The sequence below is a fragment of the Kitasatospora sp. MAP5-34 genome, assembly GCF_029894335.1.
Lineage (GTDB): Bacteria > Actinomycetota > Actinomycetes > Streptomycetales > Streptomycetaceae > Kitasatospora.
The window spans coordinates 1-115343 of the sequence record NZ_JARXZC010000014.1 but is presented as its reverse complement, the minus strand read 5'-3'; the positions used below and the strand labels follow the sequence as shown (position 1 = coordinate 115343).

Below are 115343 nucleotides of genomic sequence, written 5' to 3'. Positions count from 1 at the left end.
GGCGCGGATGGCGGCGCCGAGGGTGAGGTACCGCTGCGCGCCGCTCTCGTCGGTGCGGCGGAACTCGACCCAGAGGTAGCCGAGCCGGTTGGTCTGCTCGAAGCCGTCGAGCATCAGCCAGGCGAGGGTGGTACGGCCCGTCCCGGTGGCGTCGAGCGCGCGGGCGTCGCCGTCGAGGAGGTACGGCAGCAGCATTTCCAGGGCCTTGGACTTGCCGGCGCCGTTCTTGCCACGCAGCAGGAGCCGACCGTCGCCGAACTGGAACTCCTGTTCGTCGTACTGCCAGACGTTGCGGATGCCCGCCCGGTGCATCCGGAAGCGGTACGCGGCGGGCTCCTGCCGTCCGTACCCGCCGACAGGGGCCTGCGGTCCGGTGGGGGCGATCTGGCGGCTCAAGGTGACGGCTCTTCCTGTCGGGCGTCGTCGGCTGACGGCTGGTCCGCGCGGGCGTCGGGCAGCGGGCGGGCGGCGTGGTCGGCGTGGTCGGCTGACGGCCGGTCCGCGCGGTCGGGCGGCGGCTGGTCCGGCTTCCGGGCCGGGAGCGAGACGGTGGTGGCGTAGCGGGCCGCTGCGGCCAGCAGGACCAGGCCATGGCCGCCCGCATGTCCTCTGGCGGCTGCGACGTCGGTGACGGACCGTCCGTCGGCGGCGTCCGTCCCGTACTCCGGCGGGACGCCCTGCCCGTCGGCGCGCAGCGGGCCGGCCGGGGCCACCAGCCGCATCCGGGTGAGGAGTTCGAGGACGTCGGAGCTCAGCGCCGCCCGGTCGTCCAGGTAGCCGCGCTGCCAGTTGCTCCGTCGTCCGTAGGCCTCGATGAGGTCGTGCAGGATCTCGTCGACCAGGCCGGGTGGGATCGGTACACCGATCGTCAGGCGGCCGCCGACCGCCGGGTGGCCCGCGTCCTCGGGCCGCAGCTGCCGGACGGGCCGGTCCACCAGGAGCAGCGCGGCCTGGGCGACCGTGCCCGTTCCCGGGAAGTGCAGGTCGCTCAGCTCGTCGTCCGGGTCGACCATCGCGACACCCTCGGCGCGGATCTCCGCCTCCAGGCCGAGCAGTTCGGAGAATGCCTGGGCCTCCCGACGCTGCCGGGTGCGCAGCCACTCGCGCTCGGCAGCGGTGAGATCGTCCAGGTGGACGACCGGTGTCTCCACCAGCCGGCGCCGTACGTACGTCCGGGGCCCGCCGAACCCCGGGTCGGCGGCCCGGAGCACGAGATCCGCGCCGTCGCGGCTCGCTGCGAGCGGGCCGGCCACCACCACCCGGGCGATGTCCCGGTCGACCGTCAGCAGCGCCTCGGCCGCCGAGTCGTCCGCCACCGCGCCGATGCTGCCCTCGGTCTCGCTCAGTACGCCCCACTCGACCAGCTGGCGCAGCGCGGCGGCCATCGTCCGCTTCTCCACCTGCCGCCCGGTGTCGGCGAGTTCGAGACCCGCGTCGACCGCCGCCGCTCGCAGGTCGGCGACCAGTTGCGAGAGCAGGAGCTGCTCGGGCGCCGTCACCAGGACGGACAGGGCGAGGGCGAGGTAGGCATAGGTGCGGGGCGTGAAGGGTGTGCCGGTCGACCGGACCAGCCGGTGGCCGGCCGCCGCGCCGAGACCGGCCTTGAACAGCCGGGCATACGAGGCCTCCACCAACAGGCGGTAGCCCAGCACCTGTTGGAACCGCTGGGCGAGCCAGTCGGCATGGCGGCGAATCAGCGGAAAGGCGTCGGCGTGCGGCCCGTTCGAGGTCACCAGCGGGTGCGCGAGCAGCAGCCGCGCGGCGGCGCGCCGTTCGGCGGCGAGCGCGACGTCGTACGCGGAGGGCAACGCCGCCATCAGGCACTCACCTCTGCCACGGTATCGGCCACGGTGCCGGCCACAGTGTCGGCCATGCCGGGCGCGCGGTACGCCGTGACGACCAGCTCCAGGTCGTCGACCGTCAGGTCACCGTCCACGGAACGCAGCACCGAGCTGACACCGGGTATCCGAAGAACCGTCAGATGAAGGTCCAACTCGGCGTCCCCCGCCTGGATATCGTCCAACCTGAAGTCAGTCGGGTCGCCGGCTGGGTGGACATCAGCGGGGCGCCGGAGCTGGGCCTGGCCGAGCGCCGAGGCGAGCAGCTCCAGCAGCAGGGTCATGGCCGCCGCGGTCAGCCGGACCTGCTCGAACCGGCCGGACGCGCTGCGCAGTTCGGCGGCGGCGGCCTGCCGGGCGGCCGCCTGGGCCTGCGCCTGCTCGACCAGCCGGAGCTTCTGCGCGGAGTGGTCCTCGACGGCGGCGGTCCGGCCGCGCTGCGCCCGGTTGCCGCGCTCCCGCAGGGCCACCGGCACGTCGACGACCGGGCCGCTCCACCAACTGACGTAGGCGGGCACCACTCCGTCCGGGTCCGGAGCCACGCCGAGGTGGCGTGCGCCGTAGAGCCCGAAGGCGGCGACCGCGAGGTCGTGCGCTCCCTCCGGGTCGGCGGCGTCGAACCAGGCCGCGAGCCGCAGCAGATCCCGGCGCCGCGACATCTCGCCGGACGCCGAGCGGAGCATCCGCTTGGCGTTGGCCAGCAGTGACTGGAGAGCGCGCAACGTCGCGTCCCGGAGCTGGTCGACCTGGCTGCCCTGGCCGTCCAGGTCGACGAACCAGCCACGCAGGCCCTCCCAGTCCGCGAGCTCCCGCCCACGGCTGCGCTGCACCCGGGTCTCCGGGAGTCCGGACGACAGGGTCCCCAGCCCGACCGCGTGGCCGTCGATCCGCTGCAACAGGCCGGGCAGCTCGGGCCACAGCTCGGCCAGGCTCGCCGCGATCCTCGGCGACCGGAACGACACGTCCTCGGTGATCGCCTCCACGTAGTCCAGCAGGAGTTCCTTGAAACCCTGGTACTCGGCTCCGTCCAGGTCGTAGCGGGTCAGCACCTGGCCCAGGTAGGCGTAGAAGTCCCGGACCGAGTCCGCGAACTCGGCGAACTGGACGAACAGCGTGCTGACCCGCTCCAGCGCGTCCTGGGGATCGGCGCCGCCCGGCCGCCGCACGGCGAGGACGAGTTCGCCGAGCCCCCGGTCCACCAGGGTCAGCAGCTCACTGCTCACCTCCCGTGCCGCGTCCGCCCCCGCGAGCACCTCGTCGGCGTCCCGCTGGATCCGCTCCCCGAGCTTCGACAGCTGGTACCGGGCGCGCGAGCGCTGGTACTCCGCGATGCTGGTGACCTTGACCGCGTGCGTGCTGCGCAGCAGGTTGCCCCACTTCACCAGCTGTTCGAGCCGGGCGGTCAGCGTCTCGGCGTCGAGCGATTCCCCTGACACTGATGGCACTGATGACACTGATGACGTTGACACGCTGTGCTGCGGCAGTTTGGCCCGTACGTCGGGCACGGCCAGATCGGCGAGCAGCGTGGAGCAGAACACCCGCATCACCGCCACGTACTCCATGCGCTCGGGGGCGCTCAGATACGCGTACCCGGTCAGGCGCTGCCACGGCTCCCCGCCGGGCTGGGGTGGACCGGCGGCGGCGTGGGTCCCCGGGTCGAGGGGTTCGTGCTCCATGCGAGTGAGCGTAGACGTACCGACGGACGCTGCGGCCCCGGTCCGGGGAATCCGGCACCGAGCGGGCCGGAACACCCGAGCCGCGCCCCAGCTGCGGCTTCCCGCTGCGCTACCGGGCTGCCCGCACCCGAGCGGGCGGTGCGGGCGGCCCGTACGGCGGATCAGTCGCTTCGGGCGAGCAGGCGGTAGGCGTTGGACAGGCCCGCGCGGCCGGCAAAGGTGGCGATCAGGCGGTCGAGCACGGTTGCGAGCAGCAGCAGGGGGGCGCCCGCAAGGAAGACCGCGCCGCGCAGCGCACGCCGCAGGCGCCCGGGCGGTTCGCCCGGCAGCCATGGCAGGTCCTCGCGTGGCGCGATCGCGTCCAGCAGCAGCCAGCAGGCCGCGAGCAGGTCCACCGGGTCGTGCGGCTCGCCGTGCTGCTCCAGGACGACGGTGAAGCCCAGTTCGGACAGCCTCCGGCGCAGGTTGGCCGTCGGCATCAGGTTGAGGTGCTGCGGCTGCAGCCAGGGCAGCCACCAGCGCCCCAGCAGGCGGGCGAAGCGGCTCTGCGGGTCGGGGACCTCGATCAGCAGCAGACCGCCGGGCCGCAGCGCCTCGCGCGCGGCGGTCAGTTCACGGGCCGGGTCGGTGCTGTGCTCCAGGTAGTGGAACATGCTCACCACGTCGTACTGTCCGGCCAGCCCAGGCGCGAGTTCGGGGAAGGAGCCGCGGAAGCCACGGGCCAGCCGGCCGTGCTGCTCGGCCAGCTCGGCGCCCTCGCTGAGGTCCAGTCCGTCGAAGGACGTGCCGGGGAAGACCTCGCGGGCGGTCTCGCAGAAGTGGCCGTGCCCGGTGCCGACGTCCAGCCAGCTGCCCGGCGCGTCCTCGAAGGGGGCCACCGAGCGGGCGCGGCTGCGATAGGCCCCGACGCGGGACCCGAAGACTCCGCCGAGCCGCTGTTCGCCGAGCCCGTCGTAGAAGTCGCGGTAGTAGAACTCCAGCCCCGGGCCGGTCAGTCGGGGATTCTGGAAGACGTGCGCACAACCCTCGCACTCGTCCAGGACGAACCCGCCCGGCTTGTGCTGCAGCAGGTCGGTGGTGCGCAGCCTGGTCCGCAGGCGGCCGGAGCCGCACCACGGGCAGGCGGCGCGGCGCGGTTCGAAGAACCGGGCGGTGCCGTCGGCCAGTTCGGCCCGGTAAGCGGGCCGGAGAGCGGCGACCTGCCGGGCCCGGACCGCCGCCTCGCCGTCGTCCGGACCGGCTTCGGTCGTGGTCATCACAGCTCCCCCAGCTCTTCGAGGTGGGCGGCGGCGCGGGCCGCGCCGCCCGCCGCCCGGAAGGAGGCGCCGACGTGGCGCGCCCCGTCCCGGTGGGCGGGATCGTCGAGGATCGCGTCCACGGCCTGGCCGAGGCGGGCCGCGCCCGTCCGGCCGAAGCGGACCCGGACGCCCGCACCGGCGGCCACCACCTGGCCCGCCACCACCGGCTGGTCGTCCCGGATCGGGGCCACCACCAGCGGCACACCGTGCCACAGGGCCTCGCAGACCGTGTTGTGGCCGGCGTGGCAGACCACGGCGGCGACGCGGGCCAGCAGTTGCAACTGCGGCACAGCGGGCAGCACCAGCACGTCGGGATCGGGCTCGGGCGTGCCCAGGACCCCGCCGGGGTCGGCGATCACGGCCTGAAGTCGTCCGGACCGGGCTCGCAGCACGTCCTGACAGACTGTCAGAAATGCCGCACTCGCGTCGGTGTTGGCCGTACCGAGGGTGACCAGCACCGTAGCCCGGTCCGGGTCCAGCCACTCCCACGGGAAGGACGGCTGGGTGGGACGTACCGTCATCGCCGGGCCGACGAAACGGATCGGGCCGCCCGGCGCCGCCGCCGGTCCAGGCGCCACCGATCCAGGCGCCACCGATCCAGGCGCCACCGATCCAGGCGCCACCGATCCAGGCGCCAGCGGTGCAGGCGCCAGCGGTCCGGCCAGCTCCGGGGTGGTGAAGGCGAGGATCAGGTGCGGGGAGAAGCGCGGATCGGTGCCGGCCGCCGGGTCGCCGATGCGCTTGCGCAGCTCGGTGAGCAGGCCGGAGATCCAGGCGTCCACCAGCGGCATGCCGTCCAGCGCGCCGGTGAACTCCGCCGAGGTCGTCGCGGAGGTGGCCCACGGCAGGCCGAGGCGCTCGGCCACCAGCGCACCGGCGACGGCCTGTTGGTCCACCACCAGGACGTCGGGGCGGAAGCGGGCCACCGCCGCCTCCACTCCGGGGGCCATCGCCTCGGCGAGCGGGATCAGGAAGTCCTCCCAGAGGAACTTCAGCGCTCCGGGTCCGCGCAGCTCGGGCGGCCGCTCCGCCGTGCTGCCTGCGCCTGCGCCCGGGACGTCGCACGCGAAGACCTCGGCGTCCGGTCCGGCGAGCGAGCCGACCAGCTCCGGCAGGCCCGCCCAGGCGACCGCGTGCCCGCGAGCGGCCAGCTCGGCGGCGACCGCCACGGCCGGGTTGAGGTGGCCGACCAGCGGCGGGACGACGAACAGGTACCTGGTCACCGGCCACTCCCCCGCCCGGTCAGGACACCGTCGCGCACGGCACCGTCGCGCAGGACACCGTCGCGCAGGTCCGCGCCATGCTCGCGCAGCCAGGACAGGGTGAGTTCGCGCACCACCTCGGGGGCCTCGATCAGGACGGAGTGTTCCTGTCCGGGGACGAACGTGCTCCGGCAGTCGGCCAGCAGTCCGTCCAACCAGGCTGCCTGGCAGGCGAGATCGGACTCCGTGCCGTACACGGCCAGCACCGGGCAGCGGATCGAACGCAGCTCCGCCTCGGCGGGCAGCAGGCTGGCCGGGATGTCCCGGGCCAGCGAGGTGCCGGCCAGCAGCGCACCGGCCGAGCGGGCCAGCCTGGCGGTGTGCGAGCCGCGCTGCTCGGCGACCCAGGCGAGCGTCTCCTCCTCCACCAGGTGCCGTTCGGCCTGCCGCAGGATGCCGTCCAGTTTGACCGCCCAGGCGCGGGAGGCCGGCTCGGACTCGATGGCCAGGATGCCCGCGACCTGCTCCGGACGCCTGGCGGCGAGGCTGAAAGCCACCGTGCCGCCGAAGGAGTTGCCGACCAACTGGACCGGACCGGTCACCTCGAGCCGGTCCAGCACGGCCTCCAGGTCGTCGACGAAGTGCTCCAGGCGGTAGCCGGTCGGCGGCCGGCCGGAGCGCCCGTGCCCGCGATGGTCGTACATCAGCACGTCCAGCCCGGCGGCGGCCAGCGCGGGGGCCAGGGTGAAGTAGTAACTGGCGAGGCTGTCGGTGAGCAGCCCGTGCAGCAGGACGACGGTCGCGGCGGGCGGCCGGCCGTCCTGCGGGGCGAGCCGCTGCACGTGGCAGCGGAGCCCGTCGAGGTCGAGGAAGGCCATCTCAGCTCCGCCCGGCGGTCTGCAGCCGGTCCACCACATGGCGGACCAGCCGGCCGACCGTCAGGCCGATGATCTCGTCGAGCTCCATGCCCGCGATGAACTCGGCGAAGTTGATCCGGTCGCCCCAGCGCTCCCGGAGCTGCCCGGCCAGGGTGACCAGGTCGATGCTCTCCAGTTCGAGATCCTCGGTGAACCGGGACTCCATGGTGACCTCGGCGGCGGCCTCGGCGTCGTCGAGGCCGTACTCCTCCAGCACGGTGGCCAGCATGGCGGTGATCTCGGTGAGGACCTCCTGCTCGGTGGGCGGTTGCAGGTCTACGGTCTGCTCGCTGATGGTCACTTCGGGGCTGTCCTCTCGTGGCTGTCGTTGCTGCTGGCGTCACTACGGTCTTCCCCCGTGGTCCAGGCCACGACGTAGCTGCGCTCCGGCCGGCCGGGCGGGCCGGCGACCTGTGCGCAGCGCAGGTGGTGGGTGCGCCGGCCGACCGTCACCCGCAGGGTGGACGGATCGGCCGCGATCACGGTGAAGTCGCGCGGCCGTCCCTGGAGTCCGGTGCCCTCGCTCTTGGCCGCCGCCTCCTTCGCCGTCCAGAACCGGGTGAACCAGAGCGCCTGCGAGCCGCCGTGGGCCGCCCGGCAGGCCGCCAGCAGTTCCAGCTCCGCCGGGCCGAGCGCGACCGACAGGGTCTCGGCCGGGCGATCGGTGACCTCCTCCAGGTCGATGCCCACACCGGGCCCGCCGCCGGGGCGGGACGGCCGGACCAGCGCCACGGCCAGCTCGGGCCGGTGGGCGAGCGAGACGTCCAGCTCCGGCAACGTCCGGCCGTGCACCCCGACCACCCGGGGGCGGCCATGGGGATACCCCCGGCCGGAGGCTGGGGGAGGGTCGTTGCGTACCTCGATCTCGGCGGGGAACACCGCCGCCTCGCCCTGCTCCCAGAGCCACCGCCGGACCGCGTCCTTCGCCGCGATCCGTCCCAGCAGCCAGGCCCGGCGTCCGCGCGGCGACTGCTGCTCGTACCGGGCCCGCTCGGCGGCGCCCAGGTGGTTTCGCATGATCAGGTCACGGGAGGCGAGGTCGGGCCAACGCTCGTGCAGCAGCACCCAGCCACCCGGCTCGGGGGTGGAGAGGGTGTTGCGCTCGACGAATCGTTCGACCGGCCGGGTCTCGGGGTGGCTGTCGAAGCGGCGGTCCTGCCAACCGTGGACCTCCGCCCAGACCGCGCCGCCGGACAGCAGCTGGACGTCGGCTTCGAGGGTGGCGTCGGTGAGGCTGGTGATACGGATGTGGCAGTTGAGTTCGGTGCCCGGTCGCGGTGGCGGGCCGTAGAAGCGCAGCTGCCGGAGGCCCACCGGGAAGACGACGGTGCGGTCGGTGCGGGTCGCCATGATCCAGTAGCCGAGCAGCTGGCCGACGTTGTCCAGCAGCGCCCCGGGAGCGGCCGGTGCGGTGATCACGCCGCGTACGTGTGCGTCCCCGAGCGCGGTCAGCTCGGTCAGGCCCTGGAACGCCGGGCCGTGGAACATCCACCGCTCGTCGTAGAGCCCGGCGGCCGTCAGCTCCGGCGTGCGTTCACCGGACGCGTCCACCCGCCACGGAGCAGGCGGAGTGACATGACGATCCGCCAACTCCACTGTGCCACGCGCGAACCCGCCGAAACTGGCCGCGAGACCTCCGGGGCCCGCCGGTTCGAGGGTGATCTCGATGTCCAGCGGTGTCGCGGCCGGAACCCACTGCCCGAACCGCAGATCGCTTGCACTGGTGGCCAGTTGGCCCGGGGCCGCCCGCTCGGCGGCGTCCATCAGGTGCTGCACGATCGTGGTGGCCGGGACCACGGGCCAGCGGTCCGTCGGGTCGGGCCAGCCGGGGCGCTGCCGGAAGAAGCAGTGGTCGATGAGGTAGGGCATGGTGTCGAGGGAGACGTGCAGCCTGCTGTTGAGAGCGGGCTGCGCCGGGACGTCCGCCAACTTCTGCCGCGCGCCGATCAGTTCGGCGGCGACGCGCTCGGTGTCACGCAGCAGCGCACCGAGTTCGGCCGCCACCGGGAAGCGGTCGGCGAACGCGGCGAGGTCCGGCACCTGCTGCGGGCCGGGTACGGCCAGGTCGGCGCGGAGCGCGCCGAGCACGGCCGGGTCCAGCGAGACGAGCGCCCCGCTGAGGTCCAGCGGTACCGCCGGGTGCGGGCGCTCACTCCGAGTGGCGCGAGCGAGGGCGGCCTGAACGGTGGCGGCCCGAGCGGGGGCGGGCAGCAGGGCGGCGGCGTCCGGTTCGGCGCCGTCCACCCAGAGCGCGGCGGCCACCCGGCGCAGTTGCGCCAGCCCGTCGCGGTGCGGCGAGTTCGCCGCGACGGCCAGGTGCGCCCGTTCGCCCAGGGTGTCCCCCACCAGCGAGGCCAGCTGCCCGGTGCCCACCTGGACGAACGCCCGGAAGCCCGCCGCGTACATCGCCTCGACCAGTGACCGGAACCGCACCGGCTCCAGCAGGTGCCGGACGAACAGCTCGCGCACCGCCGCCTCGGCCGGCGGGAACGGCGAGGCCGTCGTCCCGGACCAGACCGGCACGGTCGGCCGGTGCAGCTCGAAGCGGTCGGCGGCCCGCCGGATCGGGTCGAGGTAGGGGGCCAGCATCGGCGTGTGGAAGCCGGACCGGAACGGCAGCACCTGGCCGAGTACGCCGCGTGCGCGGAACCAGTGGACCAACTCCGCGACCGGCCCCTGCGGACCGCAGACGATCGACTGCTGCGGTGCGTTGTCGTGCGACAGGACGACCTCGGACATCCCGTCGACCGTCGCGAGCGCTTCGAGCACCCGGTCGGCGGGCGCCCCGAGCGCGGCGAAGGCCAGCCCGGGGACGAGCAGCGAGTCCGGGTCGAAGGACTCCAGGAAGGCGTCCACCGAGTCGCCGGCGTAGAGCCCGCCCGCGATCATGGCGGTCCACTCGCCGACGCTGTGCCCGGCCACGCCGTCCGGCCGGATGCCGATCCGGCTCAGGGCGGTGTCGAGCAGCCGCCCGACGGCGACCACGCCGACGCCGTGCCGTCCGATGTCGCCCACCTCGGCCGCCGCCTCCGGCGGGAGCGGGCGCGGCAGGCCGAAGTGATCGGCGACCTCGTCCACCCGAGGGGTGAACTCGCCCTCCAGGCCGGGGAAGAGGAACGCGACCCGGCCACCGGCCGGTCCCGGGCCGAGCAGCGGCTCGGGGGCGAACCACACGTCGCCCCGCCCCCGCCAGGCCCGCCCCCGGGACACCGCCCGGCGCGCCAGCGCGAGCCGCTTGGGCGTCGGGTCCGCGATCGCCACCCGGCAGCGCGGCGCAGAGCCGCCGGGCTCGGCCGCTGCTGCGGCCAGCAGTGCCGAGTCGTCGGCCGCCAGCAGTTCGGCCAGCCGCTCGGGCCCGTCGGCGGCCAGCCGGAGCACCCGCTCAGATTCGGTGACGCTCGTAACAGCCTTACGAGGAACAGCACTTGGGGCCTGTTCCAGCACCACATGGGCGTTGATGCCGCCGAAGCCGAAGGCGTTGACCGCAGCGCGGCGCGGCGGCCCGTCAGGGCTGGTCTCCCAGGGCTGGGCCGCGCCGATGGTACGGAAGCGGGTGGCGGCGAGCGCCGGGTGCGGGTCGTCGCAGTGCAGTGTGGGCAGCAGCACGCCGTGGTGCACGGCCAGCGCCGCCTTGATCAGACCGGCGACGCCGGCGGCGGGCATGGTGTGCCCGATCATGGACTTCACCGAGCCCAGCACCGCCCGCTCGCCGCCTGCGGAAGGCCCGAACACCTCGGCCAGGGTGGCGAGTTCGGCGGAATCACCGGCCGGGGTCGCCGTGCCGTGCGCCTCCAGCAGGCCGAGCGCGCCGGGCGCCGCCGGGTCGAGCCCGGCCGCCCGCCAGGCCGCCCGGACGGCCCGGGCCTGACCGCCCGGGTCGGGGTTGGCCAGGCCGGCGGTCCGCCCGTCGCTGGCCACGCCGGTGCCACGGATCACCGCGTACACCCGGTCTCCGTCGCGTTCCGCGTCGGCGAGCCGCTTGAGCACCACCACGCCGGTACCCTCACCGATCAGCAGCCCGTCGGCACCCTTGTGGAACGGGCGGATCCGCTGGCTCGGCGAGAGCGCCCGCAGCTGCGCGAACACGCTCCACAACGTGACGTCGTGGCAGTGGTGCACCCCGCCGGCCAGCACCACGTCGCAGCGGCCGGTGGCCAGTTCGCCGACCGCCTGGTCGACGGCGACCAGCGAGGACGCGCAGGCGGCGTCCACCGTGTAGGCGGGGCCACGCAGGTCCAGCCGGTTGGCCACCCGGGAGGCGGCCAGGTTGGGCACCAGGCCGATCGCCGACTCCGGCCGGTCCGGCCCGAGTTGGTCGGCGAACGCCGCGCGCACCTTTTCGAGCTGACTTACCGTCAGATCCGGCAGCAGCTCCCCGAGAGTGCGTACCACCTGGTGCGCGCTGCGCACCCGCTGGTCGAGCCGGACCAGACCCGGCGTCAGGTACCCGCCCCGGCCCAGCACCACCCCGACCCGGTCACGGTCCGGCAGCCGGTCCGGGCCGCCGGCGTCCGCGATCGCGGCGGCGGCGACCTGGAGCGCGATCAACTGGTCGGGCTCGGTGGCCGGGACCGAGCTCGGCATGATGCCGAACCGGGTCGGCTGCACCTCGGCCAGCCCGTCCACGAAGCCACCGCGCCGGCAGTAGAGCCGGTCGGGTGCGGCCGGTCCGGAGGCGGCGTGCGGGTCGTAGTAGTCCGCGTCCCAGCGCCCCTCGGGGACGTCCGTGATCGCGTCGAACCCGCCCACCAGGTTCCGCCAGTAGGCCGCCAGGTCCGGGGCCCCGGGCAGCAGCACCGCCATGCCCACCACGGCCACCGGCGGGAGTTGAGTACCTCTCACCGGCGCCGTCACCAGCCCGAGGCGGTGTAGACCACGGACCGCACCGACCGCTCGCCCCAGGCGAGTTCGCGCAGCAGCGCGAGCGTGCCCGCATCCGGGTCGATCAGCCGGACGCCCCGCCGGACGTAGTCCCGGGCCAACTCCTCGGAGACCATGCCGCCATGCGCGCCGGAGGGGGCCCACGGACCCCAGTGCACGGTCAGCGCCCGGCGTCCGGTGCGGGTCGCCCAGCGGGCGCCCAGCTCCTCCAGCGCGTCGTTGGCCGCCGCGTAGTCGGCCTGGCCACGGTTGCCCAGCGCAGCGGCGATGCTGCCGAAGAGCACCGTGAACTGCGGCCCGGCCGGCAGCTCGGCCAGCGCGTCCAGCAGTGCGCGGGCGCCGTCGGCCTTGGTGGCGAAGACCCGCCGGAAGGACTCCGGGTCCTTCTCGGCGAGCACCTTGTCCTCGATCACGCCCGCCGCGTAGACGACACCGTCCAGCCGGCCGTACTCGGCGTACACCTCCTTGACCACCTGCCGCAGCGCCGCCGGATCGGCCGCGTCCACGGCCCGGTAGCGTGCCTGCGAGCCGAGCGCCGACAACTCGTCGAGGGTCGCGGCGACTTCGCGTCCGGCCAGCAGCCGGGAGGCGGCGAAGTCGATCTCGGGCAGCCGCACACCCTGCCGGGCGAGCACGGCCCGCAGCGCGGACCGGTCCCGGGCGGCGGCCGTCACCGGGTCCTCAGGGCCCTCGGGCGGCGTGGTGCGGCCCAGCAGCTCCAGCCGGCACCGGCCGGCCGAGGCGAGCGTCGCCGCGAACCGCGCGGTGATCCCGCGCGCCCCGCCGACCAGCAGCACCACGGCCTCCCGGTCCAGTCCCAGCGCGGCGGCCTCGGCCACCCCGTCACCGGCCGGGCCCGCCCCGGTGCTGCCGAGCAGCCCGAGACCACGCTCCGCGAGCGCGAGGCCCCGGCGTCCGGACGGCCCGCGCAGCACCACCGGCTCGCGGTCCTCGGCCGTCAGTTCGCCGAGCAGCGCCTCGGCGGCCTGCGCCGGGTCGGCCGCATCCACCTCGAGCAGCCGTACCGTGGTGTCCGGGTACTCGCGGGCGAGCGTACGGAACAACCCGCGCAGCCCGTCGGCCCTACCATCGGCGGACGGCAGTGCCGGCCGGGCGGCGAGCAGCCATCTGGGCGCGCGGGCCAGCGCCGCCTGCAGCGCCGGCACGCACCCCGGCAGCACCGGCGCGCCGTGCTCGGCGAGCGGGTCCAGCAGCAGCACGCCATCCAACGGGCCGTCGAGCGACGACAGTTCGTGCGTCGCACCCACGGCCAGCAGCTGCGCACCGGCCGAGGCGAAGCGGGCGGCGAGCGCCTGGGCGACTCCGTGGCCGTCCTCGCCCAGGACGGCGAAGCGCTTGCCCGCCAGCGCCTCCGGCGTGCGGGCGGGCAGCGCCGCGAGCGCCACCGGCTCGAACTCCAGGCGTACGGGCTCGTGGCCCCGGACGGGCTCGTGGCCTTCGACCGCCGGGGGCACTGCCACTCCCGACTCGGGCACCACGACTGCCGGTGCGACCACCGGTGCCGCTTCGGGCAGTTGGGCGGGTTCGAGGCGGGTGGTGAGCCAGGCGGTGATGGCGGCGGCCGTGCGGGCGCGGGAGAGTTCCTCCACCTCCTCGTCGGCGAGGGTGCCCAGGTCGGGCCCGTCGGCGAGGCGGCGGGCGAGTTGGCCGATGATCTCGGTGCGCTTGATGGAGTCGATGCTGAGGTCGGCTTCGAGATCCAGGTCGGGTTCGATCATGTCGGCGGGGTAGCCCGTGCGTTCGCTGATCACCTCGACCACCACACGCAGCACGTCGTCCGCGCCGAACGAAGGCGCGGCGGACGGTGCAGTGGCGGTGACCACCACCGGCTCCACCGGAACCACCGCGAGCGGCTCCGGCGCCAAAGGCACCGAAGCCACCAGCGCACGCACGGGCGCAGGCGCGGGCGCGGCGCCCGTCGCACCGAGGTACGTCATCAGCACGTCCCGTTGAGCCGCGATCAGTTCACGGCTGCTCCGCAGGAACTCCGAGACCAGGGCGTCCGAGTTCCCACCGTCCGAATGCGGTACCTGCGTCGTCATCAGAGCCTCCGGTACGGGTCGGGCCGGTGCCAGTGCACCGGGCAGCAGTTCTCCGGCGGCGGTGCGTACCAGCTGCCCGTCCACCGTCCAGCCGGGCCTGCGCGGTGCCCGCGCCCGGCCCGCGTCCACCGCGTCGCGGCCCCGGAACAGCCGGTCGGTCCGGACCGGGACGCCCGCGACGGCCAGTGCGGCCAGCGCGTCGAGGAAGCCGGGCAGGCCGCGCCGACGCCCCTCGACGGGCACCGCCCGGTGCGGACGGTCGCCGAGTACCGCCGTCACCAGCCGGGTCAGCACCGACCCAGGACCGGCCTCGACGAACACCCGGGCGCCCGCCTCGTACATCGCCTCGATCTGCTCGACGAACCGCACCGGCGCGCCGATCTGTGCCTCCAACCCGGCCCGTACCGCCGCCGGGTCGGCCGGGTAGGCGGCCGCCGTCCGGTTCGAGAAGACCGGGAACTCCGGTGCCCGTACCGGACGGGCGGCCAGCGCCTCGGCGAAGCGCTCGCCCGCGCCCGCCACCAGCGGGCTGTGGAAGGCGCACGCGACCGGCAGCCGCGTCACCCCGTACCCGGCCTCGCGCAGCAGCCCGGTCGCGGTCGCCACCTCCGGCGTCGGGCCGGACACCACCGTCTGCCGGGGCGAGTTGTGGTTCGCCGCCACCACGCGTCCGACCAACCCGGCTGCGGCCAGCACCCGTTCGACGTCCTCGGCACCGGCCGTCACGGCCGCCATCGCACCGGGGTCCTCCCCCTCGCCGACCGCGTCCAGGATGGCCCGTGCCCGCTCGGCGCCGAGCGCCGGCAGGTCCTCGGCGGCCAGCGCCCCGGCCGCACAGAGCGCGACCAGCTCGCCGTAGCTGTGGCCGCCCGCGAGCTGTGGACGTACCCCGGCCAGGCCCAGCAGCTCGTACGCCGCGAGGCCGACCATGCCCAGGACGGGCTGCGCCACCCTGGTGTCCGTCACGGCCGCGCGCTGCGCCTCCCGGGTCTCGGGGGTGAAGGCCAGCGGCGGGTACAGCGCGTCGGCGTCCGACCCACCCAGCCGCAGGTGGCGCCGCACGCCGGGGAACGCCGCGAGGAGTTCCGCGAACATCCCCGGCCGCTGGCTGCCCTGCCCGGGGAAGAGGAACGCGACCGCGCCGCCGACGGCCTCGCCGTCGGCCAGGTGCAGCCCGTCCGCCGGGCTGTGCTCCCCCGCCGTGGCCCGGTGCAGCAGCCGGATCAGCTCGGCCGGGTCGGAGGCCACCACCGCGACCTGTACCGGGCCGTGGCCCTGCTCGGCGCGCCGCGAGGCGGCCAGCGCCAGGTCACGCAGCCGCCAGGGCGAACCGTCCGCCTCCGCCAGCCGCAGCAGCTCCGCCACGCCGCGCAGCGCCCGCTCCCGGTCGGCCCCCCGGAAGGTGAACAGCTCGGCCGGCCACTCCTGCAGGCCGTGCGCCGGCTGCGGCCCGTCGTAACCCCGCAGGACCGCGTGGAAGTTGGTGCCGCCGAAGCCGAACGCGCTGACACCCGCGACTCGTTCGGCCGACGGAGCGGCCCACGGTCGGGCCTCGGCGTGGAAGGCGAACGGGCTGGTGGCGGGCTGCCAGGCCGGGTTCGGCTGCTCCAGGTGCAGGGTGGGCGGCTTGATGCCGGTGTGCAGTGCCAGCGACGCCTTGATCAGACCCGCCAGCCCCGCCGCGCACTTGGTGTGCCCGATCTGCGACTTCACCGAACCCAGCGCGCAACTCCCGGGCGTGGCACCGGCCTCCGCGAACACCTCGCTCAGCACGGCCAGTTCGGTACGGTCGCCGACCACCGTCCCGGTGCCGTGCGCCTCGACCAGCCCGACCTCGGCCGGTCCGATCCCGGCGCTGCGGTACGCCCGCTCCAGCGCCAGCCGCTGCCCCTCGGGCCGGGGTGCCGTCAGGCCCAGCGACCGGCCGTCGCTCGCGCTGCCGACCCCCTGGACGACGGCGTACACCCGGTCGCCATCCCGTTCGGCGTCCGCCAGCCGTTTCAGCACCAGGCAGCCCACGCCCTCGCCGAGCGCGATGCCGTCCGCCGACGCGTCGAACGGGCGGGACCGGCCGGTCGGCGAGAGCGCGTGCACCGAGGCGAAGAGCAGGAAGTCGTTGATCCCGTTGTGCAGGTCGGCGCCGCCGCAGAGCGCCAAGTCACTGGTACCGGCGGCAAGTTCCTTGCAGGCCACGTCCAGCGCGGCGAGCGAGGACGCGCAGGCCGCGTCCACCGTGAAGTTGGCGCCACCCAGGTCCAGCCGGTTGGCGATCCGCCCCGAGATGACGTTGGAGAGCATGCCGGGGAAGGAGTCCTCGGTGATCTTGGGCAGCTGCTCGGCGATCGCCTCCGGCACCTTGCCCAGGTAGGCCGGCAGCACCGCCCCCAGCACGCCCGCGTTCGACAGGTCGCTGCCCGCCTCCGCACCGAACACCACACTGGTACGCGAGCGGTCGAACGCCCGGCCACCGTCCCCGGCGGCGCCGCCGTCGTACCCGGCGTCCACCAGCGCGCGACGCGCCGCCTCCAGCGCCAGCAGCTGCACCGGCTCGATGCTGCCGAGCGCGGCGGGCGGGATGCCGTAGCTCAGCGGGTCGAACGGGATCTGCGGCAGGAAGCCGCCCCACTTGGACGGTGTGGTGCCCGGCCCGCCGTCGGCCGAGTGGTAGAGCGCCGGGTCCCAGCGCTCGGGCGGCACCTCCGTCACCGCGTCCACGCCGCCCACCACGTTCGCCCAGAACGCGGGCAGGTCGGGGGCCTGCGGGAACATCCCCGCCATGCCGATCACCGCGATCTCCAGTGGCGCGGGTACGGGCTCCGCCTCGACGTCCGGCGCCAGTCGCGCCGTCAGCTCGGCGGCCCTGGCGGCCAGCAGCGCGGCCGCGCCGGTGCTGACCGCCGCGTGCAGCTCGGCCAGCGTCGTGGTGGCCGAGCGCAGGACGGCGACCTGCCCGGCCATGAACATGCCCCGCTCCAGCTGCTCCTGCTCGTCCACCCCGGCGAGTTCCCCCGCCACCCGGTCGACGCCCTTGCTGGCGATCCGCAGCCGGCCGACGTTCAGTCGCTCCAGCTGCTCCCAGACCTCCCGGTCCGGCACGCCGTCCGCCCGCAGCCGTTCCCGGGTCCGCTCGAACTCCGCCGTGAAGGGGCTCGCGACACACCGGGTGGCGTGCCCGGGCGCCGTCTGCAGCAGCTCCGTCCCGCTTGCCGCCAGCACCTGCCGCTGGAACTGCGCCTGTACCGCGCCGTGTTCGACCGCCTCTTCGGTGAACAGGTACGCCGTGCCCATCAGCAGCCCGGCCGCCACCCCCCGGCCCGCCAGCGGTGCGGCCAGCGCCGCCACCATCGCCGCCGACCGTTCGTCGTGCACGCCGCCCGCGAACAGCACCTCGACCTGCGGCCGGTCCCGGGCTTCGGCCAGGAAGTCCGCCAGCACGGCCAACTGCACCTCCCAGAGCGGGAAGCTGTGCCGGGGCCCGACATGGCCGCCGCACTCCGAGCCCTCGAAGACGAACCTGCGGGCCCCGTCGTCCAGGAACTGCTTCAGCAGGCCCGGGGAAGGCACGTGCAGGAAGGTCCGGATGCCCGCCTCCTCCAGCACCCTGGCCTGGGACGGACGACCGCCCGCGATCACCGCATGGGTGGGGCGGGCCCCCAACACCTCCGCCAGCTGGGCGCTCCGCACCTCCTCCGGAGCGAATCCCAACACCCCTACGCCCCAAGGGCGTCCGCCGATGGCGGCGGCGCTCTGCGCGAGCAGCTCCCGAGTCTGCTCCGGGTCGGCCAGCGCCAGCGCCACGAACGGCAGCGCGCCTGCGGCGGCCACCGCCGCCGCGAAACCCGGCTGGTCGCTCACCCTGGTCATCGGGCCCTGCGCCACGGGCAGTTCGGTACCCAGCGCCTCGCTCAACGGCGCCCCCGACCCGAGCAGCGCCGTCGCCGCACCCGGTACGGCCATCGCCCGCAGCCCGTCCAGCACTGCCTCCCGGACGGCCCGTACCACCCCGCCGACCGTTCTCCAGCGCTCGGCGAATCTGGCCGCGAGTGCGCCGTCCTGACCGATCATCAACTGATGGTCAATCAGTGATTCACCGGGCACCTTACGCAGCAGCACCCGCTGCGAGTCGACGACGGTCGTCTCGGATCCGTCCATACCGCGTACGGCCGCCGCGATCTCCTGCGGCACCGCCGACTCGGCCAGCAGCGCGAGTTGGCTGTCCAACACCACTCCGGCCGCCCCGCCGGCGACCGCCGCCGCCGCCGTGTACAGGCCGACCCCACCGCAGGCCCACACCGGCAGCTCGATCTCCGGCGCGTTCAGCAACTGCTGCAGCAGGACGAAGGTGCTCAACTCGCCGACCCGCCCGCCGCTCTCGCTGCCACGCGCGATCAGCCCGTGGGCTCCGGCACGGGCTGCGGCCACTGCCTGCCCCAGATCGGTGACCTCGGCCAGCAGACGGTACTCACCGGCCAGTTCGGCGAGTTCCCAGCCGGGGATGTCCACGGCCAGCACGAGGGTGTCCGGCCTCGCACCGCCGGGAGAGCGCAGCTCCCCGGGGGAGAGCCGGCAGCCCGGGCCGACTCGGACGCCGAACCGGCCGGCGAACCGCTCGTGCAGTGTGGCGAGTTCCTCGCGCGAGCGTCGATCGCCCACACCGAGATCCAGCACCCCCAACGCGCCCGCGCGGCACACGGCCTCGGCGAGCCCGGCGTCCGGTTGGCAGAAGGGTGTTATCCCGACGACGAGGTCGGTCAGCAGCGGTGGCGTGGGCCTCATGGGCTCTCCGGGTGTGAGTCTGACGGCGCGACAGGGGCACGAGCGACTCTCGGTGCAGCGCGTCGCGACGCACCCCCTGCGTACTGAGGCACCCTCGCGCGATTCCGCTGTCCGGTTGTAGATTGACGCTACCGACGGGTAGTGCCTGCCAGGTTAAGCCCAAGTTGCGCGTACATGTCAAGACCATTGGCATACACCACCGCACCGCCTCACCACGTTAACGACCGCCGGATCGCGATCAGTTGGCGTGGCCCGACGCACGCTCTGCGGCGGCCCCGACGGGGACCGCCGCCCGCGCCGCGACGGCCAGGCCACCACCGCCGGAGCACAGCGCCACGTGCCCGGGCCACCACGACGCGACTCGCTCAACGGACACGAGAAGGCAACAATCGGACGATTTGAGCTTTCTATGAGCATTCGACCCCCTTTCGTCACCTAACCTGCTCGAGTTGTCCGGCCCAGGACGCGCCGCCGCGCGCCCTGGGCCGGGCCACGGCAGGACCCGACCGGGCCACCCGACCGGCCGGGGAGGACAAGACGGAGGACAGATACGTTGAGCGCGCCCGAGCCGACGACGGCGTCCCATCAGCACTTCCGCCGCTCGCTCGGCACGATCAGCCTGACGGCCGTCGGCCTCGGCTCGATCATCGGCTCCGGCTGGCTGTTCGGCGCCGAACGCGCCGCCCGGCTGGCCGGTCCCGCCGCGATCGTCGCGTGGGTGATCGGTGCCGTGGTGGCGCTGACCATCGCCCTCACCTACAGCGAGCTGGGCTCGATGTTCCCCAAGGCCGGCGGCATGGTCCGGTACGGCCAGTACTCGCACGGCTCGCTGGCCGGCTACCTGGCGGCGTGGGCCAACTGGATCGCCATCGTCTCGGTGATCCCCGGTGAGGCCACCGCGTCCGTCACGTACATGAGTTCCTGGCACTTCGGCTGGGCCCACCAGCTCTACGACGGCAAGCAACTCACGGTAACCGGCGTGGCGTTGGCGAGCGTGCTGCTGGTCTTCTACTTCGTGCTGAACTGGTTCGCCATCACGCTGTTCGCCAAGACCAACACCGCCATCACCGTCTTCAAGCTGGTCGTCCCCGCCCTGACGGCCGGCAGCCTGTTCCTGGCGCACTTCGACAGCCACCGGCTGACCGGCAACGGCGGCTTCGCCCCGAACGGCTGGAGCGCCGTGTTCACGGCGGTCGCCACCTCCGGCATCGTCTGGGCGTACAACGGCTTCCAGTCCCCGCTGAACCTGGCCGGTGAGGCCCGCAACCCCGGCAAGTCGCTGCCGAAGGCCGTGATCGGCTCGATCGCGATCGCGCTGGTGATCTACATCGCGCTGCAGGTCGCCTTCATCGGCGCCATCCCGGCGGACGGCCTGGCGCACGGCTGGGGCGGGCTCGACTACAAGTCCCCGCTGGCCGACCTCTCGATCGCCTGGGGCCTCAACTGGCTTGCCCTGCTGCTCTACTCGGACGCCTTCATCTCGCCGAGCGGCACCGGCATGATCTACGCCGCCACCACCTCGCGCATGATCCACGGCGTACAGGAGAACGGGCACCTCCCGTCCATCTTCGGCCGGGTGGACCCCAGGACCGGTGTCCCGCGCCCCGCACTCCTGCTCAACCTGCTGATCGCCTTCCTCTTCCTCGCGGTCTTCCGTGGCTGGGGATCGCTCGCCGAGATCGTCTCGGTCGCCACGGTGATCTCGTACGTCACCGGCCCGGTCGCCGTGATGGCGCTGCGCCGCCTCGCCCCCGACCTGCCCCGCCCGGTGAAGCTGCGCGCGATGCCGGTGATCGCCCCGATCGCCATGGTCTTCGGCTCACTGGTGCTGTACTGGGCCCGCTGGCCGCTCACCGGCAAGGTCATCCTGCTGATGGCGGCCGGCCTGCCGATCTGGGCCTGGTACGAACTGCGCAAGCCATGGGCCGAGTTGAAGCCCCATCTGCTGGCCGGCGCCTGGATGGTCGCATACCTGTTCGTGATGGCCGGCGTCTCCTGGGCGGGTGGCAAGGCGTACGGCGGCCAGGGCTACCTGCCGCAGGGCTGGGACCTGCTGGTGGTCGCGCTGATCGCCCTGGCGTTCTACCGCTGGGGCGTGGCGAGCGCCTGGTCGAACCCGTCGCTCGCCGAGGTCCGGCAGGAGCTCGCCGCCGCCACCGACGACCGGGCGGACGAGCCGGAGCCGGCCCGGGCCTGACCCGACGCGCTTCAGCGAGCCGACACGCGAGCCGACGCACGTACGAGCCCGCGCGGGGTCCGAACCCCGCGCGGGCTGTCGCGTACCCGGACGTACCGGGAGGGTCAGTGCCGGTGGGCGAGGGCTGCGACGAGCCCGGTGGCGTCGAGGGTGCCCACGCCGGTCGCCTGGTCGTAACCCGGGCCTGCGGTGTAGCCGTTCGGGCCGGTGGAGCCGGTGGTCACGTCGACGAGGCCGGGCGAGTGCTGGGCGTACAGGCGGTAGAGGTCGTTGTCGATCACGCCGAGCCGGTGCCCGGCCGCCTGGTCGGCGAGCGCGACCACGGCGGCGAACAGCGGCGAGGACTCGCTGGTGCCCGCGCCGTCCGCCGTCCAGCCGGTGTTGGCAGGGTCGAAGCTCGAGTACAGCCAGAGCGCGCCGTTGGGCGAGCCCGCCATGCTGACGTCCGGGGTGCCCCGGTGCGTACCGACCACCGAGCGCGCCGGGTTCTGGTACCCCGGCCGGGCGAAGACCTTGGAGAGCTCACCGCCGCTGCCCGACCAGGCGGAGTCCGGCGCGGTGCGGACGCCCTGGTCGTTCAGGTGCAGCTCGGTGCCGCCGACGGCGGTGACCAGCGGGTCGCCCGCAGGCCAGGCCGCGTCCAGCTTGGTCGAGTCGCCGCCGCCGTCGCCGGAGCTGGCGGTGAGCGTGACCCCGTGCCGGGCGGCGTTGACGAAGGCGTAGCGCAGCGTGGTGAGGCTGGTGTAGTCGCCCACGTCGAATCCGGGGAACATGGCCTCGCTGGTGGCCCAGCTCATCGAGACCACGTCCGCCTGGCCCGCGTCGACCAGGTGGTTGATGCCGCTCATCATCTCGGGGACGCCGACCGGGCCCTCGGTCTCGGACACGCCGGTCTCCAGGAGCACGATGTGCGCGCCCGGCGCCACGGCGTGGGCCGCCTCGACATCGAGCGTGCTCTCACTCGCCCACCCGTCCATGTCGGCGTTCTTGGGGTCGAAGGCCGGCACCTGACCCCACTTCACCACCTCCACCTGACTGCTGGGCAGGCCCCACTGTGCGGAGTAGACGTCCAGGTCGTGCTGGATCGTCGGTGACCCGTAGGAGTCGACGATCACGATCGTCCGGCCCTGGCCGGTGATCCCCGCGCGGTACAGCGGGTCGAGGTTGTACGCCGTGCGGTACTGGAGCGGCGAATAGCAGGCGCGCTGGAACTGGCTGACGCAGTCGCTGGTGGAGATCGGCGCGGCCAGCACCGGATCGCCCGCCGAGGCCGGCCGAATCGCCCGCAACGGGCCCGAGGCCATCGCGGGCACCGCCCGGTGCGCCGCCACGACCGGCGACAGTGCGACGGCACCGGGCACCGAAGGCGCCGCCGGTACCGCAGGCACCAGGGCGAGCGTGAACGCACCGGCCGCCGCAGCGGTGACGGCGAGTCGCAGGCGTGCGGACATCGACATTTCGTGACCCCTCGGAGAGTGGGCGGTCCGGGGCGGCATCGCCGTACGGGCGACGTCACGCCGGAGCCTCATGACGGGAGCAGGACAAGGCCTCACCCTAGAAGGCGGAGTGATGACCTGACGAGAGGCAGATCAAGCCAGCCCGCCCGGAACCGCGCCCTCCCCCCGGATGCGCTGCGATGACCGCCGACCCTGACGAGCAGAGTGGACATGACATGTCTCACACCGAAAGGTGACTCACCGTCAACATGCCTGATCGGACAGGGTCCGACCCCGATCGGTGGCCGAATTCGTCAACAAGCCGTCATTGCCGCCATCCCGCGCTGCCTACAGGCTGTGACGGTGTCCCAGCGACGTGTGGTTGTGGTGGTCTATTCCGGTGCGCAGGCACTGGACATATCGGGACCGATCGAGGTGTTCGACACCGTGAATCGGCAGTTGGCAGGAGTGGGTACCGGCTATCGGATCGAGTTCGTCTCCGCCGACGCGCCACTGGTCCGCACGTCCTCGGGCATGGTGATCGAGGCCGAACCGCTCGACACGGGCGACGGACCGATCGACACCCTGCTCGTCCCCGGCGGCTGGAGCCTCAAGGAGGCCCTGGGCAACCGGGAGTTGGTGTCGTGGATCGGCAAGGCGGCCGACCGGTCACGCCGGGTCGCGTCCGTCTGCGGCGGGGCGTTCCTGCTGGCCGAAGCGGGCCTGCTGCGCGGGCGGCGCGCCACCACGCACTGGGCGTTCTGCGAGGAGATGGCCCGCCGCTACCCGGACGTGACGGTGGATCCCGAGCCGATCTTCGTCTGGGACGGCCGGTTCGTGACCTCGGCCGGGGTGGCGACCGGGATAGACATGGCCCTCGCGCTGGTGGAGGCCGACCACGGTGCGGCGGCCGCGCTGGAGACGGCGCGGTTCCTGGTCCTGTTCTTCAAGCGGAACGGCGGGCAGTCCCAGTTCAGTTCGATCCTGGAGGCCCAACTCGCCGACCGGCCTCCGGTCCGCGCCGCGCAGGAGTGGATCCTGCAGCACCTCGAACAACCGCTGCCCGTACCGGAGATCGCCGAGCGCGCCAACATGAGCCTGCGCAACTTCGCCCGGGTCTTCCGCCGCGAGGTCGGCGTTCCCCCCGGCCAGTACATCGAACAGATGCGCATCTCGCAGGCCCGGAAACTGCTGGAGACCACCGACCTGCCGGTCGGCCAGATCGCCCGCTGCTGCGGATTCCCGGCCCCCGAGACCTTCTTCCGCTCGTTCGGCCGGGCCTTCGAAGTGACCCCGAACGAGTACCGCCGCCGCTTCCAGGCCATCTCGCCGTCCGGGCTCATCGTGCTGCCCGACCTGGCGGAGAGGAGTTCCACGTGACTTCCGAGGTACGACCGGCGGCCAGGGTGCGACAGGCCCCCGACCTACGCCTGCCCGACAGGATACGACCGGTCTCCGAGACACAACTGCCCGCCAAGGTAGGACCGGTCTCCGGCACACAACTGCCCGCCAAGGTGCGACTCGTCGACTACCTGGCGGGAGCGCTGGCCGGAGACGGTGTCAGGCACGTGTTCGGCGTCGGTGGCGCGAACATCGAGGATCTGTACGACGCCCTCCACGCCACCGACGGGGTGATCCGCGCCGTCGTGGCCAAGCACGAGTTCTCGGCCGCCACCATGGCGGACGGACACGCCCGGGCCACCGGGCGGATCGGTGTCGTCGCGGCCACCTCCGGCGGCGGCGCGGTGAATCTCCTGCCCGGGCTGGCGGAGTCGTACGCCTCGCGGGTGCCGGTGCTGGCCCTGGTGGGACAGCCGCCCACCGGGTCGGCGGGGCGCGGGGCGTTCCAGGACTCCAGTGGCAAGGGGGGATCGCTCGACGCGCAGCGGCTGTTCGCGCCCGTCAGCCGGTTCTGCGCCGTGGTCCAGGACCCGGACTCGCTACCGGAGTTGCTGGCCCAGGCACTCGCGGCGGCCCGGACCGAGCCGCCGGGCCCGGCGGTGCTCCTGCTGCCCAAGGACGTACAGCAGGCCCTGATCGACCCACCCCGGCCGACGCCGCCGACCGCCCCCGCCGAACCACCGATCCGGCTGCCACACCGGGCGGTGGAGCTGCTCCGGAGCGCCCGGACGGTACTGGTCATCGCCGGCGAAGGCGTGGCGTCCTCGGACGCCCGGGCGGAGCTGGCCGAGGTGGCGGGGCGGCTCGGCGCCTGGGTGGCCGTCACCCCGGACGCCAAGGACGTGTTCCACAACGACGACCCCCGGTTCGCGGGGGTGGCCGGGGTGATGGGCCACCAGAACGTCACGGACTGCCTGCGGCGGGCGGACCTGTGCCTGCTCGTCGGCACCAGACTGCCGGACCTGGCCCGCGCCGGACTGGACGCAGCCCTGGCCGGAACACCGGTCATCTGCATCGATCCCGAGCCGCCGTTCGTACCCGGGATCGCCCTGCCGGACGGCGTCCGGGACACCCTGCGCGCGGTGGCCGAGCTGCTCGGCCCGCACCCGCGCCCGGCACCCGAGCACGCCGGACCCGCGCCGCGACCGACACCCCGGACGGGTCACGGCACCACCTCCTACGCCGCAGCGGTGGCCGCCGTCGAGGCCGCGCTGCCACCGGACGCCCACGTCTTCGTCGACGCCGGAAACGCCGGGGCCAGCGCGATCCACCTGCTGCCGGCCCCGCGCCACGGCCGCTTCGTGGTGGCCGTCGGCATGGGCGGCATGGGGTACACCTTCGGCGCCGGCATCGGCGCGGCGCTCGCCACCGGACGGCGCACCTACGTGATCGCCGGTGACGGGGCGTTCTTCATGCACGGGATGGAGGTGCACACCGCCGTCGAGTACGCGGCGCCCGTCACCTTCGTGATCTTCAACAACAACGCGCACGCCATGTGCGCCACCCGCGAGCACCTGTACCTCGGAGCGCCGCACCCCAGCAACCTGTTCCGCCCGGCGGACATCGCCGCCGGCGTCGCAGCCATGTTCCCCGCGCTGGAGGTGACCCGGGCCGACGACGGCGCGCAGCTGCACCGGGCCCTGCTGCGCTCCAACACGACCGGCGGCCCGGCGTTCGTCGCGCTCGACTTCGACCCCGCCGAGACACCGCCGTTCCTTCCGTTCCTGTCCTTCCTGTCCGTCCCGAGCACCATTGGCACCGGCCCGAGGCCGGCCCAGACCGAGGAGACCACGCATGACCACGGACCCGTACGAGTCGGTTGACGTCCCCGGCCTGACCAGGGTGGAGAACACCGATCTGCAGCAACTGCTGGCCCTCTGCGCCGAGTTGACCCGTCCGGCCTACCCGCACCAGGAGGTGTTCGGGCAGTACTGCACCATCCAGACCTACGTCGACTGCCCGCCGGAGCAGGCGTACGAGTACCTGAGCCAGGGTCACCACCTGGAGGAGTGGACCTTCAGCCTGCGGAACTTCGCACCCACCGACACCCCGGGCCTGTGGGTCGGGGACGACCGGCTGGAGCAGGACACCAGGATCTACTGCCGGGTGGCGGCCAATCCCGAGGCCATGACGGTGGACTTCCACTGCGCCTGGGACCAGGGCGACGAGCTCTGGATGATCTACCTGATGCGGGTCGTTCCCGCGCAGTCGGTGCTGGGCCGGCCCGGCTCCGTGATCACCTGGACCAACTGCCACCACCCGTACTACGACCAGAACCCCCGCCCCGACCTGGCACCCCGCGCGGACCGGCCGTGGGTGGGCGACTACTGGGACGCCTTCTACGCCGGCCACACGGTGGAGTTGGAGAACCTCAGGGCCATCCTGGAACACCGCCACCTGGGCGGCCTCCCGGTCAGCACCTCTCCGCGCAGCGTGGTCACCCCGTGACCACCGTCAGTCTCACCGACGTGGCCGGCTATCTGCCCGGCGAGCCCGTCCCCGCCGAGTTCTACACCGACTACCCCGGCGCGGAGGACAAGCTCCGCGACAACCCCATGTTCCGGGTCCCGCCGCTACGGCACCATGTGGCCGCCGACGAGACCAACGTCGACATGATCGAACGGGCGGTGCAGCCGCTCATCGATCGGCACGGACCGGACGAGATCCGTTCCGTGGACGTTCTTCTGACGCACAGTCAGCTACCTGACACGCCGTTCATAGGAGCCGGCACGGAGGTCGCGCGCCGACTCGGGCTGAAGCCGAAGTGGCTGATCGACGTGGCCAACGCGGGTTGCGCCTCCTTCATCCAGATGCTCGAACTCGCCCGTACGATCCTCAGCACCACCGACGCGAAGACCGCGCTGATCTGCAACGCCCAGGGCGCCGCCGGCCAGCTCTTCACCCAGTCCGACGTACGCGGGCTCGCCCAGGCCGCCGTCCCCGGCGACGGCTGCGGGGTGGGCTACCTGACCACCTCGGCCGGCTCCCCGGTGCTGGACGTGCTCACCCGGCACATCGGCGACTACGGCGGCGACATGACCGCAGTCCTCGACGACGGCCGCAAGTACTGGGAACCCGGCACGTCCCAACTGCGGATCGGCTTCACCGAAGCCGCCGTCGCCAAGGTCCTGGAACGCGGCAACCGCCTGGTCCCGGAGGTGGTCACCGACCTGTGCCGGCAACTCGCGCTCCCCACCACCGAGATCGACCTGCTCGTGACCAACCAGCCCAACCGCACCTTCCTGCACAACTGGCGGACGGCACTGGGGATTCCGCAGGACCGGCACCCCGACACGTTCGACACCTGCGGGAACATGTTCGGCGCGGCGATCCCCATCACCCTCGACCGCGCCATCCGCTCGGGCCAACTCCGGGACGGCGACCTGGTCGTCCTCGGCGGCTTCGCCCACGCGGGCGACTTCGCCGGCGCAGCCGCGATCCGCTGGGGCGGCGCGGGGGCTGGGGGGTGACCACCCACCCGCCGGACGTGTCGGGCCGCCAGCCGTGCGGGGGCCTCGACCGGGGACTCTCCAGACCACGCCCCGCCGGACAGGTGCCGGTCGGTTCGCGCCGAGGCCGCGCCTGTCCGGAGTCGGGATCAGTCGGTATCGGAGTCCGGCCGGTGGCCGGACTCCGATACCTGTCACGTCAGGCTGCCGGCATGACGGATTTCCGTATCCGGCACGTCAAACCCGCCGCTACGCCCGGTATCGGAAGAGGATCCGGCCGCGGGTGAGGTCGTACGGGGTGAGTTCCACCAGCACCCGGTCGTACGGCAGGATCTTGATGTAGTTCTTCCGGATTTTCCCGCTGATGTGCGCGAGCACCTTGTGCCCGTTGTGGAGCTCCACCTTGAAGGTGGCGTTGCGCAGACATTCGAGGACGATGCCCTCGACTTCGAGGCCTCCTGCTGTTTTTGCCATGTTCTCCCTCTTCTCCGGTCAGTGACCGTGCGGTCGGTCGGGAAGCGAATTCAGCTGACGGAACACCAACTCCAGGTTGCTGCTTGCGCGCTGGGCACCGACGCCGTCGAACAGCGCCGTCGCTGCCGCGTTGGATTCGTTCACGTCGGCCGATGCCGTTTCGAAGCCGGAGCGGCGGAGCGAGCCCAGCGCGTGGGCCAGCAGCGCCCGGGCGATGCCGTGGCGGTGCTGGTCGGCCCGGACTGCGATCAGTCCGATCCGTGGCAACCGGGTCACCGGCGCCACCCGGAGCAGGCCCACGTACTGGCCGGACCGCACTGCCACCGCGTACTTCGACGGGTCCAGCACGGTGGTCCCGTGCGGGCGGGGAAACACCTCGGCGGGCATCTCCTGCCATCCGACGGTGGTCTCGGCCTCCTCGCGAATGGCGCGGTCCAACGCGCGCAGGGGGCCTTCCTCCGCCTCGCCGGCGGGCACGATCGTCACGCCCGACGGCGGTTGCACCGCGTCGAGCCCCGTGACGCGCGGGTCCGTGGGCACGAGGTACTCCCACTCGCGGCGTCGGACTGTGAATCCGACCCGCTCCCAACTGGACGTCAAGTCGCGGTCGCCCTCGTCGACCACCGTGTACAGCGGTTTCGGCAGCTCGGTCAGCATCGCATCGGCGAGCTGGTCGAAGACCGGGCCGTGCCACGCGTCGATGCTGAGGAAGATCCGCCCGTCGGGCCTGGGCAGGACGTCGCCGTGGCCGACCACCTGGTCGTCGGCCAGCGCGTGCCACTCTTGTTCCGCGACCCGCGTGACCACCACCGGGTGCTCGCTCGTGCCCGCAGCGAAATGCACAGTATTCATAGGTGTCTGCCTCTCAGGAGAGCCTTGTGTTCAGGCGCTCCCGGCGACACCTATGTCAGTCGCCCGACCATGAAGGACAGGGGGGAGCACCCATTGGACACAGCGTTCACGGGTCTCACCTCCTGATGACAGCTTCACGGTCGACTGAAAGCTAGCAGCTGGCGGCCGTCCCACCCAACCCCTTATTCCGTTCCGGTTTTTCCATTCCGGCCGAAGCGTGCCCCCCGGGAAACCCGGGCCGGCCGATCCGGCGCGATTCGGAGAGCTCACAGCGCCACCGACCGGACCAGCAGCAGGGCGATGTCGTCGGTGCGGTGGTCGGCCTGTTCGGCCTGGCCGATGAGGGCGTCGGCGAGTTGGTCGAGTGGTCCGGCGCCGTGGCGGGTGAGGGTGGTGGCCAGGTCGGCGAGGGCCAGGTCGAGGTCTACGCCGGGGGTTTCGATCAGGCCGTCGGTGTACAGGACCAGGGTGGTGCCGATCGGCAGCGGGACGCGGATCACGGGGTATTCGGCGCTGGGGTCGACGTTCAGGACCAGGCCGGTACTCGGCCGCAGCGGGTGCACCCGGCCGTCGGGACTGCGCAGCAGGGGTACCGGGTGTCCGGCGTCGGCCATCCAGGCCTCGCGGCGGGTGAGGTCGACGCGGAGGTAGGCGCAGCTGGCGAGCAGGGTGGTGTCCAGGTCCACGAGCAGGTGGTTGGTGCGGGCGAGGACGGTGCTGGGGTCGGAGTCGGCCGTCGCGAAGGCGCGTACGGCGGTGCGGATCTGGCCCATCAGGGCAGCCGCGTTGACGCTGTGGCCCTGGACGTCGCCGATGACGATGGCGGCAGTATCACTGTCGACCCGGATCAGGTCGTAGAAGTCGCCGCCGACCTCCATGCCCTCGGTGCCGGGCAGGTAGCGGGCGGTGGTCTGCAGGCCCGGGACGCTGGGCAGGGCGCGCGGCAGCAGGCTCTCCTGGAGGCCGTGGGCGAGGCCGAGCTTGGTGTCGTACAGCCGGGCGCGGTCGAGGGCCTGGGCGAGCAGGCCGCCGAGCGAGGTGAGGACGGTGCGTTCCTCCAGGCCGAAGTGGTGCGGCTCGGCGAAGGCCAGCACGCAGGTGCCGAACAGCCGGCCCGAGGTCACCAGCGGCAGGTAGGCCCAGGCGGCCATGCCGTCCTGGGTCTCGTGGCGGCCGGGGTAGAGCCGCTCCAGCGCCGCACGGGTCTCGAAGAAGGCCGGTACGGGGTTGGTGGTCGCCTGGACGCCGGGGGTGGGCTCGGTCAGCGGCGTCCGGTCGAACTGGTCGACCAGGCCGGGCGGGTAACCCCGGTGGCCGACCGTACGCAGCCGGCCGCTCTCCCGCAGCAGGACGGCGACGGCCTGGCCGCCGAAGGCCGGGAGGATCTGGTCGGAGATCATGCTCACCACGTCCTGCACGCTGACGGCCTCGGTCAGCGCGCTCGCCAGGTGCAGGATGTGGTACAGCGCTCCGGGCCGGGTGCGGACGGCCGCCTCGACCGGCCCGGCGGGCCGGACCAGGGTGGGCGGGTCGGAGTGGGCGCCCTCGGCGGGGGTGATGCGTACGGTGAGCCCGGAGGCGTCCGGGTAGAGCTGGAAGGACAGCCACCGGTCCGGCGGCCGGCGCGCCACGAACGACGTCGGCTGCCCGCTGAGCACCGCCGCCCGGTAGTGGTACTCGTACACGGGGTCGCGGAGCCAGGACAGCGCCGCCCACGGCTTGGCGCCGAGCAGGCGCTCGACCGGCTCCCCGAGCAGCGCGGCCGCCGTCGGCGTGACGGCGGCCAGCCTGCCGTCCTGGCCGATGCCGCAGACGCCCTCCGGCAGCCGCGCCGCCATCGGCCCGAACGGCTCCCCGGTTCCGCCCGGAGCAGTGATCGCCGCCGGGCGCGCGCCGGGCCGGACCGGACGGCCCGCTCGGGCCGCCCGGGTCAGCACCTCGGCCAGCTCGGCGGCGAGCGCCGTGAGCTCATGGCGTTCGGCCGCCGACAGCTCCGGCGGATGCGCGGCCGGCCAGAGCAGGAAGACGGCCCCGTGGGTGGTCCCGTCCGCGATGAGCGGCGCGGCCGCGAGGCTGAACGCGTACGGCATGGCGACCGCCACCCGAGGGTACCGGCGCACCATCTCCTCCGTGCCGCCCACCCACACCAACCGGCCGTCGCGTACCGCCTCGGCCACCGGGATCGGTGCGGTGATCCCCACGCCCTGCCACGGTCGGGTGAACTGCCGCGCGGCCCCGAGCGTCAGCGCCAGCTCGAGCAGCTGCCGGTCGTCCGAGAGCAGGTAGAGCCCGCCGATGTGCGCGTCGAGCCGGTCGGGGACCGTCCGCAGGAGCTCCGTCAGCACGTCGAGGCCGTCCTCGGCCACCGGCTCGGATCCTCGCGGCCCGGGCCCGGGCTGCGAGGACACGGGCAGCGGGGGTACTGGTCGCGAGGATCCGAGCCGCGGGGACACGGGTCGCGGGGGTACCGACCCTGACGTGCCCATATCAACCACCTCGTTCGAGCCGACCGGGTACACCCGCACAGGCTTGTTCCCATACTGGCCCGTCCGGGCGGCAGATGCTTCACCCTGGGCCCGGACCGGGGCTGCCCCGGGCCCGGACCGGGGCCACCCTGACCCTGGACCGGGGGCCGCCACGGACCGTGATCGACACAAAACGGCAGCAGCTATCACATGAGTCCAAAAATGAGGTGAATAATCCATAAGACTCCACTCAATCCAGCCAAGTTTGAATACGTACGTTCGATGGACGGTGCCCCTCCCCCCGCAGAACGGACAGTGCCACCGGCGCAGACCGGCCGACCGGCTCCTCAAGCACCGCTTGAATTTCCGGGTCTGCGCAGCCGGCACTCGGCATGATCATGCTCAGCCCACGAACCGAGTGGCCGATTCCGGGCACCCGCCACCGAGAAGTCCGGAATCACTTCCACCGCTTGCCCGTACCAGCACTTCTGACCGACAGTCACACAGGTGAACGTCTTTCAGCGCCTCGTCGGAGGCGCCCTCTTACGCCACCGCGACTTCCGGTTACTGCTGTCCGGAGCCGCCGCCGGCCAGCTCGGCAGCCAGGTGACCCTGGTCGCACTGCCGCTGGTAGCGGTGTTACGACTGGACGCCTCCGCCTTACAGGTCGGTCTGCTCACTGCGGCCGAGACCGCCGCCTTCCTGCTGGTCGGCCTGCCCGCAGGGGCCTGGGTCGACCGGATGCGCCGCCTGCCGGTACTGATCCGCGCCGACGTGGTGCGGTGTCTGGCGGTGGGTTCCATCCCGCTGGCCGCCGCCGCAGGCGTTCTGACGATGGCTCAGCTCTACCTGGTGGCGCTGGTCACCGGCGTGGCCACGGTGTTCTTCGACGTCGCACACCAGTCCTTCCTGCCGCAGTTGCTGCCCCGCGACCAACTCGTCAGTGGCAACGGGGCGCTGGAGACCGTGCGTTCGTCCGCCCAGGTCGCCGGTCCGGGGCTCGGCGGTGTACTGGTCCAGCTGCTCGGGGCACCGATCGCGATGGTCGCCGACGCGCTCGGGTATCTCACCTCCGCGCTCCTGCTGCTGGGCATCCGCAGCGACGAGCCCCGCCCCGAACCCGCTCCGGGCCGTTCGCTGCGCGCCGACATCGCCGAAGGGCTCTCGTTCGTCCTGCGGCAGCCGCTGCTGCGGGTGATCGCGTCGGCCACGGCCGCCTCCAACTTCTTCTCCGCCCTCCTGCTGGCCGTCCAGACGGTTTTCTGGGTACGGGTGCTCACGCTCTCCCCCACCGCCATCGGCCTGCTGCTCTCCGTGTCGGCCGTCGGCGGCCTGGCCGGCGCCCTGTGCGCGGGGCCGCTGGCCCGGCGGTTCGGGCAGGCCAGGCTGATCTGGCTCTCGGCCACGGTCACCTCGCCGTTCGCCCTGCTCTGGCCGCTGTCCGGGCGTGGCGCCGGGGCCCTGCTGTTCGCGGCCGGTTCGGCGGTGGTGTTGTTCGGCGCGGTGGTCTACAACGTCGCACAGGTGAGCTTCCGTCAAGTGATCTGTCCACCAGCACTGTTGGGCCGGATGAACGCCACCATGCGCTTCCTGGTCTGGGGCACCCTGCCGCTCGGCGCCCTCGCGGGCGGCGCCGTCGCCACCGCCGCCGGGCCCCGGACCGCCCTGTGGATCTGCGCTGCGGGCTTCCTCGTCGTACCACTGCCGCTGGTGCTGTCGCCGCTGCGGCGGCTGAGAGACCTCCCAGGGGCCGACGAACGGCACGGCGAACCGGCCGAGGCAAATCCCACCCGCTGAACCGCCCGCTGAACAGATCGCCGAACCGATCGCGAACCGATCGCGAACCGAACCGAAGCGGAGATCCACCTGTGTCCGCCAGCATCACCGCCGCCTATCTGGCGCGTTTCCGTTCCGTCACCGCAGGCGCGGCAGACCTGCTCCCGCTCACGGGGGCCCAACGCCGCTTCGCACTCACCCGGCGTCTGGACCCGCAAGGGCGCCCGGACGTCGTCCCGCTGTTCTTCGCCTACCCGCGCGGGACCGTCGACGTGGCCCGGCTGCGCCGCGCCGCCGTACGGCTGGCCGGGCGCCACCCCGCCCTGCGCGGCACCCTGGCGGCGTTACGCGGCACTCCCGTGCTGCGGCTCGGCGAGCCCACGGCCGAGGTCCGGACGGTCCCGGTGCGACCCGGGGGGACGGCCGAGGACGCGCTGCGCCGCGAGTTGCTCGCCTGGTCGGCGGACGGTCCCCCGCTCCGGCTGCTGCTGGCCGCCGGACCCGGCGATGACGAAGAGCTGCTCGCAATCGCCTTGGACCATGCGGCATGTGACGAACAGTCACTCGGTACGGTCACCGCAGAACTCACCCGGCTCTACCGGGAGGACTCCCCCTCCGACCAGGCCCCGCCGACCGCCGTCGGCGACGACGTCGCCGCTTACCGCGAGGCGGTGGAGCTCCAGCTCGCCGCCGAGGTCGCGGCCTCCTCCCCCGGGGCCTTCACACACTGGGGCCGCCGGCTCGGCGGGCTCACCGGCAGCGCCGACGGGCTGCCCGGGCGGGCCGAAGGGCCGCCGGACACCGGCATGTTGAGCCACCGGCTCCCCGCCGCCACCGGAGCGGGCCGCAGCGCCGCCTTCCCCGCGCTGCTGGACGCCGTGTCGGCCGCCGCGTGCAGCCTGTTCGGCGCGGACCGACCGACGGACCGCGCGACGGACCGAACCACGGAGCAAGCGCCGGACCGAGCGACGGACCACGGGCTCGCGCTCGGCTACCCCTGGGGCGGACGGCCACCCGGCGCGCCGCAGGCCCTGGGCTGCTTCCTCAACACGCTGGTCCACCCGGCCGACGCCGGCCCGGCGGACCTGGACGGGCTCAGCGCCTCCTGGTGGGACGACCTGGATCACGCCGACACCCCGTTCGACGAGGTGGTCCACGCCGCGCGGTCGGCCGGGTCCCGCTGGTCGGGCGCCCTGGACGGCCTGCTGACCTTCGAGGATCTGCACCGCCGCCCGGCCCTGGTGCTGGGCGGGACGGCGGGACGCGAGACCCACCTCGCCGGACGCCCGCTCACCGCGCCGTTCGCCGTGTCCGCCTCGCACGGCGACGACCTGCTGGTCCGCTTCGCCTGGGACCGGGCCAACTGCACGGACGACGCGGCCCGCAGCGCGTTCGATGCCCTGCTGCACACCCTGCGCCGCCATCTCGGCGCCGCGCCGGGCAGTACCACGCCCGCCGCCTCCTGAACCACCTGCACACAGCCGCCGTACGGCCCCACCGGGCCTGCCCGGCCGCACCACACTCGCCACAAGCGAAGGGAACCGTCCATGTTCGCTCTCTCCTCCTCGCAGGAGATCGTCTGGCTGCACGAGCAGATGCTGCCCGGTAGCCGCGCCTACAACTTCACCGCCGCACTGGACCTCTGGGGCCCGCTCGACACCGCCGCACTGCGCGCCGGCCTGGCCGGCGTGATCGGCCACCACCCCGGCCTGCGACTGGAGTTGGTCGAACGGCCGGGCGGGCTGCCCGGCCAGCGGGTCAGCGAGCAGGCCGAGCCCCGGCTGCGCACCAGCGACCTGTCCGGCGAGGACGACCCGGAGTCCGTCTTCCAGCAGGTGCTGCGGGCCGAGGCCGAGGAGCCGCTCGACACCACCCAGGCACCGCTGCTGCGCTGGCACCTGGTCCGGCTCGGCGAGCAGCACCACCGGCTGATCCACGTGGAGCACCACCTGATCCATGACGGCCACTCCTTCGCCGTCCTGCTGCGCGACCTGTTCACCGGCTACCGCGCGCACGTCCTCGGCGAGCAGGCCGAACTGCCGCCCACCCGCTCGTACGAGGAGCACGCGCGCGCCACGGTGCCCGAGGCGCGGGAGCGCAGCCTCGCGTACTGGAAGCAGGAACTGCGGGACGCCCCGCTGGATCTGCAGCTGCCCGGGCTGACCCGCCCGGGCGCGGTCCGCCGTCACCGGGGCGCCCAGCTGCGCCAGGCGATCGGCGCCGACCTCGCCGAACGCCTGCGGGCCCGCAGCCGCACCGACGGCCACACCCCGTTCAGCACACTGCTCACGCTCTTCGCCGAGCTACTGCGCCGGCACGGCGGCCACCGGGAGCTGGTGGTCGGCACGGCGGTGGGCAACCGGCCGGTGGGGTTCGAGGGCACGGTCGGCATGTTCGTCAACACCCTGCCGCTACGGCTGCGGCTCGACCCGGCCGCGCCCGGTCTGGACGCGGTGGACGAGGTCACCGACACCCTGATGCGCGCGCTGCCGCACCAGGACGTCCCCGTCCAGGAGTTGACCCGTGAGCTCGGCCTGCACACCGGTGGCGCGGACAACCCGCTGTTCGACGTGATGTTCAGCGCCCACGACGCGGCGCTGCCCGAGATCGAGGCACCCGAGCTGGAGATCTCGCTGTACGAGGGGTTCAACACCGGCACCACCCGGTTCGACCTGGACCTCGTCCTGATACCCGACGACCGCCGGGTGGTCGGGCAGCGGCACGGCGCCGCCGGGATGACCCTGGTCTGGGACTACGACGCCGACCTGTTCGGCGAGCAGGTGGCCGGTCTGCTGGCCGAGCGGCTGCTCGACCTGCTGCGCGCCTACCTCGACGACCCCTCCGTCCCGCTGGCCGCCCTCGCCGCGCTCACCATACCCGCCGCTGTGGAGCCCGCCGCAGCCGCCGAAGCCGTTCTCGACCCCGCTGCCGCGCACGACCCGGGCCGGCTCGCCGTGCTCGCCGGGTCCGAGCGGCTCACCTTCGGCGACCTCGACCGCCGGGTGTCCGAGCTGGTCGAGCGGCTGCGCGCGGCCGGGGTGACGGCCGGTCAGCCGGTCGCCGCCGTGCTGCCGCGCGGTGTGGACAGCGTGGTCGCCCTGCTGGCCTGCCTGCGCCTGGGCGCGGTGTACGCGCCGCTCTCCCCGGAGGACCCGGCGGCCCGTCTCGGCCTGCTGGTGGACCGGTTGGAGCCCGCCCTGGTACTGGCCACCCGGCAGAGCGCGCTCGCCCTGCCCGTCGACGGCCGCGCCCCCGCCCTGCTGGACGGGCCCGCCTTCCCGAAGGCCGAACCGGCGGCGGTACTCGACGGCGCCGCGTACGTCATCCACACCTCCGGCTCGACCGGTGTGCCCAAGCCCGTCCTGGTCGGCCGCGCCGCGCTGGCGGGCTACCTCGGCGCACTGGCTCAGCGGTACCAACTGATGCCCGAGGACCGGGTGTTGCTGTTCGCCAGGCCGTCCTTCGACGTGGCGCTGGAGGAGGTGCTGCCGTCGCTGGCCGCCGGTGCCTGCCTGGTGCTGCCGCAGCGCGAGGTGCCGACCGGGCCGGAGCTGGTCGCGGTGCTGGCGATGCGCGAGGTCACCGTCGCCAACCTGCCGACCAGCTACTTCCTGGCTGTCCGCGAGGAGCTGCGGGAGGCGCTGCGCGACGGACGCTGGTCGCCGCGCCTGATCGTGCTGGGCGGCGAACGGCTGCCCGCCCAGGCCCTGTCGGGCCTGCGGCAGGACACCGACGCGACCGTACTGAACGCGTACGGCGTGACCGAGGCCACCGTCACCTCCACCGTGCACGAGATCACCGCGGCCGACCTGACGGACGGCGCGGAGATCCCGCTCGGCACCGAGCTGCCGGGGACGCGGGTGTACGTGCTGGACGAGGGCGCACGGCCCCTGCCCCCGGGCGGGATAGGCGAGTTGGCGATCGGCGGCCCGGCGCTCGCGGAGGGTTACCTCGGGCTGGACGAGGCCACCGCCGCCCGCTTCGTGACGCCCGCCGCGCTGGGCGGCGAGCGGGTGTACCGCACAGGCGACCGGGGTTACCGCGACCTGGACGGCCGCCTCTGGTTCCTCGGCCGCCAGGACAACCAGGTCAAGCTGCGCGGCTTCCGGATCGAACTGGAGGAGATCGAGGCAGCGGCCTCCGCCGAACTCGGCGGCCGCTCCTGCGCGGTGGCGCTCGACCGCGACGCCGCCGACGGCCCCCGGCTGGTCGGCTTCCTGGAGGGCGACGGGCCCGCCGACCGGGCCGCGCTGCACGCCGCGCTCGCCCTGCGGCTGCCCGGGGCGCTCGTCCCCGGTACCTGGGTGGCGCTGGAGACCATGCCGACACTGCCCGGCGGCAAGCCCGACCGAGCCGCGCTGACCCGGGCCCTGGCCGACCTGCCCGCCCCCGGCGGCGAGCAGCCCGAGGAGCAGCTCTTCGACGACCCGACTCTCGCCCTGGTCGCCGAGGCGTGGCGGGAGGTACTGGGCCACAGCCGGTTCGCCGCCGACTCGCACTTCTTCGAGGTCGGCGGGCACTCGCTGCTCGCCGCCCAGTTGGCCGCCTGGCTGGAACCCCGGCTGGGCCACCGCCCGCCGCTGCACGCCCTGTTCGCCAACCCCGTGCTGGCCGACCAGGCCAAGGCCCTGATGGGAGACCACAAGTGACCTCCGCCCCCTCCGCCGTCCTGGAGAACGGCCACCGCGAACTGGTCGACGCGTTCGAGAGTTTCGTCCGCCGCGAGCTGGTGCCGCTGGCCGCCGAGCTGCCCGAGACCGCCGACCTGCCGCCCGCCGACCTGCGCTCGTACGTCCGCAGGCGCTCGGCCGCGCTCGGCTTCTACGCGGGCGACCAGCCGGAGGAGCTCGGCGGCTCCGGGATGCCCTTCACCGCCGTCGTCCTGCTGCACCACGCGGCCGGGCGCAGCGGCTGCTCGCTGGCCCCGTACGCGCTGGCCGGCTCGGACGGCCCCAGCCCGCTGCTGCGGCACGGGACGCCCGAGCAGGTCGAACGCTTCCTGCTGCCGCTGGTGCGCGGCGAGGCGGCGCGCTGCCTGGCGCTGACCGAGCCGCACGCCGGTTCGGACGCCTTCCGGCTCACCACCACGGCGAAGCGGGACGGCGACGACTGGCTGATCAGCGGCCGGAAGACCTTCGTCAGCAACGCCGACCGGGCGGACTTCGCGCTGGTCGTCACCGCGACCGACCAGGGCGACGGCGTCACCGGCGGCGCGACCGCCTTCGTGCTGCCGATGGACCAGCCGGGCCTGCGGATCGGGCAGCGGTACGAAGGCATGTCCGGCGAGCCGCTGTTCGAGCTGCTGCTGGAGCAGGTCCGGGTGCCGATGGACGCCGTGATCGGCGGCGAGGAGGGTGTCGGGGCCGCCATGGCGCTGGCCGTGGACAGCCTGTCGCGCGGACGCCTGGTGGTGGCGGCGATGTGCAACGGCGTCGCCGAGTACGCGCTGCGCCTGGGTGTGGAGTACGCCCGGGAGCGGGAGGCGTTCGGTGAGCGGATCGGCAGCTACCAGCACGTCCAGGAGCACCTGGTGCGCAGCCGGGCCGAGGTGGAGGCGTCCAAGCTGCTCACCCTGGCCTGCGCCCGACTGGTGGACGAGGGCACCGAGGCGCCGGAGAACGCGGCGCTCGCCAAACTGACCGCCTCCGAGACGGCCGTGCGGGTGGTGGACCGCTCGTTGCAGGTGCACGGCGCGACCGGCTGGGTGCGCGGGCATCCGCTGGAGTTCCTGTACCGGTACGTCCGGATGATGACGATCATCGAAGGGACCTCCGAGGTCCAGAAGGTGATCATCGCCCGGGCCATGGGCCTGAACTGACCGCGACCCTGCTACTCGGAGGCACGAACATGACCAACCCCGACGCTGTCCTGAGCATCACGTACGGCGGCCCGCACCAGGACGCCGCCGTCCTGGACCGCCACCTCGACTGGGTGCGCCGCACCCCGGACGCCCCCGCCCTGCTGGACGGCGAGCACAGCTGGAGCTACGCCGAACTCGACCGGCTGGCCGCCGCGTTGGCCGACACCCTGCGCGACCGGGTGCGCCCCGGCGAGCTGGTGGGCGTCTGCCTCGACCACTCGGCGGCGCTGGTCACCGTCGCGCTGGCGGTGGCCCGGCTCGGCGCCGTCTACCTGCCGCTCGGGCCGCGTCCCGGTGAGCGGCGGCTCCAGGCCGTGGCGGAGAACCTGCGCCTGGCCTGCCTGATCGGCGACCCGGCACTGCTCCCGCCCACGCACCGGGACGCCGCGCAACTCCCATTGGCGCTGCCCACCGAGGGCGCCAACGCCGCCGCCACGGTGGTCGCCGCGTTCGCCCCGGCCGCGCCCGACGCGGTCGGCGCGCCGGCCGGCAGCTACTACGCGGTATTGACCTCCGGCTCGACCGGCACCCCCAAGGCGGTGGCCGTCGGCGAGTCCTCGCTCGGCGCCCTGCTGCGCTGGTACCAGGGCCTGACGGGCCTGGGCCCCGGCGACCGGCACAGCCTGATGATCGGCGTCGCCTTCGACCCGCACCTTCAGGAGCTGTGGGCGACCCTCACCTCCGGCGCCGCGCTGAGCGTCGCCCCCGACGAGGTGCGCTGGGACCCGGGCGCGCTCACCGGTTGGTGGCAGCGGGCCGGGATCACCGTCGGCGTCCTGCCCGCCCCGCTGGCCGAACCCGTCCTGGGCCTGCCCTGGCCAAGCGAACTGACACTCCGTCACCTAACGGTGGGCGGCGACCGCTTGCGCCGCCGGCCTGCGCCGGACGTCACCGCGCAGGTCCACAACGCGTACGGACCGGCCGAGGCCACGGTGACAACGACCGTGCACACCATGCCCCCCGGCGCGGCCCCGGACGGCCCGGACGCACCGCCGATCGGCCTGCCCCTGCCGGGCGTCACCGTCTTCGTCACCGACGAGGACGGGCGCCCGGTACCCCGGGGGACCTCCGGCGAGCTGCGGATCGGCGGCCGCCTCCTGTCGCTCGGCTATCTCGACCGGGAGCTGACCGCCCGGCGGTTCATGGCGGCACCGGCGGGCGCGGAGGGGGTAGATCGGGTGTACCGCACCGGCGACCGCGTGCTGATGCGGCCGGACGGGGTGCTGGAGTTCCAGGGCCGGCTGGACGACCAGGTGAAGGTCAGCGGCGTACGGATCGAGCCCGCCGAGGTCGAGGCGGCCCTCGAGCGCGACCCGCGCGTACGCCGCGCCACCGTCGCCGCCCGGTACGGCGCGGACGGCGGGGTGCAGCTGGTCGCCTTCGTCCAGCGCCTCGCCGACGGCGAGCCCTCGACCGGCGCCGAGCTGCTGCCGCAGGTCCGGGAGTGGCTGCCCGTGCAGGCCGTGCCCACCCGGATCCGGCTGGTCGACGCCTTCCCGCTGGACGCCAACGGCAAGGTCGACCGCACCGCGCTGCTGGCGGACCTCGAGAGCAGCCCCACCACCGACGACGGCTCGACGCAGAGCGAGGCGCGGAGCGAGTCGCCGACCGCCTCGGCGACCGAGCGGACCGTGCTGCGGCTCTGCCGTGAGCTACTGGGCAACCCGGCGCTCGGCCCGCAGGACAACTTCATCGACGCGGGCGGCAACTCGCTCGCCACCTCCCGGCTGCTGGTGGCCCTGAAGCAGGAGTGCGGCGTGGAGCTGCGCGCCCCCCAGCTGCTCCGCCAGCCCGATCTGCGCCGGCTGGCCGAGCTGGTCGAGTCCCGCCGCCCGAGCGCCGTCACCGTCACCACCTCCTGACCGCACGCCGTACCAGGGTGCCCCGGCGCGAGCCGGGGCGCCCGGAAGGGAACTCCGATGTCCTCCCCCGTCTCCGTAGCCGGTGGCGTACCCGGTCTGATCGCCCGGCACGCCGAACTCCGGCCGCAGGCGCTGGCCGTCTCCGACGGCAGCACCGCCCTCACCTACCGTGAGCTGGTGGCCGCCGCGCGCCGGCTCGCCGCCGAGCTGACCGCCCGGGGCGTCGGCCCCGGCAGTGCCGTCGGGCTGCTGGCCGCCCGTTCGACCCGCCGGATCGTCGCCCAGCTCGCCGTGTGGTGGGCGGGCGGCCACACCGTCGCCCTCGACCCGGCGTACCCGCTCCCCCGTACCGCCGGCATGATCGCCGACGCCGGAGTGCGCCTCACCCTCGGCGACAAGGCGCTGCTGGCCAAGGCCGGCCTGCCGGACGACCGGACGTATCTCCTGGACGACGCCGAACTGCCCGGCGACGCCGCCGCCGGCGCGCCGAACCCGTCCATCGACGGCCCGCAGGCGACCGCCCTGGTGCTGTACACCTCCGGCTCCACCGGCCGTCCCAAGGGCGTCGAGGTGCCGCACCGCGCGATCACCGCGCTGGTGACGGCTCCGGACGCGGTGGCGCTGGGCCCGGGCGACCGGGTGCTCTACCACTCGCCCGCCACCTTCGACGCCTCCACCTTCGAGATCTGGGCGCCGCTGGTGCGCGGCGCGGCCGTGATGATCTCCCCCGCCGACCGGCCGACGCCGGAGGAACTGGCCCGGGACGTCGAGCGGTTCGGCGTCACCACCACCTTCCTGACCACCGCGCTCTTCCACCAGCTGGCCGCCCGGCAGTCGCGCGTCTTCGGTGTGCTGCGGACGCTGGTCGTCGGCGGCGAGGCGCTCTCCGCCGAGCACGCCGGGACTGTCCTGCGAGCCTTCCCCTGGCTCGACCTGCTGAACGCCTACGGGCCGACCGAGGCCACCACCTTCACCACCCTGCACCGGCTGCGCGAGGCCGACTGCGACGGCCCGCCGCCGATCGGACGCCCGTTCGGCGGCGCGAGCGTCGCCGTGCTGGACGAGCGGCTCGCGCCGGTGCCCCCGGGCGGACGCGGCGAGCTGTGGATCGGCGGCGCCCGGCTGGCCCTCGGGTACCTCGGGCAGCCGGAGCTGACGGCGGAGCGGTTCCGGGAGATCCCGGGCCACGGGCGGATGTACCGCAGCGGCGACCTGGTGACGGCCCGTCCGGACGGCACGCTGGACTTCCACGGCCGCGCCGACGGCCAGGTCAAGGTACGCGGCTTCCGGATCGAGCCCGACGAGGTCGAGCACGCCCTCCGCCGGCATCCGGCGGTCTCCGAGGCGGCCGTCGTGGTGCGGCGGGCCGGGCAGGAGGACGCCGCGCTGACCGCGTACGTCGTCCCCGCCGACGGGCACCGGCCCGCGACCACCGCGCTGCGCGACCACCTGGCGGGGCTGCTGCCCGCCCATCTGGTGCCCACCGCCTGGACCGTCCTGGAGACGCTGCCGCTCACCGGCACCGGCAAGGTGGACCGCCACGCCCTGGCCGGGACCACCCCGGACCAGGCCCACACCGCTACCGCCGCGCTGACACCCCTGCAGCAGGCCGTCGCCGAAGCCTGGTCGCGGGCGCTCGACCGGCCCGTACAACACCCGGACGCGGACTTCCTGGCCGAGGGCGGGCACTCGCTGATGGCCATGTGGGTGGTCGACGACCTCCGCGAGGACCTGGGCGTCGAGCTGTCGCTGGCCGACTTCTTCGGCCACCCCACGGTCGCCGGCCAGGCCGCCCTGATCGAGCGGTCGCTGCTCGCCGTCCACGGCGGCCCGGCCGCCGCTCCCCACCCCGAGGACGCCCGATGAACACCACCGACCAGCTGAACCAGCTGGACCAGCTGGATCTGCTCCGCCTGGCCCGGCAGCGGTCCGGCGCGACCCGTCCGGCGGCCATCCCTCGAAGCACAGAGACCGGCCCGGCCCCGCTCTCCCACGCCCAGCGCCGGATGTGGCTGATGGACCGCCTCGGCCAGGGCGGCGCCCGGTACAACGTGCCGCTGGCCACCCGGCTGCACGGCCCGCTCGACCTCGACGGACTGGCCACCGCCCTCACCGAACTGACTGACCGTCATCTCATCCTGCGCACCCGTTACGGGCAGCACGGCGACCAGCCCTACCAGGAGGTGCTGGCCCCGGCACCGGTCCCCGTCCCGGTGCTGACCGCCACGCCCGACCAGGCTCCGGCCCTGCTGCGCGCCGAGGCGACCCGTCCCTTCGACCTGGCGACCGGGCCGGTGCTGCGGGCGCTGGCGCTGCGCCACGCCCCGGACGACCACACCGTCCTGATCACCCTGCACCACATCGCCGTCGACGGCGGCTCGCTCCCCGTGATCGCCGAGGAACTCGCCGCGCACTACGCCGCCGCACTCGGCCAGCACCCCGCCGAGCTGCCCGAACCGCCGCTCCAGTACACCGACTTCGCGCGCTGGGAACAGACCCGCGACTTCGCCGCCGAGGTCGACGCCTGGGCCGTCCGCCTGGCCGGGGCCCGCCCGGTGCCGCTCCCCCGCACCGCACCCGCCGGGCGCCGGACCAGGGCGGCCGGGCTGCACACCGCGCCCCTCTCCGCCGAGACGCTCGCCGGGCTGCGGCAGCTGGGCCGGGACCACGGCGCGACCCTGTTCACGGTCGTCCTGGCGGCCGCCTTCGCCACCCTGCGACGCGCCACCGGGGAGGCCGACCTCACCCTCGGCTGTGCGAGCGGCCACCGCTCGCGCCCGGAGCTGCGCCGACTGGTCGGGCTGTGCGTCAACACCCTGCCGATCCGGGCCGACCTCTCCGGCGACCCCGCCTTCAGTGAGGTGCTCGGCCGGGTCGGCAGCGCGCTGCTCACCGCGCAGGGGCAGCACGAAGTCCCGTTCGACCTGGTCGTGGAGCGCCTCGGCGCGGCCGCGCGGGGGGAGGACGGCACGCCGCTGCTCGCCGTCACCTGCGACGTCGTCCAGCCGTCCGACCCGCTCCGGCTGCCCGGCCTGACGGCCGAGGCGGTCGAAGTCGACCTCGGGCTGGCCAAGTTCGACCTCGGCCTCTTCGTCGAGGACGGCCCGCAGCCGCGCTGCCTGGTCCAGTACGACACCGGCGCCCTCGCCGAGCAGACGGCCCGGCAGCTGCTCACCGCCTTCGCCGCCCTGCTCACCGCCGTGGCCACGGACGGCGGCGGCCGACTGCCGCTCGGGCAGCTGCCCGGCACCCCGCTCACCCCGGCCGTCCACCCCGCCGAGGCCGCGCTCCGGGCCGACCCCCGGGTCCGGGAGGCCGTGGTGGTGACCCGCGACGGGCTGCCGCCGCTGGCGTACGTGGTGGCGCGTGGCCCGTCGGCCCCGAGCGGCGCCGAGCTGCGGATGTCGCTGCGTTCCCGGCTGACGGCCGGTCAACTGCCGGTCGCGGTAACGCTTCTGGACAGCCTGCCGCGCAACGCCACCGGCGCGGTGGACCTCGCCCGGCTGCCGGGCAACGGCTCCCGAGCCGCGTCGGCGAGCAGCGGCCAGGGACGGGTGGAGACCGTCCGGACGGCCTTCGGCGAGCTGCTCAGCGCCCGCCCCGGCCCGGAGGACGACTTCTTCGAGTCGGGTGGTCACTCCCTGGTCGCCGTCCAGCTCGCCGAGCGGCTGCGCGCGAGCACCGGCCTGCCGGTCACCGGCCTCGACATCCTGGAGCAGCGCACCCCGCGCGCGGTGGCCGCCCTGCTCGACACCCGGGAGACCGAGCGGCGCGCAGCAGCTGTCAAGCGTCGCCCGAGCGGCGGCGCGCGGGCCGGGACCGTGCTGCTCACCGGCGCCACCGGGGGTGTCGGCGCCGCCGTACTCCAGGAGCTGCTGGCCCAGGGCCACCCGGTCCGCGCGCTGGCCAGGCCCGAATCCGCCCACCTGGTGGCGCTGGACGGCGTGGAGGTGGCGGAGGGCGACCTCACCGACCTCGACAGCCTGCGCGCTGCGGTACACGGAGCCGACGCGATCATCCACGCGGCCTCGACCTTCACCACACCCGAGCTCGACGTCGCCGCCATGCGTGCGATGGTGGACGCCTGGCGGCACGGCAGCTTCGTCTTCGTCAGCAGCGTGGACGCGTACGGCCGTCCGCCCGGCGCCGCAGTCGCCGAGGGCGCCCCGACCGCGTTCCCCGTCTCCGCTTACGGGCAGGGCAAGTTGGACTGCGAACGGATCCTCCTCGACGCCGCCGGAACCCGCGGGCGCGGCGCCGGCGCGGCGGTCCGCTCGCCGATCGTCTGGGGCCCGCAGCAGCGCCTGCGCGACCAGCTCCGCTGGGGATCGACCGGCGCGCTCTACCAGGCCGCCCGGGCGGGAGCACCCCTCGTACTGCCCGACCCGTCGGCGCACGAGCACGACTGGTACGGCGCGGCCTGGGTGCACTCCGCCGCCCTGGCCCGGGCCGTGATCGGCTGCGCCGACGGCTCCGGGCGGGCGGACGGCCAGGTGGTGAACGCCGTCTCCGGCCACCTCGCCTGGCCTGAACTCGCCACCGAGCTGGCCCGGTTGCTCGGTTCCACCGGTACGGTGGACCTGCGGCCGGACGCCGAGGCCGAGCTGCTGCGCCCCTGGCGCTACAAGGCCGAAGCCCTCGCCGACCTGCTCCGCGAGCAGCCGGGCGAGGACTGGCGCAGCGTCCTCGCCGCCATGGTGGAGCAGGGCCGGGTGGGGTAGGGCCGGGTGCGGTAGGGCCGGTTCGAGCGGCCGGGCACCGTCAGCTCGCTCCTTCGCCGTCCGGCGGGCGCTACCGCAGGACGGGGAGTACGGGGGCGGTGGTCCGCCCGGTCGCGGCCTCGATGAACGCGACGCTGTCGGGTACGGCGGCCAGCAGGTCCCTGGCCGCCTGCACGGCGGCGCCGGGTGGCGGCGGGCCACCGATGGCGGCGATCAGGTCGAGCAGGTGGACGGTGGCCTCCAGGACGGCGACCTCACCGAGCGCTCCGAAGGTCACAGTGCCCAGCAGCGGGTGCGCGACCACACTGGAGAGCGGCACGTCACCGAGCTCGGCCAGAGCCTTCGGGCCCTCGACGGCGAAGCGGCGGAGCAGCACCCCGGGGGGTGTCTGGTCGGCCACCTGCCGGGCGTGCTCGGCGACCTGGTCGGCTGCGGTGTGCGCCACCTCGCCCGGCCGGTTGTAGTTCCTGATGATCTCCGCGCCGCTGGTGACGGCCGCCGGCTCCTGCACCAGCGCGCCGCGCAGCTGGGCGAACATCTCCGGAGCGGGGGCCACATGGGCGAACAGCGCGTGCACCGACCAGCCGGGCAGCCGGGTGGGCCGGGCCCACTCCTCGGGCCCCAGCCGGGACCCCCGCTCCGCCCACGACTGCCAGAGAGTGACCATCAGTTCGTCCCGCATGCGCGCCTGACCCTCCATCGGAATCGCTCACTGCACGAAGGGCAACACTATCGACCGCAGGCCGCCGCAGCGCCCGCAAAGGTTGCGTTAAGGGTGCCCGGCGGCGGCCCGGTCCGGCGTCGGGCCTGCTACACCGGAATGCAGGAGGAATGCAGGAGGTACGTCATGCCTGGGTACGTTCGGTACGTCACGAGGGACACCGCCTCGTTGCTGGCAGCGGTGGCGGCCCCGATCGCGCTCTGCGCGGTGCTGCTGCCGTTCCGGAGCAGCCTGGCGAACACCAATGTGGCCCTGCTGCTGGTCGTCGTGGTGGTGGCGGTGTCGGCGCTGGGGAACCGGTGGGCCGGGATCGTCGCGGCGGTGACGGCCGCGCTGTGGTTCGACTTCTTCTTCACCCGCCCGTACGAGCGGTTCTCGATCAGCAAGTCCGCCGACCTCACCACGGCCGTCCTGCTGCTGGCGGTCGGGCTGGCGGTGTCCCAACTGGCCGCCCACGCACGCCGCCTGCAGGTGATCGCGGTCACCGACGCCGACCACCTGGCGCGGATCCACGAGACCGCCGTGCTCGCCCGTACGGCCAACTCGGCGCTCACCGTGGTGGACGAGGTCCGGGCGCAGCTGATCGAGTTGCTCCAACTGCGCGGCTGCCGCTTCGAGTACGGGACGCTGATGGGCCACCCGCCGCACCTCGAACCCGACGGGTCCGTCATGGTCGGGCGCCGGCGCTGGGACGCCGACCGGCTGGGGCTGCCGGACGAGGAGGTGGAGCTGCGCCTGTTCGGCAACGGCCGGTACGTCGGCCGGTTCCTGCTCGAACCCACCCCCGGCACGGTGCCCTCCGCGCAGGCGCGGCTGGTCGCGGTGACCTTGGCCGACCAGGCCGGTACCGCGCTGGAGTCCCTGTGGCAGGCCCCGAGGGTCGCCTGACCTCGGGGGAACGGCTCAACGCGGGATGCGCGGGATGTCGATCCGGAACCGCAGACGGCAGATCACCACATCCGTGTAGCGGCGGATCGCCCGGTCGAGGATCGCGCCGCGCTGGTTCTGCAGCAGGCGCTGCCAGGGCCGGGGCAGATGCATCTCGGGGATCAGCACGACCAGCCGGTCGTGCTCCTCCTCGGCCGCCAGCGAACGCAGGTAGTCGACGATCGGCCAGGTCAGGGAGCGGCTCCGGCTGCTCAGTACGATCAGCGGGACGTGCGGGTTCCAGACGCTCCACGCCTCCCGGATCTGTTCCGGGCTCGGCGCGTCCTCGTCCTCCGCCGTGACGACGGTGATCGCGCGCACCTCGTCGCCGAGCGACAGGGCGGCCCCGATCGCCTCCTGGGTGAGCAGGTTGACCGCCCCGACCGGGACGATGATCAGCGAGTGACGCTCCTCCGGCGGCCCGGGCACCTCGCCGACGTGCAGGCCACGGCCGATCCCCAGGTAGGTGCGGTGGATCGCCTCGAAGAGCAGGACCAGGACGGCCACCGCCAGGAACACCAGCCAGCCACCCTGGCCGAACTTCGCGATCAGCTCGATGACGGTTGCCGCCGCCGTCAGTACCGCGCCGACCCCGTTCAGGACCGCGCGCCCCCGCCAGCCGGGACCGCGTTCGAGGCGCCAGTGCCGGACCATCCCGACCTGGGAGATGGTGAAACCGATGAAGACGCCGATCGCGAAGACCGGCACCAGCGCCTGGGTGTCGCCCTGGGCACCGACCAGCAGCACCAGCGCGGCTCCGGCCAGCACCAGCACCCCGTGCCGGTAGACCTGCCGGTCCGCGCGCAGCGCGAACACGTGCGGCAGGTGGTGGTCCCGGGCCAGCAGCGAGGTCAGCACCGGCATGCCGCCGAACGAGGTGTTCGCGGCCAGCGCCAGCAGTGCGGTGGTGGCGAACTGGACGACGTAGAAGCCCAGGTTGTGGCCGAGCGAGGCGTCGGTGAGCTGGGCGAGGACGGTCTTGGTGCTGTTCGGGGCGACGTGGAACCTGTCGATCAGCAGGGACAGCCCGATCAGCATCGTGCCGAGCAGCCCGCCGAGCGCGATCTCGGTGCGCTGGGCACGCTGGACCCGGGGGGTGCGGAAGGTCGGCACGGCGTTCGCGATGGCCTCCACGCCCGTCAGCGCCGCACACCCGGAGGCGAAGGCCTTGAGGAGCAGCAGCAGTCCGACACTCTCGGTCGCCACCGCCACGTGCGTCGGCTCGGTCACCGGGTGCGCGCGCAGGAGTCCGACCACGATGATGGTGAAGATCGCCACCACGAAGACGACGGTCGGCACGATCAGCACCCGCGCCGACTCGGCGATCCCGTACAGGTTCACCGCCGTGATCAACGCCAGCACCAGCACGCACAGCCACACCCGGTCGGCGTACAACGACGGGAAGGCCGAGGTGAGGGCGGCGACACCGGCGGACACCGACACCGCGACGTTCAGCACGTAGTCGATGATCAGCGACGCGGCCGCGACCAGGCTCACCCGCCGCCCCAGGTGCCGCCCGGCCACGGCGTACGCACCACCGCCGTTCGGGAAGGCCGCGATGACCTGCCGGTACGAGAACGTCAGCGCGGCCAGCAGCACCACGATCGCCAACGTGACCGGGAGCGTGAAGCCCAGCCCGTGACTGCCCGCCATGGCCAGCACCACCACGATCGCCTCGGGCCCGTACGCCACCGAGGCCAGCGCGTCCAGCGAGAGCGCGGCCAGCCCCTGAGGGACCGTCAGCCGATCCCGCTCGCGCTCCCCGGGAGCGTCTGCCTCCGTGTTCATGGCCACTGCCTACCGCCTCGCGTCGTCCCTGAGTACAGGGCGACGCTAGCGGTGGGCATGGACACGCGGGCGCTCTGACTCGCGAACGGACGGGGCGATCTGCGCTGCCGGTACCGCCGTCGGCGGCGCGTGGCCTACCCGGGACCCACCCGTCCCTGCGACAGCTCGACGGGTGCGGGGGCGGCGCCGCCGAGGGTGAGGACGGTGTCGGCGTACGTGCCGACGAGGGGCAGGTCGTGGCTGACGAGGGCCAGGGCGAGGCCGTGGTCGGCGCAGAGGCCGGAGAGCAGGCCCATGATGCCGGTCGCGGTGTCGGCGTCCAGGGCCGATGTGACCTCGTCGCAGAGCAGGACGTCCGGCTCGGCGGCGAGGGCGCGGGCGATGGAGACGCGCTGGCGCTGACCGCCCGAGAGCTCGTACGGGTAGCGGTCCGCGAACTCGCTCGGCAGGCCGACCGATCGGAGCAGTCCGGCCACCCGCGCCGCGCACTGTTCCTGCGGCAGCGAGAAGTGCAGGCGCAGCGGGCGGGTGAGGGTGGCGCCGATGGTGCGGGCCGGGTTGAGGGCGCCGAGCGGGTTCTGCGGGACGAGTTGGATGCGGCGCCGCTGCTCGCGGGTGCGGGCCCGGTGGGAGGGGGCGAGGGGTGTTCCGGCGAGGGCGAGGGTGCCCGTGGCCGGGGGGTGGAGACCGGCCAGGAGGCGTACCAGGGTGGTCTTCCCGGAGCCGGACGCGCCGACGATGCCGGTGCGGGTGCCGGGGGTGAGGTCGAGATCGAGGTCCGTCAGGACGGGCCTGCGGTCGCGGCGACCGCCGACGTACGCACCGAGGCCCCGCGCGGTGACGAGGGCCGGTGCCGGGGAGGCGGGTGCCGTACGGGTGCGCGGGGCCCGGGCCGGGGTGCGCCGGGTGGCCGGGGTGAGGGTGAGGGTGAGGACGTCGTCGGCGCAGCGGGAGACCAGCCGGGGGTCGTGGGTGGCGAGGGCGACGGCGAGCCCGTGCCGGGTGGCGAGTTCGCGCAGCAGGTCGGCGATCTCGTCGCGCAGGGCCGGGTCGAGTCCGGCCGTGGGCTCGTCCAGCAGGAGGAGTTCGGGGCGGCGGGCGAGGGCCCGGGCCAGCGCGACCCGGCGCTGCTGGCCGCCGGACAGCTCGCCGGGGCGGCGGCGTTCGAACTGTTCGTCGGTGGGCAGGCGGACCTGGGCGAGGAGGTCGCGCAGGCCCTGGCCACTGGGGTCGGCGGCGGTCTCGGTGATCAGACGGCCCACCCGCATCCGGGGGTTGAGGCCGGAGCCCGGGTCCTGGCCGACGTACGCGAGGCGGTGCCGACGCAGCGCGCGCAGCTCGCGTTCGGGCAGGTCGAGTGGGTCGTGGCCGAGGACGGTGACCGTTCCGGCGGTGCGGCGGGCGCCGGGCGGCAGCGCTCCGAGCAATGCACGGAGCAAGGTCGTCTTGCCCGCGCCGGACGGGCCGGTGAGGGCGTGGACGCGGCCGGGGGTGAGGGTGAGGGTCGCGCCGGTGAGGAGTTGCGGGCCGTCGGAGATGGCGATGCTCAGGTCGGTGACGCGTGCGGTGACGCGTACGGTGGTCACAGTGCGCTCTCCGGGGTCGGGCGGGCGGCGATGCCCTCGACGGCGAGGTTGACGCTGATCGCGAGCAGGCCGATGGCGAGGCTGGGGGCGGCGACCGCCCAGGGGTTGAGCAGGATGCCGGGTGCGTTCTCACGGATCATCAACGCCCAGTCGGCGGCGGGTGGTTGGGGACCGAGCTGAAGGAAGGCCGCGATCGAGACGATGTAGACACCTTCGACGAAGCGCAGGCCGAAGAGCGCGAGCAGGGTGGCGCGGAGGTTGGGCAGCACCTCACGGACCATCAGGTACCAGAGGCGTTCACCCCCGGCGGCGGCAGTCTCGACGTACCCGGTGGCGGCGACCGGTGCGGCTGCGGCGGCCACGATCCGTACGGCGTAGGGGATGCCGAGCACGGTGGCGGCCGCCGCGACGGCGAGCCGGCCACCGCCGGGCCAGGCCAGAGCGACGAGCATGATGCCGAGCACGGCGGGCAGCAGGATGGCGAGGTCGGCGGCGCGCTCCAGCCACCGGCCCAGCCGGGGACGGAGGGCGGCCAGGATGCCGAGCGCGGCGGCGGCCGTGGTGACCAGCAGCGCGATGCCGAGCGCGGTGGCGATCAGGGGTGCTCCGCCGGAGAGCAGTCGGCTGAGCAGGTCGCGGCCGAGTTGGTCACCGCCGAGCGTGGCGACGGCGTCCGGCGTCGCGTAGGGGGCGGTGACGGGCTGATCGACGGCGTGCGGCGCGAGCAGCGGTCCGGCGAGGGCGAGCAGGACGAGTAGCAGCGCGGGGACGGTACGGACGAGCTTGCGGACGGTCACGCCCGTACCCCCAGGGTGCGGTCGCGGATCAGGTCGGCCGCGAGCAGCAGGGTGCTGATCGCGGCGCCGGTGGCGGCGACGACCCCCGCGACGAGCGGGGTGTCGCGGTCGGCGACGGCTCCGGCCAGGACGGCGCCGATGCCCGGGTAGTTGAAGAGCGTCTCGACCACGACGGCGCCGCCCAGCAGCATGCCGGCCGAGGTGGCGGTGCCGACGGCGATGGCGGGCAGGGCGCCGGGCAGCACGTGGTGGGTGAGGACGCGGTGGCGGGGCAGCCCGTCCAGGATCGCGGCCTGCACGTGCGGCAGACTGGCCTGGTCGGCGAGGGCGCCGCGTACGATGCGGGTGTTCCAGCCGATCTGCGGGATCGTCAGCGCGAGCAGCGGCAGGACGAGCATCCGCCAGGAGGCGGGCGCGCCGTCGGGCCCGGTCAGGGTGACGGCGGGCAGCCAGCCGGTCCAGAGCGAGAGCACCAGCAGCAGCGCGACGGAGACCACGAACTCGGGCAGCGCGAACGCGGCGGTGGCCGCCGTCGCGACCGCCCGGTCCACCCGACCGCCCGGCCGCAGCGCGGCCCAACTGCCCAACGCCAGTGCGCCGGTGACGCTGAGCAGCAGGGCCAGGCCGCCGAGCAGCAGGGTGTTGGGGAAGGGCGCGGCGAGCAGGGCGGTGACCGGCCGGCCGTGGGCGGAGGTGCCGAGGTCGCCGGTGGGCAGGCCCGCCAGCCAGTCCCAGAACCGTTCGGCCAGTGGCCGGTCGAGCCCGAGCGCGGCCCGGCGGGCGGCGAGGTCGGTGGCGCTCTCGCCCCGCTCGGAGGTGGCGGTCGCCGCGTCGCCGGGCAGCAGCGACACGGCGGCGAACACCGTCGCCAGCAGGACGGTCAGCAGCGCCAGCCTTCTGACCGCCGGCCACACGAACCGGACGAGGCTCAACGGGCCAGCCAGGTCTTCTCGAGCTGGACCCGCCCGTAGCCGGGCAGCCTGGGCAGGCCGCGCACGGGGGCGGCGGCGAGGTCGATGCCGTCGGCCATGCCCCAGAGCAGGTAACCGGACCTGTCGTACTCGATCTCCTGGAGCTGGTGCAGCACCTTGGCGCGCTCGGCGGCGTCGGCGGTGGCCAGCGCCTTGCGGTACGCCGCGTCGAAGGCCGGGTCCCGCCAACCGGCCTCGTTCTGGCCGGCCTCGGAGACCATCGTCTTGCTGGCGAAGAACACTACCGAGTCGTTGGTGCCCCAGTACGACGCGTAGAGCGGGGCCTTGAGCCAACTGGCGTCCCAGAACAGCTTGGAGTCCTGCTTGACGACGTTGATCCGCACCCCGGTCTCGCGGACCTGGGTGGCGAAGAGCGTCGCGGACTCGGCGAGGCCGGGGATGTCCTCGGTGGTGACCAGGTCGTAGCTCCTGGCGAGGTCGAATCCGGCCGCGCCGAGCAGCTGCCGGGCCCGGACGAGGTCGCGCGTGCGCTGCGGGAGATCGCGCGCGTAGGCGGGGTCGCCGGTGCCGAGGACGTCGTTGGCGACCGTGCCGTAGCCGGACAGCACCTGCTTGACCATGGCCTCGCGGTCGACGGCCAGCCGCAGCGCCTGCCGCACCCGGGGGTCGGCGAACGGGCCGCCGGCGGCGCGCATCACGATGGGCATCGCCAGGTCGTTCGGTCGGCGGACGACCTGGACGTCCTTGCGGGCTCCGGCGGTACGGGCGGCCGTCGCGCCGACGTTGGACGCCACGTCGATCTGCCCGGCGAGCAGGGCGTTGGCCAGCGCCTGCGGACTCTCGAAGATCCGCACCTCGACGGCGTCGAGCAGCACCTTGCCGCCATACCAGTCGTCGTTGCGGACCAGGCGGGCGTTGCCGTCGCGGAACCAGTCGAGTTTGAACGGGCCGCTGCCGGAGGCGGTGGCGACGGCGTCGTCCTTGGTGTCCTTCTTGAGGACGAAGGTGGTCAGCCGGGTGAGCAGCGGCAGGTCCGCGTTGGCGTAGTCGGAGACCAGGACGACCGTCCGCGCGCCTTCGGCGCTGATGCCCGAGGGCTGGATGCCGGGCAGCCGGCTGGCACCGGCCGGGGTGGCGCGCAGACGCTTGAGCGACCAGACGACGTCGGCGGCGGTGACGGGCGTGCCGTCGTGGAACTTCGCGCCGTCGGCGATGGTGAAGCGCCAGGTCTTCAGGTCCGGGGAGGGCTGCCAGGAGGCGGCCAGGCGCGGGACGGTGTTGGCCGTGTCCCCGGGGACGGCGAGGGTGTCGTAGAGCAGGCTGATGATGAGGTAGTCACTCTCGTTGGCCTGCGAGCCGTGCGGGTCCCGGGTGACGGCCGAGGCCCGGCCGAGTGCGCCGATCTTCAACGTGCCGCCGGAGCGCGGCTGTTCGGAGGTCGAGCCGGCCGGAGCCGGTTCGCTGTCGGAGCGTCCGCTGCCGCTGCCGCAGGCGGCGAGCGCCCCGGCCGTGCCGATCCCGGCGGTGGCCCACAGCAGCTGTCGTCTGGTGACGCTCACTTCGTCCTCGTTTCACCTGAGCAGTATTTACTTAGGATTGCCTATCCTAAGAATGATGCCCCTGGCAAGGCGAAACAATCCCGGGAGATTCCTGGCGGCACACCAATCACCGCTCACACCAAGGCGATTGGGACGACCACACCGATCTGTGGGCCGACGAAGAAAAGTTAGGCTTGCCTTACTAACTGATCGTTGTTACGTTTTCGTCGTCGCCCGGCAGCCGTCCCTGTCTCCGCGCCGGATTTCGACAGTTCCCCCTCTCCCACCCGTGCCGGGCTGCGCCGCGCCGCGCCCCGCACCGGTTCCCCTTGCCCGTGCAACGGAAGGCCCCACCGTGCCCGCAGCCACCGCCCCGATCCGCCGGCTCGACCGCGCAGCCGTCGAGGAACTGACCCGGACCGCCGCCGAACTCCTGGACCGTCACGGCTCCGCCACCAGCCCCGCCCTGCTGGCCGACCTCCCGACGGCGGCCGCCCGGCTCGGCGACGGCCGGCCTCCTGCTGCGCCGCTACGACCGGACCCTGACGGCCCGCAGCGCCGCGCGTACCCGAAGCTGAGACCGACCGGCAAATGGTGGGTGGATGAAGGAGCGGTGTCCGGGCCGAGTCTGGGCGGTGCCGACGATGGGGGCACCTCCCGGCCGAAGGCTGGGGGAGAGTCCATGCGGAGCATCGGCGACCGAGGAGAAGCCGTCCAGGCGACAGCCCGGGCGCCGCGACGCCGCCCACCATTTGCCGGTCGGTCTGAGTGGCCCCCCGCGAAGATCGGCCGCTACCAAGTGGTGGGGCGGGCAGCAGCTGTCGGCCGGGCAGTGGCAACGCTTCGCCGTCGCCCGCTCGTTCTTCCGCTCCACCCGCAGCCCCGGCCTGCTGATCCTGGACGAGCCCACCTCGGCCCTGGACCCGAGGGCGGAACACCGGATCTTCAAGAACCTCCGCGCCCTCGCCGCCGACCGGGCCGTCCTGCTGGTCACCCACAACCTGAGCAACGTCGTGGTCGCGGACCGGATCGTCGTCATGGCCGAGGGCCGGATCGTCCAGGAGGGCACCTGGGCCCAACTCTCCCAGCAGCCCGGCCTGTTCCGCGAACTCCTCGCCCTCCGACAGGACCGCACCGTCCCGGGCCAGCGGGCCTCAGCCGTCTCCTGACACCCCGTGGGGTGGCGTTGCGGCCACCCCACGGGCGCTCAGCCGAACTTGGTGTGCGGGCGGTCCTGGAGTACACCGTCCACGTACAGGTCCACCTTCTCGTTGTAGAACGCCACCAGACCGGTGATCTTCTGGCTCTCGGGCAGCGGCGTCCGGTACGACCAGGCGATCTCCGGACGCGTCTCACCGCCGACCCGGGCGGACAGGTGCTCGGCACTGCCCTTGTACGGACAGTGCGTGACCCTGCCGCCCGCGTCGAGCAGGTCCAGCCGGACATCCGTCTTCGGCAGGTAGTAGCGCACGGGCAGCCCGGTCTCGAAGAGCAGGCGCGGGCTGTGCGACTCGGCGAGGACGACCCCGTCCAGCTCGACCCGGACCGTCCGGGAGGAGGCCAGGATGTCGATCCGGGTGTAGGGGCTCCGGGGGTGGGTGTAGACCTCCTCGTCCTCCTCGAACCAGGCGTCCATGGCGTCCCAGTCGAGCCGGACCAGCCCGCGCAGCTCCTCGACCGGCGACTCCTCGAAGCGCCACGCGGCGTCGACCGCCGTACGGTCACCGACGGTGACGTCGAACAGGTGCGCGTTACCCCGGCTGGGCCAGTGCTTGGTACGCCCGTAGTCGGTGAGCAGATCCGTGCGAACGTCGGTGACGGGAACGTAGTACGCCGGGTAGTACGGGTTCTCCCAGACCAGGACCGGCCGCAGCGTGTCCGCCACCGCCTGCCCCCCGAGGTAGGCGCGGACCCGCTTGGCACCCTGCTCGATACGCAACTCTCTGGTACTTGTAGTGGCCATACCCGCTACAACCCGCCCGGGCAGCCGTTCATTTCGGCTCTCCGGCAACATGGTGCAGTCACTCGCGCACGCTCGGAAAGCCACCGCCCGGGCCCGACTCCGCTCAGGCCGGACCTGCGAGTCCCGTGATCACCACCGGCGATCCCACGGCCGCCCGGGCGGCCCGGGACCTGCGGAGATCCCGCGTCACGCTGACCCGCTTCAGCCAGCGGTCTCTTCCGTCGTAGCGAGCCTGGAACGGCCGACGTCCGTGCACAGCACGGTAGTTGTCCACCATGAGGAGTTCACCGGGCGCGAGCGCGATCTCGCTGCGGTGGCGTTGCAGCTGGCCGGTGAGGGCGGCCAGGGCCGCGCGTGCCTCCTCGTCCTCGGGGTCGGTCTCGATGAAGTACTCGTCGAAGACCAGGTAGGGCGCGGACGGATCGCCGAACAGCACTCCGGTGCGCGGTGGCACAGGGGGGCACTCACCGCGCTCGGCGGCACGCCGCACGTGCTCCTCGTCCGGGGTCAGAACGTACCGTGGCTCGGCGAGTACCCGGCGTTGCTCACCGGTGAGATCGACCCGGTCGACCGGTGCGTACGCCGTCGGGACCCAGTCGTCGTTGCGCAGGCAGAACAGGCCCAGGTAGTCGCAGCGCAGGGGTGAGAACGCGTCCTCGTTGTGAAGATCAAGGACGCTGGCGCTGCTGCCTGCGCTCTTGTCCAACTCCTCCCCGCGCACGGGCAGGAGGTCCTGCACGAGCCTGCCGTCCTGCACAGTGCTCCACGAGAAGACGTCTCCCAGGACCGACGCCACCAGTACTAGGTAGAGCTCGTGGGCCGACGTCCCGGCCTCCGCCCCCGAGAACGTCCGCCAGTGGGCGGGCGTTCGCCCCAGACCGGCGTCGTCCACCGTCCAGCCGCTCAGCACGAAGCCGCCGGCGGGCTCCTCACGACGGAACGCGTCCAGGAAGCCGAGCAGTCGCTCCGGCAGCCGGCGGGCGGCTGCCGGGACGGCCCGGAACACCTCGGTGGTCTGTTCCAGGGCGAGGGAAGTGACCTCGCCGGCCAGCCCGGCAACGGCGTCCCGGACCTGGCCCACCTCCTGCGGGGTGAGCGAGAAGCGCAACGGCCCCGGATCCCGCAGTGGCTCAGCGGGTTCCACTTGGCCTGCCTGGCTGGGGATCACCGGATTCCTCTCTGGCGGCGGACCTTCCTGACCGTCCGGCTTCGGGCATTCATCGGCCGGTCAGGCACGACTGGCCAGGTGATCACCGATGGCGACGGCGTCGATGCGAGTGCCCAGGAACGTGGCCAGCGCATCGGACGGCGTGCAGACGATCGGCTCACTGTCGTTGAACGACGTGTTGAGCACCATGGGAACCCCCGTCAGTTCGTCGAATTCGGAGATGAGCCGGTGGTAGCGGGGGTTGAGGTCGGCGGAGACGGTCTGGACCCGCGAGGTGCCGTCCACGTGGACGACGGCTGGAATCCGGGATGCCATCGCGGGGAGCACCGGACAGGTGAAGAGCATGAAATGGAAGCTCTCCGAGTCCCGTCCCAGATCGAACCAGTCCCTCGCGCGCTCGGCCAGCACGCTCGGGGCAAAGGGCCGGAACGCCTCCCGGTGTTTGACCTTGTCGTTCAACATGTCCCGCATGCCGGGATCACGCGGATCAGCCAGCAGAGACCGGTTGCCCAACGCCCGGGGGCCGAGCTCCATCCGGCCCTGGAACCAGCCGACCACCTCACCGCCGGAAATCCTCCTGGCCACCTCGCGGGCGATATCAGGGCTGCGCTGCGAGGTGACACCTGCCTGGGCGAAGGCCGCAAGAATCTGTTCGTCGCTGTACTCCGGACCGGCGTATTCACAGGAAAACTTCGATGGGGAAATGGTCGTCGGCTCGGGAAACGGCCCACCGGACGCATGGAACGCCGCGAGCGCCGCACCGATGGCTGTCCCACCGTCATGAGGCGCGGAAGGTATGAACACCCGCGAGAACGGGCCCTCTTCCTTGAGCAACCAGTTGGTCGTGCAGTTCAACGCCACGCCGCCGGAGAAGCACAGCGTCTGGGCCGGGTGGAGCCGGTGGGTCCGCTCAGCGAGCCCGAGAATCGTCCGGTTGTTCCAGCTCTGCAGTGTGGCGGCCAAGTCGATGTGACGCTGGTCGAGCGGTTCACCAGGCAGGCGACGCGGGCCGAAGTGCTGTTCGAGGGCCTCAAAGCCCGGGAGTCGAAACTCGAAGGCGTCGGTGCGGACCTCCAATTCGGGACCCTCGCCGACGATTTCAGCGAACGCGGAGGCATGTGTGCGCGGGTCGCCGTAGGATGCGAGACCCATGACCTTCGAGGCGTCGTAGGGGCTGAAGCCGAGATACGCGCTGAGTTTCTCCCAGACGAAACCGACCGAGTGCGGGTAGCGCAGGTCTCCCAGGGGCTCGATCAGCGTCCCCTTCCCGGCACCCAACAGCGCTGTTGCCGATTCCCCGATTCCGTCCACGACGAGAACGGCCGCCTCGTCGTCGCCACAGGGGTAGTACGCGGAGGCGGCGTGGGCCACGTGGTGAGGAATCCAACGCACCATCGCTGCGCAGTCGACTCCGAGCAGGTCGGAAATCCGCTCGGGTATGCGCGCCAGGCTTGTTCGGAACAGGGCCTCCCCCCGGGCACTGCCCCAGTCGCCGTCGACGCTGAGCGGGTCGACCTGGAACGTTTCACGGCGGAGTTGGGGGTCGAATGCCACCGCCACGAGGTCGATCTCCTCGGGTTCGATGCCCGCCTGCTGCAGGCAGAAGGCGATCGCGCGACTGGGCAGATCATCGGCATTCGACACCAGAGCCGACTTTCCGTGCTTGATGCGATTGAAACGTTCCTCCTCCGCAGCTGCGGTCACATTCCCGTCCACGACAAGAGCGGCCGATGACTCGTGGAATACGCAGTTGATACCGAGGACGTTCACCTGACCCCCTCCACATTCGGCTCTCGTCCGGGCAGGACAGCTGGAGTCCGGGCCCGGTCAAGGAAGTCCCACAACACGCGGAAGGCCATGCTCCATGCGCTATGACCCGCGTGACAAGACGTTCGACACGCCGATTCGGCCGGCGGGTCGAGCCGACACCTGGTCACGGACACCCCTGGAGCAGCCCACGCCTGACTCGACAACAGGTGTCGCCCTGCGGAGCCAGGAGCACGAGGGGCAGCGGCTCGCCCGGCGTCTCCCAGTCTCAGCTTCCGTCTCGGTCGGGGCCTGCCGGACTCCGCGCGTGGGCAGAATCCGGTGCCGGCGCACCCCAGCGAAGCGGGGGGAGCCTCAGGCGGTCAGCGCGAGGGAGCCAGCAGGCGTCGAAGGACCGTGGGCGTGTGGCCGAGGTGCTGGCGCATGGTCCGGGTCAGGTGGGCCTGGTCGGCGTATCCGAGGTCGGCGGCGAGAGTGCTGAGGCTGCCCTCGTCGGCCTCCAGACGGTCGAGGGCCCGGCCGATGCGAACGCGGTTACGGTAGCGAGTCACCGACACGCCGAGCTCACGCGGGAACGCCCGGCTGAGGCGATACGGAGAGACACCGAGCAACTCGGCCAAGGAGAACAGCGTTTCCGAGGCCGAGTGGCCTTCGGCGATCGCCTCGCGAGCGGCCGCGACGAGGTCTCGGTCGCGCCCGACGGACATGCCGCCGATCGGCGTTGGTCCTGCCACCGTCCGGCCGACAGCGGCCGACAGCAGCGTCAGCAGTTCCTCGGAGAGCGCGTAGTCGACATCTCCCAACTCGGCAGCGGCGAGGAGGCGACGGTGGGCCAGGTCCAAGCGCGGGTCGACGTAGACCGTCCGCCCGGTCGGCCGCGCGACGTCCCCGGCCAGGGAGCGCCACAGCTTCGGCGTCACGCTGATCGCCGTGCAGAGATCACCGCCGACGGGGTGAGCGAAGCTCTCCTCCTCGCCCGGGGCTCCCACATAAGCGAGGGTTGCGTCGATGTCGGCGGGCACGCCGGCGGCCATCCTGCGGAACCGCCCGCGGCGCACGAGCACTATGCGGTGGTCGCCGCGGACTTCCGGTGCCGACCAGCGAGTGTGGTCGTCGCGGCAGGCCACCGCGCTGATGCCGAATTCGGGACGGGTGGCGACAGGAACGGCAGTAAGCACCCTTCGAACGCTACGCGGCGGGTCTGACAGCCGCGCAAGGATGTTCAAGACGAGGGCCTGACGCCGGGAGCAGGCTGGCGGAGCGCGACGGGCCGTTCCCTTCGCGCCTCGTCCAGCACCGACACCCAGGAGTTATCGGGATGCCTGTTCTCAAGCAGCTCAACACGGTCGTCATCGACTGCGCCGATCCGGCCGCGCTCGCCGCGTTCTACCAGAAGGCCACCGGCTGGGAGATCACCTACAGCGACCAGAACTTCGCGTCTCTGGGCGACGGCACCCCGGTCCAGCTCGCCTTCGTCCACGTCGAGGGCTACCAGGCGCCGGGCTGGCCCGACGGCGCCAAGTACACGCACCTCGACTTCACCGTCACCGACCTGGACGACGCGGCCAGGGAACTGCTCGGCATCGGAGCCTCCCGGCCCGAGTTCCAGCCGGGCGACGGCAGGTGGGTCGTCCTCACCGATCCCGAGGGCCACCCGTTCTGTCTCACCGGCGACACCACTGGCAACTGAGCACCCCCGAAGAGAGGCGACCGACCCATGGCATCCATCCACCGCGACATCCTGATCAACGAGACTCCCGAAAACGTCTGGGCCGCCATCCGCGACTTCGGCGAGGTCCACAAACGCCTCGCACCGGGCTTCGTCACCGACACCCGAGTCGAGGGCGACAGCAGGATCGTGACCTTCGCGAGCGGCACCGTGGTGCACGAGCTGATCGTCGACATCGACGACGAGACCCGGCGCATCGCCTACGCGGTGGTCGGCGGCTCCCTGGAGCCCAAGCATCACCACGCGTCCATGCAGGTCGTCAGCGACGCCGCGAACCGCAGTCGCTTCGTCTGGACCATCGACGTGACGCCGGACAGCCTCGGAGAGCCCATCGCCGAGATGGTCGACGAAGGCATCCGAGTGATCAAGCGCACCCTGGATCGAGAGGCCGCCCCGGCCGATTGATCAGCAGGTCGTCGGCGCTCGGCGTGGTTGCGGTTTTGGTGGCGTTCACCCCCTGCAGTTCACCCCCTAGGTCACCAGCTTCGGCACCGGCTCCTCCCTGCGGCAGCACCTCAACACCACGATCGGCGTCCCGCCCGGCGTGTACCGGCGTACGTTCCGGGGCTGACCCCTGCAAGGCCCTCGGGACAGGGGAGTAGACCAGGTCGACCCGGCCGACATAGGTGTCGCCAAGGTAGAGGTACTGGGCATGGCTGACGGTGGTGCTGTAGTCGCATCCGTCGCCGGGGCCGCCGGCGTCGGCAACGCCGGCGTCGACGGCGAGGCCCGCGAGGGTGAGAGCGGTGGTGGCGAGAGCCACCGAAGTCCTGCGCAGCGCGGTGGACAGCAGGAAGGTCTCCTCGGTTCACGGGGACGGGCTCGGACCGACGGCCGGGCTGGGGCCCGATGTAGGCGCCCCAGCCCGGCCGTCAGGCGTGTGCAGTGCGGGACTTACGCGCAGCCACGCCATCCGGTGGTGCCCTCGGTGATGCAGAGCGTGGTCCCGTAGTGACCGTCCACAGCGAGCCCGTCGTTGCCGGGGTACCTGATGTCAGAGGGACCGGAGAGGCTGCCCGCGTAGACCCGGTAGTCGGTGGTGGGCCCGTAGAGCGTGAAGGTGTACTGGGTGAGGTTCACGGACCGGTTGTAGTAGTAGCTGTTAAAGCAGAGCCGCTCGCCGCTGCGGGGCCCGTTGATGCAGTTGCCGACGGTCGCCTGGGCCGGGGCCGCCAGCAGCACGCTGGACAGGGTGGCGGCGGCGAGGGCCAGGGTGGTGATCGTCTTTCGGAGCATGATGTACCTCCTGCGTTGCGGGACCGGGGGAGCCGGGACGAGTCCGGGGCCGCCTTCCGGTATGCCGGGACCCAATCTTGGGGATGCGTCACATGTTCGACAGCCCCTGACAGGGGTCTGACAACATCGAACACCGGGGGGAAACACCAGTGAGTACGACCGAACAGGGTGGGCCTGTCGCAGGGCAGCGCCAATCTGCCGTCACGGACTTCGCCGCCGCACTCCGTCAGCTGCGTCTGGAGGCAGGGAAGCCCTCGTTCCGGGCGATGGCCGGCGCCACCGGAGCGATCTCCCACACCACGCTGCACGAGGCGGCGTCCGGATCCCGGCTGCCGTCCTGGCCCACCACCCGGAGCTACGTCCGGGCCTGCGGCGGCCACGAGGCCGAGTGGCGCCGACGCTGGCTCGCGGCTGCGAGCGCCGCGTCCGGTCGCGAGACGGCTGATCACCGTCCCCCGGAGCCGGAGGCCGCGCTCCCGCACCCGCAGGAGCCCGACGAAGGGCTCCCGCCCGACGCCGGTCTGCCGGCCTCCGCCACCGACGACGGCACGCCGCCCGAGCCGCCGCAGGACGCCTCGGCCCAGCCGCACCGCTTCCGGCGGCATCGGCGCGTGCTCACGCATCTGGTCGCTCTGGCAGCCGGCACCGCGCTCGGCGCCGGAACGGTGCTCGCCACCGACCGGGTCACCGTCACGGTCACCGTGCCAGCAGCGGCCGTGCCGAGCTACGTCGCCCGCGTCGCCTCGGCGACGGGGACGACGTACCAGACGGCGACGACACTCCCGGTCCAGCACGCGGTCGCCGCCGGCGAGACCCTCGTGGTGCCGGTGATGCTCACCAACACCCGACCGGGGGAGGTCCGGGCGACCGACAGCCAGGGAAACACCTACATGATTGCTGCGGACCAGACCGACGGCGCCGCCGGTGACCGCACCCTGGTCCTCACCGCGACCGTGGCCGGCGCACTTTCGCCCTCGGACACGATCACCCTCAGCTACCCGTCAACCGGTGAACAGCACGTGATCGTGGACGAGTTGACCGACGTCAGGGTGGTCGACCAGCACGCCGCCGCTACCGGTGCACGGGGCACGGACTTCAACTCCGGTACGACGCCGACCACCAGGGTCGGCCCCAAGCTGGTGTTCGGCGTCGCCGGCGTCCAGGGAGGCGCGCCGGTGACCTGGACGGACGGCTTCACTGCCCTGCCGACGCTGTCTGTCTCCGCCGACCAACTGGCCACCGGCTACAAGCGGGTGACCGTCGCCAGCTCCTACGCGGCCGTCGGCACCTGCGACCACCAGTGGATGGCCGGCGTCGTCGCCTTCGCCTAATGGGATCTATCGGGACGTGACCGAGACTCGGCCGGTGACCGCCAGCAGGTGAGCACTGCCGCCACCCGAGCCGTTTCGAGCTCTGGTGTCAGACCGTGCCCCGGCCGGCCCGGCCGGGCGGCCATGACCTGCGAAGTCTTCAACCCGCACGGGGTCAGTGCTGCAACCCGAGGATCAGCCGAACTGAGTCCTCCACGCGGGGCAGCTCGCCCGGAGCCGGCAGCCCCAGCTTCCGCCGCAACCGCGACTTCGCGACCGTGTGAAGGTCTGCACAGTTCACATACGACTCGTCGTACTTCGTCAAACCTGCGTCAGACCCGATCGCGACATGAGTGACCTGCGGACCGGAGGTGCCGGTGATCAGCGCGACCGTGAAAGAGGCGAGCGGTTCCGCGATCCGGTTGACCGTGAGGACCGATCTCGACCTCCGCAGCAGTTGGCCCGCCCGCCTCAGTTGCCGGCGCCAAGCCGCCGGGCCAGCACTCGGCCGCGTTCGGCCTGCACCGCTCCGGCCTTCCCAGCCGCGTAGCGGAGCAGGCCGAACGGCGCGTGCAGCTGCAGCGTATCGACCACGACAGAGCCACCGCCGTCCCGGGCAGTGACGGCGAAGCGGTAGTCCATCCGCACGCCACCAGGGCTGACCACCTCGCCGCTGACCGTCGCCTCGCCCGGCAGCCGGGCGCTCTCGGTGCGCAGGGTGACCCGGATGACGTTGTCGTGGCTGACCAGCCCGAGGAACCGGAGGCGCTCGACGGCCGCGTAGTGTGTCACCCCGCCCTCGCACCGCACGTCCCGCACGTCCACGAGCAGCGGGGAGAGACCGATGTAGTTCTCGGGCTCCGCAAGATGTGAGAGCACAGCGGCGGGGGTCGCCGCAATGTCGTAACTGCGGCTCAGTTCGGTGCTGGGCACGTCCAACTCCCCTACCCGGTCCGGATCCGGTCATCGTCGTGGACCGGGAACGATCGGTGGGTGATCGCACCATCCCGCCGACTCCGCCAAGCTATCGCGGAAAGCTCCGCGACATGGGCCGGATCAGGGGGGCTCGGCGCCCGTCAACCGGATCGCCGAACGGGTCGGCTTCGGCACCGGCGCCTCCCTGCTGCAGCACCTCAACACCACGATCGGCGTCCCGCCCGGCGTGTACCGGCGTACGTTCCGGGGCTGAACTCCTGCCAGGACCTCTGAGGACGGATGGAGGTGGCCCACTACCGCTGTAGCCGTCTCAGCTCTGGTCTCGTTCACGGGCGTTCGCTGACGTTCGATGGCCCGGCGCCCGTCCGTACGACGACCCGGGCGGCGGCGATCTCCTCCCGCCCGCGCATGCCCCCGTGGTCCGGCTCAACAGCGGCGTGGACAGTTGTCCGGCGGGGTGCGCGGACGGCATTGCGGTGGTTGGAGGGGGTGGTGCCGAAGCGGGTGAGGAAGGCCTGCCGGAGGGTCTCGGTCGAGCCGAAGCCGCAGCGGCGGGCGACGGCGGCGAGCGGCAGGGCGGTGGATTCGAGCAGCTGGGCGGCCGCCTCGGTACGCGCGGTGCGGACGAACCTGGCCGGGGTGTCGCCGAGTTGGTCGAGGAAGAGGCGGGCGAGGTGGCGTTCGCTGACTCCGGCCCTGGCGGCGAGGGCCGCGCTGCCGAGATCCTCGTCCAGGTGACCGGTGATGTGCCGGACGAGTCGGGACAGGATCCGGTTCTCCGGCGGCGCGTCCTTCACGAAGATGGACAACTGGGCCTGGTTGCCCGGTCGTTGCAGGTAGGTGACCAGCCAGCGGGCCGCCGACCGGGCCAGTTCGGGGCCGTGGTCGTCCTCGACCAGGGCCAGGGTCAGGTCCAGTGCGCTGGTCACCCCGGCGGAGGTGTAGACCTCGCCGTCCCGGAGGTAGAGCGGGCCCGGGTCCACGGCCACCGAGGGGTGGCGGTCGGCGAGTTGGCGTGCGAAGGCCCAGTGCGTGGTGGCCCGCCGCCCGTCCAGCAGTCCCGCCGCCGCCAGCACACTGGCCCCGGTGCAGACGGAGGCCACCCGACGGCTTCTGGCGGCCAGCCGGCGCACATGCCCGGTCAGCCCCTCGTCGGCGGCCGCGTCGAGGTGGCCGAGGCCGCCCGAGACCACCAGCGTGTCCAGCGGGCCCCGGACCTGCTCCAGCGCCGCCTGGCCCGCCAGCACCAGCCCGCCGGAGGTGCGCACCGGCCGGCCCCCGGGGGTGGCCAGCCGGACCTGGTACGGCGGCTGCGCGCCCAGCCGGTTCACCGAGTCGAAGGTGTCGCTCACGCAGGCGATGTCGAGGAGTTCCGCCTGGTCGTAGCCAATGATCACCACGCGTCGGGCTGCTGTCGTCATGGTCGTCAACCTACGCCAACCTGTCCGGAAGACAGGGATCGCAGGATTCCGGACCACCCGCCCGGGCCCGGCCCCTGGCGACGGCCCGGCGGTGTGAGAGTGAGCGCCGGCGGCAGACCGCCTCCGCGCCGGACCAAGGAGCCCACCGTGCCCCAGACCCCCACCCCCGAGCCCGCCCCCACCCCCGAGCCCGACGACGGCATCCGGACCATCGCGTTCGCCGTGTACCCCGGCATCACGCCGCTCGATCTGGTCGGACCGCTGCAGGTCTGCTCCGCGCTCGCCGACCTGGTGCCGGGCTTCCGGACAGTGGTGGTCGGCGAGCGGATCGAGCCGATGCCCACTGACACGCCGCTCGCCCTCATACCGAGCCACACCTTCGCCGAGGTACCGGCGCCGCATGTGCTGATCGTCCCGGGCGGTCTGGCGCCGACGCTCGCCGCGATGGCCGACGAGTCGCTGCTGGAGCACATCCGCCGGACCGCCGGGCAGGCCCGGATCGTCGGGTCGGTCTGCACCGGCTCGCTCCTGCTGGCCGCCGCCGGGCTGCTGGAGGGCCGCCGGGCCACCAGCCACTGGATGTACCGGGACCTGCTCGCCCGCTTCGGCGCGACGCCGGTCGCCGAACGCTGGGTCGAGGACGGGCACTTCGTCACCGCCGCCGGTGTCTCCTCCGGTATCGACATGGCACTCCAGCTGGTGAGCCGGATCGCCGGTGAGGAGGTGGCCCGGCAGATCCAGCTCTTCATCGAGTACGACCCCGAGCCGCCGTTCGGCCCCATCGACTGGACGGCCGTCGGCACACCGGAGCACACCGGTTTCGCCTCGGCGGTGCTCGCTCAGGCCCTGACAGACCATCCGGAGCTGCTCGCCCGACTCACCGGCTGAGGACCTCCACCGGGATGCCGTTGAGCACAGCCGTGCCCGACAGCGGGTCGATCGGCTCCTCGTCGGTGAGCAGGTTGCTGTTGACCCCGGCCTCGCGGGTGGCCAGCTCGCTGCGGGTGGCCGGGTCGGTGTGGCCCCAGCCGTGCGGGAGGCTCACCACGCCCGGGGTGAGGGTGTCAGTGAGCTCGGCGACGGCCGCGACCTCGCCGACCCGGGAGCGGACGGTGACCGACTGGCCGGCGGTGACGCCGAGGCGGGCGGCGTCGTCCGGGTGCAGCTGGAGGGTGCAGCGGTTGCTGCCGCCCGCGAGCAGCGGGAGGTTGTGCATCCAGGAGTTGTTGGAACGCAGTTGGCGGCGGCCGACCAGCAGCAGCCCGGCACCCGGGGCGGTCGCGAGGCTGTCCGCCAACCGCCTTGCCTCGTCGACGAGTTGCGGCGGCGCCAGCTCGACCTTGCCGCTCGGGGTGCGGAGCACGCCGGGCAGCCGGGGCCGCAGCGGGCCGAGGTCGAGGCCGTGCGGGGCGGCCACCAGGGCGTCGAGGGTGAGCCCGTCGGGTTTGGCGCCGAAGCCGTCCCCGTACGGGCCACCGCGCAGCAGGAGGTCGAGCAGCCGGTCCTGGCGGCGGCGGCCGGAGACGGCGGCGAGCAGCTCGACCGGGTCGCGGCCGTGGGCCGGGGAGGACGGGTCGGCGGCCAGCCGACGGGCGGCGTCGGCGGCGGTGAGGTCGTCCAGCTCGTCGGGGGTGAGGCCGCCGCCGAGGGCGGTGCAGGCCAGGCGCAGCAGTACCTCGGACTCGTCGAGTTCGCCGGGTGCGAGCGGGAGGCTGGGCGGGGAGTACTTGGCGGTGTTGCGGACGGCGAAGCTTGCGAAGACCAGGTCGTAGTGGCTGCGGGCCAGCGGCGAGGCGGCGGGGAGCAGCACGTGGGCGTGCCGGGTGGTCTCGTTGAGGTAGGCGTCGACGCTGATCATCGCGTCGAGCGAGCCGAGAGCGGCGCCGAGCCGGGCGCTGTTCGGGGTGGAGAGCACGGGGTTGCCCGCGAAGGTGATCAGCCCGCGCAGTCGGCCGGGCCCGGGGGTGTCGATCTCCTCGGCCAGCGTGCCGACCGGGAACTCGCCGAAGACGCTGGCCAGTTGGCGCACCCTGGTCCGGCGCGAGCCGGGCACCCGGACACCCCGGCCCCGACCGGGTTCGCCGGTGGTGTTGGGCGAGCCCGTCGCGGGTTCGGGGAAGAGCACGCCGCCGGGCCGGTCGAGGTTGCCGGTCAGGGTGTTGACCACGTCGACCAGCCAACTGGCCGCCGTACCGAAGGCCGTGGTGGTGGTGCCGATCCGGCCGTAGACGGCGGCGCTGGGCGCGGCGGCGAGTTCGCGGGCCAGCCGGCGTACGGTGTCGGCGGGGACGCGGGTGGCGGCGGCGACCGCCTCGGGGGTGAACGGCCGTAGCACGGCACGGAGTTCGGGCAGACCGTTCAGGTGCGGGGCGGCCTGGCCGGGATCGGCGAGGCCCTCCTCCAGCAGGGTGCGGGCGATACCGGCCAGCAGCAGCGCGTCGGTGCCGGGGCGGATGGCGAGGTGCTCGTCGGCGATCTCGGCGGTCCGGGTGCGGCGCGGGTCGACCACCACCAGGCGGCCGCCGCGCCGGCGCAGGGCGCGCAACCGGCCGGGGAGGTCGGGGGCGGTGAGCAGACTGCCGTTGGAGACCATCGGGTTGGCGCCGAGGATCAGCAGGTAGTCGGTGCGGTCGACGTCCGGGATGGCGATGGAGAGGTCGGTGCCGTACATCAGGCCGGAGGCGACCTGCTTGGGCATCTGGTCGACCGTGCTGGCGCTGAACCGGTAGCCGGTGCCGAGCGCCTGGACCAGTACCCGGGTGTAGAGCGAGGCCGCGTGGTTGTGAACGGTCGGGTTGCCCAGGTAGACGGCGACGCTGTCGCGGCCGTGGTCGCGGAGCAGCGGCTCGAGCAGGCGGCCGGCCTCGGCGAACGCCTCGTCCCAGCCGACCTCCGTCCAGGTCGGGCCGCGCCGGATCAGCGGGGTGCGGAGCCGGTCCGGGTCGCTGTGCAGCTGCCCGAGCGCGACGCCCTTGGGGCAGATGTAGCCCTTGCTGAACGGGTCCTGCCTGTCGCCCCGCACCGAGATGGCCGCATCGGCGCCGACGGTGACCGTCAGCCCACAGGTCGCCTCGCAGAGCGGGCAGGTGCGGTGGCTGACGGATTCGGACGCATTACCGCTCGGTAGCCCGTTCATGGCCCGAGGCTAGCGGGCGGGCAGCGGCAGCAACAGCCCCTGGCAGCCGGGTTCTCAGGCGGCGGGGAAGACGCGGGCCAGCAGCCGCTGGAAGGTGATCCGCTCCTCCTCGTCCAGCCCTTCCAGCCCGGTGAGGCTGGACATCAGTTCAGCGCGGATCTGACGGACGGTGTCCTCCCCCTCCTCGGTGAGCGTCACGTTCTTGATCCGCCGGTCGGCGGGGGCGGTCTCGCGGCTGACCAGCCCGCGCGCCTCCAGCCGGTCGACGATGCCGGTGACGTTGGAGGCGTCACAGGCGAGCAGGTCGGCAAGGGTGCGCATGGGCATCGGCCGCCGGAGCAGGCTGAGCATCTTGCCCTGCATCAGGGTGAGCCCGCGCTCGGCCGCCACGGCGGCGAAGCTGCGGTAGTAGCCGGCGGCGGCCTGCGCGAGCTGGTCCATGAGCTGGGCCGGGGTGGGCGGGGCGGTGGGAGTCATGGGTCAAGTGTAGGCGAGAGTGCTTGACATTCTTAACTATCGAGGATTACCTTCAAGTCAATTGCTTGAAGGCTTCAACCATCAAGCCTTCAAACTCCCGGAAGGACCGTAGTCCCGTCATGAGCCAGACCCCCTCCGCTGCCAGAGAACGCAGCAGCACACCCCTGATCCTCGCGCTCGGACTGGCCGCGATGGTGGTGGCCATGGCGCAGACCCAGGTCGTCCCGATCCTCGCCCTGCTCCAGAAGGAGCTGCACACCGGCTCGGCCGGCGTCAGCTGGGTGACCACCGCCGCGCTGCTCTCCGCCGCCGTCTTCACCCCGCTACTCGGCCGGGTCGGCGACCAGTTCGGGAAGAAGCGCACCCTGCTGGCCGTCCTGGTGGTGATGGTCATCGGCTCGGTGATCGCCGCGACCACCACCTCGCTGGCGCTGCTCATCGTCGGCCGGGTCCTCCAGGGATCCGCCACCGCGATCTTCCCGCTCGCCCTCTCGGTGATCCGCGACGAGGTCCCGCACGAGAAGCTGCACGGTGCGATGGCCCTGGTCAGCGGCACGCTCGCGTTCGGCAGCGGCCTCTCGCTGGTCGCCACCGGCCTGCTCACCCAGGGCAGCCACCCGAACTACCACCTGGTCTTCTGGTTCTCCACCGCGCTGACCGTGCTCGCCCTGGCGGCCGTCGCGTACGTCGTCCCGCACGGCGGCTCGCCGACCGGTGGCCGGATCGACATCCTCGGCGCGCTCACCCTCGCCGTCTTCCTGGTGCTGCTGCTGCTCGGCATCTCGCAGGGTCACGAGTGGGGCTGGTCCTCCGGCCGTACGCTGGGCTGCCTGGCCGGCGCCGCCGTGATGGCCGCCGTCTGGGTGCTGGTCGAGCTGCGCGTCCCGAACCCGCTGGTGGACATGCGGATGTTCGTCCACCGCCAGGTGCTCTTCACCAACCTGGCCGGGCTGTTCTTCGGCTTCGCCGCCTTCGCCCAGTTCATCGGCATCTCCTACCTGGTCCAGATGCCGCAGCGGCTCACCGGCTACGGCTTCACCGCCTCCGTACTGCGCGCCTCCGTCGAGTACCTGCTGCCCAGTGCGCTGATCGCACTGGTCGCCGCCCCGGCCGCCGGCATCCTGGTCCGCCGGATCGGCGCCCGGTTCACCCTCACGGCGGGCGCCCTGGTCGGCGTCGCCGGCTTCGCCTGGCTGGCCTGGGGACACGGCGCGAGCATCTCCGTGATCATCGCCGGGATGCTCACCGGCATCGCGATCGCCTTCGGCTACGCCGCCATGCCCGCCCTGATCGCGGCGAGCGTGCCGCTGGAGCAGACCGGCATCGCCAACGGCATCAACTCGATCTCCCGCTCGGTCGGCAGCTCGATCGCCAGCGCGGTGGTCACCTCGCTGCTCGCCTCCAAGACCATCACGTACGCCAAGTTCGGCGTGGCGCTGCCCGCCGAGAGCCAGTTCACGCTGAGCTTTGTCATCGCGGCGGGAGCTCTGCTGCTCGCGGTCCTCGTTTCCCTGGTGGGGCTGAGCCGGCACCACCGCCCGCTCGCACCGTCCGTCCCGGTGGCCTCCGGCCTGCCCGCCGAGCCCGTCCCCGCCAAGATCTGAGGAGCAAACCATGACCTCCGCACTTTTCGTAGTCACCGGCTCCAGCACCTGGACCCTCGCCGACGGCACCCAGCACCCCACCGGCTACTGGGCCGAGGAGCTCGCCGAGCCGCACCGGATCTTCACCGAGGCCGGTTACCAGGTCACCATCGCCAGCCCCGGCGGTGTCCCCGCCCCCGTCGACCACGGCAGCCTGAGCCCGGCGGTCAACGGCGGCGAGGAGCGCGCGGCCGCCGTCGGCGCGTACCTCGACTCGATCCGCAACGGGCTCGACAGCCCCGCCAAGCTGGAGGAGGTCGACCCCGACGCCTACGACCTGGTCTTCTACCCCGGCGGCCACGGCCCGATGGAGGACCTCGCGGTCAACGAGACCTCCGGCCGGATCCTCACCCGCACCCTCGACTCGGGCAAGCCGCTCGGCGTGGTCTGCCACGCCCCCGCCGCGCTGCTGGCCGCCCGCCGCGAGGACGGCAGCTGGCCGTTCACCGGGTACCGGATGACGGCGTTCACCAACGCCGAAGAGCAGGCCGTCGGCCTCGCCGCCAAGGCGAAGTGGCTGGTCCAGGACCGGCTGGTCGAGCTCGGCGCCGACTTCGTCGAGGCCGCCCCCTTCACCCCGCACACGGTGACCGACCGCAACCTGTACACCGGCCAGAACCCGGGCTCCTCGGCCGGCCTGGCCCACGCACTGGTCGCCGCCGTCGCCACCGACCCCGCCACCGTGGTGGCCCGGGTCCGCGCGACCTTCGACTCCGGCGTCACCAAGCCGCTCGACTGGCGGCTGCGCCAGCTCGCCGCGCTGCGCTCGATGCTCACCGAGCAGACCGAGGCGTTCCAGCAGGCCCTCCAGGCCGACCTGGGCAAGAGCCCGAAGGAGGCGTACCGGGGCGAGATCGGCTTCACGCTGAACGAGCTGGACCACACCGTCGCGCACCTGGCGGAGTGGCTGAGCCCGAAGCCGGCCGCCGTGCCCGACTTCTTCCTGCCCGCCGAGGCCCACGTGGTCCGTGACCCGCTCGGCGTCGTGCTGGTCATCGCGCCGTGGAACTACCCGCTGCAGCTCGCCCTCGTCCCGCTGCTGGGCGCGCTGGCGGCCGGTAACACCGCCGTGGTCAAGCCCAGTGAGGTGACCCCGGCCACCTCGGCGGCGATCGCCCGGCTGCTGCCGCGCTACCTGGACCGGGAGGCAGTCGCGGTCGTCGAGGGCGGGGTCCCGGAGACCACCGAACTGCTGGCGCAGCGCTTCGACCACATCTTCTACACCGGCAACGGCGCGGTCGGCCGGATCGTCATGACGGCCGCCGTGAAGCACCTCACCCCCGTCACGCTGGAGCTCGGCGGCAAGAGCCCCGCGCTGGTCGAGCCAGGCGTGGACCTGGCGGCGACCGCCCAGCGGATCGCCCGGGGCAAGTTCGGCAACGCGGGACAGATCTGCGTCGCCCCCGACTACATCCTCGCCATCGGCGACACCGCCGCCGCGCTCGAGGAGCATCTGGCCACCGCCGTCCAGGCGCTGTACGGGGACGACCCGTCGGCCGACCCCGCGTACGGCCGGATCGTCAACGAGCGCCACCACGACCGGCTCACCGCCCTGCTCGGCGACGGCCGGATCGTCACCGGCGGCACCCACGACCGCGCCGGCCGCTACCTCGCACCCACCGTGCTCGCCGACGTCTCTCCCGACGCCCCGGTGATGCAGGCCGAGATCTTCGGCCCGGTGCTGCCGATCATCTCGGTGCCCGACCTGGACGCGGCGATCGCCTTCATCAACGACCGCGACAAGCCGCTCGCCCTGTACGCCTTCACGGAGTCGGAGCTGACGAAGCGGCGGCTGACGGAGGAGACCTCCTCCGGCGCGCTCGCGTTCGGCCTGCCGGTCTCCCACCTTGCGATGCCGGAGCTGCCGTTCGGCGGTGTCGGTGAGAGCGGGATGGGCCGCTACCACGGCGAGTACTCGATCGACACCTTCAGCCACGCCAAGGCCGTTCTCGACAAGCCGATCGGCTGAGAGAGTTACCGCCAGACAGTCCCATGGGAGCGCCGGCCATGAGGCCGGACCGCCAGGAGAGGCACATCACCACATGAACACCTCGGACCAGTACCGCCACGGCGCTCCGGTCGACCACCACTCGACCGACCACCGCCCGGCCGTCGCGGCTGAGGCCGCCGGGCTCGTCGCCCTGGTCGGCGGCGCCGACCTCGCGACCCCGGTGCCCAGCTGCCCGGGCTGGACCTTGGCCGACCTGGTCAAGCACACCGGCAGCGTGCAGCGCTGGTTCTCGGTGCTGCTGCGTCAGCGCGTCCAGGAGCGTCCGACCAGCCGGGACGTCGAGCTGAACCTGCCGGAGAAGCAGGACGGCTACCCGGAGTGGCTGGCCGCGAGCGCGGCCGAGGCGGCGGACGCGTTCACCACCCTCGAGCCGGGCGCCCCGATGTGGGCGTGGGGAGCCGACCAGCACGTCCGGTTCTGGATCCGCCGGATGCTGTTCGAAACCCTGGTGCACCGGATCGACGCGGAGCTGGCCCTCGGGCTGACCCCCGCGATCGACCCCGCACTCGCGGCCGACGGCGTGGACGAGTTCCTGGTCAACCTGCCGTTCGCCACGCCGTTCGCGCCCAAGGTGGCCAACCTGCGCGGCGAGGACCGGACGATCCGGTTCACCTGCACCGACGCCGCCGGCGACTGGCTGGTCCGCCTGCGGCCGGACGGCTTCGGGCTCGACCAGGACGACACGGGTACCGTCGCGGACGCGACCGTCCGGGGAACGGCGGCCGACCTGCTGCTGTTCGTCTACGGCCGCCTGGACGGCAGTGCCGACGCCCTCGACCGCGCCGGGGACGAGGAGCTGCTCGCGCTCTGGGTCGCGAACTCCGAGTTCTGACAGCCGAGTTCTGAAGTGGGGCGGGGAGCTCGAGCTCCCCGCCCCACCGGCATGCCGGCCCGAGTCACCGCCGGCTCACTGGTTGAAGGTGTCGATGTTCGCGATCCGCCAGCCGCCGCCCTGGCGGACCGCGTCCACCGCGAACATCGCGGCGGCGTAGCTGGTCCGGGCGGGCTTCGCGGAGTCGGCGGTGCTGGTGTTGCGCTGGTCGGCGAAGACCAGCAGCCGGGCCCGGTCCCCGTCGATCAGCTCCACGCCGCTGTCGGTGACCGTGGTGGTGAGGACGAGCTTCTGCTGCGGCGCCTGCTTTCGCACCTCGGCGAGCATCGTCGCGTACTGCTGCACGGCGTTGCCGACCAGCAGGGTCTTCGCCGCCGTGTCGGTCCTCGCGGTGTCGGCGTAGTTGTAGGAGAAGAGCGTGTTGACGGCCTGCGAGAGCGTCCCCTTCACCTCACTGGTGCGGACGGGGTCGGTGAGCGCCAGGTTGCGGGCGGCCGGGTCGGCCCGCAGGGCCGCCATCCGCGCGGCGGCCCCGGCGCCGAAACCCGCCAGCAGGACGGCGGCCAAGGCCAGCACGGCGGGCCGACGCCACCGCCACCGCCTGGCAGGCGGCTCGGTCGACTTCTCCAACTCTGCTACCACAGCGGGGACTTCGACCGGACCGGCAGCGGCGGGCCGGGCCGTCGCCGCCAGCCGTCGCTGACGGTTGATCAGATAGCGCGTGGTGGTCGACGACATCTGCGGCGCTCCTCTCGGGTACGGCGTACGACTACTGGCCGGCGGACGGCTGAGCGGACGGCTGGGGGGAGACGGCGGCACTGTCGCCCATCGGCGCCTGGCCGAGGGCGCTCAGCTTCCAGCCGTCGGGGGTGCGGGTCAGCTCGCCGAGCATCCGGCTCTCCTTCGCGGCGGGCGCGCTCTGCGGCGCCTGCACCGAGATCCGCAGCGCGATCATGACACTGGCCCGGCCGGCCCGGTCGTCCAACTCGGTCACCGCGCCGGACAGCACCCGCGCGGTGGTGACGGTCTGCGCCTGCTGCACCTGCTTCTCGAAGTCCGCGCGCCCCTGTACCAGTTGGGTGTGCAGATCACCCGTGGTGGACGCCTCCCAGAGGTCCAGCCCGTGCGTGAGGTCCGCGTGGTCGAGGGTGTTCATGTTCTGCACCGCCTGTTCCCCCGCCGCCAGCACCTGGTCCCGGGCCCGCGCGTAGGCGGCGGAGTCGTCGTGCGCCGCCCGGTACCAGGACCAGCCGGACCACACCGCGAACACCGCCGCGAGCACGACCAGCCCGACCGTGACCGCCGCCCACCGGTTCTTCGGCACCTGCAATCTCCGTACTGCCATCGTCCGCTCCCCTACCGGGCCTTGAGATCGGTGATCCGCCAGTGACCGCCCCGCAGCTGCGCGGTCACCGACAGCTGGGCGGCGGCCGTGGTGGCCGCCTGGCCCTCGCGCTGGGCGGTCTGGTCCAGGAAGACCAGCAACTGCGCCCGGTCCACCGTGAGTTCCACCACCCCGGCCCGCACCACCCGTGAGCTGAGCGTCAACTTCTGCTCCGCCACCCGCTGCTGCAACTGCCCGAACAGCGCCTGGTACTGAGCCGCCGCCGTACCGTCGAGCAGCTCCGCCGCCGCCTGCGCGGTCGCGGTGGTGTCGGACGGCGAGTACGAGAAGACCTTGCCGAGCGCGCTGCTGACGTCGCCGGTCACCTCGGTGGTCGCCCGGGTGTCGACCAGGGCCCGGTTCGCCATGGCAGCCGGGTCCCGCAACTGGGCGCCGAGGTAGCGGAATCCACTGCCCGCGAGCAGCAGGGCGGCGAGGGCCGCCGGGACGGCCCAGCGCCGCCGCGACCTCGCCGTACCGCCCTCGACGTCGGGCAGGATCGCAGCGGCGACCTCGGTCTCTTCCACTGTGCTCACGCGCCGGTGTCCTTTCGATCAGCTCGGTCGGCGAGATCCGCTCGGTCCACGCGTCAGCTCGCGCCGACGGGCACGGCGGTGAGTGCCGTGACCTTCCAGCCGCCGGGCGTACGGGCGAGCGCCGCCTCGAAGCGCTTGCGGTCGGTGCTGGGGGCCGCCGTGCCCCGGCTGACCGTCACCTGCACGGTGGCGATCAACCGGGCTGTCCCGGCCCGGGTGTCCAGCTCGGTGACGGCGGCATCGGTCACGGTGCCACGGGCCGAGGTGCCGGCCTGGCTGAGCGTGGCGCCGTCGGCCGCGCCGGTACGCTGCAACTGATCGCGCAGCGGTCCGGTCGTCGCGTCCAACCACTGCCGCAGCCCCTCGTCCACGCTCGACGCGTCGACGGTGTTCAGCCTTGCCAACTCCTCCCGTGCGGTGGCCAGCACGGTGTCCCGGGCCTTGGCGTACGCGAGCGAGTCGTCGGAGCGCGTCTGCGCGTACCACCCGGCGGAGAGCGCGAAGTACGCCACCGCGACCAGCGCCGCCACCCAGCCGGTGATCCGTCGGACTGTCATCGGGCCGCCTCCTCCAGTCCGAGCAGGCCCTTCAGGTCCGTCGGGCCGTCCGCCGGGAGGGCGGGCAGCGCGAGCGCGCCGGGCAGCGGGGTCGTGGCGGACGAGCGCTCGGTGCCGGTGGGCTGTGGCGGTGCGGCGGGCAGCAGTGAGCCCGGCTGCGCGGGGATCGGCACTCCGCCGTTCGGCGCGTTGGCGGAGCCGCGTACGTCAACTCCCGTGCCCGGGGCGGACGTACAGCGGGCGGCGGTGTTGAACGCTGGGGCCGGGCCGGTGTCGAGCCCGTTGCGGTACGTCGTTCCGCCGTAGCCGGAGGTGCAGGGCAGCGGGGAGAAGAAGGTCACCGCCATGCCCAGATGGGCACCCTGGCCGTCCACGGCGGTCAAGCCGGCGGCGGCCAACGCGGGGAGCCGGACCAGGAGTTCCTGGATTCCGTGCTGCCGGGTGACGGCCACCTCGGACGTGGTGAGCAGGTTGGCGAGCACCACACTCAGGCTCGGGTCGAGATCCCGCAGCAGCGCGCTGACCTGGCCGGCCGCCTCCGGCGCCGTCGCGATGATCCGCCGCAGGTCGGCGTCGGAGGCGTTGAGCTGGCCGGCCAGCTGGTTCGCGCTGGTGGCGAAGGAGTTCAGGGCGTCGCCCTCGTCGATCTGGGTGCGCAGTACCGTCTGCCCATCGACCATCAGGGTGGTGTTGCCGGGCAGCGCCTGGTCCGCCGCACCCAGGAAGCGGCCGCTGTTGTCCAGCAGCGACTGCAGATTGGCGCTCTGCCCGGCGAACGCCTTGCCGAACTCGTCCACGACGGTACGCAGCGACTGCAGCGGCACCGACCCGGCCAGGCTGTCGACGCTGCTGAGCAGGTTGGTCACCGGCGGCGGGGTGCTGGTGTCCTGCTGCGCCACCGTCGAGCTGTCCGCCAGGTAGGGCGGGGCGTCGGTGGTCGGCCGGAGGTCGAGGTACTCCTCGCCGACGGCCGACAGGTCGGCGACCACCGCCTTGAGCCGGGCCGGGATGCGCGGCGCGGAGTCGCTGATCCGCAGCTCGGCCTCGACACCCTGCCCGGTGAGCCTGATCGGCCCGACCCGGCCGACCGAGACACCCCGGTAGGTGACGTTGGCATGCTCGAACAGCCCGCCAGCCTCAGGGAGTTCGACGCGCACGACGTAGTAGCCGCGCAGTCCGACGTAGCGGCCGAGGTCGGCATAGCGGATGCCGAGGTACCCGAGGACCAGGACCGCGATGACCAGGAAGGCGAGGTTCTTCAGGCGGGTGCCGAGAGTGAGCATCAGCGGCCTCCGCCGGCGGGTGGGGTGACCGGGGGCAGTGGCATCGGGAGCTGGGGCATCGGGAGCTGCTGCGGTGCGGGACTCGGCGGCGGCGGGGGTGCGTTGTCCTGCGGTTGCAGGGCGGGGATGATCTGGGTACCGGGGGCGGCGGTCAGGTTCAGGTACACGTTCAGGTAGTCGCCCTTCACTCCGCGCAGCACCTCGTCGGTGAACGGATAGGTCAGCAGGACCTGCAGCGAGTCCGGCAGCGCCTTTCCGGCGTCGGCGAGTTGGCGCAGGGTGGGGGCGAGCCCCTGGAGGTCGGCGACCAGGTCGGCCTTGCTGCGGTTGACGGTGTCGACGGCCACGCCGGACAAGCCGTCGAGCGCGCGGAGCATCGTGACCAGTGAACCGCGCTGCTGGTCCAGGACTTTGAGACCGGGGCTGAGGTCGGTGAGCACCGTGCCGATCTGCTGGTCACGGTTGGCCAGGGTGGCGGACAGCCGGTCGACGCCGTCCAGCGCGTCGGTGATGTCCTGCTTGTGCGCGTCGAGGTCGGAGACCAGGGTGTTCACCTGGGTGAGCATCGAGCGAATCTGCGGCTCGTTGCCGGTGAGCGCCTTGTCGAGTTCGACGGTGATGGTCCTGAGTTGGCTGACGCCACCGCCGTTGAGGAGCATCGAGAGCGCCCCGAAGACCTCCTCGACCTCGGGGTTGCGGCTGGTACGGGAGACCGGGATGGCCGCTCCGTCGGCGAGCCTGCCCTCGGGGTTCTGCTCCGCGGGCGGCGCGGAGAGCTGGACGTACTTCTCGCCCAGCAGGCTGGACTGCTCAAGGTGGGCGTAGGCGTTGGCCGGCAGCCGCACGTCTCCGTTCACCTTCATGGTGACCACCGCCGACCAGCCGTCGGCGCCCAGCGAGATCGCGGTGACCCGGCCGACGGCCACGTCGTTCACCTTGACGGCGGCCTGCGGGACGAGGCTGAGCACGTCGGCGAAGTTCGCCGTGATCCGGTACGGATGAGCCCCGAGGTCGGCTCCGCCGGGCAGCGTGAGGCCCTGGATGCCGTGGAAGGAGGCCGAGCACCCGGCCAGGCTCAGCACAGCGAGCAGTGCGGCGGCGACAGTTGGACGTCTCATCGGGCCGCTCCCGTCGTACTGCCGGTACTGTGGAGGGTGCCGACACCCGGCAGCGGCAGCGGCAGCGGGAGTGGCAGTACGGACTGCCCGCTCAGCTCGTTGAGGTTCGCCCGGCCGTCGAGCGTCCCGTACGCCGGATCGTACGCGCTCAGTGCGTTGTCCACCGCCAGGGGTGCGGTGTCCAGGAGTTCGGCGAGCGAGGCGCGTTGGTCCACCAGGGTCTGGGTGATCGGGGTGAGCTTGTCGATGCTCGACTTCAGCCGGGCCCGGTTGTCCTGGATGAACCCCTTCACCTGGCCGAGTGCGGTGGCGAGTTGCTGCAGCGCGGCGCCCAGGTCCTGCCGGTCGGCGGCCAGGAAGCCGGAGACGGTGGAGAGTTGGTCGGTGGCGGCGCGTACCTTGGTGTCGTTGTCCTTCAGCATGGTGGTGAAGGACTGCAGGTAGCTGAGGGTCGCGAACAGGTCGCCGCTGTGGTCGGAGAGCGTCCTGCTCGCCTGCCCGAGCTGCGCGATGGTGTCACCGATCGCCTGGCCGTTCCCGTCCAGGTTCTGCGCCCCGGTGTCGAGCAGCCGGGAGAGCGCGCCGGTGGCGTTGGCGCCGTTCGGGCCGAGGGCGTCGCTGAGCTGCGTGATCGACTGGTAGAGCTGGTCGATCTCGACCGGGGTGGCGGTGCGTCCGATCGGTATCTGCGCGTGGTCGGCCAGTTCGGGTCCGCCGGTGTAGGCCGGGCTGAGCTGGATGTAGCGGTCGGAGACGACGCTCGGCGCGACCACCACGGCCCCCGCACCGGCCGGTATCCTCACTCCCGCGTCGAGCGTGAGGCTCACCTTGACCTGAGTGCCCTGCGGCTGCACCGAGTTGACCGTGCCGACCTTCACCCCGAGCACCCGCAGGTCGGATCCGGCGTACACGCCGACGGCGTGGTCGAAGTACGCGGTGAAATGCTTCTGCCCGGCGCCCGAGGAGACCTCGACCCCCGTCGTGACCAAGCCGACGGCCACCACCAGCGCGGCCGCGAAGACGTGGATCCGCCTCATCACCGACCACCTTGGGGCTTGGGCGGCAGGCAGCCGCTCTGGGGTGAACTCCCGGCAGGCAGGTAGTTCTTGGGGACGATCCCGCACAGATAGCTGTCGAACCAGCGCCCGTTGCCGAGCGTGTTGCCGACCAGCCGGTAGTACGGCCCGGCCAGCGCGAGGGCCTGGTCCAGACTGCTCTGGTTGGCGGCCAGCACGGTGGTGACCCGGTCGAGTGCGTCCAGCGTGGGCGCCAACTGCCGGTTGTCGTCGGCCACCAGTCCGCTGATCTGGGTGCCCAGATCCGTGGTGCCGGTGAGCAGTTGGTGGATGGCATCACGCCGTTGCTGGACCTCGCCGAGCAGGAGATTCCCGTCCGAGAGCAGTTTCTCGAAGCGGCCGTCCTGGTCGGCGAGGGTCTGGGTGAGCTGCTTGCTGCCGTCCAGCAGCTTCGCGAGCTGGGCATCCCGGCTGGAGATGGTCTTCGACAGGGCGGAGAGCCCGTCGGCCGCGCTGCGGACCGAGGCCGGGGTGTCCTTGAAGGTGTCGGCGATGGCCTGGAAGCTCTGCGCGAGCTGCTTGCCGTCGATCGCGCCGAAGGTCTGCCCGAGCCCGTCGAGCGCCTGGGTGACGTCGTACGGCGAGGTGGTCCGGCTCTCCGGGATGCGGGCCGCCGGGTCCTGCCGGTCGGTGCCGAGTGGGTCGACGGCGAGGTACTTCTCGCCGAGCAGCGTCTTGATGCCGATCGCGGCGGTACTCGCGTTGCCGATCCAGGCGTCCTGGACCTTGAAGGTGACCTTGACCTTGGCGCCGTCGAGCGCCACCCCGGTCACCTGGCCGACCTTCGCCCCCGCGACCCGCACCTCGTTACCGGGCCGCAGGCCCGCCGCCTCGGTGAAGTCGGCGGTGTAGGCCGTGCCGCCGCCGATCAGGGGCAGGGCGTCGGCCCGGTAGGCGACCGCGCCGAGCAGCACGAGCAGCAGCAGGCCGACGGCCCCGACCGTGACGGGGTTGCGTTCGCGCAGCGGCCTGAAGAGCGGCGCCCCAAGGAGCCGTGCCCTGAAGAGCGGTGTCCCGGTGGAGAGCCTCATCCCTGGCACCTCGCTGCCGTGATCGCGACGCCGGTGGGCGGCGGGCCACCCTCCGAGGAGGTCACGCCGGACACCTTGGCCTCGCAGAGGTAGAGGTTGAGCCAGGAGCCATAGCTGGCGAGCCGCCCGATGGTTCGCATCTTCTCGGGGGTGTTCCGCAGGAAGCTCTCCAACTGCGGGGTGCTGTCGGCCAGGTTGGTGGAGAGCCGGCCGAGCTGGGCGATCGAGTCCTTCAGCGGCGCCCGGCCATCGGCGAGCAACCCGGCTGTGCTGGTGGCGAGTTGGGAGATCGCGGTGATCGAGTCCCCGATCGGCTTCCGGTCCCCCGCGAAGCCGCTGACCAGTTGCTGCAGGGTGGTCACCAGGTCGTTGAAGCCGGCCTCGCGGGTGTTGACGGTGGTCAGCACGGAGTTGAGGTTGTCGACGACCTGTCCGATCACCTGGTCCTTGCCCGCCAGCGTGCTGGTCAGCGAACCGACCGTCTGCAGCAGGCTGTCGACCGTGCCGCCCTCGCCCTGCAGCACCTGGACGATCTCGCCCGCGAGTTGGTTGACGTCGTTCGGCGACAGGCCCTGGAAGAGCGGCTGGAAGCCGTTGAACAGCTGCGTCAGGTCCAGCGCGGGCGTGGTCCGGTCCAGCGGGATGGTCGAGCCCGGGGCGAGGTCGCGGTCCACCGCACCGGTGCCGCGCTCCAGGTCGACGTACCGCTGTCCGACCAGGTTGAGGTACTTGACGGAGGCCGTCACCGAGGCGGGCAGCGGGCGGCCCTTCTCGACGGAGAAGTGCACCAGGGCGATCCGGTGGTCCACCACGCCCACGCTGTCCACCTGGCCGACCTTCACCCCCGCGATCCGTACGCTGTCCCCGGCGGACAGCCCGGTGACGTCGGTGAAGCGGGCACCGTAGCCGACGGTGGAGCCGACCCCGGTGTCGGCGATGCTCAACGCGAGCACGGTGGTGGCCAGGGCCGTGACCAGGATGAAGACGATCGACTTGGCGAGTGGGCCCGCGAGGCTGCGGCGCCCGACTCCAGCGCTTCCCTTCATGTCACCGTCGCCGCCCGTCATTTCAGCGTCACCTCCGCCCCACGGAAGACCGGCCCGACCAGCACGCTCGCCCAGTCTGGGACGGCCTGCGCGGCCGGATCCAGGCCGGGGCTCAGCAGTTCGCTCACAAGTTCGTTCTCCTGCGGGGAGTTGGGCAGCCCGAGCGAGCTGTCGGCAGCCGCGACCGGGGTCGTCCGGCCGGTGTACGGGACGGCGTAGCACTGCGGACCGCCGCTGGCCGAGTAGACCGGGGTGTCGATCCCGGGCACGTACCGGCCGCGCGAGGGGACGGTGGTGACGTTGACGTGCAGCCCCGGCTCAGCCGTGCCCTTGCCGAGCGCCTTGTCCATGACGGGGACGAAGGCCGCCAGTGTCCGTAGGGTGCAGGGGAACGAAGGAGCGTACTCGGCCAGCAGGTTGAGGGTGCCCGCGCTGTCGGCGGCGAGCCGGATCAGGTTGTCCTTGTTCTGCTGGAGGAAGGTGGTCAGGTCCTGGGCCGTGGCCGTCGTGGCGCCGTAGAGCGAGCTGAGGCCCGCCTGCTGCTCGGCGACGGTGCCGCTGGTCCGGGTGAACTCGGTGAGCGCCTGCACGATGTCCGGCGCGGCCTGGTCGTAGACCTGGCTGACCTTCACCAGCTCCTGGATGTCGCTGTTGAGGACGGGCAGTTGGGGGTTGAGCCTGCGCAGATAGGCGTCCAGCTGCGTCAGGGTGGTGCCGAGCTGGGCACCGCGCCCGTCCAGCGCGGTCGCGACGGCCCCCAGGGTGGCCGAGAGCTCCGTCGGCTGGACGGCGGTCAGCAGCGGCATCAAGTGGTCCAGGACCTGCTGGAGTTCGATGGCGTCGCTGGAGCGGTCCTGCTGGATCACCGTGCCCGCGCCCAACGAAGCGCCCGAGGCGTGCGAGGCGCCCGAGGCGTGCACGGCGGGGACGAGGGCCACGAAGCGCTCGCCGAAGAGCGTGGTGGGCAGCATCTGCGCCGAGACGTCGGCCGGGATCTGCCGGAGCTTCGCCGGGTCGATCGCGAGGGTGAGCCGGGCGCCGTCGCCGTCGGCGCTGATCCCCCGGACCTGCCCGACCACCACACCGCGCAGCTTCACGTCCGCGTTGAGCTGCATCTCGTGACCGACGCTGCCGGCCTCCACGAAGATGTCGGCGGAGTCGGTGAACGTCTTGTCGTAGACCGCCACCGCGAGCCAGGCGAGCAGCGCCGGCACCAGCAGGAAGACCACCCCGGCCGATCTGCGGCCCACCGTACGGGCGTTCATCCGGCCACCCGCACCGTCGTGGTCGCGCCCCAGATCGCGAGGCTGAGGAAGAAGTCCGCGATGCTGATGATCACGATGGCGTTCCGCACCGAGCGCCCGACGGCGATACCGACCCCGGCCGGGCCGCCCTTGGCGTTGAAGCCGTAGTAGCAGTGCGCGAGTATCACGATCACGCTGAACATCAGCACTTTCAGCGTGGAGAGCAGCACGTCGGCCGGGGAGAGGAACAGGTTGAAGTAGTGGTCGTAGGTGCCCTGCGACTGCCCGTTGAGGTACACCGTCACGGCGCGCGAGGCGACGTACGAGCTGAGCAGCCCGATCCCGTACAGCGGGATGATCGCCACCACGCCCGCGATGATCCGGGTGGTGACGAGGTACGGCATGCTGCGGACGCCCATCCCCTCCAGCGCGTCGACCTCCTCGTTGATCCGCATCGCGCCGAGCTGCGCGGTGAACCCGGCCCCCACCGTCGCGGAGAGGGCGAGTCCGGCGACCAGCGGCGCGATCTCCCGGGTGTTGAAGTACGCCGAGATGAACCCGGTGAACGCGGCGGTCCCGAGCTCGTTCATCGCCGCGTAGCCCTGGAGGCCGACCACCGTGCCGGTGAAGAGCGTCATCCCGATCATCACGCCGATCGTCCCGCCGATGACGCCCAGGCCGCCGCTGCCGAACGCCACCTCGGCCAGCAGGCGCCGGACTTCCTTCGAGTAGCGGCGCAGGGTGCGCGGTATCCAGAGCAACGCGGTGAGGTGGAAGAGGAGGTGGTCGCCGCTCTCGTCCAGCTTGTCCAGGAGTGCCACCGCTCAGGCTCCCTTCTGCGGGACGATCTGGAGGTAGATGCCGGTGATCACGACGTTCACCAGGAACAGGAGCAGGAAGGTGATGACCACCGACTGGTTGACGGCGTCCCCGACGCCCTTCGGCCCGCCGCGCGGGTTCAGCCCCCGGTAGGCGGCGACGATGCCGGCGATGAAGCCGAAGACCAGCGCCTTGAACTCGCTGACGTAGAGGTCGGGGAGCTGGGCGAGGGCCGAGAAGCTGGAGAGGTACGCGCCGGGCGTGCCGTGCTGCATGATCACGTTGAAGAAGTAGCCGCCCAGCGTGCCGACCACCGAGACCAGCCCGTTGAGCAGGACGGCGACCAGCATGGTCGCCAACACGCGTGGCACGACCAGCCGTTGGATGGGCGACACTCCCATCACCGCCATCGCGTCCAGCTCCTCCCGGATCTTGCGCGACCCGAGGTCGGCGCAGATCGCCGCTCCGCCCGCCCCCGCGATCAGCAGTGCGACGATCAGCGGGCTGGCCTGCTGGATCACCGCGAGCACACTCGCTCCACCGGTGAACGACTGCGCGCCCAACTGCTGGGCCAGCGAACCGACCTGGAGGGCGATCACGGCACCGAACGGGATCGAGACCAGGGCGGCGGGCAGGATGGTCACGCTGGCCACGAACCAGAACTGCTCGATCAGCTCACGCACTTGGAACGGCCGCCGGAAGGTGTCCCGGACGGTCGTCGCGGAGAGCTGGAAGAGCTGCCCGGTCTGCCGCAGGGCGCCGAGGCCGGGCAACTGCGCGGGGGCCGTCATACCGACTCTCCCGGTACGGAGGCGAGCCCGGCCCGGACCGCCTCCCGTGCTGCGGGCGGCAGTTGGTCCCACATCGCCAGCACCCGCGCCCGGCGCCGCTGCACCGCCTGCCTGGGCCCGAGACCCGCCGACGGCTCCAGCTGCGGGACGAGCGCCCGGCGCGGCGGGGTCGGCAGCGCTTCCCGCTGCTCCAGGGCGAGGGCGGCCTCGTCCTTCTCCTCCGACATGCCGATCGGGCCGGCCCGCCGACCGCTGAGGAACTGCTCCACCACCGGTTCCTCACTGGTGAGCAGCAGTTCACGCGGGCCGAAGGCGACCAGCCGGCGCCGGAACAGCATGCCCATGTTGTCCGGCACGGTCGCGGCGATGTCGAGATTGTGGGTGACGATCAGCATGGTGGCGTCGATCTGCGCGTTGAGATCGATCAGGAGCTGCGAGAGGTAGGAGGTCCGCACCGGGTCGAGCCCGGAGTCCGGCTCGTCGCAGAGGATGATCTGCGGGTCCAGTACCAGTGCGCGGGCCAGACCGGCGCGCTTGCGCATCCCGCCGGAGATCTCACCGGGCAACTTCCGCTCGGCGCCCAGGAGTCCGACCATGTCCATCCGCTCCATGACGATCCGGCGGATCTCGGACTCCTTTCTGCGAGTGTGCTCACGCAGCGGAAAGGCGATGTTGTCGAACAGGTTCATCGACCCGAAGAGCGCGCCGTCCTGGAACATCAGGCCGAACAGCTTGCGCGCCTCGTAGACGTCCCGCTCGGGGCTGTTCACCATGTCGACGCCGTTGACCAACACCCGGCCCCGCTCGGGCTTGAGCAGCCCGATCACCGACTTGAGGAAGACCGTCTTGCCCGTCCCCGACGGACCGAGCATCACACTGACCTCACCGGGCGGCAGAGTGAGCGTCACATCCTCCCAGACGGTCTGCTGTCCGAAGGACTTCGTCAGACCCTCGACGATCACTTCGATTCCCATGACACCTCCCAGGGGCTCCAGCGGAGACAACTATCAGCGGCGGTGCGGAAGTTCTGGAATCTGGATCTCCGGATAGCACCCGTTCGAGGGGTCCGTGGTGCCGTCCGGGGTACAGAGCGGCGCCTGGATGAGGTTGAGGGAGTTCGCCGGACCGGAGACGGCGGCGGTGAACAGGGCGTCCAGGTTCTCGCCGTGGGTGCCACAGCCGGTGAACTCCGGTATGTAGAGGTCGGTCTGGCTCAACGGGCCGCCGCCCTGGATCGAGTAGTCGGGCTGCCCGTTGCCACCGCCGGGGAGGTAGGAGTCCTCCTTGCCCCTGAGCACCAGGTTGATGTTCGAGGCCGTGTGGCAGTCGGGCCCGACGTCCAGCGGAGTGCCGTTGACCCTGACGTCGAAGAGGCGCATCGTCTGGTAGCCGCCGATGGTGAACTCGATCGGCTGCTGCCACACCGTGCTGCCGGTCACCACGATCGTCATCAGACCGACCGGCTTCAGCTCCATCTTCGCGGTGGTGGGGATGAAGCCGTAGGTGAGGAAGGTCGTGTCGGCGACCGGCAGGGTCAACGTGCCCAGGGCGTCCTGCTCGATGTACTGGGCCGGGTTGTCCAGCACGAAGCGCCTGGACATGTTCAGGACGACCATCGCCGGGTTCTTCGCCGGATCGTTGACCACCGACGCCTGGCCGAGCTTCGCCACGTTGGCATACCCGACCGCATAGGCACAGGCGGGTGACGGCGGACTGGGCGGGACGATGACGAACGCACCCGGAGGCACCGGCGGCAGCCTGGACTTGTCCAACTCGCCGACCGGAGGGGGTGGGCAGTCGTGCCGGCCCGAGTGGAAGGCCGGGGCGATCCTGATGCTGCCGGTCCCGCTCGGCGTCCCGGCAGCCGTCGCCGACGGCGGTGCAGAGGGCAGCCGTGACGATGCGGAGGTGGACGCCGACGGCTTCGCGGGGGTGGGCGACGGACCGACCAGCGGCACGGGGACGGTACCCAACTGGGCTCCCCCAGCAGCCCGCAGAGCGCACGAGACGGCCAGCTCGACCGGCGCGGCCGGAGCCGGCTGCGCCGGGGTCTTGACCGCCGGGGGCGTCGCCTTCGGGGGCGCCGAAGCAGAAACGGGCGGCGGCGCCAAGGTCGAGGCCGGGGACGCGGACGGGGACGGGGACGGCGTGGGGGTCGGCGTGGGGGTCGGCCCGGCTCGTTCGGCCAGCAGGTCCAGCACAAGGTCACCGGCCGCGAAGGTGACCGCGCCACCCGCCGTCACGCTCACGGGAGCCACCGGGCCGGCGAAGGTGAGTACCAGATCCCCCTTGCCCACCAACGGAGTTGATGGCGCGGCCAGCCCGTTCCAGTCGGCGTCCGCCCGGGAGGTACCCTGCGTGATCCGGACGGCCAGGCCGGCCGTACCGCCGACCGCCACCGTGCCCGGCGGGAGCAGCACCGCCGAGCCGGCCCGCGCGAGCGCCACTGTCAACGTCAACGGACCGGGCTGGATGGACTTTTCGACCGCCCCGACGGCCGGGTAGGACTGCTCGAGGCCGACCGAAACATCCTGTTCACCGCCCGGGAAACGGCAGTTGTACGTCAGCGACACCCGCCCGGCCTGGCCGCCCGAGGCCGACTCGACGCCGGGCAGCAACCCCGCGAGCAGCCCGGCCACCGCGACGGCCGCCAGCCGCACCGAGCGGTGCCGGACCACTGCATCCCTCATCGCTGCACTCCTCGGCCTCGGTCTGGGCGTGACTCGCTACGGGTGTTCCGCCGAGCGTGATCCGGCGGGCGTGATTCTCCGGCGGGCGATGGTTCCTGGGCGAATTCGTTCGGGACGCAGGACGATACGGGCCGGTAACAAGCAGCGACAAGTGATCGAACACAGGAATGTTCCGCGATCTCACCCCGCTCGGATTTCTTGTCACCGGATGACAAATCCGTAGCGGAGGATTGTCCTCCACTGAGCAACCCGGGCAGGCCGTCAGGCAGGCAGCCGGGCAAGCGACAGGGACCTCGCAGCCCGGGAGCCCGGGTCACGAAGTCCCCTCCGCCGTGCGGGTGTTCAGATCACGGCTCAGATCACGGCTCAGATGACGGCTCAGAGCACGGTTCAGATCACGGCGAGGTGATCGTCTGCGATCCGGCGAGGACGTAGTTGGCGACGTAGGTCGCGGAGTCCCCGGTGTTGAGCAGACCGAGGCAGGATCCCGAGACGTTGTACGCGTGCAGGTTCCCGCCGCTGAGGCTCAGCGTGTGGCTGGAGTTGGTGTAGGTGCCGGTGAGGGTGGCGGGGCTGGTGCTGCTGGTGCCGGCGAAGTCCGCCGTGCAGCCGGCGCCGCTGATGTGGGCCTTGACCCCCGATATGGTGCCGGTGGTCACGCCGGTGGAGGAGTTGTAGCTCACCGCGTTGAGGGCCCACGGCAGGCCGTTGGCGGTCACCGAGAAGGTGATGCCGAACGGGCCGGAGCAGCTGGTCCAGGCCACCGAGGTGATGGAGGAGATGCCGGTGCCGGAGAGGCCCGAGCCGCTGTGGAGCGTGCCCGCCGCGCTGGAGGAGGAGCAACTCAGCTGCGTGCCGGTCGAGGTGTCGGTCAGCTTGGGCGAGCTCGCCTTCGCGGTCCACGCCCCGCCGGGGGTGGCCGTCCAGGTGCCGGACGCCGAGGCCGAACCAGCGGTGAGTCCGAGCGCCGCGGTGAGTGCGGCGGCGGCAACCATGGTGCTCTTGGTCAGCTTGTGCACGTGCTGATCCTCTCTGGGAGTTGACGTGGTTTGACGTTGTTCGGGAGTTGACGCACCTGATAAACCGAAACCCGCTCACGGTCGCCGCAGGGAATTCCGATCGTGGCTCGCCACCTGGGACGTTGCGCCGAATCCACTCGGCCACCGTCATGGAACGGGACGTTACGCATCAGTAACTGGGCCGCGCAACAGTCCCGTCGGAGATTCCGCGCGCGACCTTACTCTCGGGTATTTTTTTATCTCCCAAGCAACAGAACAGACTTCGCCCTTATAAGGAAATGAGCACCGCTCCCGAGCGCCGGTCGGCAGCCGGCCGGGGCGGAGCAGCGGCCGACCGGAAGGTTTCCTTGTCACGGGTGCTGCGCCGGGGTGACTTGGTGGTCTATCTTTCACCGAGCCAGCATGAGTTTGTACGCTACGCGCCTCGCCGGGTCCGCCGCTCCCCCACCCCGGCGCGTCGGGGCGCGCGCTCGTTACCGATGCCTCCGACGCCTGCGACCGCAGCGGACCCGCCCTGTCCCCCACCCGGACCGGTCGGCGGCCCCCACGTCGTCGGAGAGTCAGGGGGACACGCATGGCCGTAGCGAGACAGACCTCCGAGCACGCCGATCCGCTGGGACCGATCCCGCGCGAGTTCGCCGCGATCATGCGGCCCGAACTACCCAGCCTGCTCAAGGAGATGGCGTCCGAGATCGTCGCGGCCATCCCCGAGTACGCACAGCTGCTGGACGGCCCGAACGCCCGGGTGATCCGGGTCGGCATCGAGCAGAACATCGCGACCTTCGTCGACCAGATCGCGGCCCCGACGGCGACCACCTCGTTACGCGACGAGATCTGCCGCCGTTTCGGACGGTTCGAGGCGTACGAGGGGCGGAGCCTGGACATGCTCCAGGCCGCGTACCGGATCGGCTGCCAGGTCGCCCTGCGGCGGGTGCGGACCGTCGGCAAGCGCTACAACCTGTCCGTCACCGTCATGCTCGCCTTCGCCGACGCGCTCTTCGCGTACATGGGCGACATCGCCGAACTGTCGCGCGAGGGCTACCTACAGGCAATGGCCGAGCTCGGCGAGGAGCCGGACAACCGACGCAGACGGCTGCTGCGCCGGATCCTGACCGGGTCGTCCGTGGCCCGCAGTGCACTCGCCGAACTCGCGGAGCACGCCGGGTGGCCGCTGCCGCAGGAGGTCACCCTGGTCGCCCTGCGGGTCGAGAACACCCCGTCCAGGACGGCTCTGGACAAGGACATCCTGCTCGACTTCGCCGACCCGGAACCGCACTTGCTGATCCCCGGCCCGCTGGACGACCGACGACGCGACTCGCTGCAGACCGCGCTCACCGGCTGCCGGGCGGCCGTCGGGCTCACCACTCCGCTGAGTGAGGCGGCGGACTCACTGCGCTGGGCCCGCCACACCCTCTCCCTCGCGGAGGCCGGACTGATCGACGCCCAGCCGGTCGCCCACTGCGAGGACCACCTGTTGCCGCTCTGGCTGCTCGGTGATCCCGGCCTGATCAGGCAGTTGGCCGACCGCTACCTCAGCCCGCTGACCGGCCTGACCCCGACCCAGCAGCACCGCCTGATCGACACCCTGCGGACCTGGCTGACCACCCGTGGCACGGCCGTCCAGATGGCCGGGATCCTCGGCGTCCACCCCCAGACCGTCCGCTACCGCATGCGCCTCCTGGACCGCACCTTCGGCGACCAACTGGCCGACCCCGACGACCGGTTCGCCACCGAGGTCGCCCTCCGGGCCCTCCACCTGAACGAGAACAAGCGCACCCCGACCTCTCGTGAAGGCCCCACTCGCGCAGGTCCCAGTCGTGAAAGCCCCACTCGCGAAGGCCCGACTCGCGAAGGTCCCTTCAAGCGTCCCCCCGGGAGTCAGTAACCGACGTACTTCTTCCCCTCGCTGACCGCCTTCACGCCGGGCACGTTGTCGATCGATCCGTAACGGCCCAGCGCATAGCGGGTCCCGGCGATGATGTTGTCCACCGGGTTGTAGATGTCGTTGTGGCCGGGGAGCTTGTTCGAGTCGAAGGTCGAGTCGATGGTCTGCATCAGCCCCTTGGACGGGTGGCCGGCCCTGGCGTTGCTGTCCCAGTTGTTGACGGCCTCCGGGTTGCCGCTCGACTCGTTCTCGATCATCAGCAGCACGCCCTCGGCGTTGAGCTTGTCGGCCGGCACCCCGTTGGCCTTCAGGATGTCGAACGCCTGGTTGATCCACGCCATGACCTGCTCGCGGTTGGCGTAGTTTCCCTTCGGCAGCGGAGCCTGCGAGCCATCACCGCCACCACTGGCACCACCGCCGCCACTGGCACCCTGACCACCGTGCTGCCCGCCATGGCCCCCGTGCCCGGGAGCACCCGAACCACCCGAGCCGCCCGAAGCACCCGGGCCGCCCGGGCCCGTCGGCTGCTTGGGCGGTACGACCGACCCGGACCCCTGCCCGTCATGCAGGTGCCTTCCGGCCTCCTCGTCGGCCTCGCGGTAGTTGTTGGCGCACTGCGTGATCCCCGTGGCATCCTGATGCAGCGCGGCGGCGAGCGTGCCCGCCGTCTCTCCGGCCTCCTTGACCAGGCGTTCGGCCAGCACCACCGCCTCGGCAGCGAGCAACCCCCGGCTGATCAGCGTGGTGAGCTCGGCCCGCCCGAACTCACCGAGAACCGACTCGACCTTCTGGGCCACCTGCTGGAGCTTGGCCGCCTCGGCCTGCCAGCCGGCGGCGAGTTGGTCGAGCTGCTCCGGGGACACCCGGTACTGCTGTCCGCCTGACATATTCGTTGATCCCCCCGTTGATTACCGGCACAGATTTTCTGGACGGACGGACCGTCAGAGCAGACCGCCCACGACGACCACAGCACCTGCCGCCGCTGCCGCGCCGTCCAGCTCCCGGACGAGGTCGTGCAGGTCCTTGATGCGCTGCGCAGCGTGCGCGTGGAAGGCGTCAGCCGCCGCACCCGTCCACTGCACCGATCCCCTGGCGTGGTCCAACTCCTTGGAGATATCACCCACTTGGGTGGCCAGCGCCTCCAGCTCGGCCCGTATGCCGCCGAGTGGGGCATCCGAGACCAGGCCCTCCAGGTCCTTGCCCAGCTCCCCGAAAAAGCTCATTCGCGATCATCCCCCGTACCCGATCGACCAGCCGGCCGTGCGTCGACCGACAATCATATCGACCATATCGACAAGATGTGTCCGACAGTCTGCAGCTGCCACGAACAAACACCGACCCGCATCCGGCCCACGCGGGTTCTCCCCGGCCGCCCAACCCCGCCACCGGTACCCCCAGGTAGGCTGCGGCTGCCCATTCCGACCTGCGAGGACCCGAGGAGTACCCGTTGGCCACCGCCGCAGCCCCGGTGCCACCGGACGACCCGATGGACCACCCCCCGGCCCGCCCGACCCACCCGATCAGCGTCGTCGGGATCGGCGCCGACGGCTGGCCCGGCCTCGCCGACACCTCCCGCGACGCGCTGCGCGAAGCCGACGCCGTGCTGGGCGCGCCGCGCCAGCTCGACCTGCTGCCGCCCGAGGTGCCCGCCGCACGGGTGCCCTGGCCGTCCCCGCTCCGGCCCGCCGTGGCCGGACTGCTCGCCGCGCACGCCGGGCAACGCCTCGCCGTCCTGGCCAGCGGCGACCCGATGTTCTTCGGCATCGGCCGCGCCCTCGCCGAGACCGTCGGCCCCGACCGGCTGCGGGTCCTGCCGCACCCCTCCTCCGTCTCGTACGCCTGCGCCCGGCTCGGCTGGCCGCTGGAGGACACCGAGATGGTGAGCCTGGTCGGGCGGCCGCTGGACTCACTCGCCCTCGCGCTGCACCCCGGCCGCCGCCTGCTGGTGCTCAGCGCGGATGCCACGACGCCCGCCGCCGTCGCCGCCCTGCTCACCGAACGCGGCTACGGTCCCAGTCGGCTGCAGGTGCTCGAGCAGCTCGGCGGCCCGGCCGAGCGCCGGTACGAGGGCCCCGCCGACGGCTGGCCCCACCCGCCCGGCGACCCGCTCAACCTCGTCGCCGTCCAGTGCGCGGCCGCCCCCGAGGCACCCCGCCGCTCGCTCGTGCCCGGGCTGCCGGACGACGCGTACGAGTCGGACGGGCAGCTCACCAAGCGTCACATCCGCGCCGCGACCCTGGCCACCCTCGCGCCCGTACCGGGCGAGCTGCTCTGGGACGTCGGCGGCGGCTCGGGCAGCATCGCGATCGAGTGGCTGCGGTCGCACCGCGAGTGCCGGGCCGTCAGCGTGGAGCGCGACCCCGTCCGAGCCGAGCGGATCGGCCGGAACGCGGCCGCCCTGGGCGTGCCGAGGCTTCAGGTCGTCACCGGCCCGGCCCCCGACGCGCTCGCGGGCCTGCCGACCCCCGACGCGGTGTTCATCGGCGGCGGGCTGACCGCGCCCGGGCTGCTGGCGGCCTGCTGGGACGCGCTGCGACCGGGCGGCCGACTGGTCGCCAACACGGTGACGCTCGAGTCCGAGGCGCTGCTGACCGAGTGGTACCACCGCCACGGCGGCGAGTTGCTGCGGCTGGCGGTCGCACACGCGGTACCCGTCGGAGGCTTCACCGGCTGGCGGCAGGCGATGGCGGTCACCCAGTGGTCCGCCGTAAAGCCCTCGCCGTAAGCCCTACCCCTAGGAGAAGACCAGTGACCGTCCACTTCATCGGGGCCGGCCCCGGCGCCGCCGACCTGATCACCCTGCGCGGGCAGCGCATCCTGGCCGCCAGCGGGGTCTGCCTGTACGCGGGCAGCCTGGTCCCGCGCGAGCTGCTGGCCGAGTGCCGCCCGGACGCCCGGCTGATCGACACCGCCGACCTCAACCTCGACCAGATCATCGCCGAGCTGGTCCGGGCCCACGCGGAGGGCCACGACGTCGCCCGGCTGCACTCCGGCGACCCGTCGGTGTTCAGCGCCGTCGCCGAGCAGATGCGGCGGCTCGACGCCGTCGGCATCCCGTACGACGTCGTCCCGGGGGTACCCGCCTTCGCCGCCGCCGCTGCCGCGCTGAAGCGCGAGCTGACCATCCCGACGGTGGGTCAGACGGTGATCCTGACCCGCGTCGCCCGCCAGGCCACCCCGATGCCCGAGGGCGAGGACCTCGCCACCCTCGGCCGTAGCGGCGCACTGCTGGTGCTGCACCTGGCGACCCGCTACGTGGAGAGCGTCGTCGAGGAGCTGCTGCCGTACTACGGCGCCGACTGCCCGGCCGCCGTGGTCGCGATGGCCAGCCGCCCGGACGAACTGGTCCTGCGCGGGACCCTGGGCGACATCGCCGCGCAGGTGAAGGAGTCGGGCGTCCTGCGCACCGCCGTCATCCTGGTCGGCCGCACCCTCGCCGCAGAGCAGTTCCGCGACAGCCACCTCTACTCCACCGACCGCGACCGGCCCCACGAGTCGTGCAGCTGACCGATCAGGATCGGGTACCCCAGGGGCGCGGGGAACTGCGCGAAACCGGAAGGCGCCAACCCGCGCTCTCCCGCATCGTTCAGCCCCTCGCGCCCCTGGTCACCCCGCTAACCCGCTCGTCCGACGATGGCCCCCGCACGATCGATACAGATGACGTCCACCTCGACCGGCGACCCCCGAAGAACGCCGAGCGCGGTGCTCCTCGCACCTTGAGCAACCAAGTCACCGAGCGGCACACCGGCAGCCGAGCACAGCTGCACGGCCTCCAGACCGGTGTTCGCGGCCGCGACTGCGGCGACCAACGCCTCGTCCGCGCCGCCCTCGCGGGCCAGGCCGGCCAGGTAGCCCTTGTCGACCTGCGAGCGGGCGGAGTGCAGGTCGAGATGCCCGGCGGCGAGCTTGGAGAGCTTGGCGAAGCCCCCGGCGACGGTCAGCCTCGGCACGGGGTGGCGCTTGAGGTACTTGAGCACCGCACCCGCGAAGTCGCCCATGTCGAGCAGGGCGTCCTCGGGCAGGCCGTGCACGGCGACGGCGACCTTCTCGGACGTCGAGCCGGTGCACCCGGCGACATGCGTGCGACCCGCCGCGCGGGCCACGTCGATGCCACGCCGGATCGAGTCGATCCAGGCGGAGCAGGAGTACGGGACGACGATGCCGGTGGTACCGAGGATCGAGAGCCCGCCGAGGATGCCGAGGCGCGGGTTCCAGGTGGAGCGGGCGATCTCCTCGCCGTGGTCGACGGAGATCTCCACCTCCACGTCCCCGCTGCCGCCGTGCCGGGCCGCGATCCCAGCGACGGCGTCGCGGATCATCTGCCGGGGCACCGGGTTGATCGCGGGTTCGCCGACCGCGAGCGGCAGCCCGGCCTTGGTGACCGTCCCCACGCCGGGGCCCGCCCGGAACACCACTCCGGTGCCGCATTCCCCGAGCCGGACCGTCGAGCGGATCAGCGCGCCGTGGGTGACGTCCGGGTCGTCCCCGGCGTCCTTCACGATGCCGGCCATGGCCTGACACTCCGTCAACTCCTCGGCGGCGAGCGCGAATGCGGGCCGCTGCCCCTTGGGCAGCGTGATCGTCACCGGGTCGGGGAACTCGCCGGTCAGCAGCGCGGTGTACGCGGCGGCGGTCGCCGCCGTCGCGCAGGCGCCCGTCGTCCAGCCGTGCCGCAGCCCGCTGCTCCGCAGCTGCTCCGCCCTACTGCCGACCACCTCGCCGACCACCCCGCCGGTCCAACCATCCGTGGCACCGCCCGTCGCACTGCCCGTCACGCCGCCCGCCTCAACCACGAAGATCCCCTGGAGTTCCGATGCGCGTCCCGAAGCACGTACTGATCCTGGGCGGCACCACCGAAGCCCGTCGCCTGGCGGCCGAACTCGCCGCCGACCCGGCCCTGCGGATCACCAGTTCGCTGGCGGGACGGGTGGCCGAGCCCCGGCTGCCGACCGGGGAGGTGCGGATCGGCGGGTTCGGCGGCCCCGACGGGCTCGCCGCCTGGCTGCGCGAGCAGCGCGTGGACGCTCTCATCGACGCCACTCATCCCTTCGCCGGCACCATCAGTCGCAACGCGGCCACTGCGGCCGCCGAGGTCCATGTTCCCCTGCTGGCGCTGCGTCGTCCCAGCTGGGTACCGGTTGCCGGGGACAGCTGGCACCCGGTCGGTTCCCTGGACGAAGCGGCGGCGGCCCTCCCCGCCCTCGGCCGACGGATCTTCCTCACCACCGGCCGCCAGGGGCTGGCCGCGTTCGCGCACCTCACCGACCTCTTCTTCCTCGCCCGTTCCGTCGACGCCCCGGAAGCCCCGATGCCACCCCGGACCGAGGTGCTGCTCGATCGCGGGCCCTTCACCCTGGAGGGCGAGCGCGCGGTGCTCCGCGAACACCGGATCGACGTACTGGTCACCAAGGACAGCGGTGGCGCCGCCACCGCCCCCAAACTCGCCGCCGCCCGCGAACTCGGCCTCCCGGTGGTGATCGTCCGCCGCCCACCGGCGCCGGCCGGCGTCCCGGAGGTGCCGGACGTGGCCGGGGCCGTCGCGTGGGTGGTACGGCAGGCTTGACTTCCGGGGCTCACGGAATGAACATTCATTCCGTGGCCCTCAACCGAAAGCCCGACCTCCCCCAGACCCTCCTGGACAGCGCCCTGGCCCTGTTCGCCGAGCGCACCTACGAGGGCACCCAGATGCCCGCCGTCGCCCAGCACGCCCAAGTCGGGGTCGGCAGCATCTACCGGTACTTCCCCAGCAAGGAAGCCCTCGGCAACGCGGCCTTCCAGCACGCCAAACGGGAACTCCTGGCCCACCTCGCCGAAGCCCTCGCCGAGGGCGGCCCGGCCGGGAGCACCCGCGAGGAGTTCGCGCGGTTCTGGCGCGGCTTCACCCGCTACGCCGGACGCCACCACGCGGCCTTCGCCTTCATCGAGCACCAGCAGCACGACACCTTCCTCGCCCCCGAGAGCCAGGCCCTGGCCGCCGAAGTCCACCGCCTCGCCGCCGACTTCATCGTGCGCGGCCAGCAGGCCGGCGAAATCCGCGACGGCGACCCGCAGTTGCTCGTCTCGCTCGCCCTCGGCGCCTTCGCCGGACTGGTCAAACACCTTCGCCCCGTCGGCATCTCCGAACTCCCCCCCGAGGCCCTGACCCAGGCCGAAGAAGCCGTCTGGGCCCTCCTGCACCGAGAGGCCACCCGATGAGCACCGGAACCACCTCCGCCACCTCCGCCAAGTCCGCTCTGATCACCGGCTGTTCGTCCGGCATGGGCCGCCGCACCGCACTGGCCCTGCACCGGCTGGGCTACCACGTCTACGCCACCGCCCGCCGCCCCGAGACGCTCGCCGAGCTCGAAGCCCAGGGCCTGACCACCCTCGCCCTCGACGTGACCGACGAGAAGTCGATGGCGGCGGCGGTCGCCCAGGTCGAGGCCGAGCACGGCGCGGTGGACCTACTGGTCAACAACGCCGCGTACGGGCTGCACCTGCCGGTCGAGCTGGCCTCGCCGGAGGAGGTCCGCGCCCAGTTCGAGACCAACGTGTTCGGGCTGGTCCGGATGACCCAGCTGGTACTGCCGGGCATGCGGCGGGCCGGGCAGGGGCGGATCGTCAACATCTCGTCCATGGGCGGACGGTTCTCGCCGCCCGGCGGCGCCTTCTACCACGCCACCAAGCACGCGGTGGAAGCCGTCAGCGACTCGCTGCGACTGGAGGTCGCGCCGTTCGGCGTCAAGGTCGTGGTCGTCCAACCCGGGCCCACCATCACCGAGTTCGCGGGCACGGCGGTCGACACCATGCAGCTCGGCCCGACCGACGACCCGTACGCGGGCTTCCGCGCCGAGCTCGCGGACATGTACGCCAACCGGTCCTTCCGCCGCCGCAACGGTGCGGTCCCGGCGGAGGCCGCAACCAAGGTGATCGTCCGCGCCGCCACCACCCGCAACCCGCGCGCCCGTTACGCGATCGGCATGGTGGCCCGCTCGACCATGATCGCCCGTCGCCTCCTCCCGGACGCCGCCTTCGACGCACTGATGCGCCGCAGCTTCCCCATTCCTTCGACTGCCTGACGATCCGTCAACTCACGCCGGGGGCGTCCTCCAGATCTCGGAGGATGCCCCCGACGGACTTCACCGGCTGCCGCGCCACCACACTCCCCCTCACCCCGGACGGAGTCACCACCGGGGCCCCCGCGCATGATCGTCCCAGACGACGCCGCGAGGGGCCATCCGCATTCCGCCCCGGCTCCGGAAACGCGAAGGCAAGGTGCGGCCGGGTGATGCCGCGACATCCGCACCAACCGTGGTAGCTTGCTTTACATGGTAGATGGCAATGCAAGCATCCCTGGAGCGGACGGCCGGGTGGCGAGTCAGCTCCGCAAAGGGGTGCTCGAGTACTGCGTCCTGGCGCTGCTACGGGACGGCCCCCGCTACGGGGTGGAGCTACTGGCGGAGCTTGCCCGGGTCGAGGTGATGGCAACCAGCCAGGGCACGATCTACCCCTTGCTGTCGCGCCTCCGGCGGACCGGACTCGCCGACACCCACCTGCAGGAGTCCGAGAGCGGACCGCCGCGCAGGTACTACACACTGACCGACGCCGGCCGGAGCGCACTGGAGGAGTTCACCGCGAACTGGCCCTCCTTCCGCAACGCCGTCGACCACTTCCTCGCCCCTGGAGAGACGACGTGAACGACCCCCTCGCCCACCCCCTCGTACTGGCCTACCTGTCCTCGATCGAGGAACGGACCACGGCGCTTCCCGACGCCCGCCGCCAGGAACTGCTGGCAGATCTGCGTGAGCACATCGAGGTGGCACTGGCGGAGTCCGGCACCCTCGACGAGACCAGCGTGCGCCGTGTCCTGGACCAGCTGGGGACACCCGGGGAGATCACGGCAGCCGCCCTGGCCGAGGAACCCGGCAACCACCCGACACCGGAGACCAGCAGGCACACCTCCATCACCCTCTGCCTGGCCGCCCTGGCACTGCCGGCCGCACTCGTCCCGGTGGCAGGACCGCTCCTCTCACTTGCCGCCACAGTCGCCGCACTCGTACGGCTGTGGAAGTCCCCGCAGTGGGTACGCCGGGAGAAGCGGCAAGCGACGCTGCTGCTGCTCTCGCCGGTCGTCACCGTCCCGGCGTTCGCGGTGATCTGCTCCGTGGCGCTCGGCGGTCTGACCGCGATCGCGTTGCTGACGGCCCTCCTCCTTGCGGCGTTCCTCCCGGTGGCCGCAGCCGTACGGCTCGGCCGTTCAGCCACGCGACTCCGACAGCAGCTGTCCTGGTAATCCAGCAGGACCTGTAGGGCTGCATCGAAAACAAGCGAGGGGACGACCCTGGGTCTTGGCCTCACCTCGCACTGCTGCCCGTGCCATCGCCTCCGTCGTGCCCTTTCAGGAACGAGTCATGTGGGCTGTCCAGGGCACTCGCCGATCGACTCGCCCGCCTCCACCAAACCGACCAAGTGGAGTCCATGACTGCATGCATACCGGCACAGATGTGGACCCCAGGGCTTCGGCGTAGTCGGATGGTGTCCGGTTCATGACGGTCTGTCGGGCAGGAAGCCCTGGGAGTGGGACAGTGTCGGTGTGTGGTCTCAGCCCCGGATACCTGTACCCCTTCCGGCGCTTCACGGTGCAGAACCGTGCTGTAGGACGTGCGGGGTTCGCCGGCTGTGTGAGAAATCCCTCTCCCGTCGTCATGGCGCTGGTGGCCTGGGAAGGTTGACCATGTGGTCATGACCTCCTCGCACCGCCCGCCGCACGTCGGTGGCCGACCGGATCCGACAGGCGGGACCACCGCGCTCGGCGGAGAGTCCGCTCCCGCCCGTGGGTACCTGCTGGACAACGCGCGCGCCGAGGCGGGCGAGCGATTCGTCTGGCTGGCCGAGCTGTTCGACGGTGTGACGCGCGGGCACTTCGATCGACTGGGGGTCAGGGCCGGCTCGCGCTGCTGGGAAGTGGGGGCCGGTGGCCCCGGTATCCCGGAGGCGCTCGCGGCGGCCGTCGGTCCGACCGGGCACGTGCTGGCCACGGACATCAACCCGTCGTGGCTGAAGGCAGGCGACGGGTACGAGGTGCGCCGGCACGACGTCGCCGCTGATCCGCCCCCGGAGCCGGGGACGTTCGATCTGGTGCACGCCCGGCTCGTGCTGGTCCATGTACCCGACCGGGCTCGCGCGTTGGCCACGATGGCGGCAGCGCTACGGCCCGGCGGCTGGCTGCTGGTCGAGGACGCCGACACCGCTCTGCAGCCACTGGCATGCCTGGACGACAGCGGCCCTGCGCAGCGGCGGGCCAACCGGCTGCGCGACGCGGTCCGGGAGCTGCTGGCGCGCCGAGGCGCGGACCTGCGCTACGGCCGGACACTGCCGCGGGCATTGCGTGAGGCCGGCTTGGTGGATGTCGCCGCAGCCGGCTCTTTCCCGGTCGGCGGGCCGGCCTGCGACCGGCTGGAGGCGGCGACCATCCGGCACGTGCGCGGCGAGCTGCTCGCGGCCGGCCTGGCCGACGACGCCGAGATCGACGCGCACCTGGCCGCCATCCACGCGGGCGAACTCGACCTGACACTCGCGCCGCTGATCTCGGCCTGGGGGCGCCGTCCGGCCGAGCACCCACCGGCACTCGGTTAGGTGCGGATCCAGGCGATGTCCGACCTGCCCACGGCGCTGCCGATGACCACCGGTGAGTGACGCTCGGCGGCAGGTGTGCAACGAGGTGCGCTGAAACGAGAGGTGCCCCCACTGGTCATCTGGCCAGTGGGGGCAGGACAGCGGCGGAACCCTCAGACCGGCGGGTACCGCCTCGGGGTCCAGACCACCTCGGTACCGTCGTCGCGACGGACGGCCTGGGTCTGCGAGGAGCCGATCAGCAGGATGGTCCGCATGTCGACCTCCGCCGGGTCGAGATCCGCCAGCCGGACCGTCCGCACCCGCTCGGTCGGGCCGCCGACGTCCCGGGCCATCACCACGGGCGTGTCCGGGGCGCGGTGTTCGAGCAGCAGGTCCCGGGCCAGGCCGACCTGGGTGGTGCGGCTCTGCGAGCCCGGGTTGTAGAGCGCGAGCACCAAGTCCGCTGCGGCGGCGGCGCGCAGGCGCTGGGCGACGACCTCCCAGGGCTTGAGCCGGTCGGAGAGCGAGACGACCGCGTAGTCGTGGCCGAGCGGGGCGCCCGCGCGGGAGGCGGCAGCGTGCGCGGCCGTCATCCCGGGGACGATCCGCACCGGCACGGACCGGTACGGGTCGCCGCAGGCGGCCTCCAGTACGGCGGTGGCCATCGCGAAGACGCCGGGGTCACCGGAGGAGACGACGGCCACCCGGTGGCCACGGCGGGCCAGGTCGAGGGCGAACTCGGCGCGCTCCGCCTCGACCTTGTTGTCCGAGCCGTGCCGCACCTGGCCGGGCCGTACGGGCACCCGGTCGATGTAGGTGGTGTACCCCACCAGGTCGGTGGCGGCGGCGAGTTCACCGCGCGCCTCGGGGGTCAGCCAGAGCGGACCGGCCGGCCCGAGGCCGACCACCACGACCTCGCCGACGGCGTCCTCCGCCACGGGCGCCGGGCCGAGCCCGATCCGGCTCGGCAGCACGGCGACGGAGAAGTACGGCACGGTCTCGGGGTCCACGTCCGCCAGCCGCGCCGTACGCTCGCCCGCCATGGTGGCCCGCTCGACGTACTGGGCCTCGTCCAGCCGGCCCGCGCGCTCCAGCGCCCGCCGTACGGTCGGGAAGGTGCGGCCGAGCTTCATGATGACGGCGGAGTCGGTGGACGCCAGGCGGGCCGTCAACTCCTCCTCGGGCAGCGTGCCCGGCAGGATGGTCAGCACCTCCTCGGCCTCCACCAGCGCCTTGCCCAACCGGGCGGCGGCGGCGCTGACGGAGGTCACGCCCGGCACCACCTCGGTCGGGTAACGGTCCGCCAGGCGCTTGTGCATGTGCTGGTACGAGCCGTAGAACAGCGGGTCGCCCTCGGCCAGCACCACCACGTCGCGGCCCGCGTCCAGGTGGGCGGCCAGCCGGGCGGCGGCCTCCTCGTAGAACTCGTCCAGCGCGCCCCGGTAACCGCCGGGGTGGTCGGTGGTCTCGACCGTGACCGGGTAGACCAACTGCTCCTCGATCTGGTCGCCGCGCAGGTACGGCTCGGCGATCGAGCGGGCTATCGACCGGCCGTGCCGGGCGCTGTGGTACGCCACCACGTCGGCCTTGCCGATCAGCCCGGCAGCACGCACGGTGACCAGCTCCGGGTCACCCGGGCCGAGGCCGACACCGTAGAGCCTGCCTACCTGGCTCCCAATCTGACGATCCGTCATTCTACTTCGCTCGCAATCGCGTTGATGGCGGCGGCGGCCATCGCACTGCCGCCGCGCCGCCCGCGCACCACCAGGTGCTCCAGGCCCGAGGGGTGGTCGGCGAGCGCCTGCTTGGACTCGGCGGCGCCGATGAAACCGACCGGGACGCCGATCACGGCAGCCGGGCGCGGAGCACCGGCCTCGATCATCTCCAGCAGCCGGAAGAGCGAGGTCGGCGCGTTGCCGACGGCGACCACCGCGCCCTCCAGCCGGGGCAGCCACAGCTCCATGGCGGCGGCGCTGCGGGTGTTGCCCATCTCCTTGGCGAGCCCGGGCACCGACGGGTCGGAGAGCGTGCAGATCACCTCGTTGTCGGCGGGCAGCCGCTTACGGGTGACACCGCTCGCAACCATGGAGACGTCGCAGAGGATCGGCGCACCGGCGCGCAGCGCGGCTCGCGCGCTCGCCACCACGCCGGGCGACCAGAGCAGGTCCTCGACCAGGTCGGTCATGCCGCAGGCATGGATCATGCGCACGGCGACCTGGGCGACATCGGCGGGCAGCCCCGCGAGGTCGGCCTCGGCGCGGATGGTGGCAAAGGACTGGCGGTAGATCTCCGCGCCGTCCTTCTCGTAGTCGATCACTTGATCCTCCTGGCCTCGGCCACTGCTTCGGCCATCTCTTCGGTCGTCAGGTCCTGCGAAGTCCGCGAAGTCGGCGTCCCACCCGGACGGGCCGTCACGCGGTAGCCCTGCCCAGTGGCGAGGACGTCCACCCACTCCCCCGCCGGATGCCCGCAGCGCCGCTCGCAACCGGACCAGTGGACGGGCAACAGCCCCCCGCCCACCGCACCGGACAGCGCGCGCGCCGCATCGGCCCGTACGTCCGCCAGCGACTTGGCGCAGCCCGGCGTACCGGTGCACGCGGTGGCGCGCTCCCAAGGCGAACCGGGGTCGGTCCGCAGACCGGCGTGCGCCAGCTCGGCGAGCCGGTCGCGCGCAGCACGGGGGAGCACGACGGTGCGCCACGGGGTCACCCGCAGCTCACCGTCCGCTACCTCCGCCAGCAGCCGCCACTGCGCGGCACTCACCCGCCCGAACCGCAGGCCGACACAGAGCCCGCCGGGCAGCTCCCCCACCTGCGGCGCCCCGCCGTCGAGCACAGGCAGCGGCTCGGCTCCCGGGTCGAGCTCGGCGCCCGGGGCCAGCAGGGTGGGCACGTCGCGCAGGTGCCAGGCGGCGGTGCCGGTGTCCCGTAGCGCGTCGAGGAACTCCAGGGCACCGGCGAGCGCGTACCGCGCCGCCTCACCGGCGGGTACCCGCCGGGCGGTGGTGGCGCGGCCGAAGCGGAGCAGCGAGCCGCCGTCCGGGGTTGCGATCAATGTCACATCGGCGTCGAGGGCGGCGACGTCACCGCGCCCGTCGTCGAGGGCGAAGAGGAACTTGCCCGACAGCCCGGCGGCCCGGTCGGCCGCGCAGAGCGCGGCGTCCAGCTCACGCGTCCAGGACTGGACGTCGGCGTACCCGGCGCCGTCGAGTCCGGCGGACGGGGAGGCGACGATGTTGCGGACGCGCTCGTGGGAGTCGGAGGGCAGCAGGCCGGCGGCGCGCAGTCGGCGGCCCAGCTCCAGGCCGGAGTCCGAAGGCAGGCCGCGCAGTTGGACGTTGCCGCGCGAGGTGGTCTCCAGCGAGCCGTCGCCCAGCTCGCTCGCGGCGTCGGCCAGCACCAGAGCCTGACGGACCGTCAGAAGTCCGCCGGGCACCCGGATCCGGGCCAGCGCGCCGTCATCGGCCATGTGTAGACGAAGGGCCCCCGGGCAGGAGTCCTCGCGCCCACGGTCGGGCACGCCGGGGCCCGGCCGGGCGGCGTCGGGTGTGGGTGGCATGGCGGCGAGCATACCCACGATCCGCCGGAATGCCGCTGCCTTGTGGATCACACCGGGCAACCCGGTCAGGGGCGCGGGGAACTGCGCGAATCGCAAGGCAACCGCCCGCGCCCTCCCGCTCCGCACCCTCCAAGGCGGGGTCCCCCCGCCACGCCGCACGCCGTACGATGCTCCCGGACAGTCCCTGCGGTCTGTCCACGCCAGCGACGGCGCAAAGGGGAGGAAACCGGTGCAAACCCGGTGCGGTCCCGCCACTGTGACCACGGCTCAACGGCCGTGGGAGCCAGGAACTCCTGCCGTCCTCTCAAATCCCCCGGCCTCCGGTCGGGAGATACGCCACGGGGCGCGGACCCCGAGGAAGGCAAGACCGATGCGCCGCTGCACGCCCATGCCCACGCCCGTTGACGAGGCCGGGAGGGCCATCGCATGATCCTGCTTCTTTCCACCTCCGACACCGACCTGCTGAGCGCCCGCGCCTCGCAGGGCCCGGTTCCGTACCGCCTCGGCAACCCTGCGCGCCTCACCCCCGCCGACCTGCCCGCGCTGCTGGAGGACACCGACCTGGTCGTGGTCCGCCTGCTCGGCGGGCGCCGCGCCTGGCAGGAGGGCCTGGACGCGCTGCTCGCGGGCCCCCGCCCGGTGATCGTGCTGACGGGTGAGCAGGCGCCGGACGCCCAGCTGATGGAGCTGTCCACCGTCCCGGCCGGCATCGCCGCCGAGGCGCACGCATACCTCGCGCACGGCGGCCCGGAGAACCTGGCCGAGCTGGGCGCCTTCCTCTCCGACACCGTGCTGCTCACCGGCCACGGCTTCGCCGCCCCCGCCTCCGCGCCCGAGTGGGGCCCGCTGGAGCGTACGGAACGCAACGCGGACGGCCCGGTCATCGCGGTGCTCTACTACCGTGCCCACCACATGAGCGGCAACACCGCCTTCGTGGAGACGCTCTGCCAGGCCATCGAGGACCAGGGCGCCCGCCCGCGCCCGCTGTTCTGCTCCTCGCTGCGCGGCGCCGACGACGAGCTGCTCGCCGAGCTCGGCCAGGCCGACGCGATCCTGACCACCGTCCTCGCGGCCGGCGGCACCCGCCCGGCCGACGCCTCCGCCGGTGGCGACGAGGAGTCCTGGGACGCGGGCGCGCTGGCCGCGCTCGACCGCCCGATCCTCCAGGCGCTCTGCCTGACCTGGTCCCGCGCCGCCTGGGAGGCCAGCGACGACGGCCTCTCCCCGCTCGACACCGCGACCCAGATCGCCGTCCCGGAGTTCGACGGCCGCCTGATCACCGTCCCGTTCTCCTTCAAGGAGCAGGACGAGGACGGCCTGACCGTCTACCGCGCCGACCCCGAGCGCTCCGCCCGCGTCGCGGGCATCGCCGTCCGGCACGCCCGGCTGCGCCACATCCCGGCCGCCGAGCGCCGCCTCGCGCTCGTGCTCTCCGCGTACCCGACCAAGCACGCCCGGGTCGGCAACGCGGTCGGCCTGGACACCCCGGCCAGCGCGATCCGCCTGCTCCAGCGCCTCCGCACCGAGGGCATGGACCTCGGCCACGACCTGCCGGGCCTCGACGTCATCGACGATGACTCCCACGAGGGCGACGCGCTGATCCACGCGCTGATCGCCGCCGGCGGCTACGACCAGGACTGGCTGACGGAGGACCAGCTCGCCCGCAACCCCGTCCGCATCCCGGCCGCCAACTACCGCCGCTGGTACGCCACCCTCCCCGAGGGCCTGCGCGCCAAGGTCGAGCAGCACTGGGGCCCGCCGCCCGGCGAGCTGTACGTGGACCGCAGCCAGAACCCGGACGGCGACATCGTGCTGGCTGCTCTCCGCGCCGGGAACCTGCTGGTCCTGATCCAGCCCCCGCGCGGCTTCGGCGAGAACCCCGTCGCGATCTACCACGACCCGGACCTGCCGCCGAGCCACCACTACCTCGCCGCCTACCGCTGGATCGCCGCCGCGCAGTCCGACGGCGGCTTCGGCGCCGACGCCGTCGTGCACCTCGGCAAGCACGGCAACCTGGAGTGGCTGCCCGGCAAGACGGCCGCGCTCTCCGCCGACTGCGGCCCGGACGCCGTGCTCGGCGACCTCCCCCTCATCTACCCCTTCCTGGTCAACGACCCGGGCGAGGGCACCCAGGCCAAGCGCCGCGCCCACGCGACGCTGGTCGACCACCTGATCCCGCCGATGGCCCGCGCCGACAGCTACGGCGACATCGCCCGCCTGGAGCAGCTGCTCGACGAGCACGCCAACATCGCCGCGATGGACCCGGCCAAGCTGCCCGCCGTCCGCGCCCAGATCTGGACGCTGATCCAGGCGGCCAAACTCGACCACGACCTCGGCCTGAACGAGCGGCCCGAGGACGACGGCTTCGACGACTTCCTGCTGCACGTCGACGGCTGGCTCTGCGAGATCAAGGACGCCCAGATCCGCGACGGTCTGCACGTCCTCGGCCAGGCCCCCGCCGGGGTCGACCGGGTCAACATCGTGCTGGCCATCCTGCGCGCCCGCCAGATCTGGGGCGGCGTCAACGCCCTCCCCGGCCTGCGCGAGGCGCTCGGCCTGGACGAGGCCGCGCTCACGCTCGGCGCGACGGACGCCGCCGAGGCGCAGGCCCGCGAGCTGGTCGAGGCCATGGAGGCCGAGGACTGGGCGCCGGAGGCGGTCGAGAAGGTCGCCGCCGGGTTCCCGCCCGCCGTCGCGGAGGTGCTCAGCTTCGCCGCCCACCAGGTCGTCCCCCGGCTGGCCCGGACCACCGACGAGCTGGACGCCGTGGTGCATGCGCTCGGCGGTGGCTTCGTCCCCGCCGGTCCGTCCGGCTCGCCGCTGCGCGGCCTGGTCAACGTCCTGCCGACCGGCCGCAACTTCTACTCCGTCGACCCGAAGGCCGTCCCGAGCCGCCTCGCCTGGGAGACCGGCCAGGCGCTGGCCGCCTCGCTGGTCGACCGCTACCAGGCGGACAACGACGGCGCGTACCCGACCTCGGTCGGCCTCTCGCTCTGGGGCACCAGCGCGATGCGCACCGCCGGTGACGACATCGCCGAGGCCTTCGCACTGCTGGGCGTCCGCCCGGTCTGGGACGACGCCTCCCGCCGGGTCACCGGCCTGGAGCCGATCAGCCTCGACGAGCTGGGCCGCCCGCGCATCGACGTCACGCTCCGCATCTCCGGCTTCTTCCGGGACGCCTTCCCGCACGTGGTCGCCCTGCTGGACGACGCCGTACGCCTGGCCGCCCGCCAGCACGAGCCCGCCGAGAGCAACTACATCCGCGCCCACGTCCAGGCCGACCTCGCCGAGCACGGCGACGAGCGCAAGGCGACCGTCCGGATCTTCGGCTCCCGTCCGGGCACGTACGGCGCCGGCCTGCTCCAGTTGATCGACAGCCGGGACTGGCGCACCGACGCCGACCTCGCCGAGGTCTACACGGTCTGGGGCGGCTACGCCTACGGCCGCGACCTGGGCGGCCGCCCGGCGCGCGAGGAGATGGAGACCGCGTACAAGCGGATCACCGTCGCCGCCAAGAACACCGACACCCGCGAGCACGACATCGCGGACTCCGACGACTACTTCCAGTACCACGGCGGCATGGTCGCCACCGTCCGCGCGCTCACCGGCCGCGCCCCGACCGCCTACATCGGCGACTCGACCCGCCCGGAGACGGTCCGCACCCGCACCCTCACCGAGGAGGCCGCCCGCGTCTTCCGGGCCCGCGTGGTCAACCCGCGCTGGATGGAGGCGATGCGCCGGCACGGGTACAAGGGTGCGTTCGAGATGGCGGCGACGGTCGACTACCTGTTCGGCTACGACGCCACCACGGGCGTGGTCGCGGACTGGATGTACGAGAAGCTCACACAGGAGTACGTTCTTGATCCGACCAACCGGGAGTTCCTGAACGGAGCCAACCCGTGGGCCCTGCACGGCATCAGCGAACGTCTGCTGGAGGCGGCCGAGCGCGGTCTCTGGGCCGAGCCGGATCCGGCGATGATCGACGCCTTGCGGGCGGCGTTCCTGGAGACCGAGGGCGATCTTGAGGGTGACAGCTGATGTGACACACCCGCCGGGACAGAGGGTGGCGGACGCCCCGAAAGCAGACAATCGGGGCATGACGCTACGCGCCGCCTTCTCCCGGCCCGCCCGGTGGGGTGCCCTCGCCACCGGCGCGCTCCCGGTCCTCACCTTCCCGGCGCCCGGGCTCGCCGCGCTGGCCTGGGTCGCGCTGGTGCCCGGTCTGCTGCTGATGCGGCGGGCACCGAGCGGGCGGGAGGCGGCCGTACGGGGCTGGTGGTTCGGGGCCGGATTCATTCTGACCGCGATGTACTGGCTGATCCCCTCGGTCGGGCCGGGACTGCTCGCCATCGCCGTCGTGTTCGGCGCGCTCCAGTCCGCCGTCGGTCTGGCGGTCTGGCGGCTGCTGCACCCGCCGGTCACGGCCCTTCGGGCGCTCGCCGCCCTGGTGGTCGTGCCGGCGGTCTGGGTGAGCACCGAGTACGCCCGCTCCTGGCACGCGCTCGGTGGTCCGTGGGCGCTGCTCGGCGCCACCCAGTGGCAGCACCCGGCGATCCTCGGGCTGGCCTCGGTCGGCGGGGCGTGGCTGGTCAGCGCGGCGGTGGTCGCCGCCAACACCGGCGTGGTCGTCCTACTGACGATCCGTCAACTCCGGGTGCGGGTGGTGGCCGCCGCCGTCACCGTGCTCGCCGTCGCGGCCGGTCCGCTGCTGTTCGCCCTGCGCACCCCGCCGACCCCCGGCGACTACGCGACCGTCGCGCTCGTCCAGCCCGGCGTGGTCGAGGACCAGACCGCCCGCTTCGACGCGAGCGCCCGGATCACCGCCGCCCTCGCCGGGCAGCCGCTCGATCTGGTGGTCTGGGGCGAGAGCAGCATCAGCACCGACCTGGACCGTGACACGGCCACCATGAGCCGGCTACGCGCCCTCTCCACCGCGACCGGCGCCCAGCTGCTGGTGGGCGAGGACGCCCGCAAGGCGGACGGCCGGATCTCCAAGGACACCGTCCAGATCACCCCGGCGGGCATCGCGGGCCGCTACCGCAAGATCCGCCTGGTGCCGTTCGGCGAGTACATCCCGCTGCGGCTGGTCCTCGGCTGGATCGCCGGCATCAGCAAGGCGGCCGGCGAGAACCGCGCCCCCGGCACCGCCTTCCACCTGCTCCAGGCCACCGACCGCACCGGCCGCCCGCTCCCGCTCGGCGCGCTGATCTGCTTCGAGTCGGCCTTCCCCGACATGTCCCGGACGGCCGCCGACGACGGCGCCCGGCTGCTCGTCTACCAGTCCGCGACCTCCACCTTCCAGCACACCTGGGCCCCCCAGCAGCACGCCTCCCTCGGCGCCCTGCGCGCCGCCGAGACCGGCCACCCGGTCGTCCAGGCCTCGCTGACCGGCGAGTCCGTCGCGTACGACCGCCAGGGCCGCCGCCTCGCCCTGCTCGGCACCTCGGCCACCGGCTCGGTCACCGTACGACTCCCGCTGGCCGCCCCGGCGGACCGCACCTGGTACGACCGCCTGGGCGACTGGGTTCCCCTGACGGCGGTCGCGATCACCCTGACCGCCGCCTTCGTCCCACTTCGCCGCAGGAACGATCCGGCTTCGCGCTCAGCCACACCGGGCACTGTCCAGGGGCGCGAGGAACTGCGCGAACAGCCACCCACCTCCGTCGAGCCCTGATCACACCCCGTCGGAGGGTTAGTCCCGTGCGAGGTGGACCCCGAACGCCGCGCCCTGCGCATCGCGGATCACCGCGAGCCGGGGCCCGCCGGACAGCTGGACGGGCGGCAGCATCACGGTCGCGCCGAGCGCGGCGGCCCGCTCCGCCGTCAGGTCCACGTCCGCCACCGCGAAGTACGGCATCCAGTAGGGCGGCACCTCGGGCGGGAACCGGTCCCCCATGTCGAGCATCCCGCCGAAGTCCCGGCCGTCCAGACCCCACTGGGTGTACGTCTCACCCTCGTTGACGCTCCAGCCGAAGACCCGGGTGTAGAAGGCCACGGCTCCGGCGGGGTCGCGGGTCGCCAGTTCGACCCACCCGAGCGAGCCGGGCTCGTTCAGCAGCCCGACGCCCTTGAAGGTCCGGGCCTGCCAGAGCGAGAAGGCCGCGCCGGAGCTGTCCTGGACGACGGCGAACCGCCCGAGGTCGAGCACCTCCATCGGCTCCATCAGCACGTGGCCACCGGCCGCCGTGACCACCACCACCGTGGCGTCGACGGCGGCGGTGGCGAAGGAGACCGTCCAGGCGGTCGGCTGCCCCGGCGCGTACAGCGCGGTGAGACCGGCCACCGGCGCGGTGTCCAGCATCATGCTCGTGTAGCCGCCCGCTTCGGGGTTCGGGTCGGTCTCGGCGCGCCAGCCGAAGAGTTCGCCGTAGAACTGCTTCGCCGCCGCCGGGTCGGAGGTGCCCAGCTCCACCCAGCAGGGTCCGCCGACGGTGGGTTCGGTGATCTTCACAGTGTCGTTTCCCGTCAGCCGATTTCCAGTACGAGCTTGCCGCGCGCGTGCCCGGCCTCCACCACCGCGAGTGCCTCGGCGGCCTGCTCCAGCGGGTACGTCGCGGTGATGTGCGGGTCGAGCCCGCCGGCGGCGACCAGCGCGGCCAGCGCGTCGAGGGTAGCCGCAGTGCCGCTGCGCCGGACGAAGGCGCCGTCGAGATCGGTCGCGGTGACCGGGTCGACGACGGAGACCAGCCGCCCGGGGGTCGCCAGCGCCTCGGCGGCGGCCCGCGCGTCCGCCCCTCCGATCAGGTCGAGGATGCCGTCCACCCCGCCGGGCGCGACCGCCCTGATCCGTTCGGCCACGCCCTCGCCGTACCGCACCTGGGTCGCGCCGAGCGATTCGACGAAGCCACGGTTCGCGTCGCTCGCCGTACCGAGCACGGTGAGCCCCGAACCCCGGGCGATCTGGGCGGCCGCCGTACCGAGCCCGCCCGCGATCCCCAGGATCAGCAGCGTCTGACCCGGCTCCAGCGCCAGCTGGAGCACACCGTCGTACGCCGTCGCGGCAGCCACCGGGAGCACCGCGGCCTGCACGAACGAGACTCCGGCGGGCTTGCGGGCCGCATGGTCGGCGGCCAGCAGCGTGTGCTCGGCATAGCCGCCGGCCAGCGCGCTGCCGAACACCTCGTCCCCCACCGCGAAGCCCTCGACGCCCCTGCCGACCCCCTGCACGACACCCGCCACCTCGACCCCGTACACGGCGGGCAGCGGTAGCTCCGTCCCCATGAAGCCCTGCCGGATCTTCCAGTCAATGGGGTTCACCCCGGCCGCCCGGACCGCGACCAGCAACTGACCCGGACCTGGCACCGGGGTCGGGCGGTCCAGGAACCCCTGGCTCTCCGGCCCGCCGAACTCCTTGAATCCGAACGCCTTGGACATACCCATCCTCCGGTCGGTGGCTCCCCCGCTCCCAGCTTGCGGGCCGCCCCCACGGGGTGGACGGGGATGCTGCGCCGAACGGGTCGGGGGCGACCCGCAACGCCTGCTGTTCAGATTCAAACAACAGGCGGGCGCGCAAGTGCGCACTCCGATGACTTTCGGTAGTGGCGGATATGCGGTGCGTCGCAAGATATGGTAGGGAGACCCTTTTCTGGGAATTGATGCCAACTCCCCTTACAACGCCCTGACTTGAGGGCATCGAAGATTGGATGCAGCGATGGTCGGCACGTCGGGGCGGCAGATTGCAGTGTTCGGCGCGGGCTACATCGGTCTGGTGACCGGTGCATGCCTGGCAGAGCTGGGGCACAAAGTAGTGGTACGAGACATCAACCCCGAGCGGGTGCAGGTGCTGCAGGCCGGGGACGTGCCGATCTACGAGCCCGGACTGGGCGACATGATCGCTCGGAACAAGGAGCGCCTGACCTTCACCCTGGACCTCGAGGAGGTGCTGGCGGACGCCGAGGTCGCGTACGTGTGTGTCGACACCCCGCCATCGGCGTCCGGCGACGCGGACCTGTCGCGGGTCTGGTCGGTCATCAGGTCGTTGGCGGGTGCTCCGCACCTTCAAGCCGTGGTGATGAAGTCGACCGTGCCGGTAGGCACTGGCAGTCGGGTGCGGGCCGTGCTCGACGAGACCGGTCTGACGCACGTCGGCTACGCCTCGAACCCGGAGTTCACCGCAGAGGGCAAGGCGGTCGCCGACTTCATGAAGCCGGATCGGATCGTCATCGGCGCTGACAGCCCGGCGGCCGGTGCCCTGGTGGAACAGCTACACGCAGGCGTGGACAGTCCGGTCGTGGCGATGGACGTGCGGTCGGCGGAGATGGTGAAGCTCGCCTCGAACGCCCTGCTCGCCACCAGGATCAGCTTCGCTAACGAGATCGCCACCCTGTGCGAGAACACGGGCGCGGATGCCGAAGAGGTCCTGCGGGCCGTTGGCTTGGACCACCGGCTCGGTCCCCACTTCCTGCGCCCGGGGATCGGCTGGGGCGGGTCCTGCTTTCCGAAGGACTCCGAGGCGCTGCGGCAGATGGCCAGCAACACCGGCTTCCACCCACCGCTGCTGTCGGCGGTGATCGACGTGAACAACATCCAGAAGCGCCGGGCGATCCAGAAGCTCACGGACCAACTCGGCACGCTGGCCGACGCCCGGGTGGCACTGCTGGGGATGGCGTTCAAGCCGGGGACGGACGACATGCGCGAGGCACCGAGCACGGTACTGGCCACCCGGCTGCTCGCGGAGGGAGCTCAGGTCCGCTGCTGGGACCCACTGGCCCGCCCGGCCGAGGTCGAACCGTGGACGTCCGCAACCAGGTACGCGAGCCCGGAGAAGGCGATGGCCGACGCCGACGCGGCAGTCGTGGTCACCGAGTGGCCGCAGCTGCAGGACGTCGACTGGGTCCGCGCCGCGCAGGGCATGCGACGGCCAGTCCTCTTCGACGGCCGCAACCTGCTCGAACCCAAGCGGATGCGGGCGGCGGGTTTCACCTACATGTCGGTCGGCAGGCCGTAGCGCGGGCGCGCACTGCTGCTCGGGGCAGCCGGAGGTCTTCCGGCCGCCCCGAGCAGCAGTTGCGTTTAGGCTGCACCGACGCGACGGGCGACGGTTTCGACGTGGCCGGCCAGGAGGCCGAGCAGATCGGGCGGTTCGGCGTCGCCGGTGTGGAGGTGGGCGACGGCGGCCAGGGCGGTCATCGCAACGTCCAGCAACTCGCGCTCCACGTCCTGCAGGGTCGCCGAGTGGCCCTTGCGGGGGTTCTGGCCGGTCGCTCCGATCAGGGCGGCGATCACCTCCCCGACCTCCTCCCCGACCTTGGTGACCCTTCCCCATAACAGCGCCTCGCGGTCCCGGTCCCGGTTGTCGGGCGAGTGGTCGATCCACTCGGAGACCGCGCGGATCGTCGCGTTCACGCGGCCGGGGTTCACCGCCCGTCTCCGGCGGCCGGGACCTCGGCGACGGCCAGGACGTGGGAAGACAGGCCGAGAACAGTAGGCTCCGTCTCCGTACGCCGGATCGCCATCAGGACCCGCTCCCGGTCGGCCTCCTCGCCCATCCGCTCGGCGAGGTCCGGCAACAGCTTGGCCGGGCCCTCGACGGCGAGCAGCGCGCGGACGGCCAGGCCTGCGGCACGGGCCTCGGCGGCGAGCTCGGCGGGGTCGTGGAAGTACGCGGTGGTCCACAGTCGGTCGAAGTCCCGCTCAGGGTTGCGGTGCTGCCCAGTGGCGAGGTGCTGCCGGACGACGTCCTCGGCACCTGGCAGGTCGAGGGTGCCCTTGGAGAGCATCTCCCAGGTGGTGTAGTAGCGGGAGGCCCCAGCAGCAATCACGGCCCCGCCCGGGCGCAGCACCCGGTGCGCCTCCGTCCAGGCCCGGGCCCGGTCGGCGGGGTCGGTGAGGTGGTAGAGCGGGCCGAGGAGCAGGACGGCGTCGGCGTGGCCATCGGGGTGGTCGAGGGTGCGGGCATCGCCGAGCTGGGCGCTGACCAGTGGGCGTTCGGCGCTCGTGGAGGCAGCCTGGGCTTGGTCGACGTGGAGGGGGACGGGGTCGATGAGGTGGACCCGGTAGCCGAGGGCGGCCAGGGTCAGCGCGTAGAGGCCGGGGCCACCACCGATGTCGAGGACGGTGGCCGGGGCCGGGGGCAGGTGGCGCAGCAGGATGTCCATGGTGCGCCAGTACTCGATCGAGCGGCGGGGGTCCTTGAGTCGGTCCTGCTCGCGCCCTTGGGCGTAGAAGTCGAGGATGTCGGGGTCGATCACCGGTGTCGCCTTTCTCGCTGCTGCTTTCTCACTGCTGCGGCGGGGCTAGGTCGAGGCGGGGCTCTGGTGGGTGAGGGTGTCGAGGAAGGCGTGCTGGAAGGCGGCGCGGCGGCGGCGGTCGCCGGGGGTCATGACGGGGCCGTGCACGCGGTCGATGACGGAAGCGACGGCGCCGGCGACGGCAGGGCTGGAGCCGATGTAACTGACGAGCTTGAACTGCATGACCAGGTGCAGGTCACCGTCGGGGGTGGTGCTGTCGACGGGGTGGGGAGTGAAGAAGGCGGTGTTGTAGCTGAGGCCGCCGAGGGTCAGACAGCGGTTGGCGACCCACGGGCGCTCCGCGAACAGCCGCATCTGCCGGTCCGTCACGTCCTTGAGGGCGCTGCGCAGGTGCAGCAGGTCGGCACGGGTGCCAGTCGAGAGCCACGGGAGGGCAGTGACGTTGTCGCGGACTGCGCCGGGCGGGAGCAGGTGGGGGCGCCTCCAGGGCTCCGGGGTGTCGGCGGAGCCGGTGAAGGCGGTGAACAGCGACCGGTGGGTGGCGGCCGCAGTGGAGTGGAGAGCCCGCAGTAGGGCGCGGCACGGTGCGGTGGTGAGGAAGGGCCAGCCGGGCAGGCGGAGCTTAAGGCCGACGGGCAGGCCGAGGTCGGCGTCGCGTCCGAGGTCGGGGGCGAGGACGCGGCAGCCGGCCGGGAGCTTCGTGCCGCCGAGCGCGTCGGCCATGACTCGGTGGGCGAGATGGGCGGCGGGGTCGATGAGGGAGCGGCGGGTGGTGGTGTCCGTGATCTCGGCGAGGCGGACGGCCTGGACGGTGGCGCATACCGGGGCGGTCCAGCAGTTGAGGTGCAGGTGGAAGCGCTTGTCCCACCACTGGCCGTTGTCGCGGTCGATGGTGGGGTCATAGTTCCACCCGACACCGAGTTGGCTGCCCGCCAGGCCGAAGCGGCGCTGGGCGGCGGGGTCGTGGGCGAAGTCGTGGAAAGCCCGGGCGGCCGTGAGCAGCGCAGCGAGGACGGCGTCGGGGGTGTTGCCGACGTGGGTGCGCAGCACGTCGTCGCGCGCGACGAGGAGCATCAGGTCGTAGAGGCTGTGCGGGAAGGCCTTGTCAATCGCGGCGAGGCGCTCGATCTGGCCGTCGACGGGAATCTCGCGGAGGATGAACGGCCGGTAGTGGTCGCGGTAGCCGGTGAGATTGCGGCGCTCCTCGGGCGGGGCGGGCAGACGGGGCGCGGGCAGGCCCGGGTTGACGGGCAGGTCCCAGGCGGTTGCCGGGTAGAGGTCGTCGAGCGTGGCCGCTCTGGTGTGTGCGGCGGGCCGGTCGGGGGTGGTGATGGTCATCGCGCTCACCTGCGGGAGGCGTCGGCGAGCACAGGCAGCGCGGGTCCGGCGGTGGTGGCGATGGCGCGGCCGGCGGCGATGCCCATCATGGCGGCTTGGACGATGCCCTGGGCGATGCCGGCGGAGTCTCCAACGACGTAGACCGGCAGGCCGGGCACCTTGCAGTCGGCGTCGATCGCCGGTCTGTTCCAGAGGAACTCCATTTCGGGCCCGACCACCAAGACGTCGTCAAGGATGTCCTCGACGGTCAGCGCGCGGCCGGTGTGGGTCAGGATCGAGCCCATGAACCGGCGGAATCCCGCAGCGAGGCCGGCGTGCTCGGCATCGGTGAACAGCTTGTCGACCCGGCCGACCGTCAGGTCCAGCACGGAGGGCTGGAACGGCATCCGGGCCTCGAGCTGCGGCCAGCCGGCCCCGTCGGAGGTGCGGTCCATGAAGGCCCGCAGGCTCTGGGTGAAGGGTCGGCCACCGGCAAGCTCTCGGTAGGTGGCGATGAAAGAGTCTCGCGCCTCCAAAGCATTGCCGCGACCCTGCACCTGGCACAGCAAGCCGAAGTTCGACGCCAGCGCCCGGATTCCACGCACCCGCTCGGTGGTCTCGTGCCCGTCGAGAGTGATGACGGGGTCGCCGAAGGCATCTTGATAGTTCGTCAACTTGATGCGACCACCGTTCGGGCCACCGCAGAAGCAGAACGACTTGATCTTCTGAGCGTGGTCGAGCTGAGAGACCTTCAGGTCAGGATGCTCCTCGCCGATCGCCTCCAGCAGTTCGACGGCCATCTCGAGGCGCACTCCTACCGAGATGTCCGGCAGCTCGGTAGGAACGCCAAGGCCCTGGAGCAGAGCGGTGGTTGAGGTGACGCCGCGCCGGCCGGTGGCCAGCACGAGGTGGTCGCAGGTGAGCTGCCGCTCGCCCCGCGCGGTGCGCACGGTCACCGCGAGGCGGTCGCCGTCGGGCTTCGCGGCGAACAGCTCAGCGGTGTGCCACAGCTGGACGGCGGGTGCCAGGAGGTCGTGCCAGCCCTGAATGGGCAATTGCCAACCTGAACGTGCAGGTCACGGGGCTGGTGTGGGCCGGAGGCGGGGTGCTCGGGCTGGTCGGGGACGTGATTGCTAGCAGGAG

89 protein-coding genes, 3 pseudogenes and 1 riboswitch (1 of these 93 running past the window's edge) are annotated in these 115343 nt (G+C 72.6%); of the genes and pseudogenes, 35 read left to right on the top strand and 57 right to left on the bottom strand.

The window, feature by feature from the left end; genetic code table 11:
• The 9 genes from P3T29_RS14665 to P3T29_RS14625 all read right to left on the bottom strand — a co-directional run.
• Positions 1–396, bottom strand: partial view of a TIGR02680 family protein gene (locus P3T29_RS14665; protein WP_280716862.1) — the 5' end (the start) only. It extends 3849 nt beyond the left edge of the window; 396 of the gene's 4245 nt are visible here — the first part of the coding sequence; the start codon lies at positions 394–396; its stop codon lies off the left edge, out of view.
• Complete coding sequence (locus P3T29_RS14660; protein ID WP_280716861.1) at positions 393–1817, bottom strand: TIGR02678 family protein; 1425 nt, start codon at positions 1815–1817, stop codon at positions 393–395. The genes P3T29_RS14665 and P3T29_RS14660 overlap by 4 nt, the downstream gene beginning before the upstream one ends.
• Positions 1817–3514, bottom strand: coding sequence for a TIGR02677 family protein (locus P3T29_RS14655; protein WP_280716860.1), 1698 nt, complete (start codon positions 3512–3514; stop codon positions 1817–1819). The genes P3T29_RS14660 and P3T29_RS14655 overlap by 1 nt, the downstream gene beginning before the upstream one ends.
• Positions 3515–3675: 161 nt before the next feature.
• Positions 3676–4770, bottom strand: a complete 1095-nt coding sequence (locus P3T29_RS14650; protein WP_280716859.1) for a class I SAM-dependent methyltransferase — start codon at positions 4768–4770, stop codon at positions 3676–3678.
• Positions 4770–6035 (bottom strand): glycosyltransferase, encoded by a 1266-nt coding sequence (locus tag P3T29_RS14645; protein WP_280716858.1) that lies wholly within the window; start codon positions 6033–6035, stop codon positions 4770–4772. The genes P3T29_RS14650 and P3T29_RS14645 overlap by 1 nt, the downstream gene beginning before the upstream one ends.
• Positions 6032–6892: an alpha/beta hydrolase gene (locus P3T29_RS14640; protein WP_280716857.1), complete on the bottom strand. Its 861-nt coding sequence runs from the start codon at positions 6890–6892 to the stop codon at positions 6032–6034. Before P3T29_RS14640 ends, P3T29_RS14645 begins: the two co-directional genes overlap by 4 nt.
• Position 6893: 1 nt before the next feature.
• Positions 6894–7160, bottom strand: coding sequence for an acyl carrier protein (locus P3T29_RS14635; RefSeq protein WP_280716892.1), 267 nt, complete (start codon positions 7158–7160; stop codon positions 6894–6896).
• A gap of 68 nt (positions 7161–7228) precedes the next feature.
• Complete coding sequence (locus tag P3T29_RS14630) at positions 7229–11773, bottom strand: type I polyketide synthase (protein WP_280716856.1); 4545 nt, start codon at positions 11771–11773, stop codon at positions 7229–7231.
• Positions 11774–11781: 8 nt separating this feature from the next.
• Entirely contained in the window at positions 11782–18651 is a 6870-nt protein-coding gene (locus P3T29_RS14625; RefSeq protein ID WP_280716855.1) for a type I polyketide synthase, read from the bottom strand.
• A gap of 553 nt (positions 18652–19204) precedes the next feature.
• Here P3T29_RS14625 and P3T29_RS14620 point away from each other — a divergent pair.
• Positions 19205–20848, top strand: a complete 1644-nt coding sequence (locus tag P3T29_RS14620; RefSeq protein WP_280716854.1) for an APC family permease — start codon at positions 19205–19207, stop codon at positions 20846–20848.
• A gap of 104 nt (positions 20849–20952) precedes the next feature.
• Here the strand turns inward: P3T29_RS14620 and P3T29_RS14615 are convergent, their stop codons facing one another.
• Positions 20953–22299, bottom strand: a complete 1347-nt coding sequence (locus tag P3T29_RS14615; protein ID WP_348532832.1) for a S53 family peptidase — start codon at positions 22297–22299, stop codon at positions 20953–20955.
• Positions 22300–22647: 348 nt separating this feature from the next.
• Here P3T29_RS14615 and P3T29_RS14610 point away from each other — a divergent pair, with 348 nt between their 5' ends.
• From P3T29_RS14610 to P3T29_RS14595, 4 genes are read left to right on the top strand one after another with little or no spacing between them, the layout of a single operon-like run.
• Positions 22648–23664, top strand: coding sequence for a GlxA family transcriptional regulator (locus P3T29_RS14610; protein WP_280716852.1), 1017 nt, complete (start codon positions 22648–22650; stop codon positions 23662–23664).
• Positions 23661–25508 carry a thiamine pyrophosphate-binding protein gene (locus P3T29_RS14605; protein WP_280716851.1) on the top strand — a complete coding sequence of 616 codons (1848 nt, stop codon included), beginning with the start codon at positions 23661–23663 and terminating at the stop codon, positions 25506–25508. Before P3T29_RS14610 ends, P3T29_RS14605 begins: the two co-directional genes overlap by 4 nt.
• Positions 25480–26133 carry an SRPBCC family protein gene (locus tag P3T29_RS14600; protein WP_280716850.1) on the top strand — a complete coding sequence of 218 codons (654 nt, stop codon included), beginning with the start codon at positions 25480–25482 and terminating at the stop codon, positions 26131–26133. The genes P3T29_RS14605 and P3T29_RS14600 overlap by 29 nt, the downstream gene beginning before the upstream one ends.
• Positions 26130–27155 (top strand): ketoacyl-ACP synthase III family protein, encoded by a 1026-nt coding sequence (locus P3T29_RS14595; RefSeq protein WP_280716849.1) that lies wholly within the window; start codon positions 26130–26132, stop codon positions 27153–27155. Before P3T29_RS14600 ends, P3T29_RS14595 begins: the two co-directional genes overlap by 4 nt.
• A gap of 228 nt (positions 27156–27383) precedes the next feature.
• Here the strand turns inward: P3T29_RS14595 and infA are convergent, their stop codons facing one another.
• The 3 genes from infA to P3T29_RS14580 form a co-directional block, all read right to left on the bottom strand.
• Positions 27384–27608 carry a translation initiation factor IF-1 gene (infA, locus tag P3T29_RS14590; RefSeq protein ID WP_280716848.1) on the bottom strand — a complete coding sequence of 75 codons (225 nt, stop codon included), beginning with the start codon at positions 27606–27608 and terminating at the stop codon, positions 27384–27386.
• A gap of 18 nt (positions 27609–27626) precedes the next feature.
• On the bottom strand, positions 27627–28460 hold the full coding sequence (locus tag P3T29_RS14585; protein WP_280716847.1) for a GNAT family N-acetyltransferase: 834 nt from the start codon (positions 28458–28460) through the stop codon (positions 27627–27629).
• Between the two features lie 266 nt (positions 28461–28726).
• The gene (locus P3T29_RS14580; RefSeq protein ID WP_280716846.1) at positions 28727–30826 is read right to left on the bottom strand and encodes a SpoIIE family protein phosphatase; all 2100 of its coding nucleotides are present in this window, start codon (positions 30824–30826) and stop codon (positions 28727–28729) included.
• A 606-nt stretch (positions 30827–31432) separates the two neighbouring features.
• Between P3T29_RS14580 and P3T29_RS14575 the strand changes: the two genes are divergently transcribed.
• From P3T29_RS14575 to P3T29_RS14545, 7 genes are all read left to right on the top strand, one after another.
• Positions 31433–32722 carry an MFS transporter gene (locus P3T29_RS14575; RefSeq protein WP_280716845.1) on the top strand — a complete coding sequence of 430 codons (1290 nt, stop codon included), beginning with the start codon at positions 31433–31435 and terminating at the stop codon, positions 32720–32722.
• A gap of 71 nt (positions 32723–32793) precedes the next feature.
• Entirely contained in the window at positions 32794–34167 is a 1374-nt protein-coding gene (locus P3T29_RS14570) for a non-ribosomal peptide synthetase (protein WP_280716844.1), read from the top strand.
• Positions 34168–34248: 81 nt separating this feature from the next.
• A complete protein-coding gene (locus P3T29_RS14565) occupies positions 34249–37350 on the top strand; it encodes an amino acid adenylation domain-containing protein (RefSeq protein WP_280716843.1) in 3102 nt (1033 codons plus the stop codon).
• Positions 37347–38519: an acyl-CoA dehydrogenase family protein gene (locus tag P3T29_RS14560; protein WP_280716842.1), complete on the top strand. Its 1173-nt coding sequence runs from the start codon at positions 37347–37349 to the stop codon at positions 38517–38519. Before P3T29_RS14565 ends, P3T29_RS14560 begins: the two co-directional genes overlap by 4 nt.
• Positions 38520–38548: 29 nt before the next feature.
• Complete coding sequence (locus P3T29_RS14555; protein WP_280716841.1) at positions 38549–40423, top strand: non-ribosomal peptide synthetase; 1875 nt, start codon at positions 38549–38551, stop codon at positions 40421–40423.
• A gap of 57 nt (positions 40424–40480) precedes the next feature.
• On the top strand, positions 40481–42289 hold the full coding sequence (locus tag P3T29_RS14550) for a non-ribosomal peptide synthetase (RefSeq protein ID WP_280716840.1): 1809 nt from the start codon (positions 40481–40483) through the stop codon (positions 42287–42289).
• The gene (locus P3T29_RS14545) at positions 42286–45144 is read left to right on the top strand and encodes a condensation domain-containing protein (RefSeq protein WP_280716839.1); all 2859 of its coding nucleotides are present in this window, start codon (positions 42286–42288) and stop codon (positions 45142–45144) included. Before P3T29_RS14550 ends, P3T29_RS14545 begins: the two co-directional genes overlap by 4 nt.
• A gap of 70 nt (positions 45145–45214) precedes the next feature.
• Here the strand turns inward: P3T29_RS14545 and P3T29_RS14540 are convergent, their stop codons facing one another.
• Entirely contained in the window at positions 45215–45826 is a 612-nt protein-coding gene (locus P3T29_RS14540; RefSeq protein ID WP_280716838.1) for a maleylpyruvate isomerase N-terminal domain-containing protein, read from the bottom strand.
• 165 nt (positions 45827–45991) lie between these two features.
• Here P3T29_RS14540 and P3T29_RS14535 point away from each other — a divergent pair, with 165 nt between their 5' ends.
• Complete coding sequence (locus P3T29_RS14535; protein ID WP_280716837.1) at positions 45992–46753, top strand: DUF4118 domain-containing protein; 762 nt, start codon at positions 45992–45994, stop codon at positions 46751–46753.
• A gap of 15 nt (positions 46754–46768) precedes the next feature.
• Here the strand turns inward: P3T29_RS14535 and P3T29_RS14530 are convergent, their stop codons facing one another.
• The 5 genes from P3T29_RS14530 to P3T29_RS14510 all read right to left on the bottom strand — a co-directional run bounded on the left by P3T29_RS14530 (position 46769) and on the right by P3T29_RS14510 (position 53454).
• Complete coding sequence (locus P3T29_RS14530) at positions 46769–48580, bottom strand: APC family permease (RefSeq protein WP_280716836.1); 1812 nt, start codon at positions 48578–48580, stop codon at positions 46769–46771.
• Between the two features lie 134 nt (positions 48581–48714).
• Positions 48715–50166, bottom strand: a complete 1452-nt coding sequence (locus tag P3T29_RS14525; protein ID WP_280716835.1) for an ATP-binding cassette domain-containing protein — start codon at positions 50164–50166, stop codon at positions 48715–48717.
• Positions 50163–50963 carry an ABC transporter permease subunit gene (locus P3T29_RS14520; protein ID WP_280716834.1) on the bottom strand — a complete coding sequence of 267 codons (801 nt, stop codon included), beginning with the start codon at positions 50961–50963 and terminating at the stop codon, positions 50163–50165. Before P3T29_RS14520 ends, P3T29_RS14525 begins: the two co-directional genes overlap by 4 nt.
• Positions 50960–51895, bottom strand: coding sequence for an ABC transporter permease (locus tag P3T29_RS14515; protein ID WP_280716833.1), 936 nt, complete (start codon positions 51893–51895; stop codon positions 50960–50962). Before P3T29_RS14515 ends, P3T29_RS14520 begins: the two co-directional genes overlap by 4 nt.
• Positions 51892–53454 (bottom strand): ABC transporter substrate-binding protein, encoded by a 1563-nt coding sequence (locus tag P3T29_RS14510; RefSeq protein WP_280716832.1) that lies wholly within the window; start codon positions 53452–53454, stop codon positions 51892–51894. Before P3T29_RS14510 ends, P3T29_RS14515 begins: the two co-directional genes overlap by 4 nt.
• 770 nt (positions 53455–54224) lie before the next feature.
• Here P3T29_RS14510 and P3T29_RS14505 point away from each other — a divergent pair.
• A pseudogene (locus P3T29_RS14505) lies at positions 54225–54602 on the top strand (AAA family ATPase); the annotation flags it as partial.
• Between the two features lie 38 nt (positions 54603–54640).
• Here the strand turns inward: P3T29_RS14505 and P3T29_RS14500 are convergent.
• From P3T29_RS14500 to P3T29_RS14485, 4 genes are all read right to left on the bottom strand, one after another.
• On the bottom strand, positions 54641–55372 hold the full coding sequence (locus tag P3T29_RS14500) for a DUF427 domain-containing protein (RefSeq protein WP_280716831.1): 732 nt from the start codon (positions 55370–55372) through the stop codon (positions 54641–54643).
• Positions 55373–55499: 127 nt separating this feature from the next.
• A complete protein-coding gene (gene gntD / locus P3T29_RS14495; RefSeq protein WP_280716830.1) occupies positions 55500–56540 on the bottom strand; it encodes a guanitoxin biosynthesis L-enduracididine beta-hydroxylase GntD in 1041 nt (346 codons plus the stop codon).
• A gap of 84 nt (positions 56541–56624) precedes the next feature.
• Positions 56625–58334, bottom strand: a complete 1710-nt coding sequence (locus P3T29_RS14490) for a carbamoyltransferase C-terminal domain-containing protein (protein ID WP_280716829.1) — start codon at positions 58332–58334, stop codon at positions 56625–56627.
• A gap of 359 nt (positions 58335–58693) precedes the next feature.
• Positions 58694–59557: an AraC family transcriptional regulator gene (locus P3T29_RS14485; RefSeq protein WP_280716828.1), complete on the bottom strand. Its 864-nt coding sequence runs from the start codon at positions 59555–59557 to the stop codon at positions 58694–58696.
• Between the two features lie 92 nt (positions 59558–59649).
• Here P3T29_RS14485 and P3T29_RS14480 point away from each other — a divergent pair, with 92 nt between their 5' ends.
• Both P3T29_RS14480 and P3T29_RS14475 read left to right on the top strand, forming a co-directional pair.
• The gene (locus P3T29_RS14480) at positions 59650–60021 is read left to right on the top strand and encodes a VOC family protein (RefSeq protein WP_280716827.1); all 372 of its coding nucleotides are present in this window, start codon (positions 59650–59652) and stop codon (positions 60019–60021) included.
• A gap of 27 nt (positions 60022–60048) precedes the next feature.
• A complete protein-coding gene (locus P3T29_RS14475; RefSeq protein WP_280716826.1) occupies positions 60049–60465 on the top strand; it encodes an SRPBCC family protein in 417 nt (138 codons plus the stop codon).
• On the opposite strand, the gene P3T29_RS14470 is transcribed toward P3T29_RS14475, so the two are convergent.
• Together P3T29_RS14470 and P3T29_RS14465 are read right to left on the bottom strand one after the other, a co-directional pair.
• A complete protein-coding gene (locus P3T29_RS14470; RefSeq protein ID WP_280716825.1) occupies positions 60425–60823 on the bottom strand; it encodes a hypothetical protein in 399 nt (132 codons plus the stop codon). The two genes, P3T29_RS14475 and P3T29_RS14470, sit on opposite strands and share 41 nt — an antisense overlap.
• 131 nt (positions 60824–60954) lie before the next feature.
• Positions 60955–61296, bottom strand: coding sequence for a hypothetical protein (locus P3T29_RS14465; RefSeq protein WP_280716824.1), 342 nt, complete (start codon positions 61294–61296; stop codon positions 60955–60957).
• A gap of 149 nt (positions 61297–61445) precedes the next feature.
• Here P3T29_RS14465 and P3T29_RS14460 point away from each other — a divergent pair, with 149 nt between their 5' ends.
• The gene (locus P3T29_RS14460; protein WP_280716823.1) at positions 61446–62627 is read left to right on the top strand and encodes a helix-turn-helix transcriptional regulator; all 1182 of its coding nucleotides are present in this window, start codon (positions 61446–61448) and stop codon (positions 62625–62627) included.
• Between the two features lie 154 nt (positions 62628–62781).
• On the opposite strand, the gene P3T29_RS14455 is transcribed toward P3T29_RS14460, so the two are convergent.
• Both P3T29_RS14455 and P3T29_RS14450 read right to left on the bottom strand, forming a co-directional pair.
• Positions 62782–63060, bottom strand: coding sequence for a type II toxin-antitoxin system PemK/MazF family toxin (locus P3T29_RS14455; protein ID WP_280716891.1), 279 nt, complete (start codon positions 63058–63060; stop codon positions 62782–62784).
• Positions 63061–63077: 17 nt separating this feature from the next.
• The gene (locus tag P3T29_RS14450; RefSeq protein ID WP_280716822.1) at positions 63078–63539 is read right to left on the bottom strand and encodes an SRPBCC family protein; all 462 of its coding nucleotides are present in this window, start codon (positions 63537–63539) and stop codon (positions 63078–63080) included.
• Positions 63540–63678: 139 nt separating this feature from the next.
• On the opposite strand from P3T29_RS14450, the pseudogene P3T29_RS14445 reads away from it, so the two are divergent.
• Positions 63679–63795, top strand: a pseudogene (locus P3T29_RS14445) (AraC family transcriptional regulator); the annotation flags it as partial.
• A gap of 73 nt (positions 63796–63868) precedes the next feature.
• Here the strand turns inward: P3T29_RS14445 and P3T29_RS14440 are convergent.
• Complete coding sequence (locus P3T29_RS14440) at positions 63869–64963, bottom strand: DJ-1/PfpI family protein (RefSeq protein WP_280716821.1); 1095 nt, start codon at positions 64961–64963, stop codon at positions 63869–63871.
• Positions 64964–65110: 147 nt separating this feature from the next.
• Here P3T29_RS14440 and P3T29_RS14435 point away from each other — a divergent pair, with 147 nt between their 5' ends.
• Complete coding sequence (locus P3T29_RS14435) at positions 65111–65851, top strand: DJ-1/PfpI family protein (protein ID WP_280716820.1); 741 nt, start codon at positions 65111–65113, stop codon at positions 65849–65851.
• On the opposite strand, the gene P3T29_RS14430 is transcribed toward P3T29_RS14435, so the two are convergent.
• Positions 65841–68099 (bottom strand): molybdopterin-dependent oxidoreductase, encoded by a 2259-nt coding sequence (locus P3T29_RS14430; protein ID WP_280716819.1) that lies wholly within the window; start codon positions 68097–68099, stop codon positions 65841–65843. The genes P3T29_RS14435 and P3T29_RS14430 overlap by 11 nt on opposite strands.
• A 54-nt stretch (positions 68100–68153) precedes the next feature.
• On the bottom strand, positions 68154–68576 hold the full coding sequence (locus P3T29_RS14425) for a MarR family transcriptional regulator (protein WP_280716818.1): 423 nt from the start codon (positions 68574–68576) through the stop codon (positions 68154–68156).
• 119 nt (positions 68577–68695) lie between these two features.
• Here P3T29_RS14425 and P3T29_RS14420 point away from each other — a divergent pair, with 119 nt between their 5' ends.
• The 4 genes and pseudogenes from P3T29_RS14420 to P3T29_RS14405 all read left to right on the top strand — a co-directional run bounded on the left by P3T29_RS14420 (position 68696) and on the right by P3T29_RS14405 (position 73062).
• Entirely contained in the window at positions 68696–70180 is a 1485-nt protein-coding gene (locus P3T29_RS14420; protein WP_280716817.1) for an MFS transporter, read from the top strand.
• Positions 70181–70190: 10 nt separating this feature from the next.
• Positions 70191–70874, top strand: a pseudogene (locus tag P3T29_RS14415) (type 1 glutamine amidotransferase domain-containing protein); the annotation flags it as partial.
• Positions 70869–72188 carry an aldehyde dehydrogenase family protein gene (locus P3T29_RS14410; protein ID WP_280716890.1) on the top strand — a complete coding sequence of 440 codons (1320 nt, stop codon included), beginning with the start codon at positions 70869–70871 and terminating at the stop codon, positions 72186–72188. The pseudogene P3T29_RS14415 and the gene P3T29_RS14410, both read left to right, overlap by 6 nt.
• 73 nt (positions 72189–72261) lie before the next feature.
• The gene (locus P3T29_RS14405; RefSeq protein ID WP_280716816.1) at positions 72262–73062 is read left to right on the top strand and encodes a maleylpyruvate isomerase family mycothiol-dependent enzyme; all 801 of its coding nucleotides are present in this window, start codon (positions 72262–72264) and stop codon (positions 73060–73062) included.
• Positions 73063–73137: 75 nt separating this feature from the next.
• Here P3T29_RS14405 and P3T29_RS14400 read toward each other — a convergent pair whose 3' ends face one another.
• The 15 genes from P3T29_RS14400 to P3T29_RS14330 form a co-directional block, all read right to left on the bottom strand.
• Positions 73138–73800, bottom strand: a complete 663-nt coding sequence (locus P3T29_RS14400; protein WP_280716815.1) for a hypothetical protein — start codon at positions 73798–73800, stop codon at positions 73138–73140.
• A gap of 31 nt (positions 73801–73831) precedes the next feature.
• The gene (locus P3T29_RS14395; protein WP_280716814.1) at positions 73832–74386 is read right to left on the bottom strand and encodes a hypothetical protein; all 555 of its coding nucleotides are present in this window, start codon (positions 74384–74386) and stop codon (positions 73832–73834) included.
• 32 nt (positions 74387–74418) lie between these two features.
• On the bottom strand, positions 74419–74982 hold the full coding sequence (locus tag P3T29_RS14390; RefSeq protein ID WP_280716813.1) for a hypothetical protein: 564 nt from the start codon (positions 74980–74982) through the stop codon (positions 74419–74421).
• Positions 74983–75035: 53 nt separating this feature from the next.
• A complete protein-coding gene (locus P3T29_RS14385) occupies positions 75036–75539 on the bottom strand; it encodes a hypothetical protein (RefSeq protein ID WP_280716812.1) in 504 nt (167 codons plus the stop codon).
• Positions 75536–76822 (bottom strand): MlaD family protein, encoded by a 1287-nt coding sequence (locus tag P3T29_RS14380; RefSeq protein WP_280716811.1) that lies wholly within the window; start codon positions 76820–76822, stop codon positions 75536–75538. Before P3T29_RS14380 ends, P3T29_RS14385 begins: the two co-directional genes overlap by 4 nt.
• On the bottom strand, positions 76822–77940 hold the full coding sequence (locus tag P3T29_RS14375; protein ID WP_280716810.1) for an MCE family protein: 1119 nt from the start codon (positions 77938–77940) through the stop codon (positions 76822–76824). The genes P3T29_RS14380 and P3T29_RS14375 overlap by 1 nt, the downstream gene beginning before the upstream one ends.
• A complete protein-coding gene (locus P3T29_RS14370; RefSeq protein ID WP_280716809.1) occupies positions 77937–78977 on the bottom strand; it encodes an MCE family protein in 1041 nt (346 codons plus the stop codon). Before P3T29_RS14370 ends, P3T29_RS14375 begins: the two co-directional genes overlap by 4 nt.
• The gene (locus tag P3T29_RS14365; protein ID WP_280716808.1) at positions 78977–80047 is read right to left on the bottom strand and encodes an MCE family protein; all 1071 of its coding nucleotides are present in this window, start codon (positions 80045–80047) and stop codon (positions 78977–78979) included. Before P3T29_RS14365 ends, P3T29_RS14370 begins: the two co-directional genes overlap by 1 nt.
• A complete protein-coding gene (locus tag P3T29_RS14360; protein ID WP_280716807.1) occupies positions 80044–81114 on the bottom strand; it encodes an MCE family protein in 1071 nt (356 codons plus the stop codon). The genes P3T29_RS14365 and P3T29_RS14360 overlap by 4 nt, the downstream gene beginning before the upstream one ends.
• Complete coding sequence (locus tag P3T29_RS14355) at positions 81111–82358, bottom strand: MCE family protein (RefSeq protein WP_280716806.1); 1248 nt, start codon at positions 82356–82358, stop codon at positions 81111–81113. The genes P3T29_RS14360 and P3T29_RS14355 overlap by 4 nt, the downstream gene beginning before the upstream one ends.
• Positions 82355–83158, bottom strand: coding sequence for an ABC transporter permease (locus tag P3T29_RS14350; RefSeq protein WP_280716805.1), 804 nt, complete (start codon positions 83156–83158; stop codon positions 82355–82357). The genes P3T29_RS14355 and P3T29_RS14350 overlap by 4 nt, the downstream gene beginning before the upstream one ends.
• Before the next feature lie 3 nt (positions 83159–83161).
• Positions 83162–83947: an ABC transporter permease gene (locus P3T29_RS14345; protein WP_280716804.1), complete on the bottom strand. Its 786-nt coding sequence runs from the start codon at positions 83945–83947 to the stop codon at positions 83162–83164.
• Positions 83944–84921 carry an ATP-binding cassette domain-containing protein gene (locus P3T29_RS14340; protein ID WP_280716803.1) on the bottom strand — a complete coding sequence of 326 codons (978 nt, stop codon included), beginning with the start codon at positions 84919–84921 and terminating at the stop codon, positions 83944–83946. The genes P3T29_RS14345 and P3T29_RS14340 overlap by 4 nt, the downstream gene beginning before the upstream one ends.
• Before the next feature lie 33 nt (positions 84922–84954).
• Positions 84955–86637: a DUF6801 domain-containing protein gene (locus tag P3T29_RS14335; RefSeq protein ID WP_280716802.1), complete on the bottom strand. Its 1683-nt coding sequence runs from the start codon at positions 86635–86637 to the stop codon at positions 84955–84957.
• Positions 86638–87032: 395 nt separating this feature from the next.
• Positions 87033–87656, bottom strand: a complete 624-nt coding sequence (locus P3T29_RS14330) for a hypothetical protein (RefSeq protein WP_280716801.1) — start codon at positions 87654–87656, stop codon at positions 87033–87035.
• Between the two features lie 574 nt (positions 87657–88230).
• Here P3T29_RS14330 and P3T29_RS14325 point away from each other — a divergent pair.
• A complete protein-coding gene (locus tag P3T29_RS14325) occupies positions 88231–89541 on the top strand; it encodes a helix-turn-helix domain-containing protein (protein WP_280716800.1) in 1311 nt (436 codons plus the stop codon).
• Here the strand turns inward: P3T29_RS14325 and P3T29_RS14320 are convergent.
• On the bottom strand, positions 89535–90428 hold the full coding sequence (locus tag P3T29_RS14320; protein WP_280716799.1) for a transglycosylase SLT domain-containing protein: 894 nt from the start codon (positions 90426–90428) through the stop codon (positions 89535–89537). The genes P3T29_RS14325 and P3T29_RS14320 overlap by 7 nt on opposite strands.
• 54 nt (positions 90429–90482) lie before the next feature.
• Positions 90483–90764 carry a hypothetical protein gene (locus P3T29_RS14315; RefSeq protein WP_280716798.1) on the bottom strand — a complete coding sequence of 94 codons (282 nt, stop codon included), beginning with the start codon at positions 90762–90764 and terminating at the stop codon, positions 90483–90485.
• 263 nt (positions 90765–91027) lie between these two features.
• Here P3T29_RS14315 and cbiE point away from each other — a divergent pair, with 263 nt between their 5' ends.
• Together cbiE and cobM are read left to right on the top strand one after the other, a co-directional pair.
• Entirely contained in the window at positions 91028–92266 is a 1239-nt protein-coding gene (cbiE, locus tag P3T29_RS14310; protein WP_280716889.1) for a precorrin-6y C5,15-methyltransferase (decarboxylating) subunit CbiE, read from the top strand.
• A 23-nt stretch (positions 92267–92289) separates the two neighbouring features.
• Positions 92290–93048 carry a precorrin-4 C(11)-methyltransferase gene (gene cobM, locus P3T29_RS14305; RefSeq protein WP_280716797.1) on the top strand — a complete coding sequence of 253 codons (759 nt, stop codon included), beginning with the start codon at positions 92290–92292 and terminating at the stop codon, positions 93046–93048.
• A gap of 107 nt (positions 93049–93155) precedes the next feature.
• Here cobM and P3T29_RS14300 read toward each other — a convergent pair whose 3' ends face one another.
• Complete coding sequence (locus tag P3T29_RS14300) at positions 93156–94256, bottom strand: cobalt-precorrin-5B (C(1))-methyltransferase (protein ID WP_280716888.1); 1101 nt, start codon at positions 94254–94256, stop codon at positions 93156–93158.
• 98 nt (positions 94257–94354) lie between these two features.
• Between P3T29_RS14300 and P3T29_RS14295 the strand changes: the two genes are divergently transcribed.
• The 6 genes from P3T29_RS14295 (at position 94355) to P3T29_RS14270 (ending at position 99156) form a co-directional block, all read left to right on the top strand.
• Positions 94355–95104, top strand: coding sequence for a cobalt-precorrin-6A reductase (locus tag P3T29_RS14295; protein WP_280716796.1), 750 nt, complete (start codon positions 94355–94357; stop codon positions 95102–95104).
• Between the two features lie 32 nt (positions 95105–95136).
• Positions 95137–95736: a TetR/AcrR family transcriptional regulator gene (locus P3T29_RS14290; protein ID WP_280716795.1), complete on the top strand. Its 600-nt coding sequence runs from the start codon at positions 95137–95139 to the stop codon at positions 95734–95736.
• Positions 95733–96599 (top strand): oxidoreductase, encoded by an 867-nt coding sequence (locus P3T29_RS14285; RefSeq protein WP_280716794.1) that lies wholly within the window; start codon positions 95733–95735, stop codon positions 96597–96599. The genes P3T29_RS14290 and P3T29_RS14285 overlap by 4 nt, the downstream gene beginning before the upstream one ends.
• A gap of 249 nt (positions 96600–96848) precedes the next feature.
• Positions 96849–97217 carry a PadR family transcriptional regulator gene (locus P3T29_RS14280; protein WP_280716793.1) on the top strand — a complete coding sequence of 123 codons (369 nt, stop codon included), beginning with the start codon at positions 96849–96851 and terminating at the stop codon, positions 97215–97217.
• Positions 97214–97813 carry a hypothetical protein gene (locus P3T29_RS14275; RefSeq protein WP_280716792.1) on the top strand — a complete coding sequence of 200 codons (600 nt, stop codon included), beginning with the start codon at positions 97214–97216 and terminating at the stop codon, positions 97811–97813. Before P3T29_RS14280 ends, P3T29_RS14275 begins: the two co-directional genes overlap by 4 nt.
• Positions 97814–98262: 449 nt before the next feature.
• On the top strand, positions 98263–99156 hold the full coding sequence (locus tag P3T29_RS14270; RefSeq protein WP_280716791.1) for a methyltransferase domain-containing protein: 894 nt from the start codon (positions 98263–98265) through the stop codon (positions 99154–99156).
• A 152-nt stretch (positions 99157–99308) separates the two neighbouring features.
• On the opposite strand, the gene P3T29_RS14265 is transcribed toward P3T29_RS14270, so the two are convergent.
• Genes P3T29_RS14265 through P3T29_RS14255 form a run of 3 tightly spaced genes read right to left on the bottom strand, consistent with a single transcriptional unit; the run spans position 99309 to position 102693 of the window.
• The gene (locus P3T29_RS14265; RefSeq protein ID WP_280716790.1) at positions 99309–100829 is read right to left on the bottom strand and encodes a precorrin-2 C(20)-methyltransferase; all 1521 of its coding nucleotides are present in this window, start codon (positions 100827–100829) and stop codon (positions 99309–99311) included.
• Positions 100826–101452, bottom strand: coding sequence for a precorrin-8X methylmutase (locus tag P3T29_RS14260; protein ID WP_280716789.1), 627 nt, complete (start codon positions 101450–101452; stop codon positions 100826–100828). Before P3T29_RS14260 ends, P3T29_RS14265 begins: the two co-directional genes overlap by 4 nt.
• Positions 101449–102693 (bottom strand): cobalamin biosynthesis protein CobG, encoded by a 1245-nt coding sequence (locus P3T29_RS14255; RefSeq protein ID WP_280716788.1) that lies wholly within the window; start codon positions 102691–102693, stop codon positions 101449–101451. The genes P3T29_RS14260 and P3T29_RS14255 overlap by 4 nt, the downstream gene beginning before the upstream one ends.
• A 190-nt stretch (positions 102694–102883) precedes the next feature.
• Positions 102884–103009, top strand: a riboswitch (cobalamin riboswitch).
• 110 nt (positions 103010–103119) lie between these two features.
• On the opposite strand from P3T29_RS14255, the gene cobN reads away from it, so the two are divergent.
• Together cobN and lnt are read left to right on the top strand one after the other, a co-directional pair.
• Positions 103120–106731 (top strand): cobaltochelatase subunit CobN, encoded by a 3612-nt coding sequence (cobN, locus tag P3T29_RS14250; protein ID WP_280716787.1) that lies wholly within the window; start codon positions 103120–103122, stop codon positions 106729–106731.
• A gap of 58 nt (positions 106732–106789) precedes the next feature.
• Positions 106790–108367, top strand: a complete 1578-nt coding sequence (gene lnt / locus P3T29_RS14245; RefSeq protein ID WP_280716786.1) for an apolipoprotein N-acyltransferase — start codon at positions 106790–106792, stop codon at positions 108365–108367.
• A gap of 18 nt (positions 108368–108385) precedes the next feature.
• Here the strand turns inward: lnt and P3T29_RS14240 are convergent, their stop codons facing one another.
• Together P3T29_RS14240 and P3T29_RS14235 are read right to left on the bottom strand one after the other, a co-directional pair.
• Entirely contained in the window at positions 108386–109144 is a 759-nt protein-coding gene (locus P3T29_RS14240; protein WP_280716785.1) for a VOC family protein, read from the bottom strand.
• A 14-nt stretch (positions 109145–109158) separates the two neighbouring features.
• The gene (locus tag P3T29_RS14235; protein ID WP_280716784.1) at positions 109159–110067 is read right to left on the bottom strand and encodes an NADP-dependent oxidoreductase; all 909 of its coding nucleotides are present in this window, start codon (positions 110065–110067) and stop codon (positions 109159–109161) included.
• Between the two features lie 277 nt (positions 110068–110344).
• Here P3T29_RS14235 and P3T29_RS14230 point away from each other — a divergent pair, with 277 nt between their 5' ends.
• Positions 110345–111640 (top strand): UDP-glucose/GDP-mannose dehydrogenase family protein, encoded by a 1296-nt coding sequence (locus P3T29_RS14230; protein ID WP_280716783.1) that lies wholly within the window; start codon positions 110345–110347, stop codon positions 111638–111640.
• A 65-nt stretch (positions 111641–111705) separates the two neighbouring features.
• On the opposite strand, the gene P3T29_RS14225 is transcribed toward P3T29_RS14230, so the two are convergent.
• From P3T29_RS14225 to P3T29_RS14210, 4 genes are read right to left on the bottom strand one after another with little or no spacing between them, the layout of a single operon-like run.
• A complete protein-coding gene (locus tag P3T29_RS14225) occupies positions 111706–112038 on the bottom strand; it encodes a MazG-like family protein (protein ID WP_280716782.1) in 333 nt (110 codons plus the stop codon).
• A gap of 11 nt (positions 112039–112049) precedes the next feature.
• On the bottom strand, positions 112050–112883 hold the full coding sequence (locus P3T29_RS14220) for a class I SAM-dependent methyltransferase (RefSeq protein WP_280716781.1): 834 nt from the start codon (positions 112881–112883) through the stop codon (positions 112050–112052).
• Positions 112884–112928: 45 nt separating this feature from the next.
• On the bottom strand, positions 112929–114221 hold the full coding sequence (locus P3T29_RS14215; protein ID WP_280716780.1) for a hypothetical protein: 1293 nt from the start codon (positions 114219–114221) through the stop codon (positions 112929–112931).
• A gap of 5 nt (positions 114222–114226) precedes the next feature.
• Positions 114227–115156: a hypothetical protein gene (locus P3T29_RS14210; RefSeq protein ID WP_280716779.1), complete on the bottom strand. Its 930-nt coding sequence runs from the start codon at positions 115154–115156 to the stop codon at positions 114227–114229.
• Positions 115157–115343 lie beyond the last annotated feature (187 nt).

What these genes read in the sequence shown, in the direction of transcription:
- cobN (WP_280716787.1), top strand. Translation starts at nt 103,120, where the DNA reads ATGATCCTGCTTCTTTCCACCTCCGACACCGACCTGCTGAGCGCCCGC.
- P3T29_RS14340 (WP_280716803.1), bottom strand. Translation starts at nt 84,921, where the DNA reads ATGGGAATCGAAGTGATCGTCGAGGGTCTGACGAAGTCCTTCGGACAG.
- P3T29_RS14280 (WP_280716793.1), top strand. Translation starts at nt 96,849, where the DNA reads ATGGTAGATGGCAATGCAAGCATCCCTGGAGCGGACGGCCGGGTGGCG.
- P3T29_RS14365 (WP_280716808.1), bottom strand. Translation starts at nt 80,047, where the DNA reads ATGAGGCTCTCCACCGGGACACCGCTCTTCAGGGCACGGCTCCTTGGG.
- P3T29_RS14545 (WP_280716839.1), top strand. Translation starts at nt 42,286, where the DNA reads ATGAACACCACCGACCAGCTGAACCAGCTGGACCAGCTGGATCTGCTC.
- infA (WP_280716848.1), bottom strand. Translation starts at nt 27,608, where the DNA reads ATGGCAAAAACAGCAGGAGGCCTCGAAGTCGAGGGCATCGTCCTCGAA.
- P3T29_RS14255 (WP_280716788.1), bottom strand. Translation starts at nt 102,693, where the DNA reads ATGCCACCCACACCCGACGCCGCCCGGCCGGGCCCCGGCGTGCCCGAC.
- P3T29_RS14355 (WP_280716806.1), bottom strand. Translation starts at nt 82,358, where the DNA reads ATGAACGCCCGTACGGTGGGCCGCAGATCGGCCGGGGTGGTCTTCCTG.
- P3T29_RS14615 (WP_348532832.1), bottom strand. Translation starts at nt 22,299, where the DNA reads ATGTCCGCACGCCTGCGACTCGCCGTCACCGCTGCGGCGGCCGGTGCG.
- P3T29_RS14565 (WP_280716843.1), top strand. Translation starts at nt 34,249, where the DNA reads ATGTTCGCTCTCTCCTCCTCGCAGGAGATCGTCTGGCTGCACGAGCAG.
- P3T29_RS14475 (WP_280716826.1), top strand. Translation starts at nt 60,049, where the DNA reads ATGGCATCCATCCACCGCGACATCCTGATCAACGAGACTCCCGAAAAC.
- P3T29_RS14585 (WP_280716847.1), bottom strand. Translation starts at nt 28,460, where the DNA reads ATGAATACTGTGCATTTCGCTGCGGGCACGAGCGAGCACCCGGTGGTG.
- P3T29_RS14325 (WP_280716800.1), top strand. Translation starts at nt 88,231, where the DNA reads ATGGCCGTAGCGAGACAGACCTCCGAGCACGCCGATCCGCTGGGACCG.
- P3T29_RS14335 (WP_280716802.1), bottom strand. Translation starts at nt 86,637, where the DNA reads ATGAGGGATGCAGTGGTCCGGCACCGCTCGGTGCGGCTGGCGGCCGTC.
- P3T29_RS14420 (WP_280716817.1), top strand. Translation starts at nt 68,696, where the DNA reads ATGAGCCAGACCCCCTCCGCTGCCAGAGAACGCAGCAGCACACCCCTG.
- P3T29_RS14360 (WP_280716807.1), bottom strand. Translation starts at nt 81,114, where the DNA reads ATGACGGGCGGCGACGGTGACATGAAGGGAAGCGCTGGAGTCGGGCGC.
- P3T29_RS14550 (WP_280716840.1), top strand. Translation starts at nt 40,481, where the DNA reads ATGTCCTCCCCCGTCTCCGTAGCCGGTGGCGTACCCGGTCTGATCGCC.
- P3T29_RS14425 (WP_280716818.1), bottom strand. Translation starts at nt 68,576, where the DNA reads ATGACTCCCACCGCCCCGCCCACCCCGGCCCAGCTCATGGACCAGCTC.
- P3T29_RS14480 (WP_280716827.1), top strand. Translation starts at nt 59,650, where the DNA reads ATGCCTGTTCTCAAGCAGCTCAACACGGTCGTCATCGACTGCGCCGAT.
- P3T29_RS14635 (WP_280716892.1), bottom strand. Translation starts at nt 7,160, where the DNA reads ATGCTGGCCACCGTGCTGGAGGAGTACGGCCTCGACGACGCCGAGGCC.
- P3T29_RS14235 (WP_280716784.1), bottom strand. Translation starts at nt 110,067, where the DNA reads ATGTCCAAGGCGTTCGGATTCAAGGAGTTCGGCGGGCCGGAGAGCCAG.
- P3T29_RS14345 (WP_280716804.1), bottom strand. Translation starts at nt 83,947, where the DNA reads ATGACGGCCCCCGCGCAGTTGCCCGGCCTCGGCGCCCTGCGGCAGACC.
- lnt (WP_280716786.1), top strand. Translation starts at nt 106,790, where the DNA reads ATGACGCTACGCGCCGCCTTCTCCCGGCCCGCCCGGTGGGGTGCCCTC.
- P3T29_RS14315 (WP_280716798.1), bottom strand. Translation starts at nt 90,764, where the DNA reads ATGAGCTTTTTCGGGGAGCTGGGCAAGGACCTGGAGGGCCTGGTCTCG.
- P3T29_RS14650 (WP_280716859.1), bottom strand. Translation starts at nt 4,770, where the DNA reads ATGACCACGACCGAAGCCGGTCCGGACGACGGCGAGGCGGCGGTCCGG.
- P3T29_RS14465 (WP_280716824.1), bottom strand. Translation starts at nt 61,296, where the DNA reads ATGCTCCGAAAGACGATCACCACCCTGGCCCTCGCCGCCGCCACCCTG.
- P3T29_RS14405 (WP_280716816.1), top strand. Translation starts at nt 72,262, where the DNA reads ATGAACACCTCGGACCAGTACCGCCACGGCGCTCCGGTCGACCACCAC.
- P3T29_RS14285 (WP_280716794.1), top strand. Translation starts at nt 95,733, where the DNA reads ATGAGCACCGGAACCACCTCCGCCACCTCCGCCAAGTCCGCTCTGATC.
- P3T29_RS14385 (WP_280716812.1), bottom strand. Translation starts at nt 75,539, where the DNA reads ATGACAGTCCGACGGATCACCGGCTGGGTGGCGGCGCTGGTCGCGGTG.
- P3T29_RS14660 (WP_280716861.1), bottom strand. Translation starts at nt 1,817, where the DNA reads ATGGCGGCGTTGCCCTCCGCGTACGACGTCGCGCTCGCCGCCGAACGG.
- P3T29_RS14640 (WP_280716857.1), bottom strand. Translation starts at nt 6,892, where the DNA reads ATGGCCTTCCTCGACCTCGACGGGCTCCGCTGCCACGTGCAGCGGCTC.
- P3T29_RS14555 (WP_280716841.1), top strand. Translation starts at nt 38,549, where the DNA reads ATGACCAACCCCGACGCTGTCCTGAGCATCACGTACGGCGGCCCGCAC.
- P3T29_RS14440 (WP_280716821.1), bottom strand. Translation starts at nt 64,963, where the DNA reads ATGACGACAGCAGCCCGACGCGTGGTGATCATTGGCTACGACCAGGCG.
- P3T29_RS14215 (WP_280716780.1), bottom strand. Translation starts at nt 114,221, where the DNA reads ATGACCATCACCACCCCCGACCGGCCCGCCGCACACACCAGAGCGGCC.
- P3T29_RS14530 (WP_280716836.1), bottom strand. Translation starts at nt 48,580, where the DNA reads ATGAACACGGAGGCAGACGCTCCCGGGGAGCGCGAGCGGGATCGGCTG.
- P3T29_RS14625 (WP_280716855.1), bottom strand. Translation starts at nt 18,651, where the DNA reads ATGAGGCCCACGCCACCGCTGCTGACCGACCTCGTCGTCGGGATAACA.
- P3T29_RS14430 (WP_280716819.1), bottom strand. Translation starts at nt 68,099, where the DNA reads ATGAACGGGCTACCGAGCGGTAATGCGTCCGAATCCGTCAGCCACCGC.
- P3T29_RS14270 (WP_280716791.1), top strand. Translation starts at nt 98,263, where the DNA reads ATGACCTCCTCGCACCGCCCGCCGCACGTCGGTGGCCGACCGGATCCG.
- P3T29_RS14540 (WP_280716838.1), bottom strand. Translation starts at nt 45,826, where the DNA reads ATGCGGGACGAACTGATGGTCACTCTCTGGCAGTCGTGGGCGGAGCGG.
- P3T29_RS14400 (WP_280716815.1), bottom strand. Translation starts at nt 73,800, where the DNA reads ATGTCGTCGACCACCACGCGCTATCTGATCAACCGTCAGCGACGGCTG.
- cbiE (WP_280716889.1), top strand. Translation starts at nt 91,028, where the DNA reads ATGGACCACCCCCCGGCCCGCCCGACCCACCCGATCAGCGTCGTCGGG.
- P3T29_RS14265 (WP_280716790.1), bottom strand. Translation starts at nt 100,829, where the DNA reads ATGACGGATCGTCAGATTGGGAGCCAGGTAGGCAGGCTCTACGGTGTC.
- P3T29_RS14535 (WP_280716837.1), top strand. Translation starts at nt 45,992, where the DNA reads ATGCCTGGGTACGTTCGGTACGTCACGAGGGACACCGCCTCGTTGCTG.
- P3T29_RS14380 (WP_280716811.1), bottom strand. Translation starts at nt 76,822, where the DNA reads ATGCTCACTCTCGGCACCCGCCTGAAGAACCTCGCCTTCCTGGTCATC.
- P3T29_RS14655 (WP_280716860.1), bottom strand. Translation starts at nt 3,514, where the DNA reads ATGGAGCACGAACCCCTCGACCCGGGGACCCACGCCGCCGCCGGTCCA.
- P3T29_RS14375 (WP_280716810.1), bottom strand. Translation starts at nt 77,940, where the DNA reads ATGAGACGTCCAACTGTCGCCGCCGCACTGCTCGCTGTGCTGAGCCTG.
- P3T29_RS14320 (WP_280716799.1), bottom strand. Translation starts at nt 90,428, where the DNA reads ATGTCAGGCGGACAGCAGTACCGGGTGTCCCCGGAGCAGCTCGACCAA.
- P3T29_RS14370 (WP_280716809.1), bottom strand. Translation starts at nt 78,977, where the DNA reads ATGAGGCGGATCCACGTCTTCGCGGCCGCGCTGGTGGTGGCCGTCGGC.
- P3T29_RS14600 (WP_280716850.1), top strand. Translation starts at nt 25,480, where the DNA reads ATGACCACGGACCCGTACGAGTCGGTTGACGTCCCCGGCCTGACCAGG.
- P3T29_RS14295 (WP_280716796.1), top strand. Translation starts at nt 94,355, where the DNA reads ATGCGCGTCCCGAAGCACGTACTGATCCTGGGCGGCACCACCGAAGCC.
- P3T29_RS14230 (WP_280716783.1), top strand. Translation starts at nt 110,345, where the DNA reads ATGGTCGGCACGTCGGGGCGGCAGATTGCAGTGTTCGGCGCGGGCTAC.